The sequence below is a fragment of the Pseudomonas sp. MS01C9 genome (assembly GCF_058202755.1).
In genome coordinates this window covers 2,819,769-2,935,111 of record NZ_CM177073.1, presented here as the reverse complement: position 1 = coordinate 2,935,111, position 115,343 = coordinate 2,819,769, and the positions used below count along the sequence as shown (strand labels likewise).

General features: G+C 62.3%; 99 protein-coding genes and 2 pseudogenes (2 of these 101 cut by a window edge). 43 read left to right on the top strand and 58 right to left on the bottom strand.

From position 1 onward, the window contains the following. Window positions 1-1,305, top strand: partial view of a dermonecrotic toxin domain-containing protein gene (locus AC1M7R_RS13415; RefSeq protein ID WP_123596328.1) — the 3' portion only. Its footprint begins 2,781 nt before the window's first position; the window shows 1,305 of its 4,086 coding nt (coding positions 2,782-4,086); the start codon falls outside the window, past its left edge; the stop codon is at window positions 1,303-1,305. Between the two features lie 102 nt (window positions 1,306-1,407). On the opposite strand, the gene AC1M7R_RS13410 is transcribed toward AC1M7R_RS13415, so the two are convergent. Then, on the bottom strand, window positions 1,408-2,310 hold the full coding sequence (locus AC1M7R_RS13410; RefSeq protein ID WP_123596329.1) for a LysR family transcriptional regulator: 903 nt from the start codon (window positions 2,308-2,310) through the stop codon (window positions 1,408-1,410). 141 nt (window positions 2,311-2,451) lie between these two features. Here AC1M7R_RS13410 and AC1M7R_RS13405 point away from each other — a divergent pair, with 141 nt between their 5' ends. Continuing rightward, complete coding sequence (locus tag AC1M7R_RS13405; protein WP_432214369.1) at window positions 2,452-3,705, top strand: MFS transporter; 1,254 nt, start codon at window positions 2,452-2,454, stop codon at window positions 3,703-3,705. Between the two features lie 36 nt (window positions 3,706-3,741). On the opposite strand, the gene AC1M7R_RS13400 is transcribed toward AC1M7R_RS13405, so the two are convergent. The 12 genes from AC1M7R_RS13400 to AC1M7R_RS13345 form a co-directional block, all read right to left on the bottom strand. After that, complete coding sequence (locus tag AC1M7R_RS13400) at window positions 3,742-3,873, bottom strand: hypothetical protein (RefSeq protein WP_256327883.1); 132 nt, start codon at window positions 3,871-3,873, stop codon at window positions 3,742-3,744. Window positions 3,874-3,986: 113 nt separating this feature from the next. After that, complete coding sequence (gene hemE, locus AC1M7R_RS13395) at window positions 3,987-5,054, bottom strand: uroporphyrinogen decarboxylase (protein ID WP_490610455.1); 1,068 nt, start codon at window positions 5,052-5,054, stop codon at window positions 3,987-3,989. Between the two features lie 252 nt (window positions 5,055-5,306). Continuing rightward, window positions 5,307-6,725, bottom strand: a complete 1,419-nt coding sequence (locus AC1M7R_RS13390) for an FAD-dependent oxidoreductase (RefSeq protein ID WP_047225960.1) — start codon at window positions 6,723-6,725, stop codon at window positions 5,307-5,309. Window positions 6,726-6,758: 33 nt separating this feature from the next. Next, on the bottom strand, window positions 6,759-11,207 hold the full coding sequence (gene gltB / locus AC1M7R_RS13385) for a glutamate synthase large subunit (protein WP_072397989.1): 4,449 nt from the start codon (window positions 11,205-11,207) through the stop codon (window positions 6,759-6,761). A gap of 350 nt (window positions 11,208-11,557) precedes the next feature. After that, entirely contained in the window at window positions 11,558-13,147 is a 1,590-nt protein-coding gene (locus tag AC1M7R_RS13380; RefSeq protein ID WP_072431660.1) for an AAA family ATPase, read from the bottom strand. A gap of 10 nt (window positions 13,148-13,157) precedes the next feature. Next, window positions 13,158-14,258 carry a 3-dehydroquinate synthase gene (gene aroB / locus AC1M7R_RS13375; protein ID WP_072397987.1) on the bottom strand — a complete coding sequence of 367 codons (1,101 nt, stop codon included), beginning with the start codon at window positions 14,256-14,258 and terminating at the stop codon, window positions 13,158-13,160. Window positions 14,259-14,437: 179 nt separating this feature from the next. Next, a complete protein-coding gene (gene aroK / locus AC1M7R_RS13370) occupies window positions 14,438-14,956 on the bottom strand; it encodes a shikimate kinase AroK (RefSeq protein WP_072397986.1) in 519 nt (172 codons plus the stop codon). Window positions 14,957-14,960: 4 nt separating this feature from the next. Next, entirely contained in the window at window positions 14,961-17,033 is a 2,073-nt protein-coding gene (locus AC1M7R_RS13365) for a type IV pilus secretin PilQ (protein WP_092181614.1), read from the bottom strand. Further along, entirely contained in the window at window positions 17,030-17,575 is a 546-nt protein-coding gene (locus AC1M7R_RS13360) for a pilus assembly protein PilP (protein WP_337349557.1), read from the bottom strand. The genes AC1M7R_RS13365 and AC1M7R_RS13360 overlap by 4 nt, the downstream gene beginning before the upstream one ends. After that, window positions 17,572-18,195, bottom strand: a complete 624-nt coding sequence (pilO, locus tag AC1M7R_RS13355; RefSeq protein ID WP_490610454.1) for a type 4a pilus biogenesis protein PilO — start codon at window positions 18,193-18,195, stop codon at window positions 17,572-17,574. Before pilO ends, AC1M7R_RS13360 begins: the two co-directional genes overlap by 4 nt. Continuing rightward, window positions 18,192-18,758, bottom strand: coding sequence for a PilN domain-containing protein (locus AC1M7R_RS13350; RefSeq protein WP_072397982.1), 567 nt, complete (start codon window positions 18,756-18,758; stop codon window positions 18,192-18,194). The genes pilO and AC1M7R_RS13350 overlap by 4 nt, the downstream gene beginning before the upstream one ends. Next, entirely contained in the window at window positions 18,758-19,822 is a 1,065-nt protein-coding gene (locus tag AC1M7R_RS13345; protein WP_072397981.1) for a pilus assembly protein PilM, read from the bottom strand. Before AC1M7R_RS13345 ends, AC1M7R_RS13350 begins: the two co-directional genes overlap by 1 nt. Window positions 19,823-20,028: 206 nt before the next feature. On the opposite strand from AC1M7R_RS13345, the gene AC1M7R_RS13340 reads away from it, so the two are divergent. After that, a complete protein-coding gene (locus AC1M7R_RS13340) occupies window positions 20,029-22,473 on the top strand; it encodes a penicillin-binding protein 1A (protein ID WP_168199566.1) in 2,445 nt (814 codons plus the stop codon). 147 nt (window positions 22,474-22,620) lie between these two features. Here AC1M7R_RS13340 and AC1M7R_RS13335 read toward each other — a convergent pair whose 3' ends face one another. The 3 genes from AC1M7R_RS13335 to rpmE form a co-directional block, all read right to left on the bottom strand. After that, complete coding sequence (locus AC1M7R_RS13335; RefSeq protein ID WP_072397979.1) at window positions 22,621-23,889, bottom strand: malic enzyme-like NAD(P)-binding protein; 1,269 nt, start codon at window positions 23,887-23,889, stop codon at window positions 22,621-22,623. 181 nt (window positions 23,890-24,070) lie between these two features. After that, complete coding sequence (locus AC1M7R_RS13330; RefSeq protein ID WP_072459091.1) at window positions 24,071-24,856, bottom strand: thermonuclease family protein; 786 nt, start codon at window positions 24,854-24,856, stop codon at window positions 24,071-24,073. Window positions 24,857-24,897: 41 nt separating this feature from the next. Next, window positions 24,898-25,119, bottom strand: coding sequence for a 50S ribosomal protein L31 (gene rpmE / locus AC1M7R_RS13325; RefSeq protein WP_072397977.1), 222 nt, complete (start codon window positions 25,117-25,119; stop codon window positions 24,898-24,900). A 207-nt stretch (window positions 25,120-25,326) separates the two neighbouring features. Between rpmE and AC1M7R_RS13320 the strand changes: the two genes are divergently transcribed. The 10 genes from AC1M7R_RS13320 (at window position 25,327) to AC1M7R_RS13275 (ending at window position 38,327) form a co-directional block, all read left to right on the top strand. After that, a complete protein-coding gene (locus AC1M7R_RS13320) occupies window positions 25,327-27,546 on the top strand; it encodes a primosomal protein N' (RefSeq protein ID WP_123596334.1) in 2,220 nt (739 codons plus the stop codon). A gap of 195 nt (window positions 27,547-27,741) precedes the next feature. Then, on the top strand, window positions 27,742-29,478 hold the full coding sequence (gene argS / locus AC1M7R_RS13315) for an arginine--tRNA ligase (RefSeq protein ID WP_123596335.1): 1,737 nt from the start codon (window positions 27,742-27,744) through the stop codon (window positions 29,476-29,478). A gap of 1 nt (window position 29,479) precedes the next feature. Beyond that, window positions 29,480-30,175: an SPOR domain-containing protein gene (locus AC1M7R_RS13310; RefSeq protein WP_072397974.1), complete on the top strand. Its 696-nt coding sequence runs from the start codon at window positions 29,480-29,482 to the stop codon at window positions 30,173-30,175. 157 nt (window positions 30,176-30,332) lie between these two features. After that, entirely contained in the window at window positions 30,333-30,863 is a 531-nt protein-coding gene (hslV, locus tag AC1M7R_RS13305) for an ATP-dependent protease subunit HslV (protein WP_072397973.1), read from the top strand. A gap of 54 nt (window positions 30,864-30,917) precedes the next feature. Next, window positions 30,918-32,255: an ATP-dependent protease ATPase subunit HslU gene (gene hslU / locus AC1M7R_RS13300; RefSeq protein ID WP_072397972.1), complete on the top strand. Its 1,338-nt coding sequence runs from the start codon at window positions 30,918-30,920 to the stop codon at window positions 32,253-32,255. Between the two features lie 167 nt (window positions 32,256-32,422). After that, entirely contained in the window at window positions 32,423-32,800 is a 378-nt protein-coding gene (locus AC1M7R_RS13295) for a gamma-butyrobetaine hydroxylase family protein (RefSeq protein WP_072397971.1), read from the top strand. Between the two features lie 275 nt (window positions 32,801-33,075). Further along, window positions 33,076-34,755, top strand: a complete 1,680-nt coding sequence (phaC, locus tag AC1M7R_RS13290) for a class II poly(R)-hydroxyalkanoic acid synthase (RefSeq protein ID WP_072397970.1) — start codon at window positions 33,076-33,078, stop codon at window positions 34,753-34,755. Window positions 34,756-34,952: 197 nt separating this feature from the next. Next, entirely contained in the window at window positions 34,953-35,810 is an 858-nt protein-coding gene (phaZ, locus tag AC1M7R_RS13285; protein WP_072397969.1) for a poly(3-hydroxyalkanoate) depolymerase, read from the top strand. A gap of 156 nt (window positions 35,811-35,966) precedes the next feature. Next, window positions 35,967-37,649 carry a class II poly(R)-hydroxyalkanoic acid synthase gene (gene phaC / locus AC1M7R_RS13280; RefSeq protein WP_072397968.1) on the top strand — a complete coding sequence of 561 codons (1,683 nt, stop codon included), beginning with the start codon at window positions 35,967-35,969 and terminating at the stop codon, window positions 37,647-37,649. Window positions 37,650-37,706: 57 nt separating this feature from the next. Further along, a complete protein-coding gene (locus AC1M7R_RS13275; RefSeq protein WP_072397967.1) occupies window positions 37,707-38,327 on the top strand; it encodes a TetR/AcrR family transcriptional regulator in 621 nt (206 codons plus the stop codon). Window positions 38,328-38,425: 98 nt separating this feature from the next. Here AC1M7R_RS13275 and AC1M7R_RS13270 read toward each other — a convergent pair whose 3' ends face one another. From AC1M7R_RS13270 to AC1M7R_RS13260, 3 genes are all read right to left on the bottom strand, one after another. Next, window positions 38,426-39,331, bottom strand: coding sequence for a phasin family protein (locus AC1M7R_RS13270; protein WP_123596336.1), 906 nt, complete (start codon window positions 39,329-39,331; stop codon window positions 38,426-38,428). A 10-nt stretch (window positions 39,332-39,341) separates the two neighbouring features. After that, on the bottom strand, window positions 39,342-39,764 hold the full coding sequence (locus AC1M7R_RS13265) for a phasin family protein (RefSeq protein WP_072397965.1): 423 nt from the start codon (window positions 39,762-39,764) through the stop codon (window positions 39,342-39,344). Window positions 39,765-40,030: 266 nt separating this feature from the next. Next, window positions 40,031-40,306: a polyhydroxyalkanoic acid system family protein gene (locus AC1M7R_RS13260; RefSeq protein ID WP_072397964.1), complete on the bottom strand. Its 276-nt coding sequence runs from the start codon at window positions 40,304-40,306 to the stop codon at window positions 40,031-40,033. 156 nt (window positions 40,307-40,462) lie between these two features. Here AC1M7R_RS13260 and ubiE point away from each other — a divergent pair, with 156 nt between their 5' ends. The 11 genes and pseudogenes from ubiE to AC1M7R_RS13205 form a co-directional block, all read left to right on the top strand. Beyond that, window positions 40,463-41,233, top strand: a complete 771-nt coding sequence (gene ubiE, locus AC1M7R_RS13255; RefSeq protein WP_072397963.1) for a bifunctional demethylmenaquinone methyltransferase/2-methoxy-6-polyprenyl-1,4-benzoquinol methylase UbiE — start codon at window positions 40,463-40,465, stop codon at window positions 41,231-41,233. Continuing rightward, window positions 41,233-41,857, top strand: a pseudogene (locus AC1M7R_RS13250) (ubiquinone biosynthesis accessory factor UbiJ). The gene ubiE and the pseudogene AC1M7R_RS13250 overlap by 1 nt, the downstream one beginning before the upstream one ends. Further along, window positions 41,854-43,458, top strand: coding sequence for a ubiquinone biosynthesis regulatory protein kinase UbiB (gene ubiB, locus AC1M7R_RS13245; RefSeq protein ID WP_072397961.1), 1,605 nt, complete (start codon window positions 41,854-41,856; stop codon window positions 43,456-43,458). Before AC1M7R_RS13250 ends, ubiB begins: the two are co-directional and overlap by 4 nt. Before the next feature lie 112 nt (window positions 43,459-43,570). Continuing rightward, the gene (gene hisI / locus AC1M7R_RS13240; RefSeq protein WP_046064118.1) at window positions 43,571-43,969 is read left to right on the top strand and encodes a phosphoribosyl-AMP cyclohydrolase; all 399 of its coding nucleotides are present in this window, start codon (window positions 43,571-43,573) and stop codon (window positions 43,967-43,969) included. After that, window positions 43,962-44,294, top strand: a complete 333-nt coding sequence (locus AC1M7R_RS13235; protein ID WP_003186671.1) for a phosphoribosyl-ATP diphosphatase — start codon at window positions 43,962-43,964, stop codon at window positions 44,292-44,294. Before hisI ends, AC1M7R_RS13235 begins: the two co-directional genes overlap by 8 nt. A gap of 24 nt (window positions 44,295-44,318) precedes the next feature. After that, on the top strand, window positions 44,319-44,606 hold the full coding sequence (locus AC1M7R_RS13230) for a twin-arginine translocase TatA/TatE family subunit (RefSeq protein ID WP_053147776.1): 288 nt from the start codon (window positions 44,319-44,321) through the stop codon (window positions 44,604-44,606). A 10-nt stretch (window positions 44,607-44,616) separates the two neighbouring features. Further along, the gene (gene tatB / locus AC1M7R_RS13225; RefSeq protein WP_072397960.1) at window positions 44,617-45,042 is read left to right on the top strand and encodes a Sec-independent protein translocase protein TatB; all 426 of its coding nucleotides are present in this window, start codon (window positions 44,617-44,619) and stop codon (window positions 45,040-45,042) included. After that, window positions 45,039-45,845 carry a twin-arginine translocase subunit TatC gene (gene tatC / locus AC1M7R_RS13220; RefSeq protein WP_072397959.1) on the top strand — a complete coding sequence of 269 codons (807 nt, stop codon included), beginning with the start codon at window positions 45,039-45,041 and terminating at the stop codon, window positions 45,843-45,845. Before tatB ends, tatC begins: the two co-directional genes overlap by 4 nt. After that, on the top strand, window positions 45,842-46,549 hold the full coding sequence (locus tag AC1M7R_RS13215; protein WP_072459094.1) for a 16S rRNA (uracil(1498)-N(3))-methyltransferase: 708 nt from the start codon (window positions 45,842-45,844) through the stop codon (window positions 46,547-46,549). Before tatC ends, AC1M7R_RS13215 begins: the two co-directional genes overlap by 4 nt. Before the next feature lie 99 nt (window positions 46,550-46,648). Continuing rightward, window positions 46,649-48,553, top strand: a complete 1,905-nt coding sequence (locus tag AC1M7R_RS13210) for a methyl-accepting chemotaxis protein (RefSeq protein ID WP_072397957.1) — start codon at window positions 46,649-46,651, stop codon at window positions 48,551-48,553. A 161-nt stretch (window positions 48,554-48,714) separates the two neighbouring features. Next, a pseudogene (locus tag AC1M7R_RS13205) lies at window positions 48,715-48,798 on the top strand (DUF6124 family protein); the annotation flags it as partial. Window positions 48,799-48,931: 133 nt separating this feature from the next. On the opposite strand, the gene mdoH reads toward AC1M7R_RS13205, so the two are convergent. The 17 genes from mdoH to hutC form a co-directional block, all read right to left on the bottom strand. Further along, window positions 48,932-51,502 (bottom strand): glucans biosynthesis glucosyltransferase MdoH, encoded by a 2,571-nt coding sequence (mdoH, locus tag AC1M7R_RS13200; protein ID WP_490610453.1) that lies wholly within the window; start codon window positions 51,500-51,502, stop codon window positions 48,932-48,934. Beyond that, window positions 51,495-53,237: a glucan biosynthesis protein G gene (locus tag AC1M7R_RS13195; RefSeq protein WP_165887942.1), complete on the bottom strand. Its 1,743-nt coding sequence runs from the start codon at window positions 53,235-53,237 to the stop codon at window positions 51,495-51,497. Before AC1M7R_RS13195 ends, mdoH begins: the two co-directional genes overlap by 8 nt. Window positions 53,238-53,588: 351 nt before the next feature. Beyond that, the gene (gene dtd / locus AC1M7R_RS13190; protein WP_072397955.1) at window positions 53,589-54,026 is read right to left on the bottom strand and encodes a D-aminoacyl-tRNA deacylase; all 438 of its coding nucleotides are present in this window, start codon (window positions 54,024-54,026) and stop codon (window positions 53,589-53,591) included. Beyond that, window positions 54,023-54,994, bottom strand: coding sequence for a prolyl aminopeptidase (gene pip, locus AC1M7R_RS13185; protein ID WP_072397954.1), 972 nt, complete (start codon window positions 54,992-54,994; stop codon window positions 54,023-54,025). Before pip ends, dtd begins: the two co-directional genes overlap by 4 nt. Window positions 54,995-55,098: 104 nt before the next feature. Beyond that, window positions 55,099-56,010 (bottom strand): alpha/beta hydrolase, encoded by a 912-nt coding sequence (locus AC1M7R_RS13180; protein ID WP_256681478.1) that lies wholly within the window; start codon window positions 56,008-56,010, stop codon window positions 55,099-55,101. A gap of 52 nt (window positions 56,011-56,062) precedes the next feature. Beyond that, window positions 56,063-57,010 (bottom strand): choline ABC transporter substrate-binding protein, encoded by a 948-nt coding sequence (locus tag AC1M7R_RS13175; protein WP_072459095.1) that lies wholly within the window; start codon window positions 57,008-57,010, stop codon window positions 56,063-56,065. A 307-nt stretch (window positions 57,011-57,317) separates the two neighbouring features. Further along, complete coding sequence (gene hutG, locus AC1M7R_RS13170) at window positions 57,318-58,121, bottom strand: N-formylglutamate deformylase (RefSeq protein WP_072431673.1); 804 nt, start codon at window positions 58,119-58,121, stop codon at window positions 57,318-57,320. Window positions 58,122-58,132: 11 nt separating this feature from the next. Then, a complete protein-coding gene (gene hutI / locus AC1M7R_RS13165; protein ID WP_072397951.1) occupies window positions 58,133-59,335 on the bottom strand; it encodes an imidazolonepropionase in 1,203 nt (400 codons plus the stop codon). A gap of 109 nt (window positions 59,336-59,444) precedes the next feature. Then, on the bottom strand, window positions 59,445-60,977 hold the full coding sequence (gene hutH, locus AC1M7R_RS13160; protein ID WP_123596339.1) for a histidine ammonia-lyase: 1,533 nt from the start codon (window positions 60,975-60,977) through the stop codon (window positions 59,445-59,447). A 113-nt stretch (window positions 60,978-61,090) separates the two neighbouring features. Continuing rightward, window positions 61,091-62,614, bottom strand: a complete 1,524-nt coding sequence (hutH, locus tag AC1M7R_RS13155; RefSeq protein ID WP_490610452.1) for a histidine ammonia-lyase — start codon at window positions 62,612-62,614, stop codon at window positions 61,091-61,093. Between the two features lie 97 nt (window positions 62,615-62,711). Further along, window positions 62,712-63,542 (bottom strand): quaternary amine ABC transporter ATP-binding protein, encoded by an 831-nt coding sequence (locus tag AC1M7R_RS13150; protein ID WP_072397948.1) that lies wholly within the window; start codon window positions 63,540-63,542, stop codon window positions 62,712-62,714. After that, window positions 63,539-64,390, bottom strand: coding sequence for an ABC transporter permease (locus AC1M7R_RS13145; protein WP_003196893.1), 852 nt, complete (start codon window positions 64,388-64,390; stop codon window positions 63,539-63,541). Before AC1M7R_RS13145 ends, AC1M7R_RS13150 begins: the two co-directional genes overlap by 4 nt. A gap of 71 nt (window positions 64,391-64,461) precedes the next feature. Then, window positions 64,462-65,430, bottom strand: a complete 969-nt coding sequence (locus tag AC1M7R_RS13140) for an ABC transporter substrate-binding protein (RefSeq protein WP_072397947.1) — start codon at window positions 65,428-65,430, stop codon at window positions 64,462-64,464. 70 nt (window positions 65,431-65,500) lie between these two features. After that, window positions 65,501-66,967 carry a purine-cytosine permease family protein gene (locus AC1M7R_RS13135; protein WP_072397946.1) on the bottom strand — a complete coding sequence of 489 codons (1,467 nt, stop codon included), beginning with the start codon at window positions 66,965-66,967 and terminating at the stop codon, window positions 65,501-65,503. Window positions 66,968-67,133: 166 nt separating this feature from the next. Further along, window positions 67,134-68,822, bottom strand: coding sequence for a urocanate hydratase (gene hutU, locus AC1M7R_RS13130; protein WP_072397945.1), 1,689 nt, complete (start codon window positions 68,820-68,822; stop codon window positions 67,134-67,136). Window positions 68,823-69,202: 380 nt separating this feature from the next. Further along, window positions 69,203-69,760 (bottom strand): HutD/Ves family protein, encoded by a 558-nt coding sequence (locus tag AC1M7R_RS13125; protein ID WP_256583671.1) that lies wholly within the window; start codon window positions 69,758-69,760, stop codon window positions 69,203-69,205. 8 nt (window positions 69,761-69,768) lie between these two features. After that, entirely contained in the window at window positions 69,769-70,479 is a 711-nt protein-coding gene (hutC, locus tag AC1M7R_RS13120) for a histidine utilization transcriptional repressor HutC (RefSeq protein WP_172679593.1), read from the bottom strand. A 301-nt stretch (window positions 70,480-70,780) separates the two neighbouring features. Between hutC and AC1M7R_RS13115 the strand changes: the two genes are divergently transcribed. Next, window positions 70,781-72,145, top strand: coding sequence for a formimidoylglutamate deiminase (locus AC1M7R_RS13115; protein ID WP_103894339.1), 1,365 nt, complete (start codon window positions 70,781-70,783; stop codon window positions 72,143-72,145). 112 nt (window positions 72,146-72,257) lie between these two features. On the opposite strand, the gene AC1M7R_RS13110 is transcribed toward AC1M7R_RS13115, so the two are convergent. Next, the gene (locus AC1M7R_RS13110; protein ID WP_072397942.1) at window positions 72,258-72,827 is read right to left on the bottom strand and encodes a lipocalin family protein; all 570 of its coding nucleotides are present in this window, start codon (window positions 72,825-72,827) and stop codon (window positions 72,258-72,260) included. 31 nt (window positions 72,828-72,858) lie between these two features. After that, window positions 72,859-73,113: an outer membrane protein assembly factor BamE domain-containing protein gene (locus tag AC1M7R_RS13105; protein WP_072397941.1), complete on the bottom strand. Its 255-nt coding sequence runs from the start codon at window positions 73,111-73,113 to the stop codon at window positions 72,859-72,861. 285 nt (window positions 73,114-73,398) lie between these two features. Between AC1M7R_RS13105 and AC1M7R_RS13100 the strand changes: the two genes are divergently transcribed. From AC1M7R_RS13100 to AC1M7R_RS13090, 3 genes are all read left to right on the top strand, one after another. Further along, window positions 73,399-75,291, top strand: coding sequence for a methyl-accepting chemotaxis protein (locus AC1M7R_RS13100; protein WP_218163094.1), 1,893 nt, complete (start codon window positions 73,399-73,401; stop codon window positions 75,289-75,291). Between the two features lie 138 nt (window positions 75,292-75,429). Then, a complete protein-coding gene (locus AC1M7R_RS13095) occupies window positions 75,430-75,702 on the top strand; it encodes a type II toxin-antitoxin system Phd/YefM family antitoxin (RefSeq protein ID WP_072459099.1) in 273 nt (90 codons plus the stop codon). Then, window positions 75,699-76,031 carry a type II toxin-antitoxin system RelE/ParE family toxin gene (locus AC1M7R_RS13090; RefSeq protein WP_072397938.1) on the top strand — a complete coding sequence of 111 codons (333 nt, stop codon included), beginning with the start codon at window positions 75,699-75,701 and terminating at the stop codon, window positions 76,029-76,031. The genes AC1M7R_RS13095 and AC1M7R_RS13090 overlap by 4 nt, the downstream gene beginning before the upstream one ends. 7 nt (window positions 76,032-76,038) lie before the next feature. On the opposite strand, the gene AC1M7R_RS13085 is transcribed toward AC1M7R_RS13090, so the two are convergent. From AC1M7R_RS13085 to AC1M7R_RS13065, 5 genes are all read right to left on the bottom strand, one after another. Continuing rightward, complete coding sequence (locus tag AC1M7R_RS13085) at window positions 76,039-76,635, bottom strand: DUF924 family protein (protein WP_072397937.1); 597 nt, start codon at window positions 76,633-76,635, stop codon at window positions 76,039-76,041. A gap of 3 nt (window positions 76,636-76,638) precedes the next feature. Further along, window positions 76,639-77,649 (bottom strand): class 1 fructose-bisphosphatase, encoded by a 1,011-nt coding sequence (locus tag AC1M7R_RS13080; RefSeq protein WP_003220797.1) that lies wholly within the window; start codon window positions 77,647-77,649, stop codon window positions 76,639-76,641. Window positions 77,650-77,884: 235 nt separating this feature from the next. Next, on the bottom strand, window positions 77,885-79,261 hold the full coding sequence (locus AC1M7R_RS13075; protein WP_072397935.1) for a DUF3999 domain-containing protein: 1,377 nt from the start codon (window positions 79,259-79,261) through the stop codon (window positions 77,885-77,887). Continuing rightward, window positions 79,258-82,887 (bottom strand): DUF2339 domain-containing protein, encoded by a 3,630-nt coding sequence (locus tag AC1M7R_RS13070; protein WP_490610451.1) that lies wholly within the window; start codon window positions 82,885-82,887, stop codon window positions 79,258-79,260. The genes AC1M7R_RS13075 and AC1M7R_RS13070 overlap by 4 nt, the downstream gene beginning before the upstream one ends. 291 nt (window positions 82,888-83,178) lie before the next feature. Continuing rightward, window positions 83,179-85,629, bottom strand: coding sequence for a glycogen/starch/alpha-glucan phosphorylase (locus tag AC1M7R_RS13065; RefSeq protein WP_072397933.1), 2,451 nt, complete (start codon window positions 85,627-85,629; stop codon window positions 83,179-83,181). 257 nt (window positions 85,630-85,886) lie between these two features. Here AC1M7R_RS13065 and AC1M7R_RS13060 point away from each other — a divergent pair, with 257 nt between their 5' ends. Next, window positions 85,887-86,324 (top strand): YkgJ family cysteine cluster protein, encoded by a 438-nt coding sequence (locus tag AC1M7R_RS13060; protein WP_103894360.1) that lies wholly within the window; start codon window positions 85,887-85,889, stop codon window positions 86,322-86,324. A gap of 144 nt (window positions 86,325-86,468) precedes the next feature. On the opposite strand, the gene typA is transcribed toward AC1M7R_RS13060, so the two are convergent. Then, a complete protein-coding gene (typA, locus tag AC1M7R_RS13055; RefSeq protein ID WP_053147843.1) occupies window positions 86,469-88,289 on the bottom strand; it encodes a translational GTPase TypA in 1,821 nt (606 codons plus the stop codon). Window positions 88,290-88,427: 138 nt separating this feature from the next. Beyond that, window positions 88,428-89,882: a tRNA uracil 4-sulfurtransferase ThiI gene (thiI, locus tag AC1M7R_RS13050; protein WP_072397932.1), complete on the bottom strand. Its 1,455-nt coding sequence runs from the start codon at window positions 89,880-89,882 to the stop codon at window positions 88,428-88,430. 327 nt (window positions 89,883-90,209) lie between these two features. On the opposite strand from thiI, the gene glnA reads away from it, so the two are divergent. The 6 genes from glnA to ntrC all read left to right on the top strand — a co-directional run bounded on the left by glnA (window position 90,210) and on the right by ntrC (window position 96,278). Further along, window positions 90,210-91,616, top strand: a complete 1,407-nt coding sequence (gene glnA / locus AC1M7R_RS13045; RefSeq protein ID WP_072397931.1) for a type I glutamate--ammonia ligase — start codon at window positions 90,210-90,212, stop codon at window positions 91,614-91,616. Between the two features lie 117 nt (window positions 91,617-91,733). Beyond that, window positions 91,734-92,288, top strand: a complete 555-nt coding sequence (locus tag AC1M7R_RS13040) for a chorismate mutase (protein WP_072398016.1) — start codon at window positions 91,734-91,736, stop codon at window positions 92,286-92,288. A 104-nt stretch (window positions 92,289-92,392) separates the two neighbouring features. Then, window positions 92,393-92,911 (top strand): DUF4124 domain-containing protein, encoded by a 519-nt coding sequence (locus AC1M7R_RS13035; protein ID WP_072397930.1) that lies wholly within the window; start codon window positions 92,393-92,395, stop codon window positions 92,909-92,911. Beyond that, entirely contained in the window at window positions 92,908-93,528 is a 621-nt protein-coding gene (locus AC1M7R_RS13030) for a DUF4124 domain-containing protein (RefSeq protein ID WP_072397929.1), read from the top strand. The genes AC1M7R_RS13035 and AC1M7R_RS13030 overlap by 4 nt, the downstream gene beginning before the upstream one ends. Before the next feature lie 231 nt (window positions 93,529-93,759). Continuing rightward, window positions 93,760-94,845, top strand: coding sequence for a nitrogen regulation protein NR(II) (gene glnL / locus AC1M7R_RS13025; protein ID WP_072397928.1), 1,086 nt, complete (start codon window positions 93,760-93,762; stop codon window positions 94,843-94,845). After that, window positions 94,842-96,278, top strand: coding sequence for a nitrogen regulation protein NR(I) (gene ntrC / locus AC1M7R_RS13020; protein ID WP_072397927.1), 1,437 nt, complete (start codon window positions 94,842-94,844; stop codon window positions 96,276-96,278). Before glnL ends, ntrC begins: the two co-directional genes overlap by 4 nt. Before the next feature lie 518 nt (window positions 96,279-96,796). Here the strand turns inward: ntrC and AC1M7R_RS13015 are convergent. Beyond that, window positions 96,797-97,234: a hypothetical protein gene (locus tag AC1M7R_RS13015; RefSeq protein WP_072397926.1), complete on the bottom strand. Its 438-nt coding sequence runs from the start codon at window positions 97,232-97,234 to the stop codon at window positions 96,797-96,799. On the opposite strand from AC1M7R_RS13015, the gene trmL reads away from it, so the two are divergent. Next, complete coding sequence (gene trmL / locus AC1M7R_RS13010) at window positions 97,233-97,688, top strand: tRNA (uridine(34)/cytosine(34)/5-carboxymethylaminomethyluridine(34)-2'-O)-methyltransferase TrmL (protein ID WP_072431681.1); 456 nt, start codon at window positions 97,233-97,235, stop codon at window positions 97,686-97,688. The genes AC1M7R_RS13015 and trmL overlap by 2 nt on opposite strands. 103 nt (window positions 97,689-97,791) lie before the next feature. On the opposite strand, the gene secB is transcribed toward trmL, so the two are convergent. The 3 genes from secB to AC1M7R_RS12995 are packed head-to-tail and all read right to left on the bottom strand — an operon-like array spanning window position 97,792 to window position 98,982. Further along, the gene (gene secB / locus AC1M7R_RS13005) at window positions 97,792-98,274 is read right to left on the bottom strand and encodes a protein-export chaperone SecB (protein ID WP_072397924.1); all 483 of its coding nucleotides are present in this window, start codon (window positions 98,272-98,274) and stop codon (window positions 97,792-97,794) included. Between the two features lie 38 nt (window positions 98,275-98,312). Further along, window positions 98,313-98,567 (bottom strand): glutaredoxin 3, encoded by a 255-nt coding sequence (gene grxC, locus AC1M7R_RS13000; RefSeq protein WP_072397923.1) that lies wholly within the window; start codon window positions 98,565-98,567, stop codon window positions 98,313-98,315. A 1-nt stretch (window position 98,568) separates the two neighbouring features. Next, window positions 98,569-98,982, bottom strand: coding sequence for a rhodanese-like domain-containing protein (locus AC1M7R_RS12995; protein WP_072397922.1), 414 nt, complete (start codon window positions 98,980-98,982; stop codon window positions 98,569-98,571). 151 nt (window positions 98,983-99,133) lie between these two features. Between AC1M7R_RS12995 and gpmI the strand changes: the two genes are divergently transcribed. Then, window positions 99,134-100,663: a 2,3-bisphosphoglycerate-independent phosphoglycerate mutase gene (gpmI, locus tag AC1M7R_RS12990; protein WP_072431682.1), complete on the top strand. Its 1,530-nt coding sequence runs from the start codon at window positions 99,134-99,136 to the stop codon at window positions 100,661-100,663. A gap of 64 nt (window positions 100,664-100,727) precedes the next feature. Here the strand turns inward: gpmI and AC1M7R_RS12985 are convergent, their stop codons facing one another. Further along, window positions 100,728-101,564: an IS3 family transposase gene (locus AC1M7R_RS12985; protein WP_072430581.1), complete on the bottom strand. Its 837-nt coding sequence runs from the start codon at window positions 101,562-101,564 to the stop codon at window positions 100,728-100,730. After that, complete coding sequence (locus AC1M7R_RS12980) at window positions 101,561-101,863, bottom strand: IS3 family transposase (RefSeq protein ID WP_072459715.1); 303 nt, start codon at window positions 101,861-101,863, stop codon at window positions 101,561-101,563. The genes AC1M7R_RS12985 and AC1M7R_RS12980 overlap by 4 nt, the downstream gene beginning before the upstream one ends. Before the next feature lie 263 nt (window positions 101,864-102,126). On the opposite strand from AC1M7R_RS12980, the gene AC1M7R_RS12975 reads away from it, so the two are divergent. Genes AC1M7R_RS12975 through AC1M7R_RS12965 form a run of 3 tightly spaced genes read left to right on the top strand, consistent with a single transcriptional unit; the run spans window position 102,127 to window position 105,546 of the window. Further along, window positions 102,127-103,413 (top strand): murein hydrolase activator EnvC family protein, encoded by a 1,287-nt coding sequence (locus AC1M7R_RS12975; protein WP_072397920.1) that lies wholly within the window; start codon window positions 102,127-102,129, stop codon window positions 103,411-103,413. A gap of 32 nt (window positions 103,414-103,445) precedes the next feature. Then, a complete protein-coding gene (locus AC1M7R_RS12970; RefSeq protein ID WP_072397919.1) occupies window positions 103,446-104,762 on the top strand; it encodes a S41 family peptidase in 1,317 nt (438 codons plus the stop codon). Window position 104,763: 1 nt separating this feature from the next. Beyond that, the gene (locus AC1M7R_RS12965) at window positions 104,764-105,546 is read left to right on the top strand and encodes a divergent polysaccharide deacetylase family protein (protein WP_092181664.1); all 783 of its coding nucleotides are present in this window, start codon (window positions 104,764-104,766) and stop codon (window positions 105,544-105,546) included. A gap of 72 nt (window positions 105,547-105,618) precedes the next feature. Here AC1M7R_RS12965 and AC1M7R_RS12960 read toward each other — a convergent pair whose 3' ends face one another. The 7 genes from AC1M7R_RS12960 to AC1M7R_RS12930 all read right to left on the bottom strand — a co-directional run bounded on the left by AC1M7R_RS12960 (window position 105,619) and on the right by AC1M7R_RS12930 (window position 111,426). Further along, window positions 105,619-106,365, bottom strand: coding sequence for a substrate-binding periplasmic protein (locus tag AC1M7R_RS12960; RefSeq protein ID WP_072397917.1), 747 nt, complete (start codon window positions 106,363-106,365; stop codon window positions 105,619-105,621). A 63-nt stretch (window positions 106,366-106,428) separates the two neighbouring features. Beyond that, a complete protein-coding gene (gene hisF / locus AC1M7R_RS12955; RefSeq protein WP_014336099.1) occupies window positions 106,429-107,199 on the bottom strand; it encodes an imidazole glycerol phosphate synthase subunit HisF in 771 nt (256 codons plus the stop codon). Window positions 107,200-107,208: 9 nt separating this feature from the next. Further along, window positions 107,209-107,946: a 1-(5-phosphoribosyl)-5-[(5-phosphoribosylamino)methylideneamino]imidazole-4-carboxamide isomerase gene (gene hisA, locus AC1M7R_RS12950; RefSeq protein ID WP_072397916.1), complete on the bottom strand. Its 738-nt coding sequence runs from the start codon at window positions 107,944-107,946 to the stop codon at window positions 107,209-107,211. 42 nt (window positions 107,947-107,988) lie between these two features. Then, window positions 107,989-108,243: a DUF2164 domain-containing protein gene (locus AC1M7R_RS12945; protein ID WP_072397915.1), complete on the bottom strand. Its 255-nt coding sequence runs from the start codon at window positions 108,241-108,243 to the stop codon at window positions 107,989-107,991. Next, window positions 108,243-108,881: an imidazole glycerol phosphate synthase subunit HisH gene (hisH, locus tag AC1M7R_RS12940; RefSeq protein WP_072397914.1), complete on the bottom strand. Its 639-nt coding sequence runs from the start codon at window positions 108,879-108,881 to the stop codon at window positions 108,243-108,245. The genes AC1M7R_RS12945 and hisH overlap by 1 nt, the downstream gene beginning before the upstream one ends. After that, entirely contained in the window at window positions 108,881-109,474 is a 594-nt protein-coding gene (hisB, locus tag AC1M7R_RS12935; RefSeq protein WP_003186751.1) for an imidazoleglycerol-phosphate dehydratase HisB, read from the bottom strand. The genes hisH and hisB overlap by 1 nt, the downstream gene beginning before the upstream one ends. 290 nt (window positions 109,475-109,764) lie before the next feature. Further along, window positions 109,765-111,426 (bottom strand): OFA family MFS transporter, encoded by a 1,662-nt coding sequence (locus tag AC1M7R_RS12930; RefSeq protein ID WP_072397913.1) that lies wholly within the window; start codon window positions 111,424-111,426, stop codon window positions 109,765-109,767. A 261-nt stretch (window positions 111,427-111,687) separates the two neighbouring features. On the opposite strand from AC1M7R_RS12930, the gene panM reads away from it, so the two are divergent. The 3 genes from panM to mutY all read left to right on the top strand — a co-directional run. After that, window positions 111,688-112,086, top strand: a complete 399-nt coding sequence (panM, locus tag AC1M7R_RS12925; protein ID WP_072459104.1) for an aspartate 1-decarboxylase autocleavage activator PanM — start codon at window positions 111,688-111,690, stop codon at window positions 112,084-112,086. Between the two features lie 210 nt (window positions 112,087-112,296). Then, window positions 112,297-114,522: an AsmA family protein gene (locus AC1M7R_RS12920; protein ID WP_072397911.1), complete on the top strand. Its 2,226-nt coding sequence runs from the start codon at window positions 112,297-112,299 to the stop codon at window positions 114,520-114,522. Continuing rightward, on the top strand, window positions 114,519-115,343 hold the 5' portion of the coding sequence (gene mutY, locus AC1M7R_RS12915) for an A/G-specific adenine glycosylase (protein WP_072431688.1). The gene runs 243 nt beyond the window's last position; 825 of the gene's 1,068 nt are visible here — the first part of the coding sequence; the start codon lies at window positions 114,519-114,521; its stop codon lies off the right edge, out of view. Before AC1M7R_RS12920 ends, mutY begins: the two co-directional genes overlap by 4 nt.

Here is a 115,343-nt window from a genome sequence, read left to right as displayed (position 1 = left end):
AAAAACGGTCGCTGGCAACTCCAGGAACCGCTGCGACTGCTCGGCGGGGGAAACCTGCTGAGTCTGTTCAGCCGGACTCCCGAAACTGCGCAACGCAAAACCTGCAACGCCCTGGTCGAGGGGGTCCTGGTGGATCATCACTGGCCTTCGCGCAAGGTGGTCTCCATCGCGAGAAAGGTCATCTACTCGATGCCCGACGAACTGGCAGAGCGTATCCTGCGCGAGAGCATGAGCGACCTCGGCGTCGACAACATAGACACCTATCGCTCACGGATAGACGCCATAAACAAAGGACTGCGCAGCTTCACGCCACATAAGGTCCACCATGAAAACCTGCTGTACAAATACAACGTATGGCAAGCCGTCGATTACTGCACCCAGGACCTCCAGCCCCAAGGCCTGCAACTCAACTCGACCCAGAAAATCCGAATCTTCGACATGACACTGCCGCTCAGGCGCGAGCTTTTCGACAGTGAAGGCAATTTCAAGATGATGATGTCGTCCCTGCCCGACAACCTCACCGGCGCACTGTTCGTCACGATCATCCCCGAACAGGGCAAGAAGAAAGCCGCGATGACCAAGATACAGGCGGATATCCATGATGTGGTTGCCGCTGCCGAACAAAGAGTCTGGCGCGAGCTGGGGACCGACTTCCCCGGGGAAGGACCTGAAGTCGAGGCCGCCAAGAAAGAGTACAAGGAAACGCCTGAAAACCTTGCGCTGTACAAGAGCAAGAAGCTGCAGATCTTCAGGGAAGAAATGCAGAAACGACACAAGCCCGGGCTCCTGACGGAAATCCGCAACAACAGGATTCCTTATCTCATCATCAACAAGGGCAAATCACTGCGCAAAACGCTACTGGTGACCCAGGAGGACATCACGGATTTCAGCAGAAAACTTTCCAACTACGACGCCTTCGATATCGAGGTGGTGACCCAGGTCCCTTCGAAAAAAGTGCCTGGCAAGACCCCGACCACCAGCACGCCTGTAGCCCCGCCGCAAGCATCGCCGGTCAAGGACAGGTTCACCGTAAGCGCCAATACCCTGGCGGAAACACAGATGTCCTACAACAGCTTCCCCGACGCGGCCAAGACCAGGATCACGCAGATCATGGACGACATCCGCGCCGGCAGGGCCACCACCAAGAGAATCAACAGGTTCTACTGGTACGACATGGCCCAGCTCTCCCCCGGCGGCGGCAGAGGGGCCTGGCGCGCGGCGTTCGAACGCAAGGGTGATAGCTGGATACTCCAGGGCTTCTACGACTATCACGTCAATAAACCTGCGACGGTCTGGGAGGGCTGAGTAAAACTGACCGACCAAAGGCAAGCCCTGTGGACAGGGCTTGCTCGCGAACGAGGATGGTTTTGACCGCGTCACTTCCGGCCGAGAGGCTCCTGTCCGGCATCAGGAAACAGACAAAGCCCCCTCGTCGGTCAACAACGCCACGAACCCCTTGGCCATCGGCGAACGCTGGTCCTTGCGCTGTACCAGCCACACGGCCGACACCGCCGCGGGGTCGAGCAGCGGTCGATAGACCACGCCATCGATTCGCATCCGCTGGTAAGACGCCGGCAGCACCGAAACACCCAGCCCCGCCGCCACCAGGCCTATGATGGTCATGGCTTCCCCGGCCTCCTGGGCGAAATGCGGACTGAAGCCGGCGTCGCGAGCCAGGTTCAGGAGCTGCGCATACAGGCCGCTGCCGTAGCTGCGGGGAAAGAATACAAAGGGTTCATGGGCCAGCGCCGATAGAAACAGCCCCTCCTCATTGCCCTGGGCCAGTGGATGCTTGGCGCTGAGCACGGCCACCAGGGGTTCGCGGCTCAACTCGATGACACTCAGGGAGTCGGGCAGCGGCAACGGGCGCATGATGCCGACTTCGATCACCTCGTCCACCAGCGCATCGGCCACCTGGGTACTGCTCATTTCCCGCAGGTTCAGGTGCACGGCCGGAAATCGCTGGCGAAAGGAGAAGATCGCCTGGGGGATGGTGGAATTGAACGGCGCCGAGGAGGTGAACCCGATTTTCAACTCGCCCAGTTCCCCCTGCTGGGCGCGGCGGGCTACGTCAGCCGCCTTGTCGACCTGGGCCAGGACCCGTCGCGCCTCTTCCAGAAACAGCCGCCCGGCTTCGCTCAGTTCGACCCGACGATTGGTGCGCTCGAACAGACGCGCGCCGATCTCCTGTTCCAACGCCTGGATCTGCTGGCTCAAGGGAGGCTGGGAGATACCCAGCGCCAGCGCGGCACGGCCGAAATGAAGCTCCTCGGCGACGGCGATGAAGTAACGCAGATGACGCAATTCCATGGGCCTTCCAATAAGTCGTTCAACGTCTTAAACAGGTCGAACAATATATTGGATAGAAACATTAGCCGGCTATATGCTTTTTTCATTGCCTGCCTGGCCGTGCTTCCCCCGAGGTTCATCGTGAAAACTGCTGTCGCCCCCCTGGCCCATGAAATCCCTCCCCAGCCGGACAACGTCGCTGGGCAACTGGCGGACATCTACATCGAGAAAGGCACCTCGATGTTCATGCATACAGTCCTGGCGCTGTTCTGCGGCGGGTTCGCGACGTTCGCCCTGCTGTATTGCGTGCAGCCGATGATGCCGCTGTTGTCGGCGGAGTTTTCCATCAACGCCGCCCAGAGCAGCCTGATCCTGTCGGTGGCGACCGCCTTGCTCGCCATCGGCCTTTTGATCACCGGTCCGATCTCCGACCGCATCGGCCGCAAGCCGGTGATGGTCGCGGCGCTGTTCGCCGCGGCGTTGTGCACGATTGCCAGCGCCATGATGCCCACCTGGCAAGGCGTACTGGTACTGCGCGCCCTCGTGGGGCTGTCGTTGAGCGGACTGGCGGCCGTGGCCATGACCTACCTGAGCGAAGAAATCCATCCCAAGCACATCGGCCTGGCGATGGGCCTGTATATCGCCGGCAACGCCATCGGCGGCATGTCCGGACGGCTGATCGCCGGCGTACTGATCGACTTCGTCAGTTGGCACACCGCGATGCTGGTGATCGGCGGTCTCGCACTGATCGCCGCGGCGGTGTTCTGGAGGATTCTTCCCGAGTCGCGCAACTTCCGTCCGCGCTCGCTGCACCCACGCAGCCTGCTGGAAGGGTTCACCATGCACTTTCGCGATGCCGGGTTGCCACTGCTGTTTCTCGAAGCGTTCGTGTTGATGGGGGCGTTCGTGACGCTGTTCAACTACATCGGCTACCGCCTGCTGGCCGCGCCTTATCATCTGGACCAGGCGTTCGTCGGCTTGCTGTCGGTGGTGTACCTGTCGGGTATCTACAGTTCGGCCAAGGTCGGCTCGCTGGCCGACAAACTGGGTCGCCGCAAGATGCTCTGGGCGACCATTGCACTGATGCTGGCAGGCCTGGTGCTGACTCTGTTCACTCCGCTGTCCCTGGTGATCCTGGGCATGCTGGTGTTCACCTTCGGGTTCTTCGGTGCCCACTCCGTCGCCAGCAGCTGGATCGGTCGCCGGGCAACCAGAGCCAAGGGGCAGGCCTCATCGCTCTACCTGTTCAGCTACTACGCGGGTTCGAGTATCGCGGGCACGGCCGGTGGCGTGGCCTGGCACCTGGGTGGCTGGAACGGCATCGGATTGTTCATCGGGGCCTTGCTGGTGATTGCGTTGGGGGTGGCATTGAAACTGGCCAAGCTACCGGTGTTGCCGGGCAACATGCAGGTCTAGCCTGGAGATTGATCGAGCCCGGGCCTGCCGCCCGGGTCATTGCTGCATCGTCATCCGCGCCTCCAGGATTCCCTCGCGCACTTCCAGGCTCAGCGTCTGCAGGGTCGCACCATCCCGCTCGTGCCGATCCAGCCAGTCGAGCAGTCGATTGACATCGCCACTGGCCATCGTCGAGATCTTCGTTGATGCCGCCGAAGCGCTCTTATTCAAAGTGAATGATAAAGAGGCGAAAAAAAGCCTGCCTGGAACGAATCCCGGCAGGCTGGGTGAGCAGGCTTTGGTCAGCCGTGGTATTGCGCCGACAACTCATGCACGGCGCGCAGGAAAGCACCGGCGTGTTCCGGATCGACTTCCGGGGTGATGCCGTGACCCAGGTTGAATACGTGGCCGCTGCCCTTACCGTAGCTGGCCAGGATTCGACCAACCTCGGCACGAATGGCTTCAGGCTTGGCGTAGAGGACGGTCGGGTCCATGTTGCCTTGCAGGGCCACCTTGTCACCGACCCGCGCACGGGCGTTGCCGATATCGCAGGTCCAGTCCAGGCCCAGGGCATCGGCGCCCGCGTCGGCGATACTCTCCAGCCACAGGCCGCCATTCTTGGTGAACAGGATCACCGGTACCTGGCGCCCTTCATGTTCGCGAATCAGGCCGCTGACGATCTTGCGCATATAGGCCAGGGAGAACTCCTGGTAGGCCGCCGCCGACAGGTTGCCGCCCCAGGTGTCGAAGATCTGCACCGCCTGCGCCCCGGCCATGATCTGGCCATTGAGGTAGGAGGTGACCGACTGCGCCAGCTTGTCCAGCAGCAGGTGCATGGCTTGCGGGTTGTCGTAGAGCATCGCCTTGGTCTTGCGGAAGTCCTTGGACGAACCGCCTTCGACCATGTAGGTCGCCAGGGTCCAGGGGCTGCCGGAAAAACCGATCAACGGCACGCGACCGTTGAGCTCGCGGCGAATGGTGCTGACCGCATCCATGACGTAGCCCAGGTCCTTTTGCGGATCCGGGATCGGCAATGCCTCGATGTCGGCCAGGGAGCTGACGACTTTCTTGAAGCGTGGGCCTTCGCCGGTCTCGAAATACAGACCCTGGCCCATGGCGTCGGGGATGGTGAGGATGTCGGAGAACAGGATCGCCGCATCCAGCTGCGGGTAACGATCCAGGGGCTGCAGCGTGACCTCGCAAGCGAGTTGCGGGTTCATGCACAGGCTCATGAAATCGCCGGCCTTGGCGCGGCTGGCGCGGTACTCCGGCAGATAGCGACCGGCCTGGCGCATCATCCACACAGGGGTGACGTCTACGGGTTGCTTGAGCAGGGCGCGAAGGAAACGATCGTTCTTCAGGGCAGTCATGTCGGCATCCGGAAAAAAAGTGCGGGCATTTTCTCAGAGCGCGACGCAAAAGGCACGGCAAGAGCCGTGCCTTTTATCTATCGGGGCAATTTGTCGCGGTGTCATGCAATGTTCAGCAACACCAAAAAACAATTGTGGGAGCGAGCTTGCTCGCGATGAGGGCATCACATTCAACATGTTCGTTGACTGATCCACCGTTATCGCGAGCAAGCTCGCTCCCACATCTGATCGCACTCCAGCGTTAGGAAGTGATCAGACCCCCAGGTAATCCAGGATCCCTTCCGCCGCGTTGCGGCCTTCGAAGATCGCCGTCACCACCAGGTCGGAGCCTCGTACCATATCGCCGCCGGCGAAGATCTTCGGGTTGCTGGTCTGGTGCTTGTACTGGCCCTGCTCCGGAGCCACCACACGGCCCTGGCTGTCGGTCTGGATGCTGAACTGCTCGAACCATGGCGCCGGGCTCGGACGGAAACCGAAGGCGATGACCACGGCGTCGGCCGGGATGATCTCTTCGGAACCCGGGATCGGCTCGGGACTGCGACGACCACGGGCGTCTGGCTCGCCCAGACGGGTCTCGACCACCTTCACGCCTTCGACCTTGTCTTCACCGACAATGGCGATCGGCTGGCGGTTGTAGAGGAACTTCACCCCTTCTTCCTTGGCGTTCTTCACCTCTTTGCGCGAGCCGGGCATGTTGGCCTCGTCACGACGATAGGCACAGGTCACCGACTTGGCGCCCTGGCGGATCGAAGTCCGGTTGCAGTCCATCGCCGTGTCGCCACCGCCGAGCACCACGACCTTCTTGCCCTTCATGTCGACGAAATCTTCCGGCGACTTTTCAAAGCCCAGGTTGCGGTTGACGTTGGCGATCAGGAAATCCAGGGCGTCGTACACGCCGGGCAGGTCTTCGCCGGCAAAGCCACCCTTCATGTAGGTGTAGGTGCCCATGCCCATGAACACGGCATCGTATTCTTCGAGCAGTTGCTCCATGGTCACGTCCTTGCCCACCTCGGTGTTCAGGCGGAACTCGATGCCCATGCCGGTGAAGACTTCGCGACGATTGCTCAGCACGGTCTTTTCCAGCTTGAACTCGGGGATGCCAAAGGTCAGCAGGCCACCGATCTCCGGGTTCTTGTCGAATACCACCGGGGTCACGCCGCCGCGCACCAGCACGTCGGCACAGCCCAGGCCCGCCGGGCCGGCACCGATGATGGCGACCCGCTTGCCGGTCGGCTTGACCTTGGACATGTCCGGGCGCCAACCCATGGCGAACGCGGTGTCGGTGATGTACTTCTCCACCGAACCGATGGTCACCGCGCCGAAACCGTCGTTCAAGGTGCAGGCACCTTCACACAGGCGGTCCTGCGGGCACACCCGGCCACAGACTTCCGGCAGGGTGTTGGTCTGGTGGGACAGTTCGGCGGCCTGGAGGATGTTGCCCTCGGCCACCAGCTTCAACCAGTTGGGAATGAAGTTGTGCACCGGGCACTTCCATTCGCAGTACGGGTTACCGCACCCCAGGCAGCGGTGGGCCTGGTCGGCCGACTGCTGGGGTTTGAAGGGCTCGTAGATTTCCACGAACTCTTTCTTGCGTTGACGCAACAGTTTCTTCTTCGGATCCTTGCGCCCGACATCGATGAACTGGAAGTCGTTACTCAGACGTTCAGCCATTGTTAAAACCTCATCAAACTCTTCAGGCGCATATCACTGCGGGTTGGCACGGGTGCTGGAAAGCAACGACTTCAGGTTGGCAGCCTTGGGCTTGACCAGCCAGAAACGGCGGACGTAGTCATCGAGGTTCTCGGCGAGCTCACGCCCCCACTCGCTGTGGGTTTCCTCGACATACTCGTCCAGCACGCGTTGCAGATGGCTGCGGTAGGCTTCCATCGCCTCGCCGCTGATCCGCTGGATTTCCACCAGTTCGTGGTTGACCCGGTCAACGAAGGTGTTGTCCTGGTCGAGCACGTAGGCGAAACCGCCGGTCATGCCAGAGCCAAAGTTGTAACCGGTCTTGCCCAGCACACAGACGAAACCACCGGTCATGTATTCGCAGCAGTGATCGCCGGTCCCCTCCACCACGGTGTGGGCCCCGGAGTTGCGCACGGCGAAACGCTCGCCCGCGGTACCGGCGGCGAACAGCTTGCCGCCAGTGGCGCCGTACAGGCAGGTGTTGCCGATGATGGCACTGTCCTGGGTGCGATAGGCGCTGCCCTTGGGCGGAACGATGACCAGCTTGCCGCCGGTCATACCCTTGCCGACGTAGTCGTTGGCATCGCCTTCCAGGTACATGTTCAGGCCGCCGGCGTTCCAGACGCCGAAGCTCTGGCCAGCGGTGCCCTTGAAGCGGAATGTGATCGGCGCCTGGGCCATGCCCTGGTTGCCATGGCGGCGGGCGATCTCGCCGGAGATCCGCGCACCGATGGAGCGATCGCAGTTGCAGATGTCCAGTTCGAACTCCGCGCCGCTCAGGTCGTTGATCGCCGAAGTGGCCATGTCGACCATCTTCTCGGCCAGCTCGCCCTTGTCGAACGGCGGGTTGCGGTCCACCTGGCAGAACTGCGGCTTGTCCGCCGGAATGTGGTCGCTGCCCAGCAACGGGGTCAGGTCCAGATGATGCTGCTTGGCGGTCTGGCCTTCGAGCACTTCCAGCAGGTCGGTACGGCCGATCAGCTCTTCGAGCGAGCGCACGCCCAGCTTGGCCAGCCACTCACGGGTTTCCTCGGCCACGTAGGTGAAGAAGTTCACCACCATGTCGACGGTGCCGATGTAGTGGTCCTTGCGCAGCTTCTCGTTCTGGGTCGCCACGCCGGTGGCGCAGTTGTTCAGGTGGCAGATGCGCAGGTACTTGCAGCCCAGCGCGATCATCGGCGCGGTACCGAAGCCGAAGCTCTCGGCACCGAGGATGGCGGCCTTGATCACGTCCAGGCCGGTTTTCAGGCCACCGTCGGTCTGCACCCGGACCTTGCCGCGCAAGTCGTTGCCGCGCAGGGTCTGGTGGGTTTCGGCCAGGCCCAGTTCCCACGGCGCACCGGCATACTTGATCGAAGTCAGCGGCGACGCACCGGTGCCGCCGTCATAGCCGGAGATGGTGATCAGATCGGCATAGGCCTTGGCCACACCGGCGGCAATGGTGCCGACGCCGGCCTCCGCCACCAGTTTCACCGAAACCAGCGCCTTGGGGTTCACCTGCTTGAGGTCGAAGATCAGTTGCGACAGGTCTTCGATCGAGTAGATGTCGTGATGCGGCGGCGGCGAGATGAGGGTCACGCCGGGCACGGCATAACGCAGCTTGGCGATCAGACCGTTGACCTTGCCGCCAGGCAGCTGGCCGCCTTCACCGGGCTTGGCGCCCTGGGCGACCTTGATCTGCAGTACCTCGGCATTGACCAGGTATTCCGGTGTGACACCGAAACGACCGGTGGCCACCTGCTTGATTTTCGAGCTCTTGATGGTGCCGTAGCGCGCGGGATCTTCGCCGCCCTCACCGGAGTTGGAACGCGCACCGAGGCGGTTCATGGCTTCGGCCAGTGCTTCGTGGGCTTCCGGGGACAGGGCGCCGAGGGAAATACCGGCGGAATCGAAGCGCTTGAGCACCGACTCCAGGGGTTCCACTTCGCTGAGGTCCAGCGGCGTGTCGAGGGTCTTGACCTTGAGCAGGTCACGGATCATCGACACCGGACGGTTGTCCACCAGCGACGTGTATTCCTTGAACTTGGCGTAGTCGCCCTGCTGCACGGCGGCCTGCAGGGTATTGACCACATCCGGGTTGTAGGCATGGTATTCGCCGCCGTGGACGAACTTCAGCAGGCCACCTTGCTGGATCGGCTTGCGCGGGCTCCAGGCTTCGGCGGCCAGGGCTTTCTGCTCGGCTTCGATGTCGACGAAACGCGCACCCTTGATGCGGCTCGGCACGCCACGGAAGCTCAACTCGCACACTTCTTCGGACAGGCCGATGGCCTCGAACAGTTGCGCACCGCGGTAGGACGCAATGGTGGAGATGCCCATCTTCGACAGGATCTTGAGCAGGCCCTTGGTGATGCCCTTGCGGTAGTTCTTGAATACCTCGTAGAGGTCGCCCAGCACTTCACCGGTACGAATCAGGTCGCCCAGCACTTCGTAGGCCAGGAACGGGTAGACCGCCGAGGCACCGAAACCGATGAGCACCGCGAAGTGATGCGGGTCGCGGGCGGTGGCGGTTTCCACGAGGATGTTGGAATCGCAGCGCAAGCCTTTTTCGGTCAGGCGATGGTGCACCGCACCCGTGGCCAGCGAAGCATGGATCGGCAGCTTGCCGGGCATGATGTGCCTGTCGCTGAGCACGATCTGGGTACGACCGGCGCGCACGGCTTCTTCAGCCTGGTCGGCGACATTGCGGATGGCCGCTTCCAGGCCGACGCTCTCGTCGTAGTTCAGGTCGATGACCTGGCGCTGGAAGCCCGGGCGATCGAGGTTGGTCAGCGAGCGCCACTTGGCCGGGGAAATGACCGGCGAGCTGAGGATCACCCGTGAGGCGTGCTCCGGGGACTCCTGGAAGATATTGCGCTCGGCGCCCAGGCAGATTTCCAGGGACATCACGATCGCTTCACGCAGCGGGTCGATCGGCGGGTTGGTGACCTGGGCGAACTGCTGGCGGAAATAGTCGTACGGCGTGCGCACGCGTTGCGACAGCACCGCCATCGGCGTGTCGTCGCCCATGGAACCGACCGCTTCGTAGCCCTGCTCGCCCAGTGGGCGCAGCACCTGGTCACGCTCCTCGAAGGTGACCTGGTACATCTTCATGTACTGCTTGAGCTGGTCGACATCGTAGAAAGCCGAGCCGTGGTCGTTGTCTTCCATGGTCGCCTGGATGCGCAGGGCATTCTTGCGCAGCCATTGCTTGTATGGATGACGGGACTTGAGACGGTTGTCGATGGCGTCGGTGTCGAGGATCTGGCCGGTCTCGACATCCACGGCGAAGATCTGGCCCGGGCCCACGCGGCCCTTGGCGATGACGTCCTCGGGCTGGTAGTTCCAGACGCCGATTTCCGATGCCAGGGTGATGAAACCGTTGGTGGTGGTGACCCAGCGCGCTGGACGCAGACCGTTACGATCCAGCAGGCAAACGGCGTAGCGACCGTCGGTCATGACGATCCCCGCCGGGCCGTCCCACGGCTCCATGTGCATGGAGTTGTATTCGTAGAAGGCACGCAGGTCCGGATCCATGGTCTCGACGTTCTGCCAGGCCGGCGGCACAAGCATGCGTACGCCACGGAACAGGTCGATACCACCGGTCACCATCAGCTCCAGCATGTTGTCCATGCTCGAGGAGTCCGACCCCACGCGGTTGACCAACGGGCCAAGCTCTTCGAGGTCCGGCATCAGGTCGTTGGCGAACTTGGTGCGACGGGCCAGGGCCCAGTTGCGGTTGCCGGTGATGGTGTTGATCTCGCCGTTATGGGCGAGGAAGCGGAATGGCTGGGCCAGCGGCCATTTCGGCAAGGTGTTGGTGGAGTAGCGCTGGTGAAACACGCAGATGGCGGTTTTCAGGCGCTCGTCGCTCAGGTCCGGATAAAACGCGGCGAGGTCCGCCGGCATCATCAGGCCTTTATAAATGATGGTCTTGTTGGAGAAGCTGCAGATGTAGTGGTCGGTGTCGGCAGCGTTGGCCACGGACGAACGACGACGGGAACTGAACAGCTTGATCGCCATTTCCTGGTCGCTCAGGCCTTCACCAGCGATGAACACCTGTTCGATCAGCGGGAGGCGCTCCAGGGCCAGGCGGCCGAGGACGCTGGTGTCGATCGGCACTTTGCGCCAGCCAACCAGTTGCAGGCCAGCGGCCAGGATCTCGCGGTTCATGTTCTCGCGAGCGGCCTGCGCCTTCACCGGGTCCTGATTGAAGAACACCATGCCCACCGCGTACTGCTTGGGCAGGGTCACGCCAAATGTTTCCTGGGCAACGGCGCGCAGGAACTCGTCAGGCTTCTGGATCAGCAAGCCGCAACCGTCACCGGTCTTGCCGTCGGCGTTGATCCCACCGCGGTGGGTCATGCAGGTCAGGGCCTCAATGGCGGTTTGCAAAAGGGTATGGCTAGGCTCGCCCTGCATATGGGCTATCAGGCCAAAACCGCAGTTATCCTTGAATTCATCTGGTTGGTACAGACCTGCTTTCATAGACACTTTCTCACCAGGCTGCCTCTTGCCGAGGCAAATTTCTTTTCAATTCAACCAGTTGCATTTCGCGCCGAACGTACGCCGGCTTTGCGGGGGCAAAAGGGAGGTCATTGTACATGCCGACACAGACGCTCACAAATTTGACGACGAACTGTCGCAAATCCATGTCGCATTTGTGAAAGGTTTAAAGCTATATGCTGTGCTAGTCAAAACTTTTTTGGGTTCGACCGCTACGACTCAAACGCTACTGTGACGCAGACACCGCAAGGCGCGCGGCCTGAAAGGTCGCCCGCCCCTGCGGAAATGTTGAGGTTGCCGGGAGAGGCGGCCTGGGTAAGGCCGCCGAATCTTCAGCGAGTTGCAGCCAGTTCCTGTTGGACGCTGGCGACAGTGCGAGGCCAAGGTTTACCAGCCTGAACCTTCGCTGGCAAGGCCTTGATGGCGGAAACGGCCGCATCGCGGCTGGCAAAGCTGCCGTAGGTGATGACATACAGCGGCTTGCCGTTGAGCACCTTCTTGAAATAACGATACTCGCCGCCCTGCTCCTTGACGAAGTTCTGGGCGGCCGCCTCGGAGCTGGTACCGAGGATCTGCACCACGTAGTTGCCTGGTGCCTGGCCGGCGTACCAGCTGCCACCCGTGGCCTTGGCCGTGGTAGTGGCAGGCTTGGCGGCCGGCGCAGGTGCCGGCTTGGCCACCGGTGCTGGCGTCGGCGCGGGCTTGGCGGTAGCGACCTGGGCTGGGGCAGGCGTCGGCTTGGCGGCTGGAGCCGGTGCCGGTGTCGGGGTTGGTGCCGGACCTGCCGGCACGCCGACGGGCGGTGCCGTGGTGGTCACGGTTGGCGGCGTATCGCTGCTGTCGTCGATCGGAGGCGCCGAGCCGTCATCACCCTCGGTGATACCGCCGGCCGCTTCGGCCAGGGGACCGCGCATGACCGGTTGCGACTGGCCGACCAACGGCAGCGGCATCGGCTGGGTATTGCCGGCGAACTCCACCGCTGGCGCGCCGCCGTTGGGTTGCGGCGTGCCCTGGCCAAGGGGCAGTTGCGCCTGTTCGTTTGCCGGTGTGCCCGTGGAGGGCGCCTTGTTGCGACCCGGCATCAGCCACGCGGCGGCAATGGCGACCACGACCACGGCGGAAATCGCCAATACGTGCTTCTTCGGCATGTTGAACCCCATACTTGGACGCTTCACCGCTGAGCGGCTGGCAATCATGATTTCGATCAAGGCATCGCGGGCGACCTGATTGATGTTGCCAGGCCAGCCGTCGGAGCTTTCGTGAATCTCAGAGATCTGATCGGCGGTGAAAAGTTCGATACCCCGGCCGGCTCCTTCAAGACGCTGGGCCAGGTATTCGCGGGTTTCTTCCTCGGTGTAGGGCGCCAGCTCGATGATGTGGAACCGCTCTTCCTCGAGCTGCAACTGCTCCAGACCGGCAATCAGCGACGACTCGCCGAAGAGGAACACATGAGGGCGACCTTCCGGCGCACCGGCAGCCAGTTCCAGCAGCACTTCGAGGGCCGATTCGTCGAGCTGCTCGGCGTCATCCACCAGCAGGTAGACCTCCTGACCGGTCAACGCCAGCTGAACGATCTGCTCGAGAATCGCGCCGATTTCAGCCTGGGCGACATTCAGCGCCTGGGCCACCTGGCGCAACACACCCGCTGCGTCGCCGGCACCACGGGCCGAGACCACCACGCTTTGCACCGACTGCTTGTTGGTGCTGGCCACCAGGGCCTGGCGCAGCAGAGTCTTGCCGCTGCCCTGGGGACCGGTGACCACCAGCAGCAACTGGCTGTAGCGCGCCAGGTGATGCAATTGCCCAAGCACCGGCTTGCGCTGGGCCGGGAAGAACTTGAAGCCGGGGACCCGAGGAGCGAAAGGGTCGTGACTCAACTGGAAATGGCCGAGGAAAGCCTCGTCGGCATGCAAACTAGTCATCGGAATCTTATTAACCTTTAAGCTGAGCCAGGGCGCGATAATCCGCTCCCAGCGTGGCCTGTAGAACCTCTTTCGGATAATCGTCGGTCACTACCGCTTCGCCCATGCGGCGCAGCAGCACCAGGCGCAGGCGACCGTCGATCACTTTCTTGTCGATAGCCATGTGTTCGAGGAAATCGGCCTCGGTCATTTCCTCCGGCGGCACCACCGGCAGCCCGGCCCGCTGGAACAGGCGAATGCCACGATCACGCTCCTCCTGGCTGATCCAGCCCAGGCGCGCGGACATTTCCAGGGCCATGACCGTGCCGGCCGCGACCGCCTCGCCATGCAGCCAGACACCATAGCCCATATGGGTCTCGATGGCGTGACCAAAAGTGTGGCCCAGATTGAGCGTGGCGCGCACACCCGACTCCCGCTCATCGGCGCCTACCACGGCGGCCTTGGCGGCGCAGGAGCGCTCGATGGCGTAGGTCAGGGCGCCCTGGTCCAGGGCCCGCAAGCGGTCGACATTCTCCTCGAGCCAGCCCAGGAACGGCTCGTCGCAGATCAACCCGTATTTGATGACCTCCGCCAGCCCGGCGGACAGCTCGCGAGCCGGCAGGGTCTTGAGGGTAGCGGTATCGATCAGCACCACGTTGGGCTGATAGAACGCACCGACCATGTTCTTGCCCAGGGGATGGTTGATCCCGGTCTTGCCACCCACCGACGAGTCGACCTGCGACAACAGCGTGGTGGGGATCTGGATGAAGTCGACGCCGCGCTGGTAACAAGCGGCGGCAAAACCGGCCATGTCGCCGATTACGCCACCGCCCAGGGCAACCACCGTGGTACGGCGGTCATGCCGTGCGGTCAGCAGGCCGTCGAAAATGAGTTGCAGGGTTTCCCAGTTCTTGAAGGCTTCGCCGTCGGGCAACACCACGGAAATGACCGAAAAAGCCGACAGGCTGCGGGTCAGACGCTCCAGATACAGAGGCGCGACGGTTTCATTGGAAATGATCGCCACTTGCCGCCCTGCGATGTGCGGCGCCAGCAGTTCGGGCTGGTCCAGCAAGCCTTCGCCAATATGAATCGGGTAGCTGCGCTCGCCCAGGTCGACCTTAAGTGTCTGCATGTTTCCCCACAGTGAAGATGGAATCAGGCGTCCTGCCTGCGATTAACAAAAGTGCCCAACGGGGTTAAATCCCCTCGCTACAGGTCCCGGTGCTGGCCATGACACGACGGGATGGTCATCCGCCGCGCCCCAGGCGGGCCATGACGGGACGTCGAGGATAGCGCATTTCGCCAGGCGCATTAACGGGGAGGCAATTGCTGCAGACGTTCGAGAATGTCCAGCACCACCATTCGTGGTGGCCGCTCGTCGGTTTCCACCACCAGATCGGCGATCTCGCGATACAGCGGATCGCGCAACTCCAGCAAGTCCCGCAGGGTCTTGGCCGGATCGGCAGTGCGCAACAATGGACGGTTGCGATCCCGGGCGGTACGACCGACCTGCTGCTCCACGGAAGCATGCAGATAGACCACTCGTCCGCCAGCATGCAGCGCCTGTCGATTGGCCTCGCGCATCACCGCGCCGCCACCGGTGGCCAGCACCACGCCGTCGAATGCGCAGAGCTCGGCGATCATCGCCTGCTCGCGATCACGAAAGCCGGGTTCGCCTTCCTTGTCGAAGATCCATGGGATATTGGCACCCGTGCGCAATTCAATTTCCTTGTCGGAATCTTTGAACGGCAGGCGCAGCTCTTTGGCCAGCAAACGGCCGATGGTGCTTTTTCCAGCCCCCATCGGCCCAACAAGAATCAAATTTCGCACAGAATCAACGACTCACAGCAATCGCCTGGTTGTTCATGATACGCGGAGTGAGGAATACCAGCAGCTCGGATTTTTTCTCCGAAACCACATCACGCCGGAAAAGGCGGCCAAGATACGGCACATCGCCAAGAAATGGCACCTTATCTACGACCTTGCTCTGAGTATTTGAGAAAACGCCGCCAATCACAATGGTCTCGCCATCGTTGACCAGCACCTTGGCATTGACCTCGTTTTTCTTGATGGGCGGTACTTCCTGCACCTTGTTCAGGTAATCCGGCTCGTCCTTGGTGACCTTGACCTCCATGATGATGCGATTATCCGGGGTGATCTGCGGCGTCACCTCCAGCGACAGCGAGGCCTCCTTGAAGGACACCGAGGTCGCCCCGCTGGAACTGGCTTCCTGGTAAGGGATTTCCGTGCCCTTGAGGATTTTCGCCGTCTCCTTGTCGGAGGTCACCACCTTGGGCTGGGAGACGATTTCCCCGTTTCCGGTCTTCTCCATGGCGGTCAGTTCCAGGTCCAGCAGGACATTGTCGGTGATGAACGCGATGCCGATTCCCGATGTGTTGCCCGACGCGCCCATGTCCACGAACGGCTGGTTGGTGCTGGTGCTGCCCGGTGTGCCGATGGTGGTGGAGTCCCCGGTGCTGACCCCGGAAGCGTTCCAGTTACCCTTGTTCTGTATCGAACCACCCCAGCGCACCCCCAGGCTCTTGTCGTAATCGACGTTGGCCTCGACGATACGTGCCTCGATCATCACCTGGCGCACCGGGATATCCAGCTGGGCGACGATCCGTCGCAGTTCATCGAGCCGGTCCTGGGTCTGGTAGGCGATGATGTTGTTGGTTCGCTCATCGACCGTGATGGTGCCGCGCTCATCGGCCTTGGCCTCGGCGCTGGTCACCGACTGGAACAGCTTGGCGATGTCCGCCGCCTTGGCGTAGTTGACCTGCAGCAGTTCACGCCGCAATGGCGCCAGGTCGGCGATCTGCTTCTGGGACTCCAGCTCCTGGCGCTCGCGCGCGGCGATTTCATCGGCCGGAGCCACCAGCAACACGTTACCGACCTTGCGCTTGTCCAGCCCCTTGGTCTTGAGCACCAGGTCCAGGGCCTGGTCCCACGGCACATTCTGCAAGCGCAGGGTAATTGCGCCCTGCACCGTGTCGCTGGCCACCAGGTTCAGGTTGGTGAAATCGGCGATCAACTGCAGGACCGAACGCACTTCGATGTCCTGGAAGTTGAGGGACAGCTTCTCGCCACTGTAGGCGGCCCGATCGCTATTGCGTTTCTGCAGGTCTTCGACGGTCATGGGCCGGACGCTGACGGTCAGCCGGTTATCGGTCTGGTAGGTGGAGTAATCGAAGGTACCACCGGGCTCGATACTGACGGTGGCCTGGTCCGAGCCGGCGCTGGCATTGACGAACTGCACCGGGGTGGCGAAGTCCTTGACGTCCAGGCGCACCCGCAGCGGTTCCGGCAGTTGGGTCCTGGCAAAGGTGAGGATGATCTTGCCTTCGCGCTCCTGGATGTCCGGAGCGATGGAAGGGTCCGACAGATCGATCACGACATTGCCCTCGCCTTGGGTTCCTCGCTGGAAATCCACGCCGCGAATGGCCCTGCCCGTCGGCGCCCTGGCCCTCGCCGGCGCAGGACTGGCGGCACCGAGGGGCGACGCCTGGGCCGTGGTCCTGGGGGTCGCGCCCTTGCCGATCACCACGAACAGGCTGTTGCCCTCGACCCGGGCGTCATACGGCGCCAGCTGGGTGAGGCCGATGATCAGCCGCGTACGATCCCCCGCCTCGACCACGGTGGCGCTGCGCGCGTTGCCGCCCCCCAGGTCATGGGTCTTGCGGGCCAGCTGGCTGGTGACCCCGGGCAAGTCCAGGGCAATCCGGGCCGGCTGCTCGGTGGTATAGCCGCGAGGCGTCGGTGGCGGCCCGTCGAAGGACAGCTTCAACTCGACTCGGTCTCCCGGCAACGCCGCGACATCCAGGGCCTTGAGGCTGGCCGCATGGGCCATCGGCGACATCAGCGCTATCCATAGCGAAATACCGAGGGCTGTCAAAATCCTGTTCATTGTTGGGATTCCACTAATGAGTGCTCTTTCAAAGGAATGGTCCGTGGTCGCTCCAGCCACGTCCCCTCGCCGTCAGGTACGATTTCCACCACATCGACCTGAGTGGCACTGATGGCGACGATCCGCCCGTCGTTGCGTCCAAGGTAGTCACCGACCTTGAGCCGATGCACCCCGCCCGCGCCACGCAGCAGCGCGAAGGAACCACTGGCATTGGCAATCGTGCCGACCATTTCGAACTGTTCGATATTGAAGCCTTCCAGGTATTGCTTGGTCCGGTTGGGGTCGGGCCGCACATTGCGCGAGCCCTGCTGCCGACTGGCCTGGTCCACCGGGACCTGCCGGGAAAACGGACTGCGCAGGTTGGCGGCGCTGTAGGTAAAGGTCTCATAGGGCCTGAATACCGGCATCGGCTCGATCTTGCCGGGCGGGCGCAAGCGGACCTCGTTCATATAGGCGTCCAGGTCGTCGAAGCCATCGCCGCCGTTGCAGCCCCCCAGCACGACCAGGCCCGCCAGCAGGCCGGCGCAGCGAAACGACCTCATGGCTGCTCCTCCTGCTCGTTGTAGCGATAGGTCTTGGCCTGGATGCTCATGCGCAGCTTCGATCCGCCGTTGGGCTCCAGGGGGGCAATCTCGAAATCGTGCAGCGTGACGATGCGGGGCAACCCGGCGACACCGCTGACGAAGGTCGCCAGGTCATGGTAGCCGCCGGTCACAGTGATCTGGATCGGCAGTTCGATGTAGAACGGCTGGGCGGCTTCGGGGAGCAGCTTGATCTCCTCGAACTCCAGGCCACTGCCCAGGCCGGTTCGGGTGATGTCCTCCAGCAGTCCGGGGACCTCGGTGTCGCTGGGCAATTGGCGCAACAACACGCCGAAGGACTCCTCCATCTGCTTCATCTGTTCGGTGTAGCGCTCCAGGTTCGCGGCCATGTGGGCCTTGCCCGCGAACTGCGCCTTGAGGGTACTTTCCTCCCCGCGCACCTGCTGCAGCTGATCCTCCAGGTCGCTGAGGGCAAAGTTGTAGCCCAGGCCCAGGACCAGGATCACCAGCAGGACACCGGCCAGCCATTTGACCGGCATGGGCCAGGAGCCCAGGTTATTGGTGTCCAGGTCGCTGATATCGATCTTGCGCAGCGCGTCGAACCACTCCGCCGGTCTCATTGGGCCTCCTCGATGTCAGCCGGACGGGTCTGGCGTACCGTCAACTGGAACACATTGGCCTGGTCGAGCTGGCCGGCCGTGGTGGCCTTGACCTCCGTCAGGCTGGGAGCATCGAACAGGTCCGATGAGTCCAGGTTGCGCATCAGGTCCGAGACCCGGTTGTTCGACTCGGCGGCCCCCTTGATGGACAGCGTGTGGTCTTCCATCGTCACTTCGGTGAAATACACCCCGTCGGGCAAGGTGCGCACCAACTGGTCGAAGATGCGCCCGCTGACCGGCCGGTTGCCCTGCAAGTCCTGGATGATGCGCATGCGCTCCAGCAACTGCTGGCGACGGGCTTTCAGCTCGCTGATCTGCTTGATGCGCTCATCCAGTTCCGCGATCTGCTGCGAGAGGTGATTGTTACGGGCCAGCTGGTAATCGATGGCGCTGTTGAGGTACTGGACCGCAATCAGTATCACGCCTACCGCGCCGACGAGCGCTCCAGTCAAGGCCAGCAGAAAGCGTTTGCGGCGCTCTTCGCGAAGCTCTTCGCGCCAGGGAAGCAGGTTGATCCGCGCCATCAGTCGAAGCTCCTGAGGGCCAGCCCGCAGGCAATCATCAGTGCCGGCGCATCACTGGCCAGGGCACCGGCATTGACCCGGCTGCCCAGGGCCATGTTGGTAAACGGGTTGGCCACCTGGGTCGGCGTGCCCAGGCGCTGTTCGATCAGCCGGTCCAGCCCCGTGACCGACGCCGTGCCACCGGCCAGCAGGATGTGGTCCACCGCGCTGTACTGGCCCGACGCGAAGAAAAACTGCAGGGAGCGCGACACCTGCTGCACCAACGCTTCGCGAAAGGGCTGCAACACTTCGCCGGAATAGTCGTCCGGCAGGCCACCCTGCTTCTTTGCCAGCCCGGCCTGCTCGAACGTCAGGCCGTAGCGACGCTGGATCTCCTCGGTCAGCTGGCGACCGCCGAACAATTGCTCACGGGTATAGATGATGCGGCCGTTGTGCAGCACGCTCAGGGTGGTCATGGTGGCGCCGATGTCGATCACCGCTACCGTGAGCCGTTCCTGGGACGCGGCCAGTTGCGTGGCCAGCAGGCCGAAGGCGCGCTCCAGGGCGTAGGCCTCGACATCCACTACCCGCGCCGTCAGCCCGGCCAGCGCCAGGGCGGCCTCGCGGACCTCGACGTTCTCCTTGCGACAGGCGGCCAGCAGCACTTCGACCCGCTCGGCGCTGCGCGGCGAGACGCCCAGGACTTCGAAATCGATGGCCACCTCATCCAAGGGATAGGGAATGTACTGGTCCGCCTCGATCTTGAGCTGGTTCTCCATGTCGTCGTCGGACAGCCCGGCGTCCATCTCGATGGTCTTGGTGATCACGGCGGACCCCGCCACGGCCACGGCGACATTGCGCAAGGGTGTCCTGGCCTTGGCCACTACCCGCGACAGCGCCTGGCCCACCCCTTCGAGCTCGGCGATGTTCTTCTCGACCACGGCGTTGGCCGGAAGCGGTTCGACCGCGTAGGACTCGACACGGTACCGGTCGCCCTGGCGACTCAACTCGAGCAGCTTCACCGACGTGGAGCTGATATCTATCCCCAGAAGCGCATGGGCTTTTTTATTGAAGAGTCGTAGCACTACCAATTCCCTATGACTATCCGTGAGTTACGGACTCTCTAATACGCATTGCGTTCAATCACGCCGGTCCGACGGATGTCCGGATGGCGTTTGCACCGCGAAAAAATGCTTATAATGCGCAGCGTTTTTTTCGCTTTGTTGCTCGCATGGGTCCTTCCCTGCACCTGACGCCTTTTCATTCTTTGCCTGGATATCCAAAAGCCTTGATTCGTCTGCTGAAATTTTTCGGATGGTCCATCGTCGCCGTTTTCTGCGGACTGCTCCTGGGTCTGAGCGGTGCGTTTCTTTACCTTAGTCCGGGATTGCCATCCGTGGAGGCGCTGAGAAGCATTCAGTTGCAGATTCCCCTGCGGGTCTACAGCAGCGACAACAAGCTGATCGCCGAATTTGGCGAAATGCGCCGCACGCCGATCCGTTTCGCCGACATTCCCCCCAATTTCATCAATGCGTTACTGAGTGCTGAAGACGACAACTTCGCCAACCACTACGGCGTCGATCCCGGCAGCCTGATGCGGGCCGCGAGCCAGTTGATCAAGAGCGGGCATATCCAGTCCGGCGGCAGCACCATCACCATGCAGGTGGCCAAGAACTTCTTCCTGACCAGCGAGCGCAGCTTCTCGCGCAAGACCACCGAGATTCTCCTGGCCCTGCAGATCGAGCGGCAGCTGACCAAGGACGAGATCCTCGAGCTGTACGTGAACAAGATCTACCTGGGCAACCGCGCCTATGGCATCGAGGCGGCGGCCCAGGTGTACTACGGCAAGTCGATCCGCGAGGTCAGCCTGGCACAGATGGCGATGATCGCCGGCCTGCCCAAGGCCCCGTCGCGCTTCAACCCCCTCGCCAACCCGGCGCGCAGCAAGGAGCGCCGCGACTGGATCCTGGGACGCATGTACAAGTTGGGCAAGATCAGCGAAGCCGAGTACACCGCCGCGATCAACGAGCCCTTGAACGCCAGCTATCACGTGCCGACCCCGGAAGTGAACGCCCCGTATATCGCCGAGATGGCCCGGGCCGAAATGGTCGGCCGCTACGGCAGCGATGCCTACACCGAAGGTTTCCGCGTGACCACCACGGTACCGAGCAACCTGCAGGAAATGGCCAACACCGCGCTGCACGAAGGCCTGATGACCTATGACCAGCGCCACGGCTACCGCGGGCCTGAATCGCGCCTGCCAGGCAAGACCAAGGAAGCCTGGGCCCTGGAACTGACCAAGCAGCGCACCATCAGCAGCCTGGAGCCGGCCATCGTCACCCAGGTGGACAAGGACGGCATCAAGGTCCTGACGCGTAACGGCGAGCTGGAAGAACATGTGAGCTGGGACACCATGAAATGGGCGCGTCCTTTCCTCAATACCAACAGCATGGGCGCAGCCCCCCGGCAGCCGTCGGACGTCGCCCAGGTCGGCGACCTGATCCGGGTGCAGCGTCAACCGGACAATTCCTTGAAGTTCAGCCAGATTCCGGCGGCCCAGGGTGCCCTGGTGTCCCTCGACCCGCAGGACGGCGCCATTCGCTCGCTAGTGGGTGGCTTCGCCTTCGAGCAAAGCAATTACAACCGGGCGTTGCAGGCCAAACGCCAGCCCGGCTCGAGCTTCAAGCCGTTCGTCTACAGCGCCGCCCTGGACAATGGCTACACCGCCGCCAGCCTGGTGAACGATGCGCCCATCGTGTTCGTCGACGAGTACCTGGACAAGGTCTGGCGGCCGAAGAATGACACCAACACCTTCCTCGGCCCGATCCGTCTGCGCGAAGCGCTGTACAAGTCCCGCAACCTGGTGTCGATCCGCCTGCTTCAGGCCCTGGGCGTCGACCGCACCATCGACTACATCAGCAAGTTCGGCTTCAACAAGCAGGACCTGCCTCGCAACCTCTCCCTGGCCCTGGGCACCGCGACCCTGACGCCAATGGAAATCGCCACGGGCTGGAGCACGTTCGCCAACGGCGGCTACAAGATCACCCCGTACATCATCGACAGGATCGAAAGCCGCAACGGCGAGACGCTGTTCGTCGCCAATCCGCCACGGGTGCCGACGGGCGAGCAGGCCAGCGATGGCGTCGCGGCACCCGCCGCCGAAACGTTCACGGTGAACGCGCCCCCAGGCGAAGCCACGACTGCCCCGGCGGTACCGCAGGCCCCGGTCATTGCCGAGCGCATCATCGACGGCCGGACCACCTACATCCTCAATAGCATGCTGCAGGACGTGATCAAGCTCGGCACCGGCCGGCGCGCCCTGGCGCTGGGTCGAACCGACCTGGCGGGCAAGACCGGCACCACCAACGAATCCAAGGACGCCTGGTTCTCGGGCTACAACGGCGATTACGTCACCACCGTCTGGACCGGCTTCGACCAGCCTGAGAGCCTCGGCCGCCGCGAGTTCGGCGGCACCGTGGCGCTGCCCATCTGGATGACCTACATGGGCGCCGCCCTCAAGGACAAACCGCCTCACACCCAGCCGGAACCGGAAGGCATCCTGAGCCTGCGGGTCGATCCGGTCAGCGGCCGCGCCGCGACGCCAGGTACCCCAGGGGCGTATTTCGAGCTGTTCAAGAGTGAAGACACCCCGCCGTCGGTCAACGAGCTGGGCAACGGTGTAGCGCCAGGCAGCCCGCTGCCGGCGGACGAAGCGGCACCGATCGATTTGTTCTAGGGAAGCAGCGGCGAGCTTCAAGCCGCAAGCTTCAAGTAAAGCCAAAGCAAGCGCGGTAGGCTTCGCTTCTAATGCAGCTTGAAGCTTGCCGCTCGAAGCCCATAAAAAAACCTGGCCGAGGCCAGGTTTTTTTATGGGCGGCTGCTTTTAACCGTTGAACACGTCATCCACGCTCTTGAGCGGGTAGTTCTTCGGGTACGGCAGGGTGGCCACGCCGGTCTCGATCGCGGCCTTGGCCACGGCGTCGGAGATCAGGGTGATCAGGCGAGCGTCCATAGGTTTCGGAATGATGTACTCACGACCGAATTCCAGCTTGATGCCGCCGTAGGCGTCGCACACTTCCTGAGGCACCGGCAGCTTGGCCAGTTCGCGCAGGGCGTTGGCGGCCGCGACTTTCATTTCTTCGTTGATGCGCTTGGCGCGTACGTCCAGGGCGCCGCGGAAGATGAACGGGAAGCCCAGTACGTTGTTGACCTGGTTCGGGTAATCCGAACGGCCCGTGGCCATGATCACGTCGCTACGGGTGGCGTGAGCCAGTTCCGGGGAGATTTCCGGGTCCGGGTTCGAGCAGGCGAACACGATCGGGTTCGGCGCCATGCGCAGCAGGTTTTCCGGGCTCAACAGGTTCGGACCCGAGAGGCCGACGAAAACGTCGGCGCCGTCCAGCGCTTCAGCCAGGGTGCGCTTGTCGGTGGCGTGGGCGAAGACCGCCTTGTACTGGTTCAGGTCGGTACGGCCGGAGTGGATCACGCCGGTACGGTCGACCATGAAGATGTTCTCGATCCGGGCGCCCATGCTCACCAGCAACTTCATGCAGGAGATGGCCGCGGCACCGGCGCCCAGGCAGACGATCTTGGCTTCCGGCAGGGTCTTGCCGGCGATTTCCAGGGCGTTGATCATACCGGCCGCAGTCACGATGGCGGTACCGTGCTGGTCATCGTGGAACACCGGGATATCGCACTGTTCGATCAGGGCGCGCTCGATCTCGAAGCACTCGGGTGCCTTGATGTCTTCCAGGTTGATGCCACCGAAGGTGATGGAGATACGCTTGACGGTGTCGATGAAGGCCTGCGGGCTTTCGGAATCGACTTCGATGTCGAACACGTCGATACCGGCGAAGCGCTTGAACAGGACACCCTTGCCTTCCATGACCGGCTTGGAAGCCAGTGGGCCCAGGTCACCCAGGCCGAGAATCGCGGTGCCATCGGAAATGACTGCAACCAGGTTGCCCTTGCCGGTGTACTTGTAGGCCAGCTCAGGGTCGCGAGCGATTTCGCGTACTGGTTCGGCTACGCCGGGGCTGTAGGCCAGCGACAGATCGCGGGCAGTAGCGGTGGCCTTGGTGAGCTCGACACTCAGCTTTCCTGGACGAGGATTAGCGTGATATTCGAGAGCGGCAGTTTTCAGATCAGACATGTGGGCATTCCGCTTTTTACTGTGTTGGACAGACGGACCGCCGAGGATACGCCCCTCGCAAAGTCCCTACAAGACTGACCAGTCACCGCTGTCAAGCGCCCTGCCCTACGACTTTGGGCCTAGAGCCGCGAAACACAAGGGATTGATGCATACAATCCACATTAAAAATGTCTACAATTTTTTATCGAGGCAGTGCGGTCAACATGGCCGGATCGGTCAATGGCAGCAACCAGCGCTCCCGCCCCGGTTCCAGGGCTGCGCGCCGCGATCGATCCACCACCCAGCCACGCGCCTCGACCTGCCGGCCCTGGAGGCGCTCAAGCGAAGCCATATCGAAACGGTTCGCCACATCGGGAGCGACACGCAATACAACCGCCCCCTCCATTTGCAGCCAGATTCCGCCACGATTGCGCCTGATCGTGTTCACGCGACCGCTGAGCACGGCGAAGCCGGGAGCCTGGATCTGTTGCGTCTTGAGCACGGGTGACTGTTTCCATAGCCCAAGACGCGCCTCGCGAGCCTGGCGTTCGGCGGCACCCTGGCAGTCCGCCAAGCCGGTATTCGGTGCCACCGCCACATGAAACCCCAACCCCTCGGCGAGCAGTTGCGCTTCGAGGTTACGGCCGTCAGCGTCATAGACATGAGCCAGGGTTCGCCCATAGCGATCGCGACCCTGCTGGCCAGGAAGCAACCCCACCTGCCCGTCGCTGGCCGCCACCAGCGCTTCGAGACGCCGACGGGCCGCAACGGCAAAAGGCTCGTCGGATCGTCCCTGCCGCCCCAGTTCCGGGCTGTTGAGACCGATCATGCGCACGCTTCGGCCATCCGCCAGGCGCAGGGTGTCGCCATCCACCACCCGCTGCACCTTCACCCGGGCCAGCCCTGCCGGGGCCGGACAGAAGGCCTCGGCCCCGCCCAGCCAAATCGCGGACACAAAAAAGGCGCCCACAAGGGACGCCTTTTTCATCAATCTGGAGCCGCCGGAACGAGCCTCCAAAATGATCAGCCTCAGGCCTTTTTGGTAGCGCCGAAAGCACCGAAACGATCGGCGAACTTCTGAACGCGACCACCGGTATCCAGAGTCTTTTGCTTACCGGTGTAGAACGGGTGGCATTCGTTGCAAACGTCGATCGCCAGGGCTTTGCCGTAGGTCGAACGGGTTTCGAACTTGTTGCCGCAGCTGCAGGTTACGGCAACCACTGGGTATTCTGGATGGATATCGGTCTTCATGGTGTTTCCCTCAGGCTAGCGTGCCGCCACCCAACACTATTGTTGAATACCGCACGTAATTAGGGCGCGGATTCTACCAGACATCGACAATGACGCAAGCTGTCGCTTGTACCAACCGTCTGCTAGGCTCGCGTCCTCATGCACACCCTCGCTCCTACAAGGGTTGTGCCAAGCTTTCCGCCATTTTTCTGTTTATCGAGACCTCGCGTGTCCGACGCCATCCTGCGCCTCGCCCTGCCTTCGCCCCTGCGCCGACTGTTCGACTACCGCGCTCCGGCCGGGGTCCCGCATGACCGGTTGCAACCCGGCATGCGCTTGCGGGTACCGTTCGGCCGGCGGGAGATGATCGGCATCCTGGTGGAAGTCACCGATCACAGCGAGGTCCCGGCCGACAAGCTCAAGCCGGCCCTGGCGCTGCTCGATGCCACGCCACCGCTGCCGGCGTCGCTGTTCAAGTTGTGCCTTTGGACCGCCCAGTATTATCAGCACAGCCTCGGCGACACCTTGAGCTGGGCACTGCCGGTGCTGCTGCGCCAGGGTGAGCCGGCCGAGGCGCGCCAGGAACGGTTCTGGTCTGTGGCGCCGGGCGCCTCCACGGACGATCCGCGCATCGCCCGTGCCCCGCGTCAACGCGAAGCGCTGGCGACCCTGGCCCAGCATCCCCATGGGGTGGCCCATCAGTTGCTGAGCAAGCTGATGCTCAGCAAGGACAGCCTCGATTTGCTGCTGGCCAAGGGCCTGGTCCAGGTGGAGGTGCGCAGGCACATCCCGGGCGCCCGCCACGAGCATTGGCTGGCCCAGCCGGAACTGCCGCTCAATGCCGAACAACGGGCCGCCTGCGAGGCGATTCGCGCGGGCTTCGACAGCTACCACGCGTTCCTGCTCGCGGGCGTCACGGGCAGCGGCAAGACCGAAGTCTACCTGCAGTTGATCCGCCAGACCCTGGAGGCGGGCAAGCAAGCCTTGGTGCTGATCCCGGAAATCAACCTCGGCCCGCAGACCCTGGCGCGCTTCGAGCAACGCTTCAACGCCCGGATCGCCCTGGTGCACTCGGCGGTCAACGACCGCGAGCGCCTGGAGGCCTGGCTAGCTGCCCGCGACGGCGAGGCCGACATCATCATCGGCACCCGCTCGGCCCTGTTCACGCCGATGAAGAATCCCGGCCTGATCATCATCGACGAAGAACACGACGGCTCCTATAAACAGCAGGAAGGCCTGCGCTATCACGCCCGCGACCTGGCGCTGGTACGCGCCCGCCAGGAAAACATCCCCATCGTCCTTGGCTCGGCGACGCCCTCCCTGGAGAGCCTGCACAATGCCTACACCGGTCGTTATGGCCTGCTGCGCCTGAACGAACGGGCCGGCGGTGCCAAGCAGCCACGCTTCCTGCGCCTGGACGTGAAAAGCCGTCCGCTGGACAGCGGCATCAGCGGCCCGATGCAACAAGCCATCGGCCAGACCCTGGCCGCCGGGCAACAGGTGCTGGTGTTCCTCAATCGCCGGGGATTCGCTCCGACCCTGCTGTGCCACGACTGCGGCTGGATGTCCGGGTGCGAACGCTGCGACGCGCGGATGACCGTGCACCAGCGCCATGGGGAGTTGCGTTGTCACCACTGCGGCCATAGCGAGCGCGTGCCGAGGCATTGCCCGCAGTGCGGCAAGGTGGACCTGCGCCCGGTGGGTGCTGGCACCGAACGCGCCGAGGAGCGGCTGGGCATCCTGTTTCCCGACTATCCGGTGCTGCGGGTGGACCGCGACAGCACCTCGCGCAAGGACGCGATGAACCACCTGTTCGCCACGATCCAGAAGGGCCAGCCGTGCATCCTGGTGGGCACCCAGATGCTTGCCAAGGGGCATCATTTCCCGCGGGTCACCCTGGTGGCGATCCTGGATGCCGACGGCGGGCTGTTTTCCGGCGACTTCCGCGCCAGCGAGCGCATGGCGCAGCTGATCGTCCAGGTTGCGGGCCGGGCCGGACGAGCCGAGGAGCCGGGCAAGGTGATTATCCAGACTCACCTGGCGGACCATCCGCTGCTGATACAACTGACCGAGCAAGGCTACTTCGCCTTCGCCGAGCAGGCATTGAGCGAACGGCGCGGCGCCGGCCTGCCGCCGTTCGCCCACCTGGCGCTGTTGCGGGCCGAAGCCCACAAGCCCGGGCAGGCCGAAGGCTTCCTCGACGAGGCCTGTGGCGAGGCAGAGCGCTTGCTGGCCCAGCTGAACCTCACCGGGATCGAACTATTGGGCCCGGTACCGGCTCCGATGGAGCGCCGGGCCGGGCGCTACCGGGCCCAGCTTTTATTACAGGCCAGCGCCCGGGCACCGCTGCACCGCCTGTTGAGCGCCTGGCTGTTGGTGCTGGAGCAGATGCCCAGCGGGCGGGCGGTACGCTGGTCGCTGGACGTGGACCCGGTGGACTTGTATTGAATGGACCGCAAGCCTGCCCCCCGGTGGGAGCAAGCTCACACAGGGGATCGCGTGCATCCAGGCCAGCAAGAATAGTCACCACACAACCCCAACCGACCCGCTACAGTTGGCAAGCTCGTCCGGGCCACGGATAATGCCCAGTTTTTCCACCAGCGCATCGAAGCGCCGCCGCGCCTGCGGTTGAAAGAGAAGACCATGAAAGACACCATTCGCCAGCTCATCCAGCAAGCCATCGCCAAACTCGTCACTGAAGGTGTGCTGCCAGAAGGCCTGTCGCCGGCGATTCAGGTCGAAAACACCCGCGACAAGACCCACGGCGACTTTGCCAGCAACATCGCCATGATGCTGGCCAAGCCGGCCGGCATGAAGCCGCGGGACCTGGCCGAGAAAATCATCGCCGCGCTGCCGGCCGACGAGAACGTTTCCAAGGCGGAGATCGCCGGTCCCGGGTTCATCAATTTCTTCCAGAACACCCAGGCCCTGGCTTCGCGCCTGGACGCGGCCCTGGCCGACGAACGCATCGGGGTTCGCAAGGCCGGCCCGCTGCAGCGCACCGTGGTGGACCTGTCGGCCCCCAACCTCGCCAAGGAAATGCACGTCGGCCACCTGCGTTCCACCATCATCGGCGACGGCGTGGCCCGGGTACTGGAATTCCTCGGCGACACCGTGATTCGCCAGAACCATGTCGGCGACTGGGGCACCCAGTTCGGCATGCTGATGGCCTACCTGCAGGAAAACCCCATCACCAGCGATGAACTGTCGGACCTGGAGAACTTCTACCGCGCCGCCAAGCAACGCTTCGACGAATCCCCCGAGTTCGCCGACCGCGCCCGCGGCCTGGTGGTCAAGTTGCAGGCCGGCGACGCCGAGTGCCTGGCGCTGTGGACCCGGTTCAAGGACATCTCCCTGTCCCACTGCCAGAAAATCTACGAGCTGCTGAACGTCAAGCTGACCATGGCCGACGTCATGGGCGAAAGCGCCTACAACGACGACCTGATCAACGTGGTCAATGACCTCAAGGCCAAGGGCATGCTGGTGGAAAGCAACGGCGCCCAGTGCGTGTTCCTCGACCAGTTCAAGACTGCCGACGGCGAACCGCTGCCGGTGATCATCGTCAAGGCCGACGGCGGCTACCTGTACGCCACCACCGACCTGGCCGCCGTACGCTACCGCAACAGCGTGCTCAAGGCCGATCGGGTGTTGTACTTCGTCGACCAGCGCCAGGCCCTGCACTTCCAGCAAGTGTTCGAAGTGGCACGCCAGGCCGGTTTCGTGGCCCGGCCGATGGAAATGGAGCACATGGGCTTCGGCACCATGAACGGCGCCGATGGCCGCCCTTTCAAGACTCGCGACGGCGGCACGGTGAAGCTGATCGACCTGCTGACCGAAGCCCAGGAACGCGCCTATACCCTGGTCAAGGGCAAGAACCCGGACCTGGCCGAGGATGAGCTGCGCAAGATCGCCAAGGTGGTGGGCATCGACGCGGTGAAATACGCCGACCTGTCCAAGCACCGCACCAGCGACTACAGCTTCAACTTCGACCTGATGCTCAACTTCGAAGGCAACACCGCGCCATACCTGCTGTACGCCTACACCCGTGTGGCGGGCGTGTTCCGTAAACTCGGCAAAGGCCTCGATGAAGTGGACGGGCGGATCGTGCTCCAGGCCCCACAGGAGCAGGAGCTGGCGGCGAAGCTGGCGCAGTTCGGCGAAGTGCTCAACAACGTCGCCGACAAGGGCACGCCACACACCCTGTGCGCTTATCTGTACGATGTGGCCGGCCTGTTCTCCAGCTTCTACGAGAACTGCCCGATCCTCAACGCCGACACCCCCGAGCAAATGCAAAGCCGCCTGCGTCTTGCCGCGCTGACCGCGCGCACGCTCAAGCAGGGCCTGGAACTGCTGGGCCTGGAAACCCTGGAGCGCATGTAAGTTGGCCGCCAAGAAAAAACCTGCACCCAAGCGCGGCGCCAGTCGTTACCAGCCCCCGGCCAAGAAGCCGATTCCGGGCTGGTTGTGGATGGCCATCGGCCTGACCGTTGGCGCTTTCATAGTGTTCCTGATGAAGCTGGAGCCGGGCCAGGGCGATGACGTCAAGCGCGTCCGCCAGGAGCAACAGAAAGCCACGCGCATCGCCGAGGCCAACAAGACCCCGCCGAGCCCGACGCAACCGGTGAAGCCCAAGTACGACTTCTACACCCTGCTGCCGGAATCGGAAGTCATCGTGCCGCCCGAGGCGGTGCCGGAGAAAACCCTGCCGACTCCGCAAGTACCCGCCACGCCGGTGACACCGGCCGAAGCGGCGAAGATCGACACCGCCCGTGCCCAGGCGGCCCTGGCCGGCATTACGCCGCCACCGGCCCCTCCCGTGCAGAAAGCGGCCCCGGTGACGAAGTTTTTTCTGCAGGCTGGCTCCTTCCGCAAGGAAGCCGATGCCGACAAGGTGCGGGCACAGATCATCCTGCTGGGCCAGTCCGTGTCGGTGGAGTCCGGCACGGTGAAGGACGAGACCTGGTACCGGGTGCTGGTCGGCCCGTTCAGCAATCGCGAAGAGCTGACCAAGGCGCAGAAACAGCTGGCTGGCAGTGGTTTCAGCAACCTGTTGTTACAACAACGCCAGAGCCGCTGATCGCACACGGTGGCCACCCGAGCGACCCACTGTGGCGAGGGGATGAGCGAAACGCACCGCTCATCCCCTCTGGGCCCCCACGGTTGAAAAAAACCATACCACCCCCATATGAGTTTTCATCCGGGCATTTTCGCCCCGCTGCGTGGAGACTCTTCCCTTGACCACCATCGTTTCAGTCCGCCGTGATGGCAAAGTCGTCATGGGTGGTGACGGCCAGGTTTCACTGGGCAACACCGTGATGAAAGGCAACGCGAAGAAAGTCCGTCGCCTGTACCACGGCCAGGTCATCGCCGGTTTTGCCGGGGCCACCGCCGACGCTTTCACCCTGTTCGAGCGCTTCGAAGGCCAGCTTGAAAAACATCAGGGCCACCTGATTCGTGCCGCCGTCGAACTGGCCAAGGAATGGCGCACCGACCGCTCCCTGAGTCGCCTCGAAGCGATGCTCGCGGTTGCCAACAAGGACGCCTCGCTGATCATCACCGGCAACGGCGACGTGGTCGAACCCGAAGACGGCCTGATCGCCATGGGCTCCGGCGGTGCCTACGCCCAGGCGGCCGCCAGCGCACTGCTGAAAAAGACCGACCTGTCGGCCCGGGAGATCGTCGAGACTGCCTTGAGCATCGCCGGCGACATCTGTGTCTTCACCAACCATACCCAGACCATTGAGGAGCAGGATCTCGCGCAATAAGCCTGTTTCGGCCCAGCGCCACGGCTCATTCCTGCTCGAGGACCGTCAATTACCATGTCCATGACTCCCCGCGAAATCGTCCACGAACTCAACCGTCACATCATCGGCCAGGACGATGCCAAGCGCGCCGTAGCCATCGCCTTGCGCAATCGCTGGCGCCGGATGCAACTGCCCGAAGAGCTGCGCGTCGAAGTGACCCCCAAGAACATCCTGATGATCGGCCCGACCGGCGTCGGCAAGACCGAGATCGCCCGCCGCCTGGCCAAGCTCGCCAACGCGCCGTTCATCAAGGTCGAAGCCACCAAGTTCACCGAAGTCGGCTATGTCGGCCGCGACGTCGAGTCGATCATCCGCGACCTGGCCGATGCCGCCATCAAGCTGTTGCGCGAACAGGAAATCACCAAGGTGCGCCACCGCGCCGAAGATGCCGCCGAAGAGCGCATTCTCGATGCGCTGCTGCCGCCGGCGCGCATGGGCTTCAACGCCGACTCCGCCGCGACCCAGGATTCCAACACCCGCCAACTGTTCCGCAAGCGCCTGCGCGAAGGCCAGTTGGACGACAAGGAAATCGAGATCGAAGTCGCCGAAATGGCCGGCGTCGATATCTCCGCGCCGCCAGGCATGGAAGAGATGACCAACCAGCTGCAGAGCCTGTTCGCCAATATGGGCAAGGGCAAGCGCAAGAGCCGCAAGCTCAAGGTCAAGGAAGCGCTGAAGCTGGTACGCGATGAAGAGGCCAGCCGCCTGGTCAACGAAGACGAACTGAAAGCCAAGGCCCTGGAAGCAGTCGAGCAGCACGGCATCGTATTCATCGACGAGATCGACAAGGTCGCCAAGCGCGGCAATGTCGGCGGCGCCGATGTATCCCGCGAAGGCGTGCAGCGCGACCTGCTGCCGCTGATCGAAGGCTGCACGGTCAACACCAAGCTGGGCATGGTCAAGACCGACCACATCCTGTTCATCGCCTCCGGCGCGTTCCACCTGAGCAAGCCGAGCGACCTCGTACCGGAGCTGCAGGGTCGCCTGCCGATCCGTGTGGAGCTCAAGGCCCTGTCGCCGGAAGACTTCGAGCGCATCCTGAGCGAGCCCCATGCATCACTGACCGAACAGTACTGTGCGCTGCTCAAGACCGAAGGCCTGAACATCGAGTTCGCGCCGGAAGGCATCAAGCGCCTGGCGCAGATCGCCTGGCAGGTCAACGAGAAGACCGAGAACATCGGTGCCCGTCGCCTGCACACGCTGCTGGAACGCCTGCTCGAGGAGGTTTCGTTCAGCGCCGGCGACCTGGCCAGCGCCCACAACGAAGCGCCGATCCGCATCGACGCCGAGTACGTCAACAGCCACCTGGGCGAACTGGCGCAGAACGAAGACCTGTCGCGGTATATCCTGTAAGCCACCGACAGATGTCCGGCGCCAGTGAGAGCGAGCTTGCTCGCGATGGCGGCATAACATTCAACCCATGAGTTGACTGTCAAACCGTTATCGCGAGCAAGCTCGCTCCCATATGGACCGTGTCGCTTTTGCAGATCAAGGCATCCTTCCGAGACGGATCACAGGCCATGACCAAACTCCCCACCGCCATCAACCTGCACAAAGCCTCCAAGACCCTGACGCTCAGATACGCGCCGGACGAGGAGTACCACCTGCCCGCCGAATTCCTGCGGGTGCACTCGCCTTCCGCCGAGGTCCAGGGCCACGGCAAACCCATCCTGCAATATGGCAAGCTCAACGTTGCCCTGACCAAGGTCGAGCCGGCCGGCCAATACGCACTGAAACTGACCTTCGACGACGGCCATGACAGCGGACTGTTCACCTGGGACTACCTGTACCAGCTGGCGGTGCGCCAGGAAGACCTGTGGAACGATTATCTGGCCGAACTCAAGGCGGCCGGAAAAACCCGCGACCCGAACGAGTCCGTCGTCAAACTGATGCTCTAGCTCAAGGGCTGGCGCTTTAGGGCGCATTTTCTAGACTCATCTGCTTGAATCCCCCCGCGGCGAGGTCAATGACTGGCCTGCTTGCGAAAAAAATCAAACTCGGGTAACCAATGGACCTGGCAAGTTCCCTGCAAAGGAACTGGGGAGTTCCTTTGCATATGCTTCCTCATTGAGATCGATGCGGAATTAACGGTCACCCGAGCAGCGTACCCACCATGGGCTGTGCGGCTTTTACGGCATGGTCCGGGTACTCGTCTGACAATGGAGCGTCGTAGATGAGCAACAAAAACAACGATGACCTGAAGAACCAGGCCTCGGAAAATACCCTGGGCCTGAATCCCGTCGTCGGCTTGCGCAGAAAAGACCTGCTGGCCTCCGCCAGAATGGTGCTGACCCAGACCCTCAAGCAACCGCTGCACAGCGCCCGGCACGTCGCCCATTTCGGCGCCGAGCTCAAGAAGGTGCTGTTCGGCCAATCCGAGCTGCAGCCTTCGAGCGATGACCGTCGCTTCACCGATCCGGCCTGGAGCCAGAATCCCCTCTACAAGCGTTATCTGCAGACCTACCTGGCATGGCGCAAGGAGCTGCACGCCTGGATCGATGACAGCAACCTCCCGCCCCAGGACATCAGCCGCGGGCATTTCGTGATCAACCTCATGACCGAAGCCATGGCGCCCACCAATACCGCGGCCAACCCGGCGGCGGTCAAGCGCTTCTTCGAAACCGGCGGCAAGAGCCTGCTGGACGGCCTGTCCCACCTGGCCAAGGATCTGGTACACAACGGCGGGATGCCGAGCCAGGTCGACATGGGCGCATTCGAGGTGGGCAAGAGCCTGGGCGTGACCGAAGGCGCCGTGGTGTTCCGCAACGATGTGCTGGAGCTGATCCAGTACCGCCCCATCACCGAGCAAGTCCATGAGCGACCGCTGCTGGTGGTGCCGCCGCAGATCAACAAGTTCTATGTCTTCGACCTCAGCCCGGACAAGAGCCTGGCGCGCTTCTGCCTGCGCAGCAATGTGCAGACCTTCATCGTCAGCTGGCGCAACCCCACCAAGGAACAGCGCGAATGGGGCCTGTCCACCTACATCGAGGCCCTCAAGGAAGCAGTGGATGTGGTCACGGCCATCACCGGCAGCAAGGACGTGAACATGCTGGGCGCCTGCTCCGGCGGCATCACCTGCACCGCCTTGCTGGGCCATTACGCCGCACTCGGCGAGAAGAAGGTCAACGCCCTGACCCTGCTGGTGAGCGTACTCGACACCACCCTGGACACCGACGTGGCGCTGTTCGTCGACGAGCAGACCCTGGAGACCGCCAAGCGCCACTCCTATCAGGCCGGCGTGCTCGAAGGCCGCGACATGGCCAAGGTCTTCGCCTGGATGCGCCCCAACGACCTGATCTGGAACTACTGGGTCAACAACTACCTGCTGGGCAACGAACCACCGGTATTCGACATCCTGTTCTGGAACAACGACACCACGAGGCTCCCGGCGGCGTTCCATGGCGACCTCATCGAGATGTTCAAGACCAACCCGTTGACCCGGCCCAATGCACTGGAAGTGTGCGGCACGCCGATCGACCTCAAGCAGGTCACGTCCGACATCTTCGCCCTGGCCGGAACCAACGACCACATCACCCCGTGGAAATCCTGCTACAAGTCGGCGCAGCTGTTCGGCGGCAAGGTGGATTTCGTGCTGTCGAGCAGCGGCCATATCCAGAGCATCCTCAACCCGCCGGGCAACCCCAAGTCACGCTACATGACCAGCGAGGACATGCCGGCCAAGGCCGAGGACTGGCAGGAAAACTCCACCAAGCACACCGACTCCTGGTGGCTGCACTGGCAGGCCTGGCAGGCCGAACGCTCGGGCAAGCTGAAGAAGGCACCCAGCGTGCTGGGCAACAAGACCTATCCGGCGGGTGAAGCGGCGCCTGGCACGTATGTGCACGAGCGGTGATGGAGGCAACTCGTCTGCTGCGGGGGTGGGATGGCTCACGAATATATCCCGCCAGCCGACACTGAATGCAAGGCCCACAGCACTGGCGAACATAGAACCCATGTTCACAGCGCCCCCCTGTGGGAGCGAGCTTGCTCGCTCCCACAGGGATCCGGGAAAAAATGAATGACAGTGACCCAACCCACAGGGCTTGAAGCATGCCGCAACCGTACATCTTCCGTACCGTCGATCTGGATGGCCAGACCTTGCGCACCGCGGTACGTCCCGGCAAGCCTCACTTGACGCCTCTGCTGATTTTCAACGGCATCGGGGCCAACCTGGAGCTGGTATTTCCGTTTATCGAGGCCCTGGATCCGGACCTGGAGGTCATCGCCTTCGACGTCCCCGGAGTGGGTGGGTCGTCGACGCCCAGCCGCCCGTATCGCTTCCCGGGCCTGGCAAAGCTCGCCGCGCGGATGCTCGACTATCTCGACTACGGGCAGGTGAGCGTGGTCGGTGTGTCCTGGGGCGGAGCCCTGGCCCAGCAGTTCGCCCACGATTATCCGGAGCGCTGCAAAAAGCTGATCCTGGCGGCCACCGCCGCCGGGGCGGTGATGGTGCCCGGCAAACCGAAGGTGCTGTGGATGATGGCAAGTCCGCGTCGCTACGTTCAGCCATCGCACGTGTTGCGCATCGCCCCGCTGATCTACGGCGGCTCGTTCCGCCGCGACCCGCACCTGGCCACCAGCCATGCGGCCAGGGTCCGCTCGGCGGGTAAGCTCGGTTATTACTGGCAACTGTTCGCCGGCCTGGGCTGGACCAGTATCCACTGGCTGCACAAGATCCATCAGCCGACCCTGGTCCTGGCCGGCGACGACGACCCACTGATCCCTTTGATCAACATGCGCCTGCTGGCCTGGCGCATCCCCAATGCCCAGTTGCACATCATCGATGACGGCCATCTGTTCCTGATTACCCGGGCCGAGGCCGTGGCGCCCATCATCATGAAGTTTCTGCAGGAAGAACGTCAGCGGGCGGTCATGCATCCGCATCCCTCGCCGCACGGTGGCGGCTGACACCGCCTGTCGCGCGAGGCAGGACGCCGAAGCGCGCAACTTCCGAAACAGCGGCTATGTTGTCTGGTTCGGAGTGTTTGTTTTCGGGCTTTGCATGACGGGTTGCGCAAGCACTTTTCATCCAGAGCCTCAGCCTGATGACGAAGGAGTTGACTGATGCGCGACAAGCCGACGAAAGATTCGATGCCCGTCCCCGCCAACTTCATGAACGCACAAAGTGCGGTCACCGGCCTGCGGGGCAGGGACCTGCTGTCTACCTTGCGCAGCGTCGCCGCCCATGGCCTGCGCAACCCGGTGCACAGTGCCCGGCACGCATTGAAGCTGGGCGGTCAGCTGGGACGCGTCCTGCTGGGGGAAACCCTGCACCCCACCAGCCCGCACGACAAACGCTTCGCCGATCCCACCTGGCAGCTCAACCCTTTCTATCGCCGGAGCCTGCAGGCCTACCTGAGCTGGCAGAAACAGGTGAAGAGCTGGATCGACGAATGCGACATGAGCGCCGATGACCGCGCCCGCGCTCACTTCGCCTTCGCCCTGCTCAACGATGCCGTGTCTCCTTCCAACACCTTGCTCAACCCGCTGGCCGTCAAGGAGTTCTTCAACTCCGGCGGCAACAGCCTGGTGCGTGGCATCAGCCATCTGTTCGACGACCTGCTGCACAATGACGGGATGCCCCGGCAAATCAGCCCCCATGCCTTCGAAGTGGGCAAGACCCTGGCGAACACGCAGGGCGCGGTGGTGTTTCGAAACGAGATGCTGGAGCTGATCCAGTACCGGCCCATGAGCGAAAAGCAATACGCCAAGCCATTGCTGATCGTGCCGCCCCAGATCAACAAGTTCTACATCTTCGACCTGAGCCCTTCCAACAGCCTCGTCCAGTACGCACTGAAAAACGATCTGCAGGTGTTCATCATCAGTTGGCGCAACCCCGACGTGCGTCACCGCGAATGGGGCCTGTCCAGTTATGTCGAGGCGACGGAAGAAGCGATGAACGCCTGCCGGGCGATCACCGGCGCCCGCGACGTCAACCTGATGGGTGCGTGCGCCGGCGGGCTGATCATCGCGGCCCTGCAAGGCCATCTGCAAGCCAAGCGCCAACTGCGCCGGGTCGCCAGCGCCACATACCTGGTCAGCTTGCTGGACAGTGCGATCGACAGCCCGGCCACGCTGTTCATCGACGAGCAGACCCTCGAAGCCGCCAAGCGCCGCTCCTACCAGAAGGGTGTGCTCGATGGCCGGGACATGGCCCGGGTATTCGCCTGGATGCGTCCCAACGACCTGATCTGGAACTACTTCGTCAACAACTACCTGCTGGGCAAGGAGCCGCCGGCCTTCGACATTCTCTACTGGAACAACGACTCCACACGGCTACCGGCGGCCTATCACGGCGACCTGCTGGATTTCTTCAAGCACAACCCGCTGACCCGCCCCGGCGGGCTCGAAGTGTGCGGTACGCCGATCGACCTGCAGAAGGTGACCGTGGACAGCTTCAGCGTGGCCGGTATCAACGACCACATCACGCCCTGGGATGCGGTGTATCGCTCGACGCTGCTGTTGGGCGGTGAGCGCCGCTTCGTGCTGTCCAACAGCGGCCATATCCAGAGCATCATCAACCCGCCCGGCAGCCCCAAGGCCAACTACGTCGAGAATCCGAAACTGAGCGGCGATCCACGGGCCTGGTACTACGATGCAAAACACGTCGAGGGCAGCTGGTGGCCTCAGTGGCTGGGCTGGATCCAGGAGCGCTCCGGGGCCCGACGGGAAACCCAGATGACCTTGGGCAATGCGAATTACCCGCCTATGGACGCGGCGCCAGGCACCTATGTACGTGTGCGCTGAAGGCCACGACGTGCGGCCTGCTCATCGGCCGTGGCAACCCATCGACAAGAGGACCGGATGAAGACCCGTGATCGCATCCTTGAATGCGCCCTGCAGTTGTTCAACGACAAGGGCGAGCCGAACGTTTCCACCCTGGAAATCGCCAATGAGCTGGGTATCAGCCCTGGCAACCTCTACTACCACTTCCATGGCAAGGAGCCTCTGGTGCTGGGGCTCTTCGAGCGTTTCCAGGCCGAACTGTCCCCGCTGCTGAATCCACCCGCCGATGCGCAACTGGCACCGGAAGACTACTGGTTGTTCCTGCACCTGATCGTCGAGCGCCTGGCCCAGTACCGGTTCCTGTTCCAGGACCTGTCGAACCTGGCCGGCCGCCTGCCGAAACTGGCCAAGGGCATCCGCCAGTTGCTCAATGCACTGAAACGAACCCTGGCTTCCCTGCTGGCACAGCTCAAGGCACAGGGCCTGCTGGTCAGCGATACCCAGGCCCTTGGACAACTGGTGGAACAGATCACCCTGACCTTGCTGTTCTCGCTGGACTACCAGCGGATACTGGATCGCGAGGGCGAGGTCCGGCTGGTGGTCTACCAGATCATGATGCTGGTAGCACCGCACCTGCCGCCGTCGGCCAAGGTGGCGACCGAACGGTTGGCGTTGCGCTATCTCGAAGACCACGAATGACACCTGTGGGAGCAAGCCCGCTCAGCGCCGCTCCCCATCTGCCAAGCAAACAAAAACGCCCGACCTGAACAGGCCGGGCGTTTCGTTGTGTCCTGCAATCAGGACTGACTGGTAGGCGTCGATGGAGCCGGCGCTGGAGTCGGGGTGGCGACCGGGGCTGGAGCCGAGGCCGAGTTCGCCGTGCTCGCGACGCTTGCCGGAGCTGCAGGCTTGGCGACCGCTGTTGGCGCCTTGGGGGCGGCAGCTTTTGGCGTGGCCGGTTTTTTCGCTGCGGTTTTTTTCGCCGCGGCGGGTTTCGCGGCTGCTTTCACCGCCGGCTTGGCTGCGGGTTTGGCAGCAGGTTTCGCAGCCGCTGTTTTAGTCGCAGGTTTAGTCGCAGGCTTGGCTGCCGCTTTGGCTGCTGGCTTGGCCGCTACCGGTTTGGCCGCTGCCTTGGCTGCAGGCTTGGCCGCGGCGGTTTTGGTCGCGGGTTTGGCTGCTGCTTTCACCGCAGGCTTGGCAGCGGTTTTTGCCGCAGCCTTGACCAGTGGCTTGGCTGCCGTCTTGGCAGCCGGCTTGGCCGCAGCAGTCTTGGAGGCCACCGGAGCGACCTTGGCCCCGGTGAGTTTTTCGATTTGCTTGGTCAGGGCATCGACCTTGCTGTGCAACGCCTTGACTTCACTGTTGCTCGGCACGCCCAGGCGGGAGATCGCACTGTTCAGGCGCTTGTCGAAAGCCCCTTCCAGCTCGTCCCACTTGCCCAGCGCACGATCCTTCACGCCGCTCATTCGCGACTTGGCGGACCCGGCAGAGTCCTTGGCCGCATCGACCTGTTTGGCGACCGCCGTCTTGGTGAGTTTTTCGGCCTTCTCGCCGTCCTTAACCAGGGACTCGAAGAGTTTGCTGCCGTCAGTGTCGATCTTCGAGTACACGCCTAAACCAGCAAGCCAGATCTTGCGGGAATATTTTTCAATCTTCCCGGCCCACGAGCTGCTTTCTTTTTCGGTGATTTTTTTGCCAGCCATCCCGTTCTCCTTAATGTTTACGCGCCACACGTTCGAGCAATGCCGTCAGCTCATCGAGCTTGGCAGAGAGTGCCTCAACGTCATGTTTAGACGGAATGCCGATACGATTCAAGGCACTTGCAACACGGGCGTCGAATACCTTTTCGACTTTATCGAGCTGAACTTCAACCCTGGCCTTGAAAGTATTTGCTTCGGCCTTGGCTTCGTTCAGTTCGCTATTGGCTGCCTGAAGTTTCCCGGCGATGTTCTTTTTACCTTTGGTTTCAACAACTTCACCCGCCTTGATCAGCTCCTGGAAGTACTCGCTACCTTCCTGTCCGACTTTGACATAGGCGCCCAGGCCAGCCAGCCAGATCTTGCGCGCATAGGTTTTCACGTCGCTCAGGGTGGAAGATTCGATGTCGGTTTTTTTCTTCAGAACAACTTTGGCCATGGTGCACCTCACTGGAAAACAGATGGGATGAACGGCCCGCTGGGGGTCGGGCTCAGGGCAAAAGTAGTGACAATAATTAGAAACGGCACCCTAACAACGGAACACAAATCCGGATGACGATGATTTCCCTGTGAGAGCGAACCTGCTGGCGATGGCGCAGTGTCAGCCAAACTTGATGTGACTGGAACAATGCAATCGCAAGCAAGCTCGCTCCCGCTGGGTGGGGTGGTGAATTTCAACTTTGCATTCACCGCCCTTTCGGTCGATCAAGCCAACGCCTTATCCAGCGCCTTTTCGATTTCGCTCTTGATCGTGCCGCTCATGGCCGACATCAACATGCCCAGTTCCACATCGACGCGGATCGAATCCTCGCCTACATGCACTTCGCCCTTGACCCCGGAGCGCTTGAGTTTCAGGGTATCGCCTTCCCACTGCGGTTCCAGTCCATAGCTGTCGGACAACTTCTGCGCCAGCTTGTCGGCTTTCTCTCGTGCCGCTTCCTTGCCCAGGCCATGGGCACGTTCAACCGTTATACGGGCCATCGGATGACTCCTGTTTTATCGGGACTTGCCGGTAAGCTTCTGACCCTGACTGCGTCAAAACGTCCCGGCGGTGGTTCATCTTACCTTCAGCCTTGCCAAGACAAAGCCCTTCACCGGGGATTAGAATGTCCCGCATTCTTTTTTGGTGACAGCGATATGACTGATCAGCGCAAAGGCAGCGATGCCGAACCCACCACTCACTTCGGCTTCAAGAACGTGCCGGAAAGCCAGAAGGCGGAAAAAGTCGCTGAGGTTTTCCACTCGGTAGCCGCCAAATATGACTTGATGAACGACCTGCTCTCCGGCGGCATGCATCGTCTGTGGAAGCGTTTCGCGATCGAACTGTCGGGGGTGCGCAGCGGCAACCGCGTGCTGGATATCGCCGGCGGCACGGGTGACCTGACGAAGAAGTTCTCCCACATCGTCGGCCCGACCGGCCAGGTGGTGCTCGCCGACATCAACGAATCCATGCTCAAGGTCGGCCGCGACCGCCTGCTGGACCTGGGTGTGGCCGGCAACGTCGAATTCGTCCAGGCCGACGCCGAGAAGCTGCCGTTCCCCGACAACCATTTCGACTGCGTGACCATCGCCTTCGGCCTGCGCAACGTCACCCACAAGGAAGACGCCCTGCGCTCGATGCTGCGTGTGCTCAAGCCCGGCGGTCGCCTGCTGGTGCTGGAGTTCTCCAAGCCGACCAACGCGTTGATGTCCAAGGCCTACGACGCTTACTCGTTCGCCTTCATGCCGCTGATGGGCAAGCTGATCACCAACGACGCGGAAAGCTATCGCTACCTGGCCGAATCGATCCGCATGCACCCGGACCAGGAAACCCTGAAGTCAATGATGGTCGAGGCCGGTTTCGACCGCGTGACCTATCACAACATGACTTCGGGCATCGTGGCCCTGCACCGCGGTATCAAGCCCTGATGCTGCTCACCGGCCTGCTCGCCAGCGTCGAACTCGGCATCAACCGGGTCCTGCGCCTGGACAGCACGGCGCTGGCGCGCCTGACGCACCTGAGCGGCAGGGTGATCGCCGTGGACTGCCGCAGCCCGGCCTTGCGGCTGTTCATCCTGCCCAGCGACGAAGGCCTGATGCTCGCCGCCCACTGGGAAGCCGAGGCGGACTGTACCCTGCGCGCCTCGGCATCGAGCCTGCTGAACCTGGCCTTGAGCAAGGACAAGACAGCGGTGCTGCACAGCCCCGACGTGGAGCTGGACGGCGACAGTGGCGTGCTGCTGGAACTGGCGAAGATTCTCCAGGACCTGGAACTGGACTGGGAATACGAACTGTCCCGCTGGCTCGGCCCGGTGGCCACGCAATTGCTCGGCAGCCACCTGCGCAGCCGCACCCGCTGGTACCGCCAGGGCTTTGCCAGCCTGGGGCAGAATCTGAGCGAATACCTGGCCGAGGAATCGCGTACGCTTGTTGGCCGCCGCGAAGCCGAAGCCCGTTTTAGTGAACTGGACCGGATCAAACTCGATCTGGACCGACTCGAGGCGCGTTTCGAGCGCCTTTCCCGATCCCTTGAACCCAAGCGATAACGCATGAAGCTGCTTGCCGTCCGCCGTCTGTTGCGCATCCAGCGCGTCGTGATCCGCTACCGCCTCGATGACCTGCTGTTCGCCCTGCCGCTGCCCTGGTTCCTGCTGGCACTGCGTTTCGTGCTGCCCTGGCGTTGGTTTCCCCGTCGCACGCTGGAGCTGAGTCGCGGTGCGCGCCTGCGCCTGGCCTTGCAGGACCTGGGGCCGATCTTCATCAAGTTCGGCCAGATCCTTTCCACCCGGCGCGACCTGCTGCCCGAGGACATCGCTGACGAACTCATGCTGCTGCAGGATCGCGTACCACCGTTCGATTCCAAACTGTCGGTGGCGCTGATCGAGGAGCAACTGGGCAGGAAGGTCAGCGAAGTGTTCAGTCGCTTCGACGTCGAACCGCTGGCCTCGGCGTCAGTGGCCCAGGTCCATGCCGCGCAGCTCAAGAGCGGTGAAGAGGTGGTGGTCAAGGTCATCCGCCCGGGTCTCAAGCCGATCATTGCCCAAGACCTGGCGTGGCTGTTCATCCTCGCCCGCGCCGCCGAGCGGCTGTCGGCCGATGCGCGCCTGCTGCATCCGGTGGACGTGGTCCAGGACTACGAGAAAACCATCTACGACGAACTCGACCTGCTGCGCGAGGCCGCCAACGCCAGCCAGTTGCGGCGCAACTTCGAAGGCTCGCCGTTGCTCTACGTGCCGCAGGTCTACTGGGACTGGTGCCGCCCGAAAGTGCTGGTGATGGAGCGCATCTACGGGATCCAGGTGACCGACCTGGCGACCCTGGCCGACCAGCGCACCGACATGAAGCTTCTGGCCGAACGCGGCGTGGAAATCTTCTTCACCCAGGTGTTCCGCGACAGTTTTTTCCATGCCGACATGCACCCGGGCAACATCTTCGTCAGCACTGTGCAGCCCTGGAGCCCGCAGTACATTGCCATCGACTGCGGCATCGTCGGCAGCCTGACACCCGAAGACCAGGATTACCTGGCCCGCAACCTCTTCGCGTTCTTCAAGCGTGACTACCGCCGCGTCGCCCAGTTGCACATCGACTCCGGCTGGGTACCGGCCGAGACCAAGCTCAACGAATTCGAAGCGGCGATCCGTACCGTGTGCGAGCCGATCTTCGAAAAACCGTTAAAAGATATTTCATTCGGTCAGGTGCTGATGCGCCTGTTCCAGACCGCGCGTCGCTTCAACATGGAGGTCCAGCCGCAACTGGTACTGCTGCAGAAAACCCTGTTGAACATCGAAGGCCTCGGTCGCCAGCTGTACCCGGACCTCGACCTGTGGAACACCGCCCAGCCTTTCCTGGAACGCTGGATGCGCGAACGCGTCAGTCCCAAGACCTTGCTGGGCAACGTGCAGAGCCAGTTCGAGCAGATCCCGCACCTGGCCAACATGACCCGAGACCTGCTCGAGCGCATGTCCCAACCCCATGCCCAGGATCCATCGCCCCCCTGGAAACGACGCAAGGACGACTGGTTCCTGCGCCTGCTCGGTGCCGCGCACCTGGGTGGCGGCGCGGTGGTGGCGGCCGGTGGACCACTGAGCGAGCTGGGGCATTGGCCCGCCATTGTCATGATGGTGGTCGGTCTGTATCTGGTCGTTCGCCGATAGCAGGAATCAGCCGCAAGCTTTAAGCTGCAAGCCACAAGCTCCATACATACATAAATCTGCTTTTTACTTGCAGCTTGAAGCGCAAAGCTTGCCGCTGCCGTCAGGACCAACGATGAAAAACTGGCAGGACGAGATCAAATGGGACGCCGAAGGCCTCGTGCCGGCCATCGCCCAGGATCACAAGACCGGACGCGTGCTGATGATGGCCTGGATGAACCGCGAGGCACTGGCCCTGACCGCTGCCGAGAACCGCGCCATCTATTGGTCACGTTCCCGTGGCAAGCTGTGGCGCAAGGGTGAAGAGTCCGGGCATGTGCAGCACCTGCATGAGATGCGCCTGGACTGCGACGGCGACGTCATCATCCTGATGGTCGAGCAGGTCGGTGAGATTGCCTGCCACACCGGCCGTCAAAGCTGCTTCTATCGCGTCTTCGAGAACGGCGACTGGAAAACCGTCGACCCGGTGCTCAAGGACCCGCACGCCATTTATTCAGGACATACCCATGAGTGACACCCTGACCCGCCTGGCCCAGGTGCTGGAAGAGCGCAAAGGCGCCGCGGCCGACAGCTCCTATGTCGCCAGCCTGTACCACAAGGGCCTGAACAAGATTCTGGAAAAAGTCGGCGAGGAATCGGTCGAGACCATCATCGCCGCCAAGGACGCCGCCATCAGCGGCGACTGCAGCGACGTGATCTACGAGACCGCCGACCTGTGGTTCCACAGCCTGGTCATGCTGGCCCAACTGGGGCAGCATCCACAGGCCGTACTGGATGAACTGGACCGTCGCTTCGGTCTGTCCGGGCACGTCGAGAAAGCCTCGCGCCCGTCCGCCTGATCAACTTTTGAGAGGAATAGCCACATGGGCATTTTTGACTGGAAACACTGGCTCGTCATCCTGGTAGTCGTGGTGCTGGTATTCGGTACCAAGAAACTGAAAAACCTCGGCACCGACGTGGGCGAGTCGATCAAGGGCTTTCGCAAGGCCATGAACGACGACGAAAAACCGGCCGACCCGACGGCGGCTCCCGCCCAGCCCGTGCAGCCGACACAGCCGGTACACCCCCAGGCGGCCCAGCCGGTGAATGCGCCACACACCATCGATGTGCAGGCACAGAAAGTCGAAGAGCCGACCCGCAAAGACTCGTGAGCACTGACTAATGTTTGGGATCAGCTTCACTGAACTGCTGCTCGTCGGTCTCGTCGCCCTGCTGGTGCTGGGCCCCGAGCGCCTGCCGGGTGCTGCGCGCACCGCCGGCCTGTGGATCGGCCGTCTGAAGCGCAGCTTCAATGCGATCAAACAGGAAGTTGAGCGTGAGATCGGTGCCGACGAAATCCGTCGGCAACTTCACAACGAACACATTCTGTCCCTCGAGCAGGAAGCGCGGAAAATCTTCACGCCGACCCAGCAGGAGCCGACGCCGGTCCAGCCGGCAGTCGAGCCGGCGAACGCGCCCCAGGCCCAGCCCCAGGTGGGTGACACCGCGCCGGCAGTGGCCGAGCCCGCAAGATCGACGGAACCTGCCCCGACGGCGCCAGCGTCCGCCGCTCCCAACGACCCTACTTTGCCGCCGCGAGCCCCATGAGCGATATCCCAGAGAACGACCAGCCAATGCCGCTGGTATCGCACCTCACCGAGTTGCGCACCCGCCTGCTGCGTTGTGTCGCGGCGGTATTCATCATCTTCGCCGGGCTGTTTGCCTTTACCCAGCAGATCTACACCTTCGTCTCCACGCCGCTGCGCCAGTACCTGCCGGAAGGCGCGACGATGATCGCCACCGACGTGTCGTCGCCTTTCCTGACGCCGCTGAAACTGACGATGATGGTCTCGCTGTTCCTGGCGATTCCCGTGATCCTGCACCAGATCTGGGGCTTCATTGCGCCAGGCCTGTACAAGCATGAAAAACGCATCGCCGTGCCGCTGCTGGTGTCCAGCATCCTGCTGTTCTACACAGGGATGGCCTTCGCCTACTTCCTGGTGTTCCCGCTGATCTTCAAGTTCTTCGCCGCCGCGACCCCGTCCGGCGTCGAGATGATGACCGACATCACCAGCTACCTGGACTTCGTCATGACGCTGTTCTTCGCCTTCGGCGTGGCGTTCGAAATTCCCGTGGCGGTGGTGCTGCTGGTCTGGATCGGCGTGGTGGACGTGGCATACCTGAAGAAGATCCGTCCGTACGTGATCATCGGCTGCTTCGTGGTCGGCATGATCCTGACGCCGCCGGACATCTTCTCCCAGACCCTCCTGGCGGTCCCGATGTGGCTGCTGTTCGAAGTCGGCGTGCTGTTCGGTGGCCTGGTGCGCAAGCGCAGCGAGCATCCGGACGACGAGGCGGACGAACAATCGGCCGACGACCATAACGACCAGCCGCCAGCGACCCAAGCGTGAACCTGCTGCTGCTCGAAGAGGCCGACTTCATCGGGCCGGACCGGGTCATCCTCAGCGATCGCCGGCTGACGCACATGCAGGACGTCCACCGCAGCGCCGTCGGCGACAGCCTGCGGGTGGGACGCATCGGTGGGTTGATGGGCTCCGCCCAGGTGCTGCGCCTGGAAGCCCGCGAGGCTGAGCTGCAAGTCACTCTGGACCAGCCGCCACCGGCCAAGCTGCCGCTGACCCTGGTGCTGGCGCTGCCGCGCCCAAAAATGCTCCGGCGGGTTTTCCAGACCATCGCCAGCATGGGCGTGCCGCGCGTGGTGCTGGTGAACAGCTACCGGGTGGAGAAAAGCTTCTGGCAGACCCCGTTCCTGGAGCCCGAGGCCATTCGCGAACAGCTGATCCTCGGCCTGGAACAGGCCAGGGACAGCGTGCTGCCTGAAGTCATCATCGAGAAACGCTTCAAGCCCTTCGTCGAAGACCGCCTGCCGGCCCTGACCAATGGCACCCTGGGCCTGGTCGGTCATCCCGGCAACTATCCCCCCTGCCCCCGGGCGCTGACAGAACCCGTCACCCTGGCGATCGGCCCGGAAGGCGGCTGGATCCCCTACGAAGTCGACCTGCTGGCCAAGGCCGGCCTGCAACCGGTGCAGTTGGGCGAGCGAATCCTGCGGGTCGAGACCGCGGTCACGGCGCTGCTCGCTCGGCTGTTCTGATCCCCCATTTCACGATCTTCAGTTCATTTCTACAGATCCCTGCCGAGCCGCCGATACAGTCCCCATAAAACCAATTCAATGCTCCAGGGGAGTGACAGCATGTTCCGGTGGCTTGGAAATGTAAGCGTTAATCGCAAACTCGGCGCAGGCTTCGGCCTGGTGCTGTTCCTCACGTTGATGATTGCCTTCACCGGCTGGAGCAGCCTGGGCAATGTCATCAGCCGGGGCGACAAGCTGGGGTTCATTGCCAGTCTCAACGACTTGAGCAAGGACCTGAACCTGGCGAGCATCGACTACAACACCACACGGGGCGAGAAAGGGCCGCAGCAGGTCAACGACCTGCTTGGCAAGCTGGAAGCCGGGCTCAATACCGCCCGCCAGTTGATCGAACAACCGGCCGATGTGGCGCTGATCGACAAGCAACTGGCCGCCGTCGCCGAATACAAGGGCGCCTTTGCCCTGATGACCCGGGCCACCGTCAACCGTGAAGATGCACGCAGCAAGCTGGGCGCCAGCGCCGACAACGCCGTGGCCCGCGTCGCCGAAGTGGAGAAAGCGGCGCTGCAAGCCGGCGATGTCACTCAGTTCAATAGCGTGGTCACCCTGAGCAAAGCGATCCAGCAAGCGCGCTACCAGGTTCGCGGCTACACCTACAGCGGCAAGAGCGATGCCCAGCAACCTGCCCTCGATGCCATCGATAACGTCCTGAAGCTGCTTGCACGCCTGCCCGATCAGTTGCCAGCCGAACACGCCGCCAACCTGCAGCAGGCCAACGACTCGTTCAATCTCTATCGCGCGGCCGTGGCCCAGTTCCGCGACTCGCAGATCGACAACGCCGCCGCGCAACAGCGCATGACCGAGCAAGGCCAGGTGTTGATCGACGCCAGCCAGAAACTGACCGTATCCCAGACCGCCGTGCGTGACCACGACGCGGCCCAGGCCAAGACCGTCCTGATTGCCGCTGCCGCGTTGGCGTTGCTGTTCGGGGTGATTGCCGCCACCTTCATTACCCGGCAGATCGTCGGCCCGCTGGCCCAGACGCTGACGGTGGCCGAACGCGTGGCCGCCGGTGACCTGACCCACAACCTCACCTCCGATCGCCGCGACGAACTCGGCCAGCTGCAACGGGCCATGCAAAGCATGACCGTGGGCCTTCGGCAACTGATCGGGGGCATCGGCGAAGGCGTCACTCAGATCGCCAGCGCCGCCGAACAGCTTTCGGCCGTGACCGAGCAAACCAGTGCCGGCGTCAACAGCCAGAAAGTGGAGACCGATCAGGTTGCCACCGCCATGCACGAAATGACCGCCACGGTGCAGGAAGTGGCACGCAACGCCGAGGAAGCCTCGGAGGCTGCCGTCGCCGCCGACCAGCAGGCCCGTGAAGGCGACAAGGTGGTGGGCGAAGCCATCGCCCAGATCGAGCGTCTGGCGCTGGAAGTCGGCAACTCCACCGCCGCCATGGGCGACTTGAAGCGCGAAAGCGACAAGATCGGCAGCGTGCTGGACGTGATCAAGTCCGTGGCCCAGCAGACCAACCTGCTGGCGCTCAACGCCGCCATCGAGGCCGCCCGCGCCGGTGAAGCCGGACGTGGTTTCGCAGTGGTCGCCGATGAAGTCCGCAGCCTGGCCCAGCGCACCCAGAAGTCCACCGAGGAAATCGAAGAGCTGATCCTGGGGCTGCAGAACGGCACCGAGCAGGTCGCGACCATCATGGACAACAGCCGCAGCCTGACCGACAGCAGCGTCGAACTGACCCGCCGCGCCGGCGGTTCCCTGGAGAACATTACCCGCACGGTCTCGGCCATCCAGTCGATGAACCAGCAGATCGCTGCCGCCGCCGAGCAGCAGAGCGCCGTGGCCGAGGAGATCAACCGCAGCGTGCTCAACGTGCGCGATGTCTCGGAGCAAACGGCATCGTCCAGCGAAGAAACCGCCGCCTCCAGTGCCGAACTGGCGCGATTGGGCGTGCACTTGCAGACGCTGGTGGGGCGATTCAAGGTTTGATCCCCTCGTAGCGAGGCGCCCGTCCTGGGCGCCCTCGCCCGGTGCATCCTATGGGAAGCGTGCTTGCCCGTGAAGACGCCGGCACATCCAACACCCCTGCAAACCGGCCCACCGCTTTCGCGAGCAAGCGCCCTCCCATAGGGATGTGTGGTGAATGCCGTGTTGCCCTGGGCATCCAGCGACTGATCGAGCTCGGTAGTTTGCTGGCAAACCGGGCGCTGGATAGCGTCGACCCTCGACCATAGTCTGACTGGCCAGGGGAAGCCAGGTGCGGATGTGGCGAGGGGATGGTTTCCCTCGCCACAACCACCGGTGCGCTCCAAATCCTGGGCCCAACAAAAAGCCCCGCTTCCTTTCAGAAGCGGGGCTTTTTGTGCATCAGGCCAGTTGAGGCTGGGCACTGACCGGCTGAAGCGGTAGCAACGGCGCATGAGGATCGGCATTGACCGACTCACGCCACGCTGCCAGCCACTCGGGATGGCTCTCGCTCCAGACCTGCTCATGCAGGCGGGACAGGGCGACCGGGTCGCTCAACAGCGCCAGGCGCTCGGCATTGCTGAGGCCGGCCGGACCGACCTTCAGGGCATGGCGAACGCGTTCGCCCCGCAGCCATTCGATCGGCTCGGCCTTGCCGTGCCGCGATGTGGCCAAGGCATACGCCAGGGCGTTTTGCTGTGGGTCGACGACCGCACGAATGAAGCCGTCGTTCAGCGCATGCCAGCGGTTCTCATGGGCATACTGGTCGGTCGACAGCAGTTCCTGTGGCGGAGCGTACTCCTCCGGGATCAGGAACAGGCTTTCATCGCGCGACTTCAAGCCCAGGCCCACGCGGCTGGAGATCACCGAGACCGGGATCGACAGCATCAGCGAGCCGACGATCGGCACCAGCCACCACAGGAAACTGGGGTTCAGCCAGATGACCAGCAACGCCCAGAGGAAGCCCAGCAAGGTTTGCGGACCGTGGCGCTTGACCGCTTCGCTCCAGGGCGTCGAGTCGTCGTCACGTTTCGGCGAGTTCCAGGTGGCGGCCCAGCCGAGGAACGCGGCCAATACGAAACGGGTGTGGAAGATCATCCGGACCGGTGCCAGCAGCATGGAGAACAGCATCTCCAGCAACATCGACAGCGTCACCTTGAACTTGCCACCGAACTCCTTCGCGCCCTTGGCCCAGATCAGCACGACACTGAGCAGTTTGGGCAGGAACAGCAGCACGATGGTCGTCGAGAACAGCGCGATGGCCTTCTCCGGATGCCATTGCGGCCATAACGGATACAGCTGGCGCGGTTCGAGGAAGTACTGCGGCTCCATCAGCGTATTGACCGCCAGCAGCGCAGTGGACAACACCAGGAAGAAGAACCACAGGGGCGCCGACAGGTAGGACATCACCCCGGTCAGGAACACCGCACGGTGTACCGGGTGCATGCCCTTGACCAGGAAGAGCCGGAAGTTCATCAGGTTGCCGTGGCACCAGCGACGGTCACGCTTGAGTTCGTCCAGCAGGTTCGGCGGCAATTCCTCATAGCTGCCCGGCAGGTCATAGGCAATCCACACGCCCCAGCCGGCACGGCGCATCAGTGCCGCTTCGACGAAGTCGTGGGACAGGATCGCACCGGCGAAGGCACCTTTGCCGGGCAATGGCGCCAGGGCGCAATGCTCGATGAAGGGCTTCATGCGGATGATCGCATTGTGTCCCCAGTAGTGGGATTCGCCCAACTGCCAGAAGTGCAGGCCGGCGGTGAACAGCGGACCGTAGACCCGTGTCGCGAATTGCTGCATGCGCGCATACAGCGTGTCCATGCCCGAAGCCTTCGGCGCGGTCTGGATGATACCGGAGTCCGGCGTGGCTTCCATCAGGCGCACGAGGCTGGTCAGGCATTCGCCGCTCATGACGCTGTCGGCGTCGAGCACCACCATGTACTTGTAATCGCTGCCCCAGCGACGGCAGAAGTCGTCGAGGTTACCGCTCTTGCGTTTCACGCGACGGCGGCGGCGGCGGTAGAAGATCTTGCCAAAGCCACCGGCCTCGCGGCAGACGTCCAGCCACGCTTGCTGTTCGGCCACGCAGATATCGGTTTCATTACTGTCGCTGAGCACGAAGAAGTCGAAGCGATCCAGGTCACCGGTGGCGGCCACCGACTCGAAGGTCGCCCGCAGGCCGGCGAACACCCGCGGCACGTCTTCGTTGCAGATCGGCATGACCAGCGCGGTACGGGCATCCTTGGGAATCGGCTCGTTGCCGGCACTGGCCCCGGAGATACGATACTTGTCGCGCCCGGTGAGCAGCTCCAGGAAGCCCATCAGGGCGGTCCAGAAACCGGCCGACACCCAGCAGAACAGAATACCGAACAGGATCAGGATGCTGGTCTGCAAGGCGTATGGCAGCACTTGCGTGGCGGTCTGCGACAGCGGCTGGTGCAGCACTTCCTCCAGGTCCACCAGCGACCAGCCCTGGTACGGCATGATGCCCTTCATGTACCAGCCGGCGACGATGGTCTGGCCAAGCATCAACAGCAGCAGGATGTAGCGACGGGTCGACCCCACGGTACGCCAGCGCGCCTCGGGCAGCACGCGTGCGTCCTTGGGCGGCTTCGGCGGGTTGGTGCGACCGGTGAGACGCCGCCAGGCACGTACCAGGATATTGGTGCGCCAAGGCTCCGGCACGACCTTGGTACGACGAATCGGCGGCGTCGCCTTCAGGCACACACGACCACTGGCATCCAGTGCCAGCATTTCGGCGTCTTCCAGCTCTTCGGCAGTGCTCAGGGTCAAACGCCGCCCAACCGAAGCCTGTGCCGCTTCGCCGGGCTCATCGAATGTCGAAGACGAAAGCCGTTTATGCAGTTCGCTGAAGGAAGAGCAGCCCGCCAGCTCGGCGCGCTGCTCGTCGGTCATTGGCAAATGGGCCAGATATTCGCTGAGCGTCTCTGGCTGTACTGGAGTATTACTCATCGGCTGGCAACTGATAGCTCCAGGTCTCGGTCAGGACTTGCTCAGTCGGTTCCGGTTCCTGCGGGGTTGGGGTCGCCTCGACGGCGGCGGACGCCTTGACGGTCGTTGCGACTTCTTTGGCGTGTTCTTTCTCTTTTTCTTTCTCTTTTTCGCTCTGCTGCTTGGCAACCTTGTCTGCCTTGGCAAGGGTCGTGGTCACGGCATGCGACGCGGCAGGGGCTTCGACAGGCGTCAGCGGACGGACCAGCGCCGCACGCATTTCGGTAGCCTGCTTTGGATCCTTGACCTTCAGGCGCAAGGTCAGGCGCCAGCCCTTGGTTTCGGGGTTGTAGCGAACGTTGTTCTCGACGATTTCGGCGTTGTCGCCGACGCTCACCTGGCTACGCACTTCGGCGTTTTCCGGCAACGCTTGCAGCGAAGGACCTTCGAAATCCACCAGGTAGGCCACGCTGCCATCCGGCTGGCGGATCAGGTTGGATTGCTTCACGTCACCCGTGGAACGCAGGGTCTGCTTGACCCAGGCGCTGTCCGGCGAGTGCAGGCTGGCTTCGTCGAGGGTCCAGTGCAGGCGGTAGGAGAAGTCCAGCGGCTGGCCAGGCTCAGGCAGCTTTTCCGGGCTCCAGAACGCAACGATGTTGTCGTTGGTTTCATCGGCTGTCGGGATTTCCACCAGGTCCACGGTGCCCTTGCCCCAGTCGCCTTTCGGTTCGATCCAGGCGCTAGGACGCTTGTCGTAGCGGTCGTCCAGGTCTTCGTAGTGGCTGAAGTCGCGGCCACGTTGCAGCAGACCGAAACCACGCGGGTTTTCCACCGAGAAGTTGCTCACGGCCAGGTGTTTGGGATTGTTCAGCGGACGCCAGATCCATTCGCCGTTGCCGGCGTGGATCGACAGGCCGCTGGAATCGTGCAGTTCGCGACGATAGTTGAGTACCTTGGACGGCTGGTTGGCGCCGAACAGGAACATGCTGGTGAGCGGGGCAACACCCAGCTTGCTGACACGGTCACGCAGGAACATGCGCGCCTTCACATCAACCACGGTGTCCGTACCCGGACGCAGGGTCAGGCGATAGGCACCGGTGGCCCGAGGCGAGTCCAGCAGGGCGAAGATCACCAGATGCTTGTCGGTCGGTTTCGGGCGCTGGATCCAGAACTCGCGGAAACGCGGGAATTCCTCGCCGGATGGCAACGCGGTATCGATGGCCATGCCACGGGCGGACAAGCCGTAAGTCTGGCCCTTGCCAATGACGCGGAAGTAGCTTGCGCCCAGCATGGTCATGATTTCGTCTTGCTTGTCGGCCTTGTTGATCGGGTACAGCACGCGAAAGCCCGCGTAGCCCAGCTGCTCGGTGGCCTTGGGATCGAACTGCACGTCACCGAAATCGAAGCGCGTCGGGTCGTACTTGATCTCGTCGACAGTGGTCGCTGTGATCTCGTTGATCTTCACCGGCGTGTCGAAATGCATGCCCTGGTGATAGAACGACAGGCGGAACGGCGTCTTCTGGTCGGCCCACTCGGCTTTTTCGGTGCGGAAACGGATTTTTTGATAGTCGGCGAATTTCATATCGCGAAATTCGTTCGGCAGGTTGCTGCGCGGGGCTTCGAATTTTTGCCCGGCCAGTTCCTGAGCCTTCGCCGACACATCATCCAGGCTGAATGCCCACAGTTGGCCGGCGCCAAGCAGGCACAACAGGGCAGAGCCCGCTACCAGAGCGTTTTTAAACCGTTTGGCAGACATTTTTGGTGCATTACAGGGACTAACAATCACGAGCAACCCTCGCCGAAAACAGATCAAGAAACCAACGGCCAGTTAAGGTATCCGCTTGGTAACGGCATTGAAAAACCGACCTTGCGGAGCACTCTTGCCAAGTTGGCGAGCATTGTTCCGACTCCGATGGGACAAAATGATTCCCCAAACGGTCCAGGACAAGTCTCTACCTAAAGTCAAATGGACCGGCGAACGCCGATCCCCCGTAGCGCGCGATTATCTAGCAGGCCGCGTGACAACGCATCAGGGGCAACAAAGTATTTATCGAGAAAACTCCCCGTTTAACCTCGAAAACAGCCTGAAAAGGTGTTTCAAACACTTTCAGACCTGTAACAAAAAGGTTACCGGGCCATCATTTACCAGATGCACTTGCATGTCGGCGCCGAATCTACCTGATGCCACAGTGCCATGCACGTGTTTCGCCTGGGTAACCAGATAAGAAAACAACTCTTCCCCTAATGCTGGCGGCGCGGCCGATGAAAAGCTCGGGCGCAAGCCGCTTCGGGTATCCGCCGCCAGGGTGAACTGCGACACCAGCAGCAAACCGCCACCGACATCCGCCAGGGACAGGTTCATCTTGCCGTCGGCATCGCTGAACACCCGGTAGTTGAGCAGCTTGTGCAGGAGCTTGTCGGCGCTGGCCCGGGTATCCCCGGGCTCGACCGCCACCAATACGAGCAGGCCCTGGTCCACGGCGCCAACAATTTCTCCCGCCACTTCGACCCGGGCGCCGCGGACCCGTTGCAACAGGCCCTTCACGCTTCTTCAGGCGGCAGGTCGAGCAGACGCCGGGCCATTTGCGCGGCGGCGCGCACCAGTGCATCGGTGATGCCCGGCTCCGACGCGGCGTGACCGGCATCGCGGATCACCTGCAGCTCGCTGTTGGGCCAGTTCTGGTGCAGCTCCCAGGCGTTGTCCAGGGGGCAGATCACGTCGTAGCGACCATGCACGATGATGCCCGGCAAATGAGCGATCTTGCCCATGTCGCGAATCAGCTGGTTGGGCTCGAGGAACGCATTGTTGGTGAAGTAATGGCACTCGATCCGGGCGATCGACAGGGCACGCTGCGGCTCGGAGAAGCGATCGACCACCAGCGGGTTCGGACGCAGGGTCGCGGTCCGGCCCTCCCAGATGGACCAGGCCTTGGCCGCGTGCATCTGGGCGATCTGGTCGTTGCCGGTCAGGCGTTTATGGAAGGCGCTGAGCAGGTCGTCGCGCTCGTCCGGCGGAATGGGCGCGATGTAGTCCTGCCAGTAGTCGGGAAACAGGCGGCTGGCGCCGGCCTGATAGAACCACTCGATTTCCTGCGGACGGCAGAGAAAGATCCCGCGCAGAATCAGGCCATGCACCCGTTCCGGATGGGTCTGGGCGTAGGCCAGGGCCAGGGTCGAGCCCCAGGAGCCGCCGAACAGTACCCATTTATCGATGCCCAGGTGCTTGCGGATGCGCTCCAGGTCTTCGACCAGATCCCAGGTGGTGTTGTTCTCCAGGCTGGCATGGGGGGTGGAGCGACCACAGCCGCGCTGGTCGAACGTGACGATGCGATACAGGTTCGGATCGAAGTAGCGACGGCTCTGCGCATCGCAGCCCGCACCCGGACCACCGTGGATGAACACCACCGGGAGTCCTTCCGGGGAGCCGCTTTCATCGACATAGAGCGTATGGGTGTCATCGACAGCCAGATCGTGCCGGGCATGGGGTTTGATCTGCGGGTACAAAGTCTGCATTGCGCGCTCCGTAAGGGGTCGAGTCATCCCTGTGGGGACTTCTATTTAGTCTGCCGTCCGGCATCATAAACCCGAATTACCTTAATGAGCATGTCCCCGCGAAGTCAAAGCGTGTCAGCCAGGTATGCCAGCAGCGTGCGATACATCCGATCGACCTCCGGCACCTGGTTGCGGCCACGCAGGCAGCCGTGGACCAGACCGTCACCGACATACAGCACGGCATTGCCTCCTGCGGCGTTCAGCCGCTCGCTGTAGAGGATGCCGTCGTCACGCAGCGGATCCCATTGCGCCACGATGACCAGCGCCGGCGGCAGGCCAGCCAGGTCGGCGGCGAGCAATGGCATGGCGTAGGGCGACGGCGCGGCGCCGCCCAGGTAAAGCTGTTGGCAGTCGTCCAGGTCGTCGCTGCTCAGCAGGGGCGCGTCGGCGCATTCGCGGCGCGAGGGCAAGTCGGCAGGGCCGCCAAGGGCGGGGTAGATCAGCACCTGGCCCTGGGGCAGCGGCTGACCGCCATTACGCAGGGCCAGGCAAATCGCAGCAGCGAGGTTGCCCCCGGCACTGTCCCCGGCCACCCACCGGCGCCTGGGATCGATGGCAAGAGGAGCGGCTGCCAGCCGGTGCCACACGTCGAGGCAATCCTCGAAGGCCGCCGGGAATGGATGTTCCGGGGCCAGGCGATAGTCCACCGCCAGCACCAGTATCCCCAGCTCGGCCGCCAGTTCCATGCAGATGAAGTCATGGGAGTCCAGGTTCCCCACCACCCAACCGCCTCCGTGCAGGTAGAGCATGCACGGCCAGCCTTCGCAGGGTGGCTCGATCCGAGGGTGATAAACCCGCACGGCCACGCCGGCCAGCTCAAAATCATCGACCATCAACCCTTCCGGGCGCGGCGGGGTGAACGCCCGGCACATCCGGCCGTAGCCCTCGCGCATGCCGGCGATGCCGCCGTCCGGGCTGCTGAAACTCCGGGTCTTGCGGACGAAGGCGGACATTGCCGGGGAGAGTGGATAAGCCATGACAGGGGACCACCAGATATATCCTTGGGTAGGACGCCTCAATGATGAGGCATCATGGCTTGAGACTGGCCTGCACCGCCGCCACGCCGTCCTTGCCGTCGAAACTGGTCACGCCGGCCAGCCAGCGCTGGAGGTCTTCGGGATGGTCCCGCAACCATTGCCGGGCGACGTCCTGGGGTGTCTTGCGCTCCATGATCGGCACCATCAGCTGGCTTTCCTGGGCGGCGGTGAAGGTCAGGTTTTCCAGCAGCCGGTTCACGTTCGGGCAACGCTGGGCATAGTCCGGCGCGGTCACGGTGGAAACGGTGGCAGCACCTTCGTTCGGCCCATAGACATCTTCGCTGCCGGTCAGGTAGGTGATGTTCATGTTGATGTTCATCGGGTGCGGGGTCCAGCCGACGAAGACCACGAATTCCTTGCGATTCACGGCCCGCTGTACCGCCGCCAGCATGCCCGCCTCACCGGACTCGATCAGCTTGAAGTCCTTGAGGCCGAAGTGGTTGGTCTCGATCATGGTCTTGATGGTGGTGTTGGCCCCACTGCCCGGCTCGATGCCATAGATCCTGCCACTCAACTGGTCCTTGAACCGGGCGATGTCGGCAAACGTCCTGAGCCCCGCCGCCGCCACATAGTCAGGCACCGCCAGGGTGGCCTGGGCATCGGCCAGGCTCGGCTTTTCCAGCACCCTCACCTGGTTGGCGGCCAGGAACGGGGCGATGTTCTTGTCCATTGCCGGCTTCCAGTAGCCCAGGAATATGTCGAGGCGCTTGTCGCGGATGCCCGCGAAGATGATCTGCTGCACAGCACTGGTCTGCTTGCTTTCATACCCCAGGCCCGTGAGCAGGACATCGGCCACGCCGCTGGTGGCGATCACGTCGGTCCAGTTGACCACGCCCATGCGCACGGTCTGGCAGGACGCCGGCTCGGCGGCCATCGCCCCGGTGCCCAGCATGACGGTACCGCAGAAGATCGATAGACAGCGCTTGAACAGTCTTTTCATCGGGAAGGTCTCGGCGGCAGCGGATTATTGTGGGCCGGTGTCTTTGTGCACCGTACCGAAACAGTACGCAGCGCCGAGGGGGTAAAGGTGACCTGTGGCGACTCGGTTTTGCACGGTGGCGACAGTTCCCTTACGTGGCTCAAGGACAAACACAATCCTGTGGCGAGGGGATTTATCCCCGCAGGACTGCACCGCAGTCCCGAAAGCTCCCAGTCCAACCAGTCAAGTCACAGGAAGACATCCGTTTGGGGCCGCTTCGCGACCCAGCGGGGATGAATCCCCTCGCCACAGCAGTACCGCACGGTGTTTATTTTCTGTAAGCCTGCCGCCCCCACGCCAACAAGCCTTCCAGCAATTGCTTGAGCACCACCTGGGTCGGCGCCGCCAGATCCGGGCGGTAGTTGAACGGTTCGAACTCGTCCATGTAGGTGCTCTGGCACAGCTCCAGTTGCACGGCGTGGATGTCCTGGGCCGGGTTGCCGTAGTGCCGGGTGATGTGGCCGCCCTTGAAACGCCCATTGAGCACGTGGGTGAAGCCGCCGTGCTCGGCGCAGATGGCTTCGAGCCGGCTGGCCAGTGTCGGGTCGCAACTGGCGCCGTTGAAGGTGCCGAGGTTGAAGTCCGGCAGCTTGCCGTCGAACAGGTGCGGGATCACCGAGCGGATCGAGTGGGCATCGAACAACAGGGCATAGCCGAACTCGGCCTTGAGCCGGGCCAACTCCTGTTGCAGGGTCTGATGGTAGGGCACCCAGATCTGCTGCAGATACGTCGCCCGCTCCTGGGCGGACGGCTCCAGGCCTTCACAAAACAGCGGCACGCCGTTGAACAGCGTCGCGGGGTACAGGCCGGTAGTAGCACCGACGTACATCGGCTTGTCGTCGGAGGGGCGGTTCAGGTCGACGACGAACCGCGAATATTCGGCAGCCAGGACACTGGCGCCCAGTTCAGAGGCAAACTCGTAGAGCCTGGGAATATGCCAGTCGGTGTCTGGCAGGCTTTGGGCTTCGGGAATCAATCCGGCCTGCACCGCCGGGGTCAGGCGCAGGCCGGCGTGCGGCATGCTGATCAACAGCGGCACGCGCCCTTGCTTGAAATTCAGGACCTTTTCCACAACCGCTCTCCTCAATCGATTTCAACGCCGTGACGCACGACGCGTTTTTCCAGTTCGCCACCCAGCCAGTACGACAGATCCGCCGGGCGGTCGATGTGCCAGGCGACAAAATCCGCGACTTTGCCGGCTTCCAGGGAGCCGTGGCTGGCGGCCATGCCCAAGGCCTGGGCCGCATGGATCGTCGCCCCGGCCAGGGCCTCTTCCGGTGTCATGCGCAAACAGGTGCAGGCCATGTTCAACATCAGACGCAGCGACAAGGCCGGCGAGGTGCCGGGATTGAGGTCGCTGGCCACTGCGATCTTCACCCCGTGCTTGCGCAAGGCATCCATGGGCGGCAGCCGGGTTTCACGCAGGAAGTAGAACGCGCCCGGCAGCAACACCGCCACGGTGCCCGCCTCGGCCATGGCCCTGGCATCGTCTTCGGTCATGAACTCCAGGTGATCGGCCGACAACGCCTGGTACCGGGCCGCCAGGCTTGAGCCGTGCAACGACGACAGTTGTTCGGCGTGCAGCTTCACCGGCAGGCCCAATCGCTGGGCCGTGATGAACACGCGCTCGACCTGCGCCGGGGAAAAGGCCAGGTATTCGCAGAAGGCATCCACCGCGTCCACCAGCCCTTCGGCCGCCAGGGCCGGGAGCATCTCGGCGCAGATGTGCTCGATGTAGTCGTCGGCGCGGTCGACGTACTCCGGCGGCAAGGCGTGGGCCGCCAGGCACGTGCTGCGCACGCTGAGCGGCAGTTCGACGCCGAGGCGACGGATGACCCGCAGCATCTTGCGCTCGCTGGCCAGGTCCAGGCCGTAGCCGGACTTGATTTCCACCGTGGTCACGCCGTCGTGCATCAGGCTTTCCAGGCGCCTGGCGGCGCTGGCGAACAGCTCGTCTTCACTGGCGGCCCGGGTGGCACGCACGGTACTGGCGATACCGCCACCGGCCGCGGCGATTTCGGCATAGCTGACGCCTTGCAGGCGCTGCTCGAATTCGCCGCTGCGGTTGCCGCCGAACACCGTATGGGTATGGCAGTCGATCAGCCCCGGGGTCACCCAGGCGCCCTTGAGGTCCGTGACCGCCGGGTAGTCACCCGCCGGCAGCTGGGCACGGGGACCGATCCATTGAATATGCTCGCCCTGGGTGACGATGGCGGCGTCTTCGATGATCGAGTAGACGCCCTGGGCCATGGTGGCGGCGTGGCAGTTTTGCCAGAGGGTTTTCATCCCGGTTTCCTCGTCGCATTCAAAATCGAATCGCGAGCAAGCTCGCTCCCACAAGGTTTTGAGTTCATCAGAAATCCTTGTGGAAGCGAGTCTGCTCGCGATGAGGCCCTTACAGGCTCGGCAACAACTGCGCCATGACCAGTTCGTTCAAGCAACGGCTCGCCAACAACTCACTGGCGGCATTGATGTCCGGCGCGAAGAAGCGGTCCTTCTCATAAAAGGGCACTTCTGCACGCAGCAGCCCGCGGGCCTGCTCCAGTTTCGCGGAGGTCTTCAGGCCGCCGCGCAGGTCCAGCCCCTGGCAGGCCGCCAGCCATTCCACGGCGAGAATCCCACGGGTGTTTTCGGCCATTTCCCACAAACGCTTGCCGGCGGCCGGCGCCATGGAGACGTGGTCTTCCTGGTTGGCCGAGGTCGGCAGGCTGTCCACCGAGTGAGGGTGGGACAGCGCCTTGTTCTCGCTGGCCAGGGCCGCCGCGGTGACCTGGGCAATCATGAAGCCGGAGTTCACCCCGCCATTGCCCACCAGGAACGGCGGCAGTTGCGACATGTGCTTGTCCATCATCAGCGAGATACGGCGCTCGCTCAGGGAACCGATTTCGGCGATCGCCAGGGCCATGTTGTCAGCAGCCATTGCCACCGGCTCGGCGTGGAAATTGCCGCCGGAGATCACGTCGCCTTCGGCGGCGAACACCAGTGGGTTGTCCGACACCGCGTTGGCCTCGATCACCAGCACCTCGGCGGCCTGACGGAACTGGGTCAGGCAGGCGCCCATCACTTGCGGCTGGCAACGCAGGGAGTACGGGTCCTGGACCTTGTCGCAATTGTGATGCGAATCGGAGACTTCACTGCGCTCGCCCAGCAGATCGCGATACGCCGCAGCAACGTCGATCTGGCCTTTCTGCCCACGGGCAGCGTGGATGCGCGCGTCAAACGGCGAGCGCGAACCGAGCACCGCTTCCACCGTCAGGCTGCCCAGGGCCAGGGCCCCGGCGAACAGGTCTTCGCCGTCGAACAGGCCACGCAGGGCAAAGGCCGTGGACACCTGGGTGCCGTTGAGCAGCGCCAGGCCTTCCTTGGCGGCCAGGGTCAGCGGTGCGAGGCCGGCCACTTTCAGCGCCTCGACGGCCGGCAACCATTCGCCCTTGTAGCGGGCCTTGCCTTCGCCCAGCAGCACCAGGGACATGTGGGCCAGGGGCGCCAGGTCACCGGACGCACCGACCGAGCCTTTGAGCGGAATATGCGGATAGACCTCGGCATTGATCAGGGCGATCAGCGCATCGATCACTTGCCGGCGGATCCCGGAGAACCCCCGGCTCAAGCTGTTGACCTTGAGCACCATGATCAACCGCACCAGCGCATCGCTGATGGGCTCGCCCACGCCGGCGGCATGGGACAGCACCAGGGAACGCTGCAGGTTTTCCAGGTCCGCGCTGGCGATGCGGGTCGAGGCCAGCAGGCCGAAACCGGTATTGATGCCATAGGCAGTACGGTTCTCGGCGAGGATCTGCTCCACACAGGCAACGCTGGCTTCGATCTGCGCCGAAGCGCTGGCGTCCAGGCTCAGGGTCACCGGCTGTTGATAGATGTCGCGCAATTGAGCCAGGCTCAATTGGCCGGGAATCAGGTTCAAGGCAGTCATTTATTGCTCCTTTTGAGAGTTTTGTTTTAACCCGCCAGTCGCTCCGGAATGTTCCGTTATCCGTCACCCTCGCTTTTTGGGCGATGGCGCCTTGGCACGCTGGCGCTTTTTGATCAGTTCAAATTCGGTAACACGTTGTGCAGCACATTCGGGTCTTTGAGGAGCCCGGCGGCGCTGGCGATGTCCGGCGCCAGCCAGCGGTCCTGGTCATAGGCCGGGACACGTTCGCGCAGCAGCCTCCAGGCAATGTCGGTGCCTGCGCCGAAGCGCTGGGTCTTGAGGAATTCGAAGGCCTGGGCCGCCAGCAGGTATTCGATGGCGAGGATCTGCGTGCAGTTTTCCAGCGTCCGATGCAGTTTCAGGGCGGCATTGGTGCCCATGCTCAAGTGATCCTCCTGCAGGCCCGAGGTGACGAAGTTGTCGAGCACCGCCGGTTGCGCCAACTGACGGTTTTCCGCGCATAGGGACGCCGCGACGTATTGCACGATCATCATCCCCGAGTTCACCCCCGGATTGGCCACCAGGAAGGCCGGCAGTCCGCTGACGTGGGGGTTGATCAGGCGATCGAGGCGGCGCTCGGCGATGGAGCCGATCTCGGCCATGGCAATCGCCAGCAGATCCGCGGCCAGGGCCACGGATTGACCATGGGGGTTGGCCTGGGACATCACCCGGAAATGGTCTGGCGTGCCCAACAGAAGAGGATTGTCCGTCACGGCATTGAGTTCGGTTTCGATCTGTTTGCGGGCATGGGCCAGCTGATCGCGAGCGGCACCGTGTACCTGGGGAATCGAACGGATGCTCAAGGCATCCTGGGTGCGGATGCCCAGGCTGGAGGCGATGACTTCGCTGCCCGCCAGCAAGGCCCGCAGGTTGACTCCCACCTGCTGCATGCCGGGGTGCGGCTTGAGGGCAATGATCTCGCCATCGAACGCGGCGATCTGGCCACGCTGGGCCTCGAAGCTCATGGCACCGATCACATCGGCCCACTGCAGCAGCCGCGTCGCATCGGCCAGGGCCAGGCAGCTGAGGCCGGTCATGCAGGGCGTGCCGTTGACCAGGCACAGACCGTCCTTGGCCCCCAGTTGCACCGGTTTCAGGCCTTCGGCGGCCAGGGCCTGTTGCGCCGTGACGATCTGGCCGCGATAGCTGACCTGGCCGACGCCCAGCAGCGCGATGCTGATATGGGCCATGTGGGTCAGGTAGCCCACCGAACCCTGGGACGGTACTTGCGGCGTGATGCCCCGGTTGAGCAGCGCCAGCAGTGCCTCTACCACCCGCCGGTGGATGCCGGACTTGCCCTGGCTGTAATTGAGGATGGCGGCGCAGAGAATCGCCCGGGTCTGCTCGTCGGACAGCGGCGCGCCCACGCCACAGGCATGGCTGAGCAGCGTGTTGCGCGAGAGCTGGCTGAGCTGTTCATCCTTGAGCGAGACGTTGCACAAGGCGCCCAGGCCGGTGTTGACGCCATAGGCGCGTTCGCCGCTTTCGACGATGCGCTGGACGATGGCCTGGGCATTGTCGATCCGCGCCCAGGCCTGGGCCGACAGCTCGAGCTCGGCACCGAAGCGGGCGACGGCGACGACGTCCTGCCAGCACAACGGGGCACCGGTGATTACGATTTTTTCAGCCTGGGACATCCTCAACCTCGTCTGTACGACTTGAATATTGATGCAGCTGGGCCGGCCCTATCGCGAACAAGCTCGCGATAGGGCCGGCCCTGCCACCACAAACCCTTCAAACCACCGCAGCCCTGCGCTGCACGAACCGATCGACATACTCATCTGCCGGCGAGTGCAGGATCTCGCGCGGCGTGCCCACCTGGATCAGCTTGCCGTCCTTGAGAATCGCGATGCGGTTGCCGATGCGCACGGCCTCGTCGAGGTCGTGGGTGATGAAGACGATGGTCTTGTGCAGGGTCTTCTGCAGCTCCAGCAACTGGTCCTGCATTTCCGCGCGGATCAGCGGGTCGAGGGCGCTGAAGGCTTCGTCCATCAGGATGATATCGGTGTCCGCCGCCAACGCCCGGGCCAGGCCCACGCGCTGACGCATGCCGCCGGAGAGCTGGTGCGGGTACTTGTTCTCGTAGCCCTTCAGGCCCACGGTATTGATCCAGTGCAGCGCCCGCTCGGCACACACCTGCTTGCTCTCGCCACGCACTTTCAAGCCGTAGGCGACGTTGTCCAGCACATTCTTGTGGGGCAACAGGCCGAAGCTCTGGAACACCATGCTGATCTTGTGCCGACGGAATTCACGCAGGGCGTCCATGTCCAGTTGCAGGATGTCTTCGCCGTCCACCAGGATCGCCCCGCTGGTGGGATCGATCAGGCGATTGAAGTGGCGCACCAGGGTAGATTTGCCGGAGCCGGACAGGCCCATGATCACAAAGATCTCGCCCGTGCCGATGCTCAGCGACAGGTCGTTCACACCCACCACGCAACCGGTCTCGGCCAGCACCTGGTCCTTGGTCTTGTTCTGGCGGATCAGTTCCAGGGCTTCCCTGGAACGGTTGCCGAAAATCTTGAAGACGTTCTTGACTTCGATCTTGCTGACGGCTGCGTTGCTCATTTGCTCACCTCGTGCCGAGGACGACCATAGGCCTGGGTAATGCGGTCGATGACCACGGCGAGAATCACGATGGCCAGCCCGGCCTCCAGGCCGCGTCCGACGTTGAGGGTCTGGATGCCCACCAGCACGTCTTCACCCAGGCCACGGGCGCCGATCATCGAGGCGATGACCACCATCGACAGAGCCATCATGGTGGTCTGGTTGATCCCGGCCATGATGCTCGGCAAGGCCAGGGGCAATTGCACGCCGAACAGCTGCTGCCAGCGGTTGGCGCCGAAGGCGTTGATGGCTTCCATCACTTCGCCGTCCACCTGGCGAATGCCCAGGTCGGTCAGGCGGATCAATGGCGGCGCGGCATAGATCACCGTGGCGAAGATCGCCGGAACCTTGCCCAGGCCGAACAGCATCAACACCGGAATCAGGTACACGAAGCTCGGCATGGTCTGCATGATGTCCAGCAACGGCATCAGCACCGAACGCAGGCGATTGCTGCGCGCCGAGAGAATGCCCAGGGGAATGCCGATCAACACCGAGATCAGCGTCGCTACCAGCATCAGGGCAAGGGTTTGCATCAACTTGTCCCACAGGCCTACCGCACCCACCAGGAACAACAGGCCGACGATGACTGCCGTGGCCACGACCTTGCGCGTGGCGTGCCAGGCAATGCCGCCGACGATGGCCAGCATCAGCCACCAGGGTGCCATGCGCAGCAGGCCTTCGAGGTTGACGATGGCCCACAGCAGGGTGTCGGAGATGTGCCGGAACACATCGCCATAGTTGGTCACCAGGGAGTCGACCCAACCGTTGACCCAATCGGCGATGGAGAAGGTAAAGCTTTCGGGAAACATAAGAGACTCTCGATCAAGTGGATGCGGTGAACGTCCCGGCCAGCCCTGCAGCCGGCCGGGTAGCATTCGACCTACAGAGCCGCGTCGATTTTCTTGGCTGCGTCTTCACTGACCCAGGCGTGCCAGACTTCAGGATGTTCCTTGAGGAAGATCTTCGCCAGTTTTGGCGACTCGATCCGCTCTTTGGCCATGCGCCCCAGGTTCTGGTTCAGGATATCGATGGGCAGGTTGACCTTTTCCAGCACGGCCACCAGCTCCGGAGCCTCGTCGTGGAAGGTCTTGGACAGACCGACCTTGATGGTCACGCTCTTGTCCACGCCCGGCTTTTCTTCCAGTTTCACCAGGTCCACCTGGCCCATCAGTGGCGTTGGCGACCAGTAGTAGAACAGGATCGGCTCGCCACGCTTGTAGCTGGACAACACTGCGGCATCCAGGGCCGGGCCGGTGCCTGGACGGAAGTTGGTGTAGGTTTTTTCCAAGCCGTAGCTCTTGAGCATTTCGCTGTTGTCCAGCTCGCAGGTCCAGCCGGCCGGGCAGTTGTAGAAACGGCCCTTGGACGGCTCTTCCGGATCCTTGAACACGGCGGCGTACTGGCCCAGGTCCGCGATGTTCTTCAGACCCGGCGCCTTGGCTTCGAGCTTGCGCTTGGCGTCGCCCTCGACCACATAGCGCGGTACGTACCAGCCTTCGATGGCGCCGACGACCGGAGCGCCGACACCCACCACCTTGCCGGCCTTCTCGGCCTTGTTCCACACTTCGCTGCGACCGACCCACTCTTCGGCGAATACCTGGATGTCATTGCTGCTCAGGGCGTTCTCCATGGTGATGGAGTTGCCCGGCAGGCTGTCGGTCTTGCAGTCGTAGCCTTTTTCCAGCACCACCTGCAGGACGTCTGTCAGCAACATGCCGCTTTCCCAGTTCAGGCCGGCGAACTTCACCGGTTTGCCCGACTCGCACCAACCGGCCGCCTGCGTGGCGCCGGCACTGGCCAGCAGGCCCATGGACAGCAATGTGGTCAGCAGGGTCTTGTTCGATTTCATTGTGTGACGCTCCTAATCAGTTGGATTGGCATACGGCAGTCAAGAGGCATCCAGCCCTGTCAACGTCCCATCAGGCCGCTTGAATGCGACCCGCCCTGCTCGGTTGTGCGTCAACCGTGTCCTGCTCGACCGGCAGGATCAATCGATCGGGTACTGCGCTGTGCCATTTCCTGGCGGCGATGTAATACAGCGCCGCCGGAACCACCAGGCCGATGATCCAGGAAATGTCCACGCCGCCCATGGCCGCCACCAGCGGACCGGTATAGAACTTGGTGGCAATGAACGGCAATTGAATCAGGACACCTATTGCGTAGACGCTGATACCGAGGCCATTCCAACGACCGTAGCGGCCGTTCGGGTCGGCCAGGGCCGGCACGTCATAGCGCTCGCGGGTGATGCAGTAGTAGTCCACCAGGTTGATCGCGCTCCAGGGCGTGAAGAACGCCAGCAAGAACAGGATGAAGGACTTGAACGCACCAAGGAACGAGTGCTGACCGAGCAGCGCGATCAGCGTCGCGGCGCCCACGATGAACACTACGAAGACCAGGCGTTGCAGGCGCGTGACGTTCAGGTGCCCCCGGAAACCGCTGATGATGGTGGCAATGCACATGAAGCTGCCGTAGGAGTTCAGGGTGGAAATCGTGACCTTGCCGAACGCGATGCTGAAGTACAGCAGCGCAGCGGTGGCGCCGGTACCGCCCAGGCCCACGATGTAGGCCACTTCATGGCCCGCGAACTGCCCGTTGGCCGAGGCGGCGGCAAATACGCCGAGGATCATCGCCACCTGTGCGCCGATGACCGAACCGGCGCCTGCGGCAAAGAAGGTTTTAACCGAGGAAGTCTTGCTCGGCAGGTAACGCGAATAGTCAGCCACGTAGGGGCCGAAGGCGATCTGCCAGGAAGCCGCGAGCGACACCGCCAGCAGGAAGCTGCTCCAGCTGAAATGGCGGATCTGCAGCAGCGCGCCAACGTCCGTCTGGCTGATCAGGCGAGCGAACAGGTAAACGAAGGCAATGACGCCAATGACGCTGGCGACCCGGCCGATGAAGTGGATCACCCGATAACCCAGCACCGTCACCAGCACGATGACACTGGCGAAGATCAGGATGCCCGCACTGTCGCTGACGCCGAACAACTGCCCCAGCGCCTGGCCGGAAAGCACGGTGCCCGTCGCCGTGAAGCCCAGGTACATCAGGCACACCAGTACGATCGGGATCGCCGCCCCATAGACACCGAACTGCACCCGGCTGGAGATCATCTGCGGCAGGCCAAGCTTGGGCCCTTGCGCGGCATGCAAGGCCATGACGCCACCGCCCAGTACCTGGCCAATCAGCAAGCCGATCAACGACCAGAACACATCACCCCCCAGCACCACCGCCAATGCACCGGTGACAATGGCAGTGATTTGCAGGTTGGCCCCCATCCAAAGGGTGAACTGGCTCAACAATCGGCCGTGTCTCTCCGCTTCCGGGATATAGTCGATCGAGCGTCGCTCGATCAACGGCTTGCTGCTTGCGCGAGTGCTGGTGACAGCCATGGTTCAACCTCTGTGGATTGTTCTGGAATTCATTGCGCTGCTACTTCCCCTGTGGAAGCGAGCTTGCTCCGGGCGGCGATCCGACGATAGCGGTGGGTCAGCAGACAATGCTGTTGACTGACACTCCCTCATCGCGAGCAAGCTCGCTCCCACAAGGGGCCCGGGGTTATTTGCCAGTGATCATCGGCAGGTTCAGCCCCTGCTCCTTCGCGCAATCAATGGCGATCTGGTAACCGGCGTCGGCATGGCGCATTACCCCGGTACCCGGGTCGTTGTGCAGCACGCGCGCAATCCGCTCGGCCGCTTCATCGGTACCGTCGCAGACGATGACCATGCCCGAATGCTGGGAGAAGCCCATGCCAACACCACCACCATGGTGCAGCGACACCCAGGTCGCACCGCTGGCGGTGTTGAGCAAGGCGTTGAGCAGCGGCCAGTCGGAGACGGCATCGGAACCGTCCTGCATGGATTCGGTTTCACGGTTGGGGCTGGCCACGGAACCGGAGTCCAGGTGGTCGCGACCGATGACGATCGGCGCCGACAATTCGCCGCTGCGTACCATTTCGTTGAAAGCCAGGCCCAGCTTGGCGCGCTGGCCCAGCCCGACCCAGCAGATACGCGCCGGCAAGCCCTGGAAGCTGATGCGCTCGCGGGCCATGTCCAGCCAGTTGTGCAGGTGGGCGTCGTCGGGAATCAGTTCCTTGACCTTGGCGTCGGTCTTGTAGATGTCCTGCGGATCGCCGGACAGCGCGGCCCAACGGAACGGACCGATGCCGCGGCAGAACAGCGGACGGATATAGGCCGGGACGAAACCAGGGAAGTCGAAGGCATTCTCGACGCCTTCTTCCTGGGCCATCTGGCGGATATTGTTACCGTAGTCGAAGGTCGGCACGCCCATTTTCTGGAAGGCCAGCATGGCTTTCACATGTACCGCCATCGATTGCTTGGCGGCTTTCACCACGGCGGCGGGCTCGGTCTTGGCGCGGGCGCGGTATTCGTCCCAGGTCCAACCGGCCGGCAGATAGCCGTTGAGGGGATCGTGGGCGCTGGTCTGGTCGGTGACCATGTCCGGGCGCACACCACGACGGACCATTTCCGGCAGGATCTCGGCAGCGTTCCCGCACAGGGCGATGGAAATCGCCTTGCCTTCGGCGGTGTATTTCTCGATGCGCGCCAGTGCGTCGTCGAGGTCGGTGGCCTGCTCGTCGACGTAGCGGGTTTTCAGGCGGAAATCGATGCTGACCTGCTGGCACTCGATGTTCAGCGAGCATGCACCGGCCAGGGTCGCGGCCAACGGCTGGGCGCCCCCCATGCCACCCAGGCCGGCGGTCAGGACCCAGCGCCCCTTGAGGTTGGAGCCGTAGTGCTGGCGACCGGCCTCGACGAAGGTTTCATAAGTGCCCTGCACGATGCCCTGGCTGCCGATGTAGATCCAGCTGCCGGCGGTCATCTGGCCGTACATGGCCAGGCCCTTGGCGTCGAGTTCGTTGAAATGTTCCCAACTGGCCCAGTGCGGCACCAGGTTGGAGTTGGCGATCAGCACCCGTGGCGCATTGGCGTGGGTCTTGAACACGCCCACCGGCTTGCCGGATTGCACCAGCAGGGTTTCGTCGTCGTTCAGGTGGGTCAGGCTTTCGACGATCTTGTCGTAGCACTCCCAATTGCGCGCCGCGCGACCGATGCCACCGTAGACCACCAGCTCCTTGGGATTCTCGGCCACTTCCGGGTCGAGGTTGTTCATCAGCATGCGCAGCGGCGCTTCGGTCAGCCAGCTTTTGGCGGTCAGGGTGTTACCGCGGGGAGCGCGGATTTCAACGTCACGGTATTTTTCGGTTTTGCGGGTAGCGTCGGTCACAGCAAAAACTCCTCAGCGATCAATCCAGACCAGCCCGGACAGGGCAGCTATTTCTGCGGACGTTGCGCTGAGTGAAGGTGACTCATACGCATACGTCTTTACTTGTATGTACAAGCATATGCAATCAAGCGGCCAACTTGTCGATGACAGGCTTGCAGGAGACGTTAGGTTTGGCTGAAAGCCCCGTGATTGAGCGGCTCCACAGCCAGATGAAATTTCTGAAGGAGGGATTTGTGAGCAGGACAGGCAGGTTACGAAAGCGCGGTTCTGCGCCACGCTGGGGCATTCGGTAACAAGTTGGTGCAAAGCGGGAACAACGAGAGCGGAACTTTTATGGCAAGGGAGCTTGTTCCCTCGCCACTAAAGCGCTTCGTCGGAAATCAGCGGGCCGTCAGCTCGATCACACAGCATTGGCCGTGGCTGGTGATGTCCAGCAGCCCGGTGTTGCTCAATTGCAAGCAGTCGTAGAGGCCCAGGTTAACGGCGAACTCGCCAACCCTGATCGCCAACCCCGGGGCCGCGCTGAACACCAGCACCGTCTGCGCCTCGCTGAAAAACCGCTGCTGGCCTCCCAGCCATTGCAACCGCGCGTGAAAACGCTGGGGGGCATAGATCAGGTTGAAATCGCGAATCGGCCCGCCCAGCAAGGTGCAATGCACATGGCTCTCGCCGCTGAAGGCAAAGGGGTCCAGCGGATGCAGAGGTCGCGTGGCCTGGCCATCGACGTTCAGCGTCATGCCGTCTCCCTGCAGGACGCTGATGATCCTTTCGTAGCCGGCAAAGGTGGAAAAACCGCCCGACTCGGCGATATCGGCAATCGACAGGCGCCAGCCGAAACCTTCCAGGCCGGTGCCGGCGTCACGGGTGATTTCCTCGGTACTGCCGCCACCGTTTTTCCAGGGCATGCGGGGATAGTCCGCAGCCCGCAGAACTGTCATCTGATTCGTCATTTATGAAACCGACCTTCCAGGCTGTGACGGGAACCGGGGTGGATCAGGCGCGCGGCGGTCACCGGCTGGCGCCCGGACCAGGTGCGGCGACGGATCAACAGGCACGGCTCGCCCCGTTCGATCTGCAGCAGCTTGCACTCGCTCGGCTCGGCGAGGATCGCCTCCACCACATGCTCGCCCTCGGTCAGCGGCGCGACCTGGTTCAGATAGGCATAGGGCGTCTGCAGGGTGAAATCCTGCTTGAGGTAGTCCGGCGCCACCAGCGCATTGACGAAACGGTCCTCGATCTGCACCGGGATGTCGTTCTCGAAATGCACGATCAGAGAATGGAACACCTTCTGGCCTTCGCGCATCTCCAGGGCCAGGGCACGCTCGGAACCGGCGGCCTCTTCTTCCAGGGTGATGACCTTGCAGGTATGGCGATGGCCACGGGAGGCGATTTCGTCGGCGATGTTATGCACTTCGAACAAAGCGGACTGGCTCTTGGGTTCAGCCACGAAGGTACCGACCCCCTGCATGCGCACCAGCAGGCCGTCGGCGGTCATCTCCCGCAGGGCGCGGTTGATGGTCATGCGACTGAAGCCCAACTGACTGACCAGTTCGCTTTCCGATGGCACGCGGTAATGCGGTGGCCAGTTTCCACTGTCGATCTGCTGGGTAATCATCTGTTTGACGCGGGCGTACAAGGGCGCCGGACTGTCGCCCATGTTCGCGGCAATTGGTGGTTTGGCAGGCGGAGTCGGCACGGCGGTTCCCTGTTCTGCGAATGAGATTACAAATGTCCTGTAGCCCAGATACTGTTCCTTCTTGACGGCGTCTCTTGCCGTCATCCTGCGTTGCCGCTCCTCGCCACAGCCTGCTATGACTCGGCGCGGCGCCTGCCTGACGACAAGAGCCACACATCAAAAAAGAACGTATCCATGAAACAGGACATTAGCTTGCCGGAGTTTACCGGCCAGGCAAACGTCTGTATATGTATATACAAATTACGCACGATGAGGTTCGACCATGCCCGCCTTTTTTGCCGAACGCGCGCTGCTGCCTAGTGGATGGGCCAATGATGTACGTCTTGAAGTCGACGCCGCTGGCGTCCTGACTCATGTCCAGGCCGGCTCCCCCGCAGACGGCGCCGAACGGCTGGGAGGTCCGTTGTTGCCGGGCATGCCGAACCTGCACTCCCATGCCTTCCAACGGGCCATGGCCGGGCTGGCGGAAGTGGCGGGCAACCCCAACGACAGTTTCTGGACCTGGCGCGACCTGATGTATCGCCTCGTCGGGAAAATCAGCCCCGATCAACTGGGCATCATTGCCCGGCAGCTGTACATCGAAATGCTCAAGGCCGGTTACACCTCGGTCGCCGAATTCCACTACGTGCACCACGATACCGACGGCACACCCTATGCCGACCCGGCTGAACTGGCCTTGCGCATCAGCCACGCCGCCCAGGCGGCCGGCATCGGGCTGACCCTGCTGCCAGTGCTCTACAGCCACTCCGGTTTCGGAGGCCAGGCACCCAACGAAGGGCAACGCCGCTTCATCAACAGCACCGAAAACTACCTCAAGCTGCAAACACGCTTGCAGCCGATTCTGGCTGCACAACCGACCCAGGCGCTGGGCCTGTGCTTCCACTCATTGCGTGCCGTGACGCCCAGGCAGATCCAGGACGTGCTGGCCGCGAGCGACCGCCATTGCCCGGTGCACATCCATATCGCCGAGCAGCAAAAGGAAGTCGACGATTGCCTGGGCTGGAGTGGCGCCCGTCCGTTGCAATGGCTGTACGAAAACGTCGAGGTCGACCCGCGCTGGTGCCTGGTGCATGCCACCCACGCCAACGCCGACGAAGTCGCCCTCATGGCCAGGAGCCGGGCGATCGCCGGCCTGTGCCTGACCACCGAAGCCAACCTGGGCGACGGTATTTTCCCGGCGGTGGATTTCATCGCCCAAGGTGGACGCCTGGGCATCGGTTCCGACAGCCATGTGTCATTGAGCGTAGTGGAGGAATTGCGTTGGCTGGAATACGGCCAGCGCCTGCGGGATCAACGGCGCAACCGCCTGTATCGACCAGACCAGCCAATGGTCGGCCGCACCTTGTTCGATGCGGCCCTGGAAGGCGGCGCCCAGGCGCTGGGGCAAGCGGTCGGTGCCCTCGACGTCGGCAAACGCGCCGACTGGCTGGTGCTCGACGGCAACGACCCTTACCTGGCCACTGCCAGGGGCGACGGGATACTCAATCGCTGGCTGTTTGCCGGCGGGGATCGTCAGGTGCGTGATGTGATGGTCGGCGGGCAATGGGTCGTGCGCGATGGATGTCATGCCGGGGAAGAAGAAAGCGCCCGGGCGTTTGCCCAGGTCTTGCGCGAACTTCTGGACTGACGAAATGCGGGAGCGAGCCTGCTCGCGATGAGGCCTTCGCATTCAACACGAGGTTGACTGGACGTCCGTCATCGCGAGCAGGCTCGCTCCCAAAGGGGCTCTTCGAAGCGGTTCAATCCGAGGTTCGGGCCATCTGCCGATCCGACGCACGCCAGATCAACCGTGTCGTGTCGTAGCCTTGCTGGCGCGCCCTGCTGAGCAGTTCTTCACGAACGTCGACATTGACGGTGGGCGTACGGGACAGCAGCCACATGTAGCGTCGGCTCGGGTCACCCACGATGGCGGTCTTGTAGTCTTCGCTGACGTACAGCACCCAATATTGCCCCTTTGCCACACCCGGCAGGATGCGGGAAAACCAGGTATCGAACTCGACCCAGAGCTTGTCGGTCTTGCCCGGCACCTGTGGCTTGGCGGTGCCCTTGGCTTCTTCCCACTGCCAGTCCGAAGTCAGGCAGCGATTGAGTACACCCAGGTTGCCGTCGGGCTTGAGGGTGTAGTGAGCTTCCGATTGCGCGCAGTTGCGCTGGAAATACATTGGCAGGCGGGCCAACTCGTACCAGGTCCCTTGGTAACGCTTGAGATTGACACTGTTGACGGTCTTGGGCGCCAACGGGTCTTCGCCAGAAGTGGCACAGCCGGCCAGTACCAGGCCAGCTAAAAGCACTAACAATAACCGCATCATTATTTTTCTCCCGCAGGCCTCTGGCCTCGGTTTACTTCAGGCCTTGGCCGGAAAACATCAACACTTTGTCACCGGCATACTGCACGCTGATAAAGCTTTTCTGGTCGCCCCAGGTGCAACTGGACATGCCGAGCGCGCCCGAACAATCGGTCGGTTTCCCCAGTAACGTTTCGACTTCGGCCTTGGACATGCCGGCCGACAGCTTCGAATAGTTTTCCTGGTTGACTTTGCTGCAGGCGGCCAGAAAGACGCACAAAGACAACAACGCGATAGAACGCAGGGACATCGGGTAACTCCTGGAGCGGAAGGGAGGTGGCAGGGTGCCAACCAGAACCTTAGAAGAGAAAACCGTCATCTGGTTCCCCGGGGAACCGGCTATTTATTGGGCCAAACCCAGGCACTTCGTCGGTAAATCAACCAGTTTGTGACGGCGTCGTGCATTTCGTCGGGAATACGTCATCAGCACCTGAATCGCGACGCCGGGGAGCCGATAAAAAGACCAGCGCCAAAAATCGCGTTATGGCACATTGACGCCCCCTTCCTGACCAGCTTCTGTTCGGTAGCTTTCTTAATGACCAGAAACATGAAATTCAGCCACAAAATTCTGTTGGCTGCCGCCCTCGTGGTGGCCGTCGCATTCGCCTGTTTCATCCTGTTCAACGACTATCGCCAGCGCCAGAGCCTGCACACCAGCACCGAAACCTCCATGCAGGAACTCGGCAGCCTGACCAGCCGCAACATCCAGACCTGGGTCGAGGGTCGCATCCAGTTGCTCCAGTCGCTGGCACAGCAGATCGCCGTGGACGGCAGCAGCGCCGACAGCCTCAAGCGCGCGGTCGGCCTGCCGGCGTACACCGGCAATTTCCAGCTCAGCTACTTCGGCGGCACCGACGGCGTGATGTTTTCGGTTCCGGCCGGTAATCGCGCCGCCGACTACGACCCCCGTGCCCGTGGCTGGTACAAGGCCGCCAACAGCGCTCAACAGACCATCGTCACCGAACCCTACATCGCGGCCTCATCCGGCAAACTGGTGATCACTGTCGCCACCCCGGTCCAGCATCAGAACCAGATGATCGGCGTGGCCGGTGCGGACATCGACCTGTCGAGCGTCAGCGCCATCATCAACTCGCTGAACTTCGGGGGCCATGGCCATGCCTTCATCGTCAGCGCCGACGGCAAGATCCTGATCCACCCCGACAGCAAGCGTGTGCTCAAGACCCTGGCCGAGGCCTACCCCAACGGCGCACCACAAGTCAGCCCGGGCATGAAGGAAGTCGAACTCGACGGCAAGACCCAGTTCATGTCCTTCACCCGCGTCAATGGCGTGCCGGGCGCCGATTGGTATGTGGCACTGGTACTGGACAAGGACACGGCGCTGGCGATGCTCAGCGAATTCCGCACCTCGGCATTGATCGCCATGGCCATCGCCGTGGTGTTCATCATTGCCCTGCTGGGCATGTTGATCCGCGTGCTGATGCAGCCATTGCTGACCATGGGCCGCGCGATGCATGACATCGCCGAAGGCGAAGGCGACCTGACCCGGCGCCTGACCATCCATGGCCACGACGAATTCGGCGCCCTGGGCACATCGTTCAACCGCTTTGTCGAACGCATTCACACCTCGATCCGCGAAGTGGCTTCGGCCACCGGCCAGGTCAACGAAGTCGCCCTGCGCGTGGTCAGCGCCTCCAATTCCTCGATGTTCAATTCCGACCAGCAAGCCTCGCGCACCAGTAGCGTTGCCGCAGCCATCAACCAGCTCGGCGCCGCCGCCCAGGAAATCGCCCAGAACGCCGCCCTCGCCTCGCAGCACTCCAGCGAGGCCCGCAACCTGGCCGAGGATGGCCAGCAGGTGGTAGACAAGACCATCACCGCCATGCAGCAGCTGTCGGCGAAGATCAGCGATTCGTGCGGCAACATCGAAACCTTGAACAGCAACACGGTGAACATCGGCCAGATTCTTGAGGTGATCACCAGCATTTCCCAGCAGACCAACCTGCTCGCCCTCAACGCCGCCATCGAAGCGGCCCGTGCCGGTGAAGCCGGGCGCGGCTTCGCGGTGGTCGCCGATGAAGTGCGCAACCTGGCCCACCGCACCCAGGATTCGGCGCAGCAAGTGCAGAAGATGATTGAAGAACTGCAAGTGGGCGCCCGGGAAGCGGTGCTGACCATGACCGACAGCCAGCGCCAGAGCGAAAGCAGCGTCGGCATCGCCAACCAGGCCGGCGAACGCCTGGGCAGCGTGACCCAGCGTATTGGTGAAATCGACGGCATGAACCAGTCCGTGGCCACCGCCACCGAAGAACAGACCGCCGTGGTGGAGTCGATCAACGTCGACATCACCGAGATCAACACCCTGAACCAGGAAGGCGTGGAAAACCTGCAGGCCACCTTGCGGGCCTGTGCCGATCTTGAGCAGCAGGCGGCGCGGTTGAAGCAGTTGGTGGGTAGTTTCCGGATCTAGTGCCTGGACTGACCCCGTCGCGAGCAAGCTCGCGATGGGGTATGTCAGCCTACGCAAACAGACATTTGGTCAGCGCTACCTGACTCAAGACTGAATTAAGACTAAACTCAGTCCATTCAATCTTTCGAGGCTTACGCCATGAAGCTGTCATCCCAAATCAAACCCATCAGCTATTTGAAAAGCCACACGGCTGAAATCGTAAAGACCATCACAGAGAGTAGAGAGCCTTTGATCATCACCCAAAACGGTGAAGCCAAGCTCGTAGTCATGGATGTGAAAAGTTTCGAAGAACAAGAAGACACCATGGCGCTGTTGAAGCTATTGGCCATGGGCAACCGTGAAATTGAAGAAGGTAATTTTCGGGATGTTGAGGATGTCTTCACTGAGCTGGACAGGGCTGACACTCAATGAGCTTAAAGGTTGTCATCCTTCAATCGGCCGAAACAGATCTTAAAGAGCTCCGCGTTTATCTAATCGAGCGGTTTTCTTCTCAAACATGGCAAAACACCTATGCCAGTCTGAAAGCAGCGATCCGTCATCTAGCAACACTGCCTTTTGCGGGATCGATCCCGGAAGAAATTGAAAGGCTTAATCTCGGTCAATATCGACAGATCCTTTCAGGAATGAATAGGATCATTTATGAAGTGCGAGGCCAAACGATCTACATCCACATCATCGCCGATAGCCGCAAGAGCTTGCCCGCGTTGCTAATGAAACGCTTGCTTCGAAGCGACTCTTAGAACTTCGCTAAAATCGCGACCCAGGCTTGTTCAAAAACTCCATTTCCTCAGCCGTGGACTCGCGCCCCAACACCGCATTGCGATGGGGAAACCGTCCAAACCGCGCAATGATCTTCTGGTGCCGCTCGGCATAATCCAGGTTGTCTTCAAACACTGCCCGCTCCGCCTCGGGCTGCTCTCGAACCAGCTCGATAAACCGCGACACGGCTTCGTTCTGCACCGCGAGGATTTCGCAGTGTTCCAGTACGAGGTAGATGAATACGCGCTGGATGGGCTTGAGTTGGCGCTCGAACCCCGCCGCCAGGCCTTGGGCCACCAGCGCCTGGGCACGCAGGTCGCCGGCAAAAGCCTTGGGGGTGTCGCGAAAGATCATCCGCGGAAGCTGATCGAGCAGTAGCACCAGGGCCAGCCAACCTTCCGGGCGTTGCGCCCAGTCGGTCAATCCGCCGGCCAGTGCCTGCTCGACCTGATCGCCGAAGCGCTCTTGCGCCTGGCGATCATGGCCTTTGCCAAACCACAGCTTGCCCTTGTCGGCCGCGATTTCGTCCGGCGTTTCGGCTGAACCAAACCACCAATCGAGCAACGGCTGCCAGGGCTCGGCCATGTTTCACTCCTTGTGATAGGCCGTGGCGCGCGCCACTTCTTCCTTCGAGCCGAGGAACACTGCTACGCGCTGGTGAAGGCCTTCGGGCTGGATGTCGAGGATGCGCTGGTGACCGTCGGTGGAAGCACCGCCGGCCTGTTCCACCAGGAACGACATCGGGTTGGCTTCATACATCAGGCGCAGCTTGCCCGGCTTGGAGGGCTCGCGGCTGTCGCGCGGGTACATGAACAGGCCGCCACGGGTCAGGATACGGTGCACGTCGGCAACCATGGCCGCGACCCAGCGCATGTTGTAGTTCTTCTTCAACGGGCCTTCCTCGCCGGCCAGCAGCTCGCTGACATAGCGCTGCACGGGAGCTTCCCAGTGCCGCTGGTTGGACATGTTGATAGCGAATTCCTGGGTGGTTTCAGGAATGGTGATGTCTTCGTGGGTCAGTACGAAGCTGCCCATCTCGCGGTCCAGGGTGAAGCCCTTGACGCCGTCGCCCAGGGTCAGCACCAGCATGGTCTGCGGGCCATAGATGGCATAGCCGGCGGCGACTTGCTGGGTGCCTGGTTGCAGGAAAGCCTTTTCATTCAGGGCTTCGTTCTGGCTCAGGTATTCGTTCGGGCAACGCAGTACCGAGAAGATGGTGCCGACCGGCGCGTTGATATCGATGTTCGACGAACCGTCCAGTGGATCGAACACCAGCAGATAGGCACCCTTGGGGTATTTGCCCGGGATCTGGTAGGCATTGTCCATTTCCTCGGACGCCATGCCGGCCAGGTGACCACCCCATTCGTTGGCTTCGAGCAGGATTTCGTTGGACAGCACGTCGAGCTTCTTCTGCACTTCGCCCTGCACGTTTTCGGTGCCCATGCTGCCCAGGACGCCACCCAGTGCGCCTTTGGATACGGCGTGGCTGATTTCCTTGCACGCACGCGCCACCACTTCGATCAAAAAGCGCAGATCGGCAGGGGTGTTGTTGCTGCGGGTCTGCTCAATCAAATAGCGACTCAAGGTAACGCGGGACATGGACGGCTCCGAAGAATAGGGGGCGGAAAAACCTGCGCAGTTTAGCGCGAGTCGGGACTTAATTCCTCCTATGAGACGGGGAATGGAGGATTGAGTTCACGGGGTGGCGGCTCGCTTGGATATTTCTGACGATTGAGAGAACGCCATCGCGAGCGAGCTCGCTCCCACAGTTGACTGAGTTGTTTCGACGAACGCGGTCTATTGTGGGAGCGAGCTTGCTCGCGATCAACGCACCTCAGCTCTTGACCGGCGGTTTGCGCAGCAGACTGAAGGCCATCGCCGCGAGGAACAATACGCTGAGCAGCAACACCGCCCACAGGCCGATCTTCTTCCAGTTGGTCTCGACCGGGGCCGGGGTGGTCGCGGTTGCAGCGGCGGGGATGGCGCGGACCGTGCCATTCACCGTTGCCGTCCCCAGGGTCGCCAGGCGCGCGGGACGGTAATCCGGCACCAGTGTCGTCAAGGGCAGGTTGGCCGCCTTCACGGTGGCACTGCCCAGCGCCAGACTGAAGGGACCTTCTCCACGCGCCAGGAACACCACCTGACTGGGGCGCACCGCAAAGCGCAACGCCGGTGCCTTGTCGCCCAGGCCACCGCCGCGCTCATCGACTGTCAGCTTCAATTGCTGAACGGTCTGGCCGTCGAGCTGCAGTTGGTCCTGCACCACATCCTGGCCGTTCTGGGTCAGGCGATACAGCAAGCCACTGCCCAGCGGCTGCCACGGATGGCTGCTCTCGCGCCGACCGGCCAGGATCACCGGCGCCAGGCTGTTGGCCTGGCTCAGTTCCACCTGCACTTGTTCGATGTCCAGTCCCATGGGCAACTGCCAGGTATATTCACCGGCCTTGGCAGTGCTGCCGGCCAGCGGTTGCGACCAGGCCAAGGGCAGCGGCAGGTTTTCCTGGCGGGTGCTTTGCAACTGCGCCGAGGTCAGCACCGGGGCCGATGACGGCGACTCCCACAGCAATCGCAGGTAACGGGCCGATTGCCCCGGCAGGCTCACCTCATGCTGCTCGACCCGCTCATCGGCGAAGGTCAATCGTGCCACCTGGCCTTCGCCCCATGATTGCCAGTTCTGCAGATCGTCGCTGGCCTCGATGGTGAACCGCTGGAAGCCGTCGCGCTCACTGGTCCAGTCCAGGATCAGTTGCTGCAGGGGCGCCTTGATCGCGCTGGCGTCCAACAGCCAGCCGCGCAGTTCCTCCTCCCCTGCTTCGAGGCGGCTGGACGGCTGGACTTCCACCAGCGTGCCATTGGCGTTCGATTGCACCCGCACGCTGGGCGCACGCTCGTTGTCATCGGCGGCGTTGTACAGGGGAAACCACTTCACCTCGGTCAGGGTCCGGTTTTCCCGGCTCTGGGCGGTTTCGCGAACCAGGGCATAAGCCTGGGCCTGCCCGGCCGCGTTGAATACCCGCAGGTCGCTCAGGTCGGTCTGGCGCGCCTGCAACTGGACCTCCAGGGGCAACGGAAGACGATACCAAGGGCCCTCACCGCTCAAGGCCAGTGGCACCTGGTGGGCGAAGTCCGCTGGCCTCTCCTGGGCCACGACCGACAATGTCGCCCACAACCCCACCACTCCCAGCCCGATCCGACTCAACTTGCGACTCAAGATGACACTCCCCCACTGACAGGCATCGGCGGCTCGGTCGGCGGAACCGTTTCCGGACGCTTGGGCGGCAGTGGCGCGAAGTAGCCCACTACCAGCAACAGCACACCCACACCGATAAACGACACGATCCGCGCCAGACCGCCACGGTTACTCAATTCGACAAAGAACAGCTTGGCCACCACCACGGCAATCAACGCCGCACCGATCAGCCACACCTCGCGCCGATGCCGCAGGTGTCCGCCAATCATCAGGCCCAGGGCGATCAGCGTCCAGACGATAGACAAGCCGGCCTGCACGAACATGGATTCGAGCAGCGCATCCAGTTCGAACGGTACGTCCAGCCAATGGTGGGCGCTGCGCATCACCACCGCCGTGAAGAAAGCGAACAGCGACACCCCGGCGACCAACTGCGCCACCTGCCCGGCATGGGCCCAGCGGATCGCCAGTTGCGCCACTGCGCTGCGGGACCACACGTAGACGCCGAACAATGCGAACAGCAGGCCCAGCTCCAGAGGGTTGAGCAGCGGTACATAAGGCAAGGGTTCGGCGGTGCCGTCGCTGAAGGTATTGGCCAGCCAGAACCAGCCCAGCATCAGCAGGGCCAGGGGCGCCGCCGCGTAGACACGGTATTCGCGCGGCTGGGCCGAGACTGGCCACGGCCAGGCGCGTGGCGCGGCCATCAGGACCAGGTACAGGCTCGGCAGAATCGCCCAACCCAGCCAGCGCCAAGCGTTGTACTGCTCGGACAACAACAGCAGGCCGTAACGCAGTTGCAACGCCAGCACGCCGATCGACAGCCAGCAACCGAGCACATGGGCGGTACTGCGCACCTGGGTCGGCAGCATCGTGGCCAGGCGCTTCAGGGAAAGGAAATGCACGCCGAACACCAGCAGCCAGGCCAACCAGCCGTAGTCTGCCGCCGGGTGATAGCGGCTGTGCCAGGTCGCAACCAACACACAGCCCGCCGCAGGGACCAGCAAGGTGCACAGCAGCCCCAGCGCCGGCCATTTCAAACGCTGCGACAGGACGGTCCATACCGCCACGCTCAGCGCTGCGACGATCAACAGCAGGCTGCCCTGCAGGTTCGCCGGGGCGAAGCGCAGCACTTCGCTGACCCACGCCAGGGCCCACCAACCGGCGCCCCAGACCAGCAGCAATTCGGACAGGCGCTGCAAATTCAAGGCATCGAATGCCGTGCCCGATCGATCCCGCTGCAGCCGCCATGCACCGATCAGCGCCGCCAACCCCAGCACCATTGGCGTCCAGAAGCCACTGTGGGCCAGAGGGCGCAGATCCTCGGCGTCGAGCGGACCCAGCAAGGCCGGCCCCGCCATCAGGAACGCCGCGCCGCCCACCAGTTGCAACAGCAGGCCGAAGACAAAACTCATGCGCTGCTTGAGGTACAGGCTCAGCCAGATGATCAGCAGGCCGCTGGCGGCCCATACCCCGCTCGCCGTCTGCCAGGGCAGGACAAACAGCACGGCCAGGTTGATCAGCACCAGCCCCGCCAGCAGCACGACCGACAGGCCGCGCAACAACCGGACGTCCCTGCGCACCATGTCGTCGCGGGCCGCCAGCAACATGCCGCCGATCAACGCCAGACCGATCAGGGAGGCGCTGAGCAAACCGCTCCAGCCGGCATCGAACACCGCCGCCGAGTCCCCTTCGGCGCCGCGCAGGCGCATCAGGAACAGCGCGCCGCCCAGCAGTTGCACGGCGAACGCCGTGAACAGGAAGCTGCGCGATTGCAGGCGCAGGCCGACGAACAGCGTCACAAGGCCGGCCAATGCCCAGGCGATGGCGGTGCCATGGGTGAAGAAAAACAACGGGGCCAGCAGATAGAGGAAACCCAGGCCCAACACCGCCAGCACCGACTGGCCCTGGCGCTCCCAGGCGAGGGTGTGCGCGGGATCCGCCTTGCGCAACTGAAGGAAGCTGAACAGCAAGGCGCCACCGATCATCAGGCTGCCCAGCGCAGGCGCATCGAGCAGGCTGCTTTCGCCAAGGCTCACCTCGCCGAGGAAGGCACGTGCCGCCCCCAGTTGCAGCAACAAGGCAAAGGCCCTGGCCAGTGGTCGTTGCTGACGCAACCCCAACCAGAAGATCCCGGCGCCTTCCACGGCCCAGGCCGCCGAAGTCCAGCGGGCGTCGAGCCCCAGGGGAATCGCCAGGCTGGCGAAAATCACCCCCAGGGCCAGGCAGGTTTCAGCCAGCAGCAAGGCTCGCCCGCCCATCAATACCCGCGCCAGCCCCATGTAGATCGCACCCAGGGCCAGGGCGCTGAACGCCGCGGCGAGCTCCAGGTGCTGCACCAGGGCGTATTGCAGGCCGAAACCCACCAGCGGCGGACCGAACAGCATCGTGCCGTCCACGTAATCGCCCTTGCGCGCCGACCAGCGCAGCAACGCCTCGCGACTCTCATCCTCAGGCGCGCCTGCGGTTTCCAGCAATTTGCGACGAGTGAACAGCAGGCCGATCGCCAGGTACATCAGGAAGAACACGATCAGGAACGGCTCGGTGCTCCAGAACAGCTCCGGCGTGTAGGAGCGCAGGCCCCAGGCGACACCGATGCCGAAGGTGCCGACAAAGCCGATCAGGTTGAGCAGGCGCCAGGCCTTGAACCAGGCAATGGCCAGGATGCCGGTGTTGAGCAGGATGAAATAGCTGAATAGCGCAACGTGATTGCCACTGCCAGTGGAGGTCAGGATCGGCGCGGCAAAACCACCCAGGGCGGCCGCTGCGGCCAGGCCCATGGCGTTCTGGGTGACCGCCAGGATCGCCGAGAACACCGTCACCGCCACCAGCAAGCCCAGGGCCGCCTTCGAGTCGAGCAGCGGGTGCAGGCGCATGGCGGCGAACACCGTCAGGTACAGCACCGCGATGCCGGTGCCCTGGAGCATCAAGGCGTAGTTGCTGTTGCGCTGGCGCAACCACCAGCCGAGGGCCAACAAGCCCAGCGCACTGGCTGCGACGCCGGCGTAACGCAGCTCGATCGGCACCACCATGCCTTCGGTGGCATAACGCAGCAGGAACGCCAGGCCGAGGAATAACAGCACCACACCGACCCGCAACACGGTATTGCCGCCGAACAGCCAGTTTCGCGCCCCCGCCATGGCCCGCTCGATGAAATTCGGGCCACGGGGCGCAGTGGGTTCAACAACCTTCGTTTCCAGGGTTTCCTGTCGGCGCGCTTCGCGCCTGGACACCGTTGGCGCCGGACGCCAGAGGTCGTCGGGCAAAGGTTGGCTGGCTTGTGTGCCGGCCATCGCGGGAGTGGGCGCAAGGTCAGGCGGCAGTTCCCAGACCAGCTCCGGCTCTGGTGTGGGTTGCGTCCGCACTTCGGGTTTCGGCGCCTCGGCCACGACGACCTGCGGTGCTGGCGTCGGTTCGCTCGGCGCGGCAACGGGGCCACGCTCCAGCAGCGCCAGACGGGCCTCCAGTGTCAGCAGGTTTTTCTGGGCGTCCTGCAGCAAGCTCTGTTGCTTGGCGGCCTGGGTGCCGAGACGGCTCAGCCGGACACCCTGGGCGATGCCAAGACCCAGCAACCCGCCTATCAGCGCGTCGGCCAGCGACTCATCCACCACCCAGCCCAGTGCCAGGCCCAACAACGTCAAGATCCATTGCATGGTCGATATCCCTAAGCGGCCCGTTGCGGGCATGACCGGGGTGATGCGATGCCTGGATCAGTCTAGTGGAAGGGCACAAACCCTGTGGGAGCGAGCTTGCTCGCGATAGCGGCATGACAGACACCATCAGGTTGACTGACACACCGCTATCGCGAGCAAGCTCGCTCCCACATCGGATTGTTGTCGCTGCCAATGACTGAGCCCGGCCACACAGCCCGGCGAAACTGGCGCCTAGTATATCGACGAAGCCCAGCCGCCGTTGGGCTTCGCTCACATTTCTGGAAGCCAGGCCTATTCCAGTGCTTTCCAGATATCGGTGGCGTACTCACGGATGGTGCGGTCGGAGGAGAACCAGCCCATGCGTGCCGTGTTAAGCACTGCCGAGCGCCACCATTGCTTGGAGTCGTGCCAACGCTCCTCGACCTTGGCCTGGGCGTTCCAGTACGCATCGAAATCGGCGCAGACCAGGAACCGGTCATAGTCCACCAGCGAGTCCACCAGCCCGGCGTAGCGCATTGGATCGTCCGGTGAGAACACCCCGCCACGGATCGCCTGCAAGACGTCGTTGAGACGATGGGATGCGGCGATGTCCGGCGCTGCGCTGAACTCGCCGTTGCGCTTGCGGGCTTCCACCTGCTCGGCTGTCAGGCCGAAAATGAACATGTGCTCGCCACCCACGCGCTCGTGCATCTCGACGTTGGCGCCGTCCATCGTACCGATGGTCAGCGCGCCATTGAGGCCGAACTTCATGTTGCTGGTGCCCGACGCCTCGAAACCGGCGGTGGAAATCTGCTCCGACAAGTCCGCCGCCGGGATGATGCTCTCGGCCAGGCTGACGTTGTAGTTGGGCAGGAATACCACCTTGAGCAGACCGCGCACCGTCGGGTCGTTGTTCACCACCCGGGCGATGTCGTTGGTCAGCTTGATGATCAGCTTGGCCTGGTGATAACTGGCGGCGGCCTTGCCGGCGAAGATCTTCACGCGGGGTACCCAGTCCACCTCCGGCTCGGCGCGGATCGCCTGGTACAGCGCCACGGTATGCAGCAGATTGAGCAACTGACGCTTGTATTCATGGATCCGCTTGACCTGCACGTCGAACATCGCCGACGGGTTCACGGCGATCCCCAACCGCTCGTGGATCAGGTACGCCAGGGCCTTCTTGCTGTGCAGGCGCTGCTCGGCGAATTGTTTGCGGAACGCCTGCTTGTCGGCGAACGGCTCCAGCTCGATCAGGCGCTCCTCGGGATTGTCGAGCACGCTCGGCCCGAGGGCGTCCACCATCATCGATGTCAGCTCGGCGTTGGCCTGGAACAGCCAGCGGCGGAAGGTGATGCCGTTGGTCTTGTTGTTGATCCGCTCCGGATAGAGCTTGTGCAACTCCGAGAACACCGTGCTGCGCATCAGTTGCGTGTGCAGCCCGGACACGCCGTTGACGCTATGGGAGCCGAGGAACGCCAGGTTGCCCATGCGCACACGGCGACCGTTGTCCTCTTCGATCAGCGAAACCGAGCGCAGTACGTCGAAGTCGTGTATGCCCTTGGCCCGCAACGAGTCGATGTGCTGGGCATTGATCAGATAGATGATCTGCATGTGCCGCGGCAGCATGCGTTCCATCAGGCCCACCGGCCAGGTTTCCAGAGCCTCGGGCAACAGTGTGTGGTTGGTGTAGGACAGCGTGTCCTGGGTGATCTGCCAGGCCGCATCCCACGCCACGTCATAGACGTCCACCAACTGGCGCATCAGCTCGGCCACGGCGATGGACGGGTGGGTGTCGTTGAGCTGGATCGCCGCATGGTCGCCCAGGGTCAGCACCGAGGTGTGCATGTTGCGATGACGACGCAGCAGGTCTTGCAGCGAGGCGGCGACGAAGAAATATTCCTGCCGTAGGCGCAGTTCCTGGCCGGCCTCAGTGCTGTCGGCCGGGTACAGCACCCGGGAAATACTTTCGGCCCGGGCCACTTCCGCCACCGCGCCCAGGTGGTCGCCGGCGTTGAAGCGTTCCAGGTGCAACTCTTCCATGGCACGGGCGCGCCACAGACGCAGGGTGTTGACGCTGGCGCCGCGCCAGCCCACCACGGGGGTGTCGTAGGCGATGGCCCGTACGGTTTCTCCCGGCGACCAGACTTGCCGGGTCTTGCCGGTGTCGTCAGTGACGGTCTCGACACTGCCGCCGAAGCCGATCGTATAAACCACCTCCGGCCGTTCGAACTCCCAGGGGTTGCCGAAATCCAGCCAGTGCTCGGTCTGCTCCTGCTGCCAGCCGTCCACCACGGCCTGGCGGAACAGGCCGTGCTCATACCGGATGCCATAGCCATGGCCGGCAATACCCAGGGTCGACATGCTTTCCATGAAGCATGCCGCCAATCGGCCGAGACCGCCGTTGCCGAGCGCCGCGTCGGGCTCGAGCAAACGAATGCGCTCCAGGTCCACGCCCAGCTCGGTCAGGGCTTCGCGCGCAGTGTCCAGCAGGCCGAGGTTGCTCAGGCTGTCATACAGCAAGCGGCCGATCAAAAATTCCAGGGAGAGGTAATAGACCCGCTTCTGGCCCTTGCGATAGATCTGTCGCGTATGGTCCATCCAGTGATCGACCATATGGTCGCGGGCTGCGAGGGCAATGGCTTCGAACCAGTCGTGATCAAACGCATGATCGGGGTCCTTGCCGACGGCATAAGTGAGTTTGGTCAACACGGCGTCGCGAAACGCAGCGACTTCAGCTTCGCGAACAAGTGGTTCTTGAGTCATGGAATTAAGACCTCGAACGGACATGGAATTGTCTGAGCCTAGACGGTCTGACAGACGGTCAAGGCGCTTGGTTCGGTGGTTTTTCCCCAAGTGTCGGAGAATTGCCGTCAGGGAACTGCCGGATGGACGAATGAATGCAGGGGCCGTGCCGCTGTCGGAAGGGTTTCTTGAAATCGAAAAAAAAACGGCGGATGGTCGTTCAAAATTTCACCAGTCCCGGTATGATCGCGCGCCCTGACGCATGCTGGTACACCCTGATGATGAAGCCCAACCTGATCGCCGCTGCGGAGATCGACCGACTCGATACCTGGGCCCGGTATTCGGCCCCGATGTGCGGTTCCTGCGTGTCGAGCTGCTGCACACTACCGGTCGAGGTCAAGATCAAGGACCTGATCCGGATCGGCATCGTCGATGAGTTCGAACTGGGCGACCCACCGAAGAACATCGCCAAGCGCCTGCAAAAGGAAGGGATCGTCGAGCGCTACAACCAGAAGTCCGAGATTTTCACGCTCCAGCGCATGAGCAACAACGATTGCCTGTATCTGGACCGTAAAAGCCGCTTGTGCACCATTTACGAGAAGCGCCCGGACACCTGCCGCAACCATCCGCGAGTCGGGCCACGGCCGGGCTATTGCGCCTACAAACCCAAGGAAGTGGAGCGCGAGCGCAATCCGCGGACGCTGGATCGCTTTTGATCTGGCGGTTTGTGGCGCCTGAGCCGCCGCCATCGCGAGCAAGCTCGCGATAGGGGTCTCAAGGCATCCCACAAATCCCGGGCACAAAAAAACGCCCCCGATCTCACGACCGGGGGCGTTTTTCATTCAGCCTGGGCTAGACGATCAAGCCTTGGCTTTCTTGGCAGCGCGGGTACGCTCGCCTTCGTCCAGGATCTTCTTGCGCAGACGAATCGACTTCGGCGTCACTTCGCACAGTTCGTCGTCCTGGATGAATTCCAGGGCCTGTTCCAGGGTGAAGCGAACAGGTGGAACCAGGGCGATGGTTTCGTCCTTGCCCGAAGCACGCATGTTGTCGAGCTTCTTGCCCTTGGTAGGGTTGACGCCCAGGTCGTTGTCACGGCTGTTCAGACCGACGATCTGGCCGTTGTAGATTTCCTGGCCGTGCTCGACGAACAGCTTGCCACGCGCCTGGAGGGTTTCCAGGGAGTAGGTCAGCGCCTTGCCGGTCTCGACCGATACCAGTACACCGTTCTGACGGCCGGACATGTGGCCGGACTTCATGGTGTCGTAGCGATCGAAGATCGAGGTCAGGATGCCCGCACCGTTGGTCAGGGTCAGGAACTGGTTGCGGAAACCGATCAGGCCACGAGCCGGGATGTTGTATTCCAGGCGTACACGGCCCTTGCCATCCGGGGACATGTTGGTCAGGTCGCCCTTACGCAGGCCCATCTCTTCCATGACCTTGCCCTGGGATTCCTCAGGGATGTCGATGGTGACGTTTTCGAACGGTTCCTGCTTGACGCCGTCAACGACACGAATGATCACTTCCGGACGGCCTACGGCCATTTCGAAGCCTTCGCGACGCATGGTTTCGATCAGTACCGAGAGGTGCAGTTCACCGCGACCGGACACCTTGAACTTGTCGGCCGAGTCGCCTTCTTCAACGCGCAGTGCAACGTTGTAGAGCAGCTCCTTGTCCAGACGCTCCTTGATGTTGCGGGAGGTCACGAACTTGCCTTCCTTGCCGCAGAATGGCGAGTCGTTGACCTGGAAGGTCATGGAAACGGTCGGCTCGTCGACGGTCAGTGGCTTCATCGCCTCGACAGCGTTTGGATCGCACAGGGTATCGGAGATGAACAGCTCTTCGAAACCGCTGATGCAGACGATGTCGCCGGCAGCGGCTTCTTCGACGTCCACACGGTGCAGGCCGTGGTGACCCATCAGCTTGAGGATACGGCCGTTGCGCTTCTTGCCGTCGACATCGATCGCCACCACCGGAGTGTTCGGCTTGATGCGACCGCGGGCGATACGACCGACGCCGATCACACCCAGGAAGCTGTTGTAGTCCAGGGCCGAGATCTGCATCTGGAACGGACCGTCACGGTCAACGGCAGGCGCCGGGACGTTGTCGACGATCGACTGGTACAGCGGGGTCATGTCTTCGGCCATGGCGGTGTGGTCCAGGCCGGCGATGCCGTTCAGGGCCGAGGCGTAGACGACCTGGAAGTCCAGTTGTTCGTCGGTGGCACCCAGGTTGTCGAACAGATCGAAGATCTGGTCCAGTACCCAGTCAGGACGCGCGCCCGGACGGTCGACCTTGTTGATCACGACGATCGGCTTCAGACCGGCTTCGAAGGCCTTCTTGGTCACGAAACGGGTTTGCGGCATAGGGCCGTCCTGGGCGTCCACCAGCAGCAGCACGGAGTCGACCATGGACATGACGCGCTCTACTTCACCACCGAAGTCGGCGTGACCGGGGGTGTCCACGATGTTGATGTGGTAACCGTTCCAGTTGATGGCGGTGTTTTTCGCCAGGATGGTAATACCGCGCTCTTTTTCCTGGTCGTTGGAGTCCATCACGCGCTCGTCGTTGAGCTCGTTGCGCTCCAGGGTGCCGGATTGACGCAAGAGTTTGTCTACCAGGGTGGTCTTACCATGGTCAACGTGGGCGATGATGGCGATGTTGCGTAGATTTTCGATCACTTGTGTATCTCGATCAGAGGATTCGGTGTGCTGACAGGTCGTGGCAGCGATTTACGTTGAGTCCGACAAAGCCGTTACAGCCTGTCGGCGGCGTCGGGGGGCCGGTGACGCAGGCCACAGGCAAACAGCCCCGGGCACTTAGCTCGGTCGATAAACGCGCACATTGGCATGCCCCTCACTGAGCAAATGGTGAGCATGCAGGCGACTCATCACGCCTTTGCCGCAATACAACAGGTACTGGCGAGTAGGGTCCAGTTCCTTGAAACGCGCGTTCACTGCATAGAACGGCATCGTTTTTACCTCGACGCCGGCGACGCTCAGCGGGTCATCCTCAGCTTCATCCGGGTGACGGATGTCGATGACGATCTGACCGGCCAGCGCTTCGCCGACTTCTTCAACCTGGAGGTCCTGGCCCAATTCGTCGATCACCCGATCGATGGGAACCAGCCTGGCGTTTTCGAGCGCACGCTCGAGTACCGCCATGTCGAATTCTTTTTCTTCGTGCTCCACGCGCCCGCGCTTGGCGGCCGTCTTCGGATTGACCGAGATGACCCCGCAGTACTCCGGCATGTGCCGGGCAAATTCGGCGGTGCCGATGGCGGTGGCCGTGTCGATGATGTCCTGCTTGTGGCTGGCGATCAGTGGGCGCAGCACGAGTTTCTCGGTGACACAGTCGATGACCGACAGGTTCGGCAGCGTCTGGCTCGACACCTGGGAAATCGCCTCGCCGGTGACCAGCGCATCGATATGCAGCCGGTCGGCGATGCTGGACGCGGCACGCAACATCATACGCTTCAAAATGACGCCCATATGACTGTTATCGACTTTGCCGAGAATTTCGCCCAGGACTTCCTCGAACGGAACGCTCACAAATAGCACGCGTTGGGAGCTGCCGTACTTCTTCCAGATGAAGTGCGCCACTTCCATCACGCCCAGTTCATGGGCACGCCCGCCGAGGTTGAAGAAACAGAAATGGCTCATCAACCCGCGACGCATGATCTGGTAGGCCGCCACGGTGGAATCGAAGCCGCCGGACATCAGGACCAGCGTCTGTTCCAGCGCCCCCAACGGATAGCCGCCGATACTGTCGTGCTGGCTGTGGATCACGAACAACCGCTGGTCGCGAATCTCGATACGCACTTCGACCTGCGGTTCTTTGAGTGAAATACCGGCAGCGCCGCACTGCTGGCGCAGACGGCTACCGACGTACTTCTCCACGTCCATCGAGCTGAACGGGTGCTTGCCGGCACGCTTGCAGCGCACCGAGAAGATCTTGCCGGCCAACGCATCGCCGTAGTGGAGCTTGCACTTGGCGACGATGTCGTCGAAATCCCCCAGGGGATATTCGTCCACCTGCAGGAAATGCGCGATGCCCGGCATGCAGCTCAGGCGTTCGGTCATCTCCTTAAGGATCCGGGGCTCGCTGACGCGGGTTTCCAGCTCGAGATTGTCCCACACGCCGTTCACCACCACGACCGGGTCCAGATCACGGAGCACGGCGCGAATGTTCTTGGCCAGCTGGCGGATGAAACGCGTCCGGACCGGGCGGCTCTTGATGGTGATCTCGGGGAAGACTTTGACGATTAGTTTCATGAAAACAGCGCGCGAACGGCCAGCCGAAAAAGGGGGGCGCGGATTATAGCGGAAATTGCTCAAGGTTTAACCAGTTAATATGCAGATGGTTTTCACTGCACCAAAACGGGTCGCTCGCATCACAAAGCGCAACATTACGGTGCGCTATTGTCCGACAATCTACTATTACAGGGCTCTGAAAGCGTGGGTTTGGTGCAAAAAACCCATGCTGGGGCACTGGCATGCAATTTGCTCCCTTGTGAGGCAGGTTGCCTTGGCCGAGTATTCGCGCCGGCATCACCCATATTCAGGGCACACCATTACCGCCCGAAGCCACCCGGAGGACATATGTCGAAGTCGGTTCAACTCATCAAAGATCATGACGTCAAGTGGATTGATCTGCGCTTCACTGACACCAAAGGCACTCAACATCACGTGACCATGCCGGCCCGTGATGCGCTGGATGACGATTTCTTCGAAATCGGCAAGATGTTCGACGGCTCCTCCATCTCTGGCTGGAAAGGCATCGAAGCATCCGACATGATCCTGATGCCGGACGACGAAACCGCGGTCCTGGACCCATTCACCGAAGAGCCGACCCTGATCCTGGTCTGCGACATCATCGAACCTTCGACCATGCAAGGTTATGACCGCGACCCACGCGCCATCGCCCACCGCGCCGAGGAATACCTGAAGTCCACCGGCATCGGCGACACCGCATTCTTCGGTCCTGAGCCTGAGTTCTTCATCTTCGACTCGGTCAAGTTCAAGTCCGACATCTCCGGCTCCATGTTCAAGATCTTCTCCGAACAGGGTTCGTGGATGACCGACCAGGACGTGGAAGGCGGCAACAAAGGCCACCGTCCAGGCATCAAGGGCGGCTACTTCCCGGTTCCACCGTTCGACCACGACCACGAAATCCGTACCTCCATGTGCAACGCACTGGAAGAAATGGGCCAGACCGTCGAAGTTCACCACCACGAAGTGGCAACTGCCGGCCAGAACGAAATCGGCGTGAAGTTCAACACGCTGGTGAAGAAGGCTGACGAAGTCCAGACCCTGAAGTACTGCGTACACAACGTTGCCGACGCCTATGGCCGCACCGCGACCTTCATGCCGAAGCCTCTGTACGGCGACAACGGTTCGGGCATGCACGTGCACATGTCGATCTCCAAGGACGGCAAGAACACCTTCGCAGGCGAAGGCTATGCCGGTCTGTCGGACACCGCCCTGTACTTCATCGGCGGCATCATCAAGCACGGTAAGGCCCTGAACGGCTTCACCAACCCGTCGACCAACTCCTACAAGCGTCTGGTACCAGGCTTCGAAGCCCCGGTAATGCTGGCCTACTCGGCTCGCAACCGTTCCGCCTCGATCCGTATTCCTTACGTCAACAGCCCTAAAGCCCGTCGTATCGAAGCGCGCTTCCCGGATCCGGCTGCCAACCCATACCTGGCCTTCGCCGCTCTGATGATGGCCGGCCTGGACGGTATCCAGAACAAGATCCACCCTGGCGATGCCGCTGACAAAAACCTGTATGACCTGCCGCCTGAAGAGGCCAAGGAAATCCCACAGGTTTGCGGCAGCCTGAAAGAAGCCCTGGAAGAACTGGACAAGGGCCGTGCGTTCCTGACCAAGGGCGGCGTATTCAGCGATGACTTCATCGACGCCTACATCGCACTGAAGAGCGAAGAAGAAATCAAGGTTCGCACCTTCGTACACCCACTGGAATATGAGCTGTACTACAGCTGCTGATCCGGTAGCGTCGCGACACGCGGCGTGAAGTGAAAAAGAGGCCTTCTTCGGAAGGCCTTTTTTATGGGCGCCAATTACGTGCATGATGATCCGCCGCCCACAGAAGACGAGACTGCCATGACCTCCCGCGTCACATTGTGCCTTGCCCTGTCAGCCGCGCTGTCCGCCAGCGCCGTCGAAGCCGCCGCCCCCGATGCCCTCACCCCCTTGCTCAATACCATCGGCGAGCGTCTGGCCATCGCCAACCAGGTAGCCTTGAGCAAATGGGACAGCGGCAAGCCTGTGGAAGATCGCCAACGCGAGCGCGAAGTCATTGCCGCCGCCGTCGCCCAGGCACCGGCCTACAAGCTGTCGGGCGAGACCGTGGAAGCGTTTTTTGCCGCCCAGATAGAAGCCAACAAACTGGTGCAATACATCGATTTGTCCGACTGGACCCTGGAAGGCAAGGCCCCGGACCTTCCGCGCCCGGACCTGGCGGGACAGATCCGCCCGCAGCTCGACCGCCTGCAGAAACGCCTGTTGCAGCAACTGGCCGACTTCGCCCCCTACCGCACCGACCCGCAGTGCCCGCAATGGCTGGCCCGCGCCACCCACCACAACAAGCAGCATCCCGTGCAACGACTCGCCCTGATCCGCGCGACCGCGCAGCTGTGCATCGCCCCGAAAACCTAAGACAAACGACACCGATCCCACAGGAGGTCGCGCGCAACAACTTGGGCCAATGCCCCTCCCTGACCTATGCTGCAACTCAATACTTTCAGTTTTCGGTCGATCTTATGGGGCGTGGTTTTTCAATCATCCTGTTCTTGCTGTTGGCGTTGCCTGCCGCCGCACAGATCTACAAGTACACCGATGCCAATGGCAACACCGCCTACAGCAACCAGCCGCCCCAAGGCATTCCGGCCCAGACGGTGGAGCTGGCGCCGCTCAACAGTATCGAACGCCAGCCGCCCGCCAGCCCGGACACACCGACACCCGTCCCAGAGCGGGAGGAACCTGGCCAGGCCTACGAAGTGCTGGAGCTGACCGACATCCCCACCGAAGAAGCCCTGCGTGCCAACAACGGCACCTTCACCGTGGGCGTCCGGGCCCGACCGCGCCTGCAAAGCCCTCATCTGTTCCGGTTGCTGCTGGACGGCCAGCCCTACGGCCAGCCAACGAACGTACCGCGCCTGCAACTGGTGAATATCGACCGAGGCGAGCACAGCCTGGCGGTCCAGGTCATCGACGGGGAGCGCCTCGTGCAACAGAGCGACACCGTCACCTTCACGGTACAGCGGGTGCACCTGCCATGATCCGCTGGGCGCTCGCCGCAGGCCTCGCTCTGGTCACCCTGCCTGGGCTCGCGCAGGTCTACACCTATATCGATGCGCAAGGGAATCGGGTCTTCACCGATCAGCCGCGACCCGGCAACGCGAAGAAGGTCCAGCTGCCTCCCGGCAACCGGATACCACCCCCACCCTCCAGCACGGCGCCGGCGGCGGTGTCGCAAGAGCCGCCAAAGCCGCTGTTTCACTACGAGATGCTGCGCCTACTGATTCCCGAACCGGATGCCACCATCCGCAGCACCGCCGGAGAGTTGATCGTCACGGCTACAAGCGAGCCGGGACTGAAAAAGGGTCACCGCTATCGCCTTCTGCTCGACGGCCAACCCACTGGCGAACCCGGGCCAAGTCCGGTGTTCGCGTTGAGCAACATCGATCGAGGCACTCATCACCTGGCGGTGGAAATCCTCGATGAGCAGGATCGTATCGTCGAACGCACCGCCAACCAGCCCTTCCATATGCAGCGCACGTCCCTGGCGCAGAAACGTCGAATCAAACCCTGCGCCAAGGCCGACTATGGCCAGCGCCCCGAATGCCCCCTCGCCGACAAGCCCAAGGAAGAAATCAGCATCCTGCCGTTTTTCTAACATTGCCAAGGCTTACGCACTATATTGGTGCAATACGTTGCACCTTTACCCAGGCTCCCACCCATTTTGGTTCGAAAGTACCCGGAAAAACTGGCAGAACGCCACGCAATCGGGCGCAAAAAAGCCGTTTCAGGCTCTAAACGCTTCTTTTCGGAGCCTTGGTTTGTTTTTTGCATTTTCCCGTTACCGGCGCGTCATTCGCGTGCTTGCTACGCTTCAAAAGAGGTCCTGATGACCATTAGCGACGCCTTACACCGCTTGCTACTCGACAATCTCACCACCGCGACCATCCTGCTCGATGCCGAACTGCGCCTCGAGTACATGAATCCGGCGGCGGAGATGCTCCTGGCTGTCAGCGGCCAGCGCAGCCATGGGCAGTTCATCAGCGAGCTGTTCACCGAATCCGCCGAGGCGCTCAATTCCCTGCGCCAGGCCGTGGAACAGGCTCACCCGTTCACCAAGCGCGAAGCGATGCTCACCGCATTGACTGGACAGACACTGACCGTGGACTACGCGGTGACGCCGATCCTGAACAACGGCGCGACCTTGTTGCTGCTGGAAGTCCATCCCCGTGATCGCCTGTTGCGTATCACCAAGGAAGAAGCCCAGCTGTCCAAGCAGGAAACCAGCAAGATGCTGGTGCGTGGCCTGGCCCATGAAATCAAGAATCCGCTCGGCGGGATTCGCGGCGCAGCCCAGTTGCTGTCCCGGGAACTGCCGGACGAAAGCCTCAAGGACTACACCAACGTCATCATCGAGGAAGCCGACCGCCTGCGAAACCTTGTCGATCGCATGCTCGGTTCCAACAAGCTGCCCTCCCTGGCGATGTGCAACGTCCACGAAGTGCTGGAGCGCGTCGGCAGCCTGGTGGAAGCCGAAAGCCAAGGCTGCATCACACTGGTGCGCGACTATGACCCAAGCATTCCCGATGTCCTGATCGACCGCGAACAAATGATCCAGGCCGTGCTGAACATCGTGCGCAATGCGATGCAGGCCATCAGCAGCCAGAACGAGCTGCGCCTGGGCCGCATCAGCCTGCGTACCCGAGCCATGCGCCAGTTCACCATCGGCCATGTGCGCCATCGCCTGGTGACCAAGATCGAAATCATCGACAACGGCCCGGGCATCCCCGCCGAGCTGCAGGAAACCATCTTCTTTCCCATGGTCAGCGGCCGCCCGGACGGTACCGGGCTGGGCCTGGCCATTACCCAGAACATCATCAGTCAGCATCAGGGCCTGATCGAGTGTGAGAGCCATCCCGGCCACACCACCTTTTCGATCTTCCTGCCACTGGAACAAGGAGCCACATCGACATGAGCCGTAGTGAAACCGTGTGGATCGTCGATGACGACCGTTCTATCCGCTGGGTCCTGGAAAAAGCCTTGCAACAGGAAGGCATGACCACCCAGAGCTTCGACAGCGCCGATGGGGTGATGAGCCGCCTGGCCCGTCAGCAGCCGGACGTCATCATCTCCGACATCCGCATGCCCGGCGCCAGTGGCCTGGACCTGCTGGCCCGCATTCGCGAACAGCACCCGCGACTGCCGGTGATCATCATGACCGCCCATTCGGACCTGGACAGCGCGGTGGCCTCCTACCAGGGTGGTGCCTTCGAATACCTGCCCAAGCCGTTCGACGTCGATGAGGCCGTTTCGCTGGTCAAGCGCGCCAACCAGCACGCCCAGGAACAACAGGGCCTGGAAGAAGTACCGGCCCTGGCCCGCACGCCGGAAATCATCGGCGAAGCGCCGGCGATGCAGGAGGTCTTCCGCGCCATCGGACGCCTGAGCCATTCCAACATCACCGTGCTGATCAATGGCGAATCGGGCACCGGTAAGGAACTGGTGGCCCACGCCCTGCATCGCCACAGCCCGCGGGCGGCCTCGCCGTTCATCGCACTGAACATGGCGGCGATTCCCAAGGACCTGATGGAGTCCGAACTGTTCGGTCATGAGAAAGGCGCATTCACCGGCGCGGCGAACCTTCGTCGCGGGCGCTTCGAGCAAGCCGACGGCGGCACGCTGTTCCTCGACGAGATCGGCGACATGCCGGCCGACACCCAGACCCGCCTGCTGCGGGTGCTGGCGGACGGCGAATTCTATCGGGTGGGCGGCCATACGCCGGTCAAGGTGGATGTGCGCATCATCGCCGCGACCCACCAGAACCTGGAAACCCTGGTCCACGCCGGAAAATTCCGTGAAGACCTGTTCCACCGCCTGAACGTGATTCGCATCCACATTCCACGCCTGGCGGATCGTCGCGAAGACATCCCGACCCTGGCCAGGCACTTCCTCAGCCGCGCGGCCCAGGAACTGGCTGTGGAACCCAAGCTGCTGAAAAACGAGACCGAGGAATACCTCAAGAACCTGCCATGGCCTGGCAACGTTCGCCAGTTGGAGAACACCTGCCGCTGGATCACAGTGATGGCCTCGGGGCGCGAAGTGCACATCGGTGACCTGCCACCGGAACTGTTGAGCCTGCCACAGGACTCGGCACCGGTGACCAACTGGGAACAGGCACTGCGCCAATGGGCCGACCAGGCCTTGACCCGTGGCCAGTCGAGCCTGCTGGACAGCGCCGTGCCGAGCTTCGAGCGCATCATGATCGAAACCGCCCTCAAGCATACGGCTGGCCGCCGCCGCGACGCCGCCGTGCTCCTGGGCTGGGGCCGCAATACCTTGACTCGCAAGATCAAGGAATTGGGGATGAAAGTGGATGGCGGGGACGATGATGACGGCGAAGAAGGCTGATCGAAGCCTTGCTATTGGCTGATCGCAAGGATTAATCGCGAGCAGCCTCGCCTCCACGATGGATTTCCAGTGTTCGCGAGCTCGTGAACACCACCGGACCTTGTGGGGGCGAGCCTGCTCGCGATGCTCTTGAAGGCACCATGCACCGCACCAATGCACCATGAACCGCAAGTGCGCACGCTGCGCCAGCCCGAATCACCCGATTCGATTCCGGAAGAACAGCCCACACGGAAGCAAAAGCCCCGTAATCCGGGGCTTTGAGCGGCTTCAGCAGGTTTTTTGTGACAAGCCATTTAAAACTGGCACGCCCCCTGCAATAACTCAAGCAACACCCAGTTTCGGGGACCTTGGTACAGGCAGGCCGGGGATTCCCCATTTTATCCGGGCTCAGAGAGCCCACCGTTTTGGGGGCCTTGATACAGGCAGGTCAAGGTTTCCCTTCTTTACACCGGGGTCGCGCACGATCGCAGCCCTCCCGTTTTGGGGTCCTTGGTACAGGCAGGCTGGGGATTCCTCTTTTATTCCTGGAGACGGACCTCCAGCCGCCAGCGGTCATCGACCTCGCTGCCGGCCCACTGGGCGCGCAACGGACGCGCCGCCACCACCGTCAGCAGCAACCCCTTGTCGCTCAAACGCACCCGCCAGTTCACGTCCTTGCCGTTGAGCTTCAACTGCCCTTTCTGCGCCCGGCCTTGGGCATCGAACAGCAACGCCACCGAGCCGTCGACAATTTCCCCGTGCAGCTTGGGCTCGTTGTTGAACCAGGCCACCAGCGCCCCATCGATGATCTCGACCTGCTGCAGCTCACTGGGCTCCGGATTGGTCAGGCGGCCGATCATCAAGCCAACCATCAGGCCAAAAATCGCCAACGAGGTCATGACCCGAGGCATTAGCTTCGAACGTCGGTCGGTTTGCGGCGTAGAATGCCGCTCATCTTTATCTGCGGAGCCGTGCATGTTTCACGTCATCCTTTTTCAACCGGAAATTCCGCCCAATACCGGCAACGTCATCAGGCTGTGCGCCAACAGTGGCTGCCACCTGCATTTGATCGAACCGCTGGGCTTCGAGATGGACGACAAACGCCTGCGGCGCGCCGGCCTGGACTACCACGAGTATGCCACCTTGCAGCGTCATGCCGACCTGGCCAGTTGTCTGGAAAGCCTGGGAAAGCCACGTCTCTTTGCCTTCACCACCAAGGGCTCGCGGCCGTTCCACGACGCCAGTTTCGTCCCGGGCGATGCATTTCTGTTCGGCCCGGAAAGCCGTGGCCTGCCGGCCGACGTGCTGGATGCCCTGACGGCGGAGCAACGCCTGCGCCTGCCGATGCGCGAAGGCTGCCGTAGCCTGAACCTGTCCAACACCGTGGCGGTGGCGGTTTATGAGGCATGGCGGCAGAACGGGTTCGCCTGATCCCTTTCTGTCAGCCAGAAACACCTGTGGGAGCGAGCTTGCTCGCGATGGCGGTGCCATCGCGAGCAAGCTCGCTCCCACAGTTTTGCCTGGCTGTGGACGCTTACTGAACGGTCGCGTCGCCTTCCTGCTGCATGCGCTGCAATTCCTGCGCGTACAGGGCATCGAAGTTCACCGGGGCCAGCATCAGGGCCGGGAACGAACCACGGGTCACCAGGCTGTCCAGGGCTTCGCGAGCGTAAGGGAACAGGATGTTCGGGCAGAAGGCACCCAGGGTATGGCTCATCGAAGCGGCATCCAGGTTCTTGATCAGGAAGATGCCGGCCTGCTGCACTTCAGCGATGAACGCCACTTCTTCGCCGTTCTTGACGGTCACCGACAAGGTCAGCACCACCTCGTGGAAGTCTTCTTCCAGGGCTTTCTGGCGGGTGTTCAAGTCCAGGCCTACGCTTGGCTCCCATTGCTGGCGAAAGATTGCCGGGCTTTTCGGGGCTTCGAAGGACAGGTCGCGTACATAAATGCGCTGCAAGGAGAATTGCGGTGCGGCTTCTTCTTCGCTGGCAGCTGTGTTCTGTTGGTCAGTCATCGCAGATCCTTCTCACCTTCAGGTGCTTAGTAGGGAATTCAGGCCTTGAGCATCGCGTCGAGCTTGCCGGCGCGCTCCAGGGCGTACAGATCGTCACAACCGCCCACGTGGGTATTGCCGATCCAGATCTGCGGCACGGAGGTACGTCCGGCCTTCTGGGTCATTTCGGCGCGCAGTTGCGGCTTGCCGTCGACCTTGATCTCTTCGAAAGCCACGCCTTTGTTCTGGAGCAGGAACTTGGCTCTGGAGCAATAGGGGCAGTAATCGCTGGAATAGACAACGACGTGGGTCATCTCACTTCACCAGGGGCAGGTTGTCGGCTTTCCAGCTCGCCACGCCACCGGACAGCTTGGCGGCGGTGAAGCCGGATTTCATCAGTTCGCGAGCGTGGGTGCCGGCCGTCTGGCCCATTGCGTCGACCAGGATGATGGTCTTGGCCTTGTGCTTTTCCAGCTCGCTGATACGCGTGGTCAGTTTGTCGTGGGGAATGTTCAGCGCGCCGACAATGTGACCGGCGGCAAACTCCTTGCCCGGACGGATATCCACCACCACGCCCGCATCCTTGTTGACCAGCGCGGTCAGCTCGCCGGTGCTCAGGCTGCGGCCGCCGCCCTGCATCGTATGAGCGATCAGCAACGCCAGCAGTACGACGAAGATGCCGACAAGAATGTAGTGGTTAGTGGCAAATTGAATCAGGTGAGCAACCATCGAAGGAGGTTCCAGGGCGTTAAAATGTCGGCCAGTATACACAGCACTCAAGGCCCGCCAAACCCCGCCCGGCGGTGACGCCATCGGAACTTACCTTTAAACTGCCCGTCCCTTTTGCATCGTCTTCTTTCAACAGCCACGAGTGGATTCCATGACTACCACGCCTAAACCTTTGGTCCTGATGATTCTCGACGGCTTCGGTCACAGTGACAGCCACGAATCCAACGCCGTTTATGCGGCCAGAAAGCCTGTGCTGGACCGTCTGTGGGCCACCGTGCCGAACGGCCTGATCTCCGGTAGCGGCATGGACGTCGGCCTGCCGGACGGGCAGATGGGCAACTCCGAGGTGGGCCACATGAACCTTGGCGCCGGTCGCGTGGTGTACCAGGACTTCACCCGGGTGACCAAAGCGATCCGCGACGGCGAGTTCTTCGAGAACCCGACCATCTGCGCCGCCGTGGACAAAGCCGTGGCAGCCGGCAAGGCCGTGCATTTCATGGGCCTGCTGTCCGACGGTGGCGTACACAGCCACCAGGACCACCTGATTGCCATGGCCGAACTGGCCTCCCGGCGCGGTGCCCAGCACATTTACCTGCACGCGTTCCTCGATGGCCGCGACACCCCGCCGAAAAGCGCCGCCTCGTCGATCGAGCTGCTGGACAACACCTTCCAGACCCTCGGCAAGGGCCGCATCGCCAGTATCGTCGGCCGCTACTACGCCATGGATCGCGACAACCGTTGGGATCGCGTGGCCCAGGCCTATAACCTGATCGTCGATGGCAATGCCCAATTCAGCGCCGCCACCGCCCAGCAAGGCCTGCAGGCCGCCTATGAGCGCGGTGAAAGCGACGAATTCGTCAAGGCCACCGTGATCGGCGAACCGGTCAGGGTCGAAGACGGCGACGCCGTGGTCTTCATGAACTTCCGCGCTGACCGGGCCCGTGAGCTGACCCGCGTATTCGTCGAGGACGACTTCAAGGAATTCGAACGCCCCCGCCAGCCGAAACTGGCCGGCTTCGTGATGCTGACCCAATACGCCGCCAGCATTCCCGCACCGTCGGCATTCGCCGCCGGCAGCCTGGAAAACGTGCTGGGCGATTACCTGGCGAAAAACGGCAAGACTCAGCTGCGCATCGCCGAAACCGAGAAATACGCCCACGTGACGTTCTTTTTCTCCGGCGGCCGCGAAGAACCCTTCCCGGGCGAAGAGCGCATCCTGATCCCGTCGCCGAAAGTCGCCACCTACGACCTGCAACCGGAGATGAGCGCTCCGGAGGTGACCGACCGCATCGTCGACGCCATTGAAAACCAGCGCTACGACGTGATCGTGGTCAACTACGCCAACGGCGACATGGTCGGCCACAGCGGCGTCTTCGAGGCGGCGGTCAAGGCCGTGGAGTGCCTGGACACCTGTGTCGGTCGCATCGTAGATGCCCTGGAAAAGGTCGGCGGCGAAGCGCTGATCACGGCCGACCACGGTAACGTCGAGCAGATGTCCGACGAATCCACCGGTCAGGCCCACACCGCCCACACCACCGAGCCGGTGCCGTTCATCTATGTCGGCAAGCGCGACTTCAAGGTCCGCGAGGGTGGCGTACTGGCTGACGTGGCGCCGACCATGCTGATGCTGTTGGGCATGGAAAAACCGGCAGAGATGACCGGGACTTCGATCCTGGTCTGATCGATCCACATCCATGTGGGAGCGAGCTTGAACTGGTCAAGTAATCTTGGACACCAGTTAAGGCTTACGCCGCCAGCCGTTCTTTCGCGACTGGTGACCGATAGTCGTTGTAGCTATGAGGCCTGACGGTGTTGTAGCGCGATACATAGCGCTGCACATCCGCTCGGGCTTCATGCTCGGATTCGTAGCCTGTTTCGGGTACCCACTCTGATTTCAGACTTCCAAAGAAACGCTCCATTGGGGCGTTGTCCCAGCATTCGCCTTTACGACTCATGCTCTGCTGTAGCCCGTGTTCCATCAGTACATTCCTGAATTTATGGCTGGTGTACTGGCAACCCTGGTCGGAGTGAAACAGCACGTTTGCAGGGCGACGGCGCACTTCAACCGCCATTCGTAGAGCTTCGCAGGTCAACGTGGCATCGGAGATCATCGAAAACGCCCAACCCACCACCCGGCGAGCATACAAATCCAGAACCGCCGCGAAGTACAGCCATCGCTTGCCCACCTTGATGTACGTCACGTCTCCACACCACACCTGATTAACCGCCGTCACATCAAACTTGCGCTTGAGTATGTGTGGCGCCACCAGCGCTTCCACCCCTGGTGACTTGTACTTATGACGCCTGCGCTGACGACTGACAATGCCTGCCTCTCGCATCAAACTGCGAGCCATAAACCGCCCGACACTGTGTCCGCTGGCTTGCAACTGCTTGGCCAAGGTGCGGGCCCCCGCCGACTCTCTCGACGCCTTGTGATGCTTGACCAGCACGGCCTTGAGCTTTTCTCGCCGAGGATTCACTTTGTCTTGGCGCTGACGCCAGGCGTAAAAACTGCTGCGGTTGATGCCAAGCACCCGACAGCACTCGTTAACGCCGTATTGCTCGCCCAGCTCACAGATCAACGAGAGTGATCTTTGGCGTCCAAAAGCAGGAGAGCACTGGCCTTTTTTAGGATTTCGATATCCCGATCCTTTTGCCGCAGCAACGCTTTGAGTTCCTGGATCTCACGTTGATCGGCGGTAATCGCTTTGGCGCCTGCCGGTGTTGAACCTTGGCGTTCCTGACGAACCTGATCGACCCAACGGCGCAAGGCTGTAGGGCCAATATCCAAACCGGCACAGACCTCAGGTACCGATTGCCCCTCGTCCAGCACCATGCTGGCGGCCTTGAGTTTGAACTCTCTCGAATAGGATTTACGCATAGCCAAACACCTCAGATTTGGGCGCTATCATAGCGCCCGATTGAGGTGTCCAAAATCATTAGGCCAGTTCAGCCTGCTCGCGATGGCGATGTAACAGTCAACATTTATGTCGGACGTTATGGCCTCATCGCGAGCAGGCTCGCTCCCACAGAGGGTCCTTGGTCTTTTGCAGGCCAGTTATCACACAGCCCCAAATGGGCGTTTTTTTTGCAGCGTGGGGCGGGCATACTAGGCCGTCCCTTTCCCTGGTGCCTTCCGCCCCTATGCTTCGCGTCCTGATAGCCCTCGCTCTGACCTGCCTGCTCCAACCGGCTTTCGCCGATGAACGCGCGCAAACCCAACAACAGTTGGAGGCAACGCGTCAGGACATCGCCGAGCTGAAAAAGCTGCTGGGCAAGTTGCAGGAAGAAAAATCCAGCGTGCAGAAAGACCTGCGCGGCACTGAAACGGAAATGGGCAAGCTGGAGAAGCAGGTCGAGGCCCTGCAGAAAGAGCTGAAGAAAAGCGAATCCGAGCTGCAGCGACTCGATGGAGAGAAAAAAAAACTCCAGAGCGCGCGCACTGAACAGCAGAAGCTGATCGCCATCCAGGCCCGGGCGGCTTATCAGAACGGCCGTCAGGAGTACCTCAAGCTGCTGCTCAACCAGCAGAATCCCGAGAAATTCGCCCGCACCCTCACCTATTACGACTACCTGAGCCAGGCGCGCCTGGAGCAACTCAAGAGCTTCAACGAGACCCTGCGCCAACTGGCCAATGTCGAAAAGGACATCGAACTGCAGCAGGCCCAGTTGCTGGTGCAGAAAAGCAGCCTCGACACCCAACGCGAAGAGCTCGACAAGGTTCGCAAGGAACGCCAGGCAGTCCTGGCCAAGCTCAACGACGACGTAAAGGCCCGCGACAGCAAGCTCAAGGCTCGCGAGGCGGACCAGGCAGAACTGGCCAAGGTCTTGAAGACCATCGAGGAAACCCTGGCCCGCCAGGCTCGGGAGGCGGAAGAAGCGCGCCAGAAAGCGCTGATCGCCCAGCAGGAAGCCGAAAAAAAGCGTTTACGTGAAGCCCAGGCCGACAATAGCGATGAGCCACGCAAACCGGCCAGGCCAAGCCCTGGCGCACTGGTTTCCAGCGATGGTGAAACCTTCGGCGGTGCTTTTGCTTCCGCCCGGGGCAAACTTCCATGGCCGGTCAATGGTCGATTGCTTGCACGCTTTGGTGAAACCCGCGGTGACGACACCCGTACCAAGTGGGACGGGGTGATGATCAGCGCCTCCGCCGGCAGCCAGGTACACGCCGTCCACGGTGGACGCGTGGTGTTCGCCGATTGGCTGCGCGGTGCCGGCCTGCTGGTGATCCTGGATCACGGCAATGGGTACCTGAGCCTGTATGGCCACAACCAGACGCTGCTCAAGAGCGCCGGCGATGTGGTAAAAGCCGGCGAGTCCATTTCCACGGTCGGCAACAGTGGTGGGCAGGATACGCCGGCACTGTATTTCGCTATTCGTCAGCAGGGTCGCCCCAGTGACCCGGCCCAATGGTGTCGTGCGCAAGGATAAGCGTGCCCATCCAATTAAGGAGTTCGTTCGACATGCTGCACTTGTCCCGCCTTACCTCGCTGGCCCTGACGATCGCCCTCGTGATCGGTGCGCCCCTGGCGTTCGCCGCCGAACCGGCCCCGTCGTCCACCGCCGCCACGGCCGCCACCACCAAGGCCCCGTTGCCGCTGGATGAACTGCGCACCTTTGCCGAAGTCATGGACCGGATCAAGGCCGCCTATGTCGAGCCGGTGGATGACAAGATGCTGCTGGAGAATGCCATCAAGGGCATGCTCAGCAACCTCGATCCACATTCCGCCTACCTGGGGCCGGAGGACTTTGCCGAGCTGCAGGAAAGCACCAGCGGCGAGTTCGGCGGTTTGGGCATCGAGGTCGGCAGCGAAGACGGTTTCATCAAGGTGGTTTCGCCCATCGACGATACCCCGGCTTCCAAGGCCGGCATCCAGGCCGGTGACTTCATCGTCAAGATCAACGGCCAGCCGACGCGCGGCCAGAGCATGACCGAAGCCGTGGACAAGATGCGCGGCAAGATCGGCCAGAAGATCACCCTGACCCTGGTTCGCGACGGTGGTACGCCATTCGATGTCACCCTGACCCGGGCAGTCATCCAGGTCAAAAGCGTGAAGAGCCAACTGCTGGAATCGGGTTATGGCTACATCCGCATTACCCAGTTCCAGGTCAAGACCGGTGAAGAAGTCGCCAAGGCCCTGGCCAAGTTGCGCAAGGACAACGGCAAGAAACTCAACGGCATGGTCCTGGACCTGCGCAACAACCCTGGCGGCGTGCTGCAGTCGGCGGTGGAAGTGGTCGACCACTTCATCACCAAGGGCCTGATCGTCTACACCAAGGGCCGTATCGCCAACTCCGAGCTGCGCTTCTCGGCCACTGGCAACGACCTGAGCGAAGCCGTGCCGCTGGTGGTGCTGATCAATGGCGGCAGCGCTTCGGCTTCGGAAATCGTCGCCGGCGCCCTGCAGGACCAGAAGCGCGGCGTCGTCATGGGCACCACCAGCTTCGGCAAGGGCTCGGTGCAGACCGTATTGCCACTGAACAATGACCGCGCCCTGAAGATCACCACCGCATTGTACTTCACGCCCAATGGGCGCTCGATCCAGGCCCAGGGCATCGTCCCGGATATCGAGGTGCGCAAGGCCAAGATCACCAGCGAGCAGGACAGCGAGTACTTCAAGGAAGCCGACCTGCAAGGTCACCTGGGCAATGGCAACGGCGGTGCCGACAAGCCGACCGGCTCCGGTGCCAAGGCCAAGCCGATGCCGCAGGATGACGACTATCAGCTGGCCCAGGCCCTGAGCCTGCTCAAGGGGTTGAACATCACTTCCGGCCGTTGAGATGAGCCTGCGCTTCGTCCTCGCCCTGTTGTGCCTGTTGGCGGGGGCCGCCCATGGGGCGCCCGCCACGCCACCCGCCGTCCCGCACAAGGCGTACCTGAGCCTGATCATCGACGACCTGGGACAGAACCTGCCCCGGGATCGTCGCGTGCTCACCCTGCCCGGCCCGGTCACCGCCGCAGTCATGCCCGATACACCCCATGCCGCCGAATTTGCGCGCGAAGCCCATCGCGCCGGCAAGATCGTCATGCTGCACATGCCCATGGACCCGGCCACCGGCCCGTTCGCCTGGCATCCCGAGCTACCCACCGAAGAGCTGGGCAAGCGCCTCGATGCGGCGTTCGCCGCCGTGCCCTACACCAGCGGAATCAACAACCACATGGGCAGCCGCATGACGGCTCAACCCCAGGCCATGGCCTGGCTGATGGCGAACCTGCAGCAACGTAACAAGTTCTTCGTCGACAGCCGCACCAGCGCCCGCACGGTCGCCGCCGCCGAGGCGCAGAAGATCGGGCTCGCCAGTGTGTCACGGGATGTATTCCTGGATGACGAACGCACCGAAGCGGCCATCGCCCATCAGTTCCAGATCGCCATCGACCTGGCCCGCCGACAGGGTTCGGCCGTGATGATCGGCCACCCCTATCCGCAGACCCTGGCGGTACTCGAACGCGAGCTACCCAAGCTCAAGGCCCAGGGCATCGAATGGATCGACATCAAGTCGATGATCAGCCTGCGCAGCAATCGGGCGATGGCCGGGCATGGGAAGGATGGGGTTTATCGGTAGCGGCTGGGCTCTATCCCCAACCGCATCGCCTTCATCGCGAGCAAGCTCGCTCTCGCAGGCCTGCTCCAGCGGTCAGAGATACCGCGCCATGATCGCGTCCACCTCGCCCTCCTTGCGCAGCTCATCCAGGGCGGCTTGAAGCCGGGCCACCACATCGTCGGGCACTTCCTTGTTCAACGCCAGGTACAACTCGGCGCTGTTGAAGCGCAGCACGGTCTTGAGATCGCTCACGCCCTCCTGGCGCGCCAGGTAACGCCCGGCCGGATCACCAGTGGCCCACAGGTCGATCTGGCCGTTGACCAGTTTCCTGGCGTTGTCCTGATCGCGCAGTACGACAATCGGATTCAACCCCTGCTTGGCCAGTGTCTCGGCAATCGCGTCGCCCTTATAGGCGCCGATCCTGTATTTGCGCGCCTGCTCCAGGGAGTCGAGGGTGATCCGGCTATCGGCCTTGGCGAGCATGATCCAGTCGTCCGGACCGATGGGGCCGACCCACTTGAAGAGCTTCTCGCGCTCCGGTAGCCGGGCCATGACGAACACACCGTAACCTGGCTTTTCCAGGGCGAGCTTGTAGATCCGCTCCCAAGGGAAACGCAGCGTCAGGCTGTAGGAGATATCGGCACGCTTGAAGACCTCGCGAACGATGTCCACGGCGATACCATGGATGTTTTCGTCCTGTGCGAAGTTCTTGCCGTTCCTGGCCATGTTGTACGGAGGGAAATTTTCCGTCAGCAGCACCAGCGTCGAATCGGCGGCGCGGACGCTGCCTGTGAGTAGCAACGTGGCACCGGCAAAGGCAAGGACGAAGCGTTTGAACATGTCGGGCTACCGCAATCCATGGTGTGCCCAAGAGTGCCTCGGGCCCGCCATGGTGTCCAGCGGTCAGCGAACGCAGATGCCGCGATGGGCCATGTAGGCCTTGGCTTCCGGCACGGTGTATTCACCAAAATGGAAAATGCTCGCCGCCAGCACCGCGCTGGCATGACCTTCGAGGATGCCGTCGGCCAGATGCTGCAGGTTGCCGACACCGCCGGAAGCAATGACCGGGATGCCCAGGGCATCGCTGATGGCACGGGTGACCCCCAGGTCGAAACCGTTCTTCATGCCGTCCTGGTCCATGCTGGTCAGCAGGATCTCGCCGGCACCCAGGCCTTCCATTTTCTTCGCCCACTCCACGGCATCGAGCCCGGTAGGTTTGCGACCGCCATGGGTGAAGATTTCCCAACGCGGCGTTTCACCCGGGCCGGAGACTTTCTTGGCATCAATGGCCACGACAATGCATTGCGAGCCGAAGTGCTGGGCCGCCTCGCCGACGAACTCGGGGTTGAACACCGCCGCAGTGTTGATGGACACCTTGTCCGCGCCGGCATTGAGCAGGTTGCGGATGTCCTGCACGGTGCGCACACCACCGCCCACGGTCAGCGGGATGAACACCTGGCTGGCCATGCGCTCGACGGTATGCAGGGTGGTATCGCGGCCGTCGACGCTGGCCGTGATATCGAGGAAGGTGATCTCGTCCGCACCCTGTTCGTCGTAGCGACGGGCGATTTCCACCGGGTCGCCGGCGTCACGGATGTTCTCGAACTTCACACCCTTGACCACCCGGCCGTTGTCCACGTCCAGGCAAGGGATGATGCGTTTGGCCAGCGCCATGGTGAGTCCTCAGCCTTTGTAGGAATCGCAGAAAGCCTGGGCTTCGGCGACGTCCAGGGTGCCTTCGTAGATTGCGCGACCGGTGATCGCACCGATGATGCCCGGCGCCTTGGCGTCGAGCAGTGTCTTGATGTCACCCAGGTTGTGGATGCCACCGGAGGCGATCACCGGAATCGTGGTGGCGGCAGCCAGGGCGGCGGTGAACGGGACATTGCAGCCCTGCATCATGCCGTCCTTGGCGATGTCGGTGTAGACGATGGCAGACACGCCGTCGGCTTCGAAACGCCTGGCCAGGTCGATCACCTGCACGGTGCTGACTTCAGCCCAGCCGTCAGTGGCGACAAAACCGTCCTTGGCGTCGAGGCCAACAATGACCTTGCCCGGGAACGCGCGGCAGGCTTGGGCAACGAATTCAGGCTCCTTCACCGCCTTGGTGCCGATGATCACGTAGCTCACGCCAGCCTTGACGTAGTGCTCGATGGTTTCCAGCGAGCGAATGCCGCCGCCGATCTGGATCGGCAGGTTCGGGTAGCGCCTGGCAATGGCCGTGACCACCTCGCCATTGACCGGCTGCCCTTCGAAGGCGCCATTGAGGTCGACCAGATGCAGGCGACGGCAGCCGCCTTCCACCCACTTGGCGGCCATGCTCACCGGGTCATCGGAGAACACCGTGGAGTCTTCCATGCGGCCCTGGCGCAGACGTACGCATGCGCCGTCCTTGAGATCGATAGCGGGGATAATCAGCATCTGGCAAACCTTCAGATTCGAATGTTCAGCTTGGCTCGGAAATCAGTTTTTCTCGAGCGCCCACAAGTCGCTTTCAATGCTTTCGAACCTTTCTTTAAGGTGCGTCTGCACATCGAAAATCGCCCTGTTGTAATAGTGCGGAGCAATTTCGCGGGTAAACAGGTCAAGAATTTCCGCCGCTTCGAACGAACCCAGTTCGAGTTCGAAACGATCCTCCATGAACCGCTGGATCTTGCGGTTGGCCTCACTCTCCTGCTCGGGCGTGAGGGTCAGGATCGGCGGTTTCTTGCGCGCCATTACCAGCGGCCGTCCCACGCCGCGAAATTCTGCAGCAACTGCAGGCCATGGGTGTGGCTCTTCTCGGGGTGGAACTGCACGGCGAAGCGCGAGCCGTCGGCCAGGGCGGCGGCGAAGTCGACGCCATAATGGCCGCTGCCCACCACCTGCCGCGCATTGCCGGCCGCGATGTAGTAGCTGTGCACGAAGTAGAAACGCGCCAGGTCCGGAATGTTGTGCCACAGCGGGTGGTCCACCGTCTGCTTCACTTCGTTCCAGCCCATGTGCGGGACTTTCAGGTGCTCGCCGTCCTCATGCAGGTCCTTGCCGAAAAACTTCACCTGGCCCGGGAACATACCGATGCAATCGACGCCGGTGTTCTCTTCGCTGTGTTCGAGCAAGGCCTGCATGCCGACGCAGATTCCCAGGAACGGACGATCCTGGCTGACTTCCTGGACCAGCGAGTCGAAGCCCAGGCGACGGATCTCGGCCATGCAATCGCGGATTGCACCGACACCGGGGAATACCACCCGGTCGGCTTCACGAATCACATCCGCATCGCTGGTGATCAGCACCTTGCCGGCCCCCACGTGCTCGAGAGCCTTGGCCACCGAGTGCAGGTTGCCCATACCGTAGTCGATAACCGCGACCGTCTGCATTACAGGACGCCTTTGGTGGAGGGCATCTGCCCGGCCATGCGGTCATCGAGCTCCACGGCCATGCGCAGGGCGCGGCCGAAAGCCTTGAACACGGTTTCGATCTGGTGGTGGGTGTTGTGCCCGCGCAGGTTGTCGATGTGCAAGGTCACGTTGGCGTGATTGACGAAGCCCTGGAAGAATTCCTGGAACAGGTCAACGTCGAAACCACCCACGGTGGCACGGGTGTACGGCACGTGCATCTGCAGGCCCGGGCGGCCGGAGAAATCGATGACCACCCGCGACAGCGCCTCATCGAGCGGCACGTAGGCGTGGCCGTAGCGACGAATACCCTTCTTGTCGCCAATGGCCTTGGTAAAGGCCTGGCCCAGGGTGATCCCGACATCCTCCACGGTGTGGTGGTCGTCGATATGCAGGTCGCCCTTGCTGACGATGTCCAGGTCGATCAGCCCATGACGGGCGATCTGGTCCAGCATGTGCTCAAGAAACGGCACGCCGATATCAAACCGGGCCTTACCGGTGCCATCCAGGTTGATCGAGGCTTTGATCTGGGTTTCCAGAGTGTCGCGCTCGACAGACGCCTTACGTTCGGCCATCACCAGCTCCGCAAAATCATTGGGCGAAAAAGGCAGCCATTATAGGGGCGCGAGCGGCAAACAGAAACACGGGAGGTGATATCGCTGACGGGCTGAATCCCGGGCTGTCGGTGATAGACATGTCCATACAAGCCTTTGCCATCACCCAAAACGACTGTGGGAGCGAGCTTGCTCGCGATAGCGGTGTGTCAGCCGACCATGATATCGACTGACACACCCTCATCGCGAGCAGGCTCGCTCCCACAGGGTAGGCCCGTCTCCGATGGATTCGGGCCTACCTGCATTGTCGCTTAGCGGAACAGCACCGCCGTCTTCTGCAGGGTCACCCACACACCCCACGCCAACGGAATGCCCACCACCAGCCAGGCGGCGATCGCCAGGGGCTTGGTGCCCGGCGCGGCCTTCCATTCCAGCGACGTGGTGCTGTCGGCACCTTTGTCATGGCCCAGCGCCTGTTCGGCGGCCAGCTCGGCGTCGGTCATGAAGTACTTGTCGGCGACCGGGCGGACCATCAGGTTGCACAGGAAGCCCAGCACCAGCAGGCCGGCGAGGATGTACAAGGTGATGTCATAGGCTGCGGCACGTTCAACGCCGATGCTCAGTTGATATTCACGCAGGTAGTTCACCAGCACCGGACCCAGCACGCCCGCCGCAGCCCAGGCGGTCAGCAGGCGACCGTGGATCGCGCCGACCATTTGGGTACCGAACAGGTCCGCCAGGTAGGCCGGCACGGTGGCGAAACCGCCGCCGTACATCGACAGGATGATGCAGAACGCCGCCACGAACAGCGCGACGCTGCCCAGGTGACCCAGGTTCGGGATCAGCGCGTACAGTGCAAAGCCCAGGGCGAAGAACACGAAATAGGTGTTTTTACGACCCAGGTAATCCGAGAAGGATGCCCAGAAGAACCGGCCGCCGATGTTGAACAGGCTCAACAGACCGGTGAAACCGGCCGCGATGGCCGCGATCTGGCCCAGTTGTGCGGCGTCCAGTTGACCGAACGGCAGGTCGTTGCCGAGCAGCTTGCCGCCGAACACTTCCTGCAACAGTGGCGAAGCCATGCCCAGGATGCCGATACCGGCGGATACGTTCAGGCACAGTACCAGCCAGACCAGACGGAATTGCGGGGTTTTCCAGGCCACATTCACGTGAACGTGACGATGGGTGATCATCGCGTTCGCGGCTTTCTTCGGTGCCGGGGTCCAGCCTTCAGGTTTCCAGCCGGTCGGCGGAACGCGGTACGACAAGGCACCACCGATCATGAACACGAAGTAGATCGCAGCCATGACCAGGAAGCTCTGCCATACGCCCACGTCTGTCGGCGAAGCAAAGTGGTTCATCAGCGCAGCGGCCAGCGGAGCACCCACCATCGCGCCGCCACCGAAGCCCATGATCGCCATGCCGGTCGCCATGCCACGCTTGTCCGGGAACCACTTGATCAGGGTCGAGACCGGGGAAATGTAGCCCAGGCCAAGGCCGATACCGCCGATCACGCCGGAACCGACCCACATCAGCCAGATCTGGTGGGTATAGATACCCAGCGCGGAGATCAGCAGGCCACCGCACCAGCACAATGCCGACACGACACCGGCCTTGCGTGGCCCGGCATGTTCCAGCCAGCCGCCCCAGATGGCTGCCGAGCAACCCAGGAAGATGAAGAACAGGGTGTAGATCCAGCCGAGCATCGAGATCGGCCAGTCGCATTGGGACGAAAAGACTTGCGAGATGAAGCTCATGTCCGGCGCGCAGGCGACCGGTTTGGTGATACCCAGGGCCTTGGACAGTGGCAACCAGAACACCGAGAAGCCGTAGGCCATGCCGATGCAGAGGTGAATGGCCAGTGCGGCCGGAGGAACCAGCCACCGGTTGAAACCGGGCTTGGCGATAATGCGTTCCTTGGAGAGGAATGCAGGCTGGTCGGCAATGCCGTCCGCCGTGATGCTCGTGCTCATTGTGTATCCCCCAGTTGTTAGAATGGCTCGCCAGCCACACTTCACCCTCGGCCTTATTGCACGCAGGCACGGCCGTATTTTACGGTGAAGCTCCATAGTGGTGCGACATCAGGTCGCAGAAAGGCAGGCGAACGGGTAAAGATTACCATTTGCTCGTGACAGAAAAACCAAAGTGATATCACCTTTTTCACGTCATCCGTCTTATCGCGCCTTCGGCGGTTTTCTGTAGGGTGCTAATGATTTATTTTTTCAGGGATTTTCATGCCTATCGTCGTCGAGCACCTGAACGCAGCCACCCGCCAGGACCGGCAGGACCTGGAAAAAATCTATCGGGACGCCCCCGCCTGGCTGATGGAACCCTTCGGCGATGCCGCCCGGCTGATAGAGGATTGCCTGGAAGATGGCTCATTGATCGCGGCACGTTTCAATGATCGACTGCTGGGGGCCGCGCGCCTGCAACGGCACCAGGACGCTTGGGACTTGTCCCAGATGTGCGTACGGAACGTTACCCGACGTCGTGGCGTCGCGGAACGACTGGTGAGCGAGGCGCAGAGAATGGCCCTGCAGAACGGTGCCCAGCTGCGGCTGCGGGCCCCTGGCGGGCATCCCATAGCCCAAGCCCTCGCCGCCAGATTGAAACTGGCGCTGGATGAGTACTGACCAGGCTCTGCAAGAAGAGCCTTGGGACGAAGGCAAGGCGAAAACAGCCGAGCAAGCGCAGCGCACTGGAACACACGAACGTTGCGAGGCAGTTTTCAACGCTGCATGAACGGGTATCAAGGCTTTTCGTACAGAGCCTAAAGCCCAATACAAACCCACAGCGTTATACTCCCAGGCTAAATTTTGAACTCAACCTACAAGGACTCGCCCATGAAAGCGTTCGGCAAAATCCTGGGTCTGGTACTTCTCGGGCTGTTGCTGATCATTGTGGCCTTGGGCTTTGCCCTGACCCACCTCTTCGATCCCAACGACTACAAGGAAGAGATCCGCCAGATTGCCCGCGACAAAGCCCACATTGAGCTCACGCTCAATGGCGACATCGGCTGGAGCCTGTTTCCATGGCTGGGTCTGGAATTGCACGATGCCAGTGTCGCCACGCTGGCCAACCCGACACAACCTTTCGCCGACCTGCAGATGCTCGGCCTTTCGGTACGCGTGATCCCGCTGCTGCGCAAGGAGGTGCAGATGAGCGACGTGCGGGTCGAAGGCCTGAACCTGCGACTCAACCGTGACAAGAACGGCCACGGCAACTGGGAAGACATCGGCAAGGCGCCCGCCTCGACGACGACGGCCGGAACTCCGGCGCCAGCCGAGCCACCCGCTCCGTCCACCAGCGCCCCGCCGGAAAAACCGGCGCAGCCGACCCGGCTGGACATCGACAGCCTGACGGTGAACAACGCCAGGGTTCAATACACCGACGAGCAGACCGGCAAGCAATTCAGTGCCGAGAGCATCCAGTTGAGCACCGGCCCGGTCCACGACTCCACCAATATCCCGGTCACGCTGACCGCGTTCCTGTCCAGCAACCAGCCGGCCGTGCGCGTGCGCACCGAAGTCACTGGCGAACTGCGCTTCGAGCGCGCCTTGCAGCGCTACAAGTTCGAAGACCTGAAGTTGTCCGGCGAAGTCACGGGGGATCCGTTGCAGGGCAAGACCCTTAACTTCAACGCCCAGGGACAGTTGTTCCTGGACAGGGCCGCCAACGTGGCCGAATGGACTGGCATCAAGCTCTCACTGAACCAGCTGCGCGCCTTGGGCGAACTGAAGGTCAACGACCTCGACAAGACCCCGCAACTGAACGGCGGAATTTCGATTGCCCAGTTCGACCTGGCGAACTTTGTCGACAGCATCGGCCAGAAACTACCGGCCATGGCCGAGGGCAGCCTGACCAAGGTCGAGCTGGCCAGCCGCATTGCCGGCACGCCGACCAGCGTCGAACTCAACGACATCAACCTGAAAGTCGACGACAGCAGCTTCAGCGGCCGTATCGCCGTGGAAGATTTCGCAAAGCAATCCCTCCGTGCGCAGCTCAAGGCCGACAAATTCAACGTCGACCGCTACCTGCCCCCGAAATCCGCCGAGAGCAACAGCGCCAAGGCCGCCCGCGAAGCCGAAGTCAGCGACACCGAGACCAGCGCCATGGCAGGCGCCGGCAGCACGCCACTGCCAAGCTCGCCAACCCAGGGAGCCTGGAGTAACGACCGACTGTTCCCGGTGGAACGCCTGAGCAAACTGGACATCGATGCCGACCTGACCTTCGGCCAACTGATCCTCGACAGACTGCCGATCGAAAATGCTGCCCTCAAGGCCACCGGTCAGAACGGCCTGCTGACCCTGGAGAACCTGCGGGGCGACCTGTACAACGGCAACTTCGAAGCCAAGGGCACCCTGGATGTGCGCCAGCCCACGCCGCAATTGAACCTGCAAACCCGGATCAACCGGGTGCCGGCGGAAAAAATCATCGAGAGCCAGGGCAAGACTCCGCCAGTCAAGGGGCTGGTGACGCTCAACAGCGCCGTGACCGCCAGCGGCAACAGCCAGAAGGCCCTGATCGAAAGCCTCAACGGCACCGCCGGTTTCGTCATCAACGATGGCGTGCTGCTCAATGCCAACCTCGAACAGCAGCTGTGCAAAGGCATCGCCCTGCTCAACCGCAAGAACCTCAGTGGCGAACCCCGGGGCAAGGACACACCGTTCCAGCAGCTCAACGGCAATCTCACCCTGCGCAACGGCGTGGCCAGCAACCCCGACCTGAAAGTCCGTGTACCGGGCATGACCGTAAACGGCAATGGCGATATCGACCTGCGGGTGCTGGGCATGGATTACCGCGTCGGCGTCATCGTCGAAGGCGACAAGAGCGACATGCCCGACCCGGCCTGCCAGGTCAACGAACGCTACGTCGATGTCGAATGGCCGCTGCGCTGCCGCGGCCCCCTGGAGCTCGGCGCCAAAGCCTGCCGCCTGGATAACGACGGCCTGGGCAAGGTCGCGGCAAAACTGGCCGGCGACCGCCTCGGTGACAAGATCGACGAGAAGCTGGGCGACAAGGTCAGCCCCGAGCTGAAAGATGCGCTGAAGGGGCTGTTCAAGCGATGAGAGCCGAGCAGTTTTCCACCGCGGTGCTGGACTGGTTCGACCGCCACGGGCGTCACGACCTGCCTTGGCAACAGGACATCACGCCGTACCGGGTCTGGGTTTCGGAGATCATGTTGCAACAGACCCAGGTAAGCACCGTGCTCAACTACTTCGACCGGTTCATGGCCTCGCTGCCTACCGTCGAAGCCCTGGCCGCCGCGCCTGAGGATGAAGTGCTGCACCTGTGGACCGGGTTGGGCTACTACACCCGTGCTCGCAACCTGCAGAAAACCGCAAAGATCGTGGTCGAACAATACGGCGGCGAATTCCCCCGGGACGTGGAGAAACTCACCGAGCTGCCGGGGATCGGCCTGTCTACCGCCGGTGCCATCGCCAGCATCAGCATGGGCCTGCGGGCACCGATCCTCGACGGTAACGTCAAGCGGGTGCTGGCACGCTTTACCGCCCAGGAAGGCTATCCGGGCGAACCCAAGGTCGCAAAGCAACTGTGGGCCACCGCGGAGCGCTTCACCCCCCAGGACCGGGTCAATGCCTATACCCAGGCAATGATGGACCTGGGCGCCACGCTCTGCACCCGCAGCAAGCCCAGTTGCCTGCTCTGCCCGCTGAAGACCGGTTGCCAAGCCCATATGCTGGGCCTGGAGACCCGCTATCCGATCCCCAAGCCACGCAAGGAAGTACCCAGGAAACGTACCTTGATGCCGATGCTGGCCAACCGTGAGGGCGCGATCCTGCTTTATCGTCGTCCCTCCACCGGCCTGTGGGGCGGCCTGTGGAGCCTGCCGGAACTCGATGACCTCGACGACCTGCAGCATCTGGCC

Coding starts and splice junctions, on each gene's coding strand:
- AC1M7R_RS13410 (WP_123596329.1), bottom strand. CDS start 2,310: ATGGAATTGCGTCATCTGCGTTACTTCATCGCCGTCGCCGAGGAGCTT.
- AC1M7R_RS13400 (WP_256327883.1), bottom strand. CDS start 3,873: ATGGCCAGTGGCGATGTCAATCGACTGCTCGACTGGCTGGATCGGCAC.
- hemE (WP_490610455.1), bottom strand. CDS start 5,054: ATGACTGCCCTGAAGAACGATCGTTTCCTTCGCGCCCTGCTCAAGCAA.
- AC1M7R_RS13390 (WP_047225960.1), bottom strand. CDS start 6,725: ATGGCTGAACGTCTGAGTAACGACTTCCAGTTCATCGATGTCGGGCGC.
- gltB (WP_072397989.1), bottom strand. CDS start 11,207: ATGAAAGCAGGTCTGTACCAACCAGATGAATTCAAGGATAACTGCGGT.
- AC1M7R_RS13380 (WP_072431660.1), bottom strand. CDS start 13,147: ATGACTAGTTTGCATGCCGACGAGGCTTTCCTCGGCCATTTCCAGTTG.
- aroB (WP_072397987.1), bottom strand. CDS start 14,258: ATGCAGACACTTAAGGTCGACCTGGGCGAGCGCAGCTACCCGATTCAT.
- AC1M7R_RS13365 (WP_092181614.1), bottom strand. CDS start 17,033: ATGAACAGGATTTTGACAGCCCTCGGTATTTCGCTATGGATAGCGCTG.
- AC1M7R_RS13360 (WP_337349557.1), bottom strand. CDS start 17,575: ATGAGGTCGTTTCGCTGCGCCGGCCTGCTGGCGGGCCTGGTCGTGCTG.
- pilO (WP_490610454.1), bottom strand. CDS start 18,195: ATGAGACCGGCGGAGTGGTTCGACGCGCTGCGCAAGATCGATATCAGC.
- AC1M7R_RS13350 (WP_072397982.1), bottom strand. CDS start 18,758: ATGGCGCGGATCAACCTGCTTCCCTGGCGCGAAGAGCTTCGCGAAGAG.
- AC1M7R_RS13335 (WP_072397979.1), bottom strand. CDS start 23,889: ATGTCTGATCTGAAAACTGCCGCTCTCGAATATCACGCTAATCCTCGT.
- AC1M7R_RS13330 (WP_072459091.1), bottom strand. CDS start 24,856: ATGAAAAAGGCGTCCCTTGTGGGCGCCTTTTTTGTGTCCGCGATTTGG.
- rpmE (WP_072397977.1), bottom strand. CDS start 25,119: ATGAAGACCGATATCCATCCAGAATACCCAGTGGTTGCCGTAACCTGC.
- argS (WP_123596335.1), top strand. CDS start 27,742: ATGAAAGACACCATTCGCCAGCTCATCCAGCAAGCCATCGCCAAACTC.
- hslU (WP_072397972.1), top strand. CDS start 30,918: ATGTCCATGACTCCCCGCGAAATCGTCCACGAACTCAACCGTCACATC.
- AC1M7R_RS13295 (WP_072397971.1), top strand. CDS start 32,423: ATGACCAAACTCCCCACCGCCATCAACCTGCACAAAGCCTCCAAGACC.
- phaC (WP_072397970.1), top strand. CDS start 33,076: ATGAGCAACAAAAACAACGATGACCTGAAGAACCAGGCCTCGGAAAAT.
- phaZ (WP_072397969.1), top strand. CDS start 34,953: ATGCCGCAACCGTACATCTTCCGTACCGTCGATCTGGATGGCCAGACC.
- phaC (WP_072397968.1), top strand. CDS start 35,967: ATGCGCGACAAGCCGACGAAAGATTCGATGCCCGTCCCCGCCAACTTC.
- AC1M7R_RS13275 (WP_072397967.1), top strand. CDS start 37,707: ATGAAGACCCGTGATCGCATCCTTGAATGCGCCCTGCAGTTGTTCAAC.
- AC1M7R_RS13270 (WP_123596336.1), bottom strand. CDS start 39,331: ATGGCTGGCAAAAAAATCACCGAAAAAGAAAGCAGCTCGTGGGCCGGG.
- AC1M7R_RS13265 (WP_072397965.1), bottom strand. CDS start 39,764: ATGGCCAAAGTTGTTCTGAAGAAAAAAACCGACATCGAATCTTCCACC.
- AC1M7R_RS13260 (WP_072397964.1), bottom strand. CDS start 40,306: ATGGCCCGTATAACGGTTGAACGTGCCCATGGCCTGGGCAAGGAAGCG.
- ubiE (WP_072397963.1), top strand. CDS start 40,463: ATGACTGATCAGCGCAAAGGCAGCGATGCCGAACCCACCACTCACTTC.
- ubiB (WP_072397961.1), top strand. CDS start 41,854: ATGAAGCTGCTTGCCGTCCGCCGTCTGTTGCGCATCCAGCGCGTCGTG.
- hisI (WP_046064118.1), top strand. CDS start 43,571: ATGAAAAACTGGCAGGACGAGATCAAATGGGACGCCGAAGGCCTCGTG.
- AC1M7R_RS13235 (WP_003186671.1), top strand. CDS start 43,962: ATGAGTGACACCCTGACCCGCCTGGCCCAGGTGCTGGAAGAGCGCAAA.
- AC1M7R_RS13230 (WP_053147776.1), top strand. CDS start 44,319: ATGGGCATTTTTGACTGGAAACACTGGCTCGTCATCCTGGTAGTCGTG.
- tatB (WP_072397960.1), top strand. CDS start 44,617: ATGTTTGGGATCAGCTTCACTGAACTGCTGCTCGTCGGTCTCGTCGCC.
- tatC (WP_072397959.1), top strand. CDS start 45,039: ATGAGCGATATCCCAGAGAACGACCAGCCAATGCCGCTGGTATCGCAC.
- AC1M7R_RS13210 (WP_072397957.1), top strand. CDS start 46,649: ATGTTCCGGTGGCTTGGAAATGTAAGCGTTAATCGCAAACTCGGCGCA.
- mdoH (WP_490610453.1), bottom strand. CDS start 51,502: ATGAGTAATACTCCAGTACAGCCAGAGACGCTCAGCGAATATCTGGCC.
- AC1M7R_RS13195 (WP_165887942.1), bottom strand. CDS start 53,237: ATGTCTGCCAAACGGTTTAAAAACGCTCTGGTAGCGGGCTCTGCCCTG.
- pip (WP_072397954.1), bottom strand. CDS start 54,994: ATGCAGACTTTGTACCCGCAGATCAAACCCCATGCCCGGCACGATCTG.
- AC1M7R_RS13180 (WP_256681478.1), bottom strand. CDS start 56,010: ATGGCTTATCCACTCTCCCCGGCAATGTCCGCCTTCGTCCGCAAGACC.
- AC1M7R_RS13175 (WP_072459095.1), bottom strand. CDS start 57,010: ATGAAAAGACTGTTCAAGCGCTGTCTATCGATCTTCTGCGGTACCGTC.
- hutI (WP_072397951.1), bottom strand. CDS start 59,335: ATGAAAACCCTCTGGCAAAACTGCCACGCCGCCACCATGGCCCAGGGC.
- hutH (WP_123596339.1), bottom strand. CDS start 60,977: ATGACTGCCTTGAACCTGATTCCCGGCCAATTGAGCCTGGCTCAATTG.
- hutH (WP_490610452.1), bottom strand. CDS start 62,614: ATGTCCCAGGCTGAAAAAATCGTAATCACCGGTGCCCCGTTGTGCTGG.
- AC1M7R_RS13150 (WP_072397948.1), bottom strand. CDS start 63,542: ATGAGCAACGCAGCCGTCAGCAAGATCGAAGTCAAGAACGTCTTCAAG.
- AC1M7R_RS13145 (WP_003196893.1), bottom strand. CDS start 64,390: ATGTTTCCCGAAAGCTTTACCTTCTCCATCGCCGATTGGGTCAACGGT.
- AC1M7R_RS13140 (WP_072397947.1), bottom strand. CDS start 65,430: ATGAAATCGAACAAGACCCTGCTGACCACATTGCTGTCCATGGGCCTG.
- AC1M7R_RS13135 (WP_072397946.1), bottom strand. CDS start 66,967: ATGGCTGTCACCAGCACTCGCGCAAGCAGCAAGCCGTTGATCGAGCGA.
- AC1M7R_RS13125 (WP_256583671.1), bottom strand. CDS start 69,760: ATGACAGTTCTGCGGGCTGCGGACTATCCCCGCATGCCCTGGAAAAAC.
- hutC (WP_172679593.1), bottom strand. CDS start 70,479: ATGGGCGACAGTCCGGCGCCCTTGTACGCCCGCGTCAAACAGATGATT.
- AC1M7R_RS13115 (WP_103894339.1), top strand. CDS start 70,781: ATGCCCGCCTTTTTTGCCGAACGCGCGCTGCTGCCTAGTGGATGGGCC.
- AC1M7R_RS13110 (WP_072397942.1), bottom strand. CDS start 72,827: ATGATGCGGTTATTGTTAGTGCTTTTAGCTGGCCTGGTACTGGCCGGC.
- AC1M7R_RS13105 (WP_072397941.1), bottom strand. CDS start 73,113: ATGTCCCTGCGTTCTATCGCGTTGTTGTCTTTGTGCGTCTTTCTGGCC.
- AC1M7R_RS13100 (WP_218163094.1), top strand. CDS start 73,399: ATGACCAGAAACATGAAATTCAGCCACAAAATTCTGTTGGCTGCCGCC.
- AC1M7R_RS13095 (WP_072459099.1), top strand. CDS start 75,430: ATGAAGCTGTCATCCCAAATCAAACCCATCAGCTATTTGAAAAGCCAC.
- AC1M7R_RS13090 (WP_072397938.1), top strand. CDS start 75,699: ATGAGCTTAAAGGTTGTCATCCTTCAATCGGCCGAAACAGATCTTAAA.
- AC1M7R_RS13085 (WP_072397937.1), bottom strand. CDS start 76,635: ATGGCCGAGCCCTGGCAGCCGTTGCTCGATTGGTGGTTTGGTTCAGCC.
- AC1M7R_RS13080 (WP_003220797.1), bottom strand. CDS start 77,649: ATGTCCCGCGTTACCTTGAGTCGCTATTTGATTGAGCAGACCCGCAGC.
- AC1M7R_RS13070 (WP_490610451.1), bottom strand. CDS start 82,887: ATGCAATGGATCTTGACGTTGTTGGGCCTGGCACTGGGCTGGGTGGTG.
- AC1M7R_RS13065 (WP_072397933.1), bottom strand. CDS start 85,629: ATGACTCAAGAACCACTTGTTCGCGAAGCTGAAGTCGCTGCGTTTCGC.
- AC1M7R_RS13060 (WP_103894360.1), top strand. CDS start 85,887: ATGATGAAGCCCAACCTGATCGCCGCTGCGGAGATCGACCGACTCGAT.
- thiI (WP_072397932.1), bottom strand. CDS start 89,882: ATGAAACTAATCGTCAAAGTCTTCCCCGAGATCACCATCAAGAGCCGC.
- glnA (WP_072397931.1), top strand. CDS start 90,210: ATGTCGAAGTCGGTTCAACTCATCAAAGATCATGACGTCAAGTGGATT.
- AC1M7R_RS13040 (WP_072398016.1), top strand. CDS start 91,734: ATGACCTCCCGCGTCACATTGTGCCTTGCCCTGTCAGCCGCGCTGTCC.
- AC1M7R_RS13035 (WP_072397930.1), top strand. CDS start 92,393: ATGGGGCGTGGTTTTTCAATCATCCTGTTCTTGCTGTTGGCGTTGCCT.
- AC1M7R_RS13030 (WP_072397929.1), top strand. CDS start 92,908: ATGATCCGCTGGGCGCTCGCCGCAGGCCTCGCTCTGGTCACCCTGCCT.
- glnL (WP_072397928.1), top strand. CDS start 93,760: ATGACCATTAGCGACGCCTTACACCGCTTGCTACTCGACAATCTCACC.
- ntrC (WP_072397927.1), top strand. CDS start 94,842: ATGAGCCGTAGTGAAACCGTGTGGATCGTCGATGACGACCGTTCTATC.
- trmL (WP_072431681.1), top strand. CDS start 97,233: ATGTTTCACGTCATCCTTTTTCAACCGGAAATTCCGCCCAATACCGGC.
- AC1M7R_RS13015 (WP_072397926.1), bottom strand. CDS start 97,234: ATGCACGGCTCCGCAGATAAAGATGAGCGGCATTCTACGCCGCAAACC.
- secB (WP_072397924.1), bottom strand. CDS start 98,274: ATGACTGACCAACAGAACACAGCTGCCAGCGAAGAAGAAGCCGCACCG.
- grxC (WP_072397923.1), bottom strand. CDS start 98,567: ATGACCCACGTCGTTGTCTATTCCAGCGATTACTGCCCCTATTGCTCC.
- AC1M7R_RS12995 (WP_072397922.1), bottom strand. CDS start 98,982: ATGGTTGCTCACCTGATTCAATTTGCCACTAACCACTACATTCTTGTC.
- gpmI (WP_072431682.1), top strand. CDS start 99,134: ATGACTACCACGCCTAAACCTTTGGTCCTGATGATTCTCGACGGCTTC.
- AC1M7R_RS12980 (WP_072459715.1), bottom strand. CDS start 101,863: ATGCGTAAATCCTATTCGAGAGAGTTCAAACTCAAGGCCGCCAGCATG.
- AC1M7R_RS12975 (WP_072397920.1), top strand. CDS start 102,127: ATGCTTCGCGTCCTGATAGCCCTCGCTCTGACCTGCCTGCTCCAACCG.
- AC1M7R_RS12970 (WP_072397919.1), top strand. CDS start 103,446: ATGCTGCACTTGTCCCGCCTTACCTCGCTGGCCCTGACGATCGCCCTC.
- AC1M7R_RS12965 (WP_092181664.1), top strand. CDS start 104,764: ATGAGCCTGCGCTTCGTCCTCGCCCTGTTGTGCCTGTTGGCGGGGGCC.
- AC1M7R_RS12960 (WP_072397917.1), bottom strand. CDS start 106,365: ATGTTCAAACGCTTCGTCCTTGCCTTTGCCGGTGCCACGTTGCTACTC.
- hisF (WP_014336099.1), bottom strand. CDS start 107,199: ATGGCGCTGGCCAAACGCATCATCCCTTGCCTGGACGTGGACAACGGC.
- hisA (WP_072397916.1), bottom strand. CDS start 107,946: ATGCTGATTATCCCCGCTATCGATCTCAAGGACGGCGCATGCGTACGT.
- AC1M7R_RS12945 (WP_072397915.1), bottom strand. CDS start 108,243: ATGGCGCGCAAGAAACCGCCGATCCTGACCCTCACGCCCGAGCAGGAG.
- hisH (WP_072397914.1), bottom strand. CDS start 108,881: ATGCAGACGGTCGCGGTTATCGACTACGGTATGGGCAACCTGCACTCG.
- hisB (WP_003186751.1), bottom strand. CDS start 109,474: ATGGCCGAACGTAAGGCGTCTGTCGAGCGCGACACTCTGGAAACCCAG.
- AC1M7R_RS12930 (WP_072397913.1), bottom strand. CDS start 111,426: ATGAGCACGAGCATCACGGCGGACGGCATTGCCGACCAGCCTGCATTC.
- panM (WP_072459104.1), top strand. CDS start 111,688: ATGCCTATCGTCGTCGAGCACCTGAACGCAGCCACCCGCCAGGACCGG.
- AC1M7R_RS12920 (WP_072397911.1), top strand. CDS start 112,297: ATGAAAGCGTTCGGCAAAATCCTGGGTCTGGTACTTCTCGGGCTGTTG.